This window comes from Stenotrophomonas sp. YJH_SMC_14-1 (assembly GCF_059372275.1).
The window spans coordinates 113370-220449 of record NZ_JCAFVK010000001.1; the positions used below are offsets into that span (position 1 = coordinate 113370).

At 66.9% G+C, this 107080-nt stretch carries 119 protein-coding genes, 2 tRNA genes and 1 pseudogene (2 of these 122 only partly in view); 49 read left to right on the forward strand and 73 right to left on the reverse strand.

Annotation, left to right across the window (positions count from 1 at the left end; translation table 11 throughout):
* Positions 1-718, forward strand: partial view of an autotransporter-associated beta strand repeat-containing protein gene (locus AC5P9P_RS00570; RefSeq protein WP_495232557.1) — the final stretch only. Its footprint begins 10190 nt before the window's first position; the window shows 718 of its 10908 coding nt (coding positions 10191-10908); its start codon lies beyond the left edge, outside the window; it ends in the stop codon at positions 716-718.
* Between the two features lie 56 nt (positions 719-774).
* Here the strand turns inward: AC5P9P_RS00570 and AC5P9P_RS00575 are convergent, their stop codons facing one another.
* Entirely contained in the window at positions 775-1218 is a 444-nt protein-coding gene (locus AC5P9P_RS00575; RefSeq protein ID WP_033835198.1) for a GNAT family N-acetyltransferase, read from the reverse strand.
* A gap of 370 nt (positions 1219-1588) precedes the next feature.
* On the opposite strand from AC5P9P_RS00575, the gene AC5P9P_RS00580 reads away from it, so the two are divergent.
* Entirely contained in the window at positions 1589-1963 is a 375-nt protein-coding gene (locus AC5P9P_RS00580; RefSeq protein WP_049402789.1) for a DUF3592 domain-containing protein, read from the forward strand.
* A gap of 324 nt (positions 1964-2287) precedes the next feature.
* On the opposite strand, the gene AC5P9P_RS00585 is transcribed toward AC5P9P_RS00580, so the two are convergent.
* Positions 2288-2380, reverse strand: a tRNA-Ser gene (locus AC5P9P_RS00585).
* A 163-nt stretch (positions 2381-2543) separates the two neighbouring features.
* Here AC5P9P_RS00585 and dnaX point away from each other — a divergent pair.
* From dnaX to AC5P9P_RS00605, 4 genes are all read left to right on the forward strand, one after another.
* Positions 2544-4577, forward strand: a complete 2034-nt coding sequence (gene dnaX / locus AC5P9P_RS00590) for a DNA polymerase III subunit gamma/tau (protein WP_032966003.1) — start codon at positions 2544-2546, stop codon at positions 4575-4577.
* Positions 4578-4583: 6 nt separating this feature from the next.
* Entirely contained in the window at positions 4584-4904 is a 321-nt protein-coding gene (locus AC5P9P_RS00595; RefSeq protein WP_005408298.1) for a YbaB/EbfC family nucleoid-associated protein, read from the forward strand.
* A gap of 111 nt (positions 4905-5015) precedes the next feature.
* The gene (gene recR, locus AC5P9P_RS00600) at positions 5016-5615 is read left to right on the forward strand and encodes a recombination mediator RecR (RefSeq protein ID WP_005408299.1); all 600 of its coding nucleotides are present in this window, start codon (positions 5016-5018) and stop codon (positions 5613-5615) included.
* A 67-nt stretch (positions 5616-5682) separates the two neighbouring features.
* Positions 5683-6042 carry a histidine triad nucleotide-binding protein gene (locus AC5P9P_RS00605; protein ID WP_005408300.1) on the forward strand — a complete coding sequence of 120 codons (360 nt, stop codon included), beginning with the start codon at positions 5683-5685 and terminating at the stop codon, positions 6040-6042.
* 77 nt (positions 6043-6119) lie between these two features.
* Here AC5P9P_RS00605 and AC5P9P_RS00610 read toward each other — a convergent pair whose 3' ends face one another.
* The 4 genes from AC5P9P_RS00610 to AC5P9P_RS00625 are packed head-to-tail and all read right to left on the reverse strand — an operon-like array spanning position 6120 to position 10486.
* Positions 6120-6647, reverse strand: a complete 528-nt coding sequence (locus tag AC5P9P_RS00610) for a Slp family lipoprotein (RefSeq protein ID WP_005408301.1) — start codon at positions 6645-6647, stop codon at positions 6120-6122.
* Positions 6644-8593 (reverse strand): transglutaminase TgpA family protein, encoded by a 1950-nt coding sequence (locus AC5P9P_RS00615; RefSeq protein ID WP_288469783.1) that lies wholly within the window; start codon positions 8591-8593, stop codon positions 6644-6646. The genes AC5P9P_RS00610 and AC5P9P_RS00615 overlap by 4 nt, the downstream gene beginning before the upstream one ends.
* A complete protein-coding gene (locus AC5P9P_RS00620; protein ID WP_109337778.1) occupies positions 8586-9530 on the reverse strand; it encodes a DUF58 domain-containing protein in 945 nt (314 codons plus the stop codon). The genes AC5P9P_RS00615 and AC5P9P_RS00620 overlap by 8 nt, the downstream gene beginning before the upstream one ends.
* 2 nt (positions 9531-9532) lie before the next feature.
* Positions 9533-10486 carry an AAA family ATPase gene (locus tag AC5P9P_RS00625; RefSeq protein WP_005408304.1) on the reverse strand — a complete coding sequence of 318 codons (954 nt, stop codon included), beginning with the start codon at positions 10484-10486 and terminating at the stop codon, positions 9533-9535.
* Positions 10487-10528: 42 nt separating this feature from the next.
* Here AC5P9P_RS00625 and AC5P9P_RS00630 point away from each other — a divergent pair, with 42 nt between their 5' ends.
* Entirely contained in the window at positions 10529-12370 is a 1842-nt protein-coding gene (locus AC5P9P_RS00630; protein WP_288469782.1) for a glycosyltransferase family 39 protein, read from the forward strand.
* A 229-nt stretch (positions 12371-12599) separates the two neighbouring features.
* Here AC5P9P_RS00630 and AC5P9P_RS00635 read toward each other — a convergent pair whose 3' ends face one another.
* Entirely contained in the window at positions 12600-13169 is a 570-nt protein-coding gene (locus AC5P9P_RS00635; protein WP_111188203.1) for a Maf family protein, read from the reverse strand.
* A 113-nt stretch (positions 13170-13282) separates the two neighbouring features.
* On the opposite strand from AC5P9P_RS00635, the gene AC5P9P_RS00640 reads away from it, so the two are divergent.
* The 15 genes from AC5P9P_RS00640 to AC5P9P_RS00710 all read left to right on the forward strand — a co-directional run bounded on the left by AC5P9P_RS00640 (position 13283) and on the right by AC5P9P_RS00710 (position 25142).
* The gene (locus AC5P9P_RS00640; RefSeq protein WP_012479287.1) at positions 13283-13792 is read left to right on the forward strand and encodes a YceD family protein; all 510 of its coding nucleotides are present in this window, start codon (positions 13283-13285) and stop codon (positions 13790-13792) included.
* 107 nt (positions 13793-13899) lie between these two features.
* Positions 13900-14094: a 50S ribosomal protein L32 gene (rpmF, locus tag AC5P9P_RS00645; protein WP_005408308.1), complete on the forward strand. Its 195-nt coding sequence runs from the start codon at positions 13900-13902 to the stop codon at positions 14092-14094.
* 91 nt (positions 14095-14185) lie between these two features.
* Positions 14186-15163 carry a beta-ketoacyl-ACP synthase III gene (locus tag AC5P9P_RS00650; protein WP_005408309.1) on the forward strand — a complete coding sequence of 326 codons (978 nt, stop codon included), beginning with the start codon at positions 14186-14188 and terminating at the stop codon, positions 15161-15163.
* Between the two features lie 78 nt (positions 15164-15241).
* On the forward strand, positions 15242-16024 hold the full coding sequence (locus tag AC5P9P_RS00655) for a BUD32 family EKC/KEOPS complex subunit (RefSeq protein WP_005408310.1): 783 nt from the start codon (positions 15242-15244) through the stop codon (positions 16022-16024).
* 256 nt (positions 16025-16280) lie between these two features.
* Positions 16281-17225: an ACP S-malonyltransferase gene (gene fabD / locus AC5P9P_RS00660; protein ID WP_495232558.1), complete on the forward strand. Its 945-nt coding sequence runs from the start codon at positions 16281-16283 to the stop codon at positions 17223-17225.
* A gap of 82 nt (positions 17226-17307) precedes the next feature.
* A complete protein-coding gene (gene fabG / locus AC5P9P_RS00665) occupies positions 17308-18051 on the forward strand; it encodes a 3-oxoacyl-ACP reductase FabG (RefSeq protein ID WP_005408312.1) in 744 nt (247 codons plus the stop codon).
* A gap of 152 nt (positions 18052-18203) precedes the next feature.
* Positions 18204-18443: an acyl carrier protein gene (gene acpP / locus AC5P9P_RS00670; RefSeq protein ID WP_005408313.1), complete on the forward strand. Its 240-nt coding sequence runs from the start codon at positions 18204-18206 to the stop codon at positions 18441-18443.
* A 143-nt stretch (positions 18444-18586) separates the two neighbouring features.
* Positions 18587-19849, forward strand: coding sequence for a beta-ketoacyl-ACP synthase II (gene fabF / locus AC5P9P_RS00675; RefSeq protein WP_012479290.1), 1263 nt, complete (start codon positions 18587-18589; stop codon positions 19847-19849).
* A 190-nt stretch (positions 19850-20039) separates the two neighbouring features.
* Positions 20040-21404, forward strand: a complete 1365-nt coding sequence (locus AC5P9P_RS00680) for an aminodeoxychorismate synthase component I (RefSeq protein WP_049431467.1) — start codon at positions 20040-20042, stop codon at positions 21402-21404.
* A 197-nt stretch (positions 21405-21601) separates the two neighbouring features.
* On the forward strand, positions 21602-22663 hold the full coding sequence (gene mltG / locus AC5P9P_RS00685; protein ID WP_049431471.1) for an endolytic transglycosylase MltG: 1062 nt from the start codon (positions 21602-21604) through the stop codon (positions 22661-22663).
* Positions 22660-23325 (forward strand): dTMP kinase, encoded by a 666-nt coding sequence (gene tmk, locus AC5P9P_RS00690; RefSeq protein WP_049403322.1) that lies wholly within the window; start codon positions 22660-22662, stop codon positions 23323-23325. Before mltG ends, tmk begins: the two co-directional genes overlap by 4 nt.
* Positions 23322-24278, forward strand: a complete 957-nt coding sequence (locus AC5P9P_RS00695; RefSeq protein ID WP_033835181.1) for a DNA polymerase III subunit delta' — start codon at positions 23322-23324, stop codon at positions 24276-24278. The genes tmk and AC5P9P_RS00695 overlap by 4 nt, the downstream gene beginning before the upstream one ends.
* On the forward strand, positions 24275-24628 hold the full coding sequence (locus AC5P9P_RS00700) for a PilZ domain-containing protein (RefSeq protein ID WP_005412452.1): 354 nt from the start codon (positions 24275-24277) through the stop codon (positions 24626-24628). Before AC5P9P_RS00695 ends, AC5P9P_RS00700 begins: the two co-directional genes overlap by 4 nt.
* Positions 24629-24739: 111 nt before the next feature.
* A tRNA-Val gene (locus AC5P9P_RS00705) sits at positions 24740-24814 on the forward strand.
* Positions 24815-24920: 106 nt separating this feature from the next.
* Positions 24921-25142, forward strand: coding sequence for a hypothetical protein (locus AC5P9P_RS00710; RefSeq protein WP_343368829.1), 222 nt, complete (start codon positions 24921-24923; stop codon positions 25140-25142).
* Between the two features lie 9 nt (positions 25143-25151).
* Here AC5P9P_RS00710 and AC5P9P_RS00715 read toward each other — a convergent pair whose 3' ends face one another.
* Together AC5P9P_RS00715 and AC5P9P_RS00720 are read right to left on the reverse strand one after the other, a co-directional pair.
* A complete protein-coding gene (locus AC5P9P_RS00715) occupies positions 25152-28871 on the reverse strand; it encodes a phage tail protein (protein ID WP_495232559.1) in 3720 nt (1239 codons plus the stop codon).
* 191 nt (positions 28872-29062) lie between these two features.
* Complete coding sequence (locus tag AC5P9P_RS00720) at positions 29063-30493, reverse strand: phage major capsid protein (protein WP_161770372.1); 1431 nt, start codon at positions 30491-30493, stop codon at positions 29063-29065.
* 392 nt (positions 30494-30885) lie between these two features.
* Here AC5P9P_RS00720 and AC5P9P_RS00725 point away from each other — a divergent pair, with 392 nt between their 5' ends.
* Complete coding sequence (locus AC5P9P_RS00725; protein WP_256647484.1) at positions 30886-31089, forward strand: hypothetical protein; 204 nt, start codon at positions 30886-30888, stop codon at positions 31087-31089.
* A gap of 43 nt (positions 31090-31132) precedes the next feature.
* Here AC5P9P_RS00725 and AC5P9P_RS00730 read toward each other — a convergent pair whose 3' ends face one another.
* The 4 genes from AC5P9P_RS00730 to AC5P9P_RS00745 form a co-directional block, all read right to left on the reverse strand.
* Positions 31133-31642 (reverse strand): phosphatase PAP2 family protein, encoded by a 510-nt coding sequence (locus AC5P9P_RS00730; RefSeq protein WP_343368833.1) that lies wholly within the window; start codon positions 31640-31642, stop codon positions 31133-31135.
* Complete coding sequence (locus AC5P9P_RS00735; RefSeq protein WP_188239830.1) at positions 31639-31905, reverse strand: hypothetical protein; 267 nt, start codon at positions 31903-31905, stop codon at positions 31639-31641. The genes AC5P9P_RS00730 and AC5P9P_RS00735 overlap by 4 nt, the downstream gene beginning before the upstream one ends.
* Before the next feature lie 145 nt (positions 31906-32050).
* Positions 32051-32413 (reverse strand): hypothetical protein, encoded by a 363-nt coding sequence (locus AC5P9P_RS00740; protein WP_343368835.1) that lies wholly within the window; start codon positions 32411-32413, stop codon positions 32051-32053.
* Positions 32414-32513: 100 nt separating this feature from the next.
* Positions 32514-32708, reverse strand: coding sequence for a helix-turn-helix domain-containing protein (locus AC5P9P_RS00745; RefSeq protein WP_049433219.1), 195 nt, complete (start codon positions 32706-32708; stop codon positions 32514-32516).
* A 106-nt stretch (positions 32709-32814) separates the two neighbouring features.
* Here AC5P9P_RS00745 and AC5P9P_RS00750 point away from each other — a divergent pair, with 106 nt between their 5' ends.
* Entirely contained in the window at positions 32815-33363 is a 549-nt protein-coding gene (locus AC5P9P_RS00750) for a hypothetical protein (protein ID WP_049433220.1), read from the forward strand.
* A 30-nt stretch (positions 33364-33393) separates the two neighbouring features.
* Here the strand turns inward: AC5P9P_RS00750 and AC5P9P_RS00755 are convergent, their stop codons facing one another.
* On the reverse strand, positions 33394-34572 hold the full coding sequence (locus AC5P9P_RS00755) for a site-specific integrase (protein WP_343368837.1): 1179 nt from the start codon (positions 34570-34572) through the stop codon (positions 33394-33396).
* A 399-nt stretch (positions 34573-34971) separates the two neighbouring features.
* On the opposite strand from AC5P9P_RS00755, the gene AC5P9P_RS00760 reads away from it, so the two are divergent.
* Positions 34972-35352, forward strand: a complete 381-nt coding sequence (locus AC5P9P_RS00760; RefSeq protein WP_049403312.1) for a tautomerase family protein — start codon at positions 34972-34974, stop codon at positions 35350-35352.
* A gap of 30 nt (positions 35353-35382) precedes the next feature.
* Here AC5P9P_RS00760 and AC5P9P_RS00765 read toward each other — a convergent pair whose 3' ends face one another.
* The 25 genes from AC5P9P_RS00765 to AC5P9P_RS00885 form a co-directional block, all read right to left on the reverse strand.
* Positions 35383-36456 carry a phage late control D family protein gene (locus AC5P9P_RS00765; RefSeq protein WP_049403311.1) on the reverse strand — a complete coding sequence of 358 codons (1074 nt, stop codon included), beginning with the start codon at positions 36454-36456 and terminating at the stop codon, positions 35383-35385.
* Entirely contained in the window at positions 36447-36662 is a 216-nt protein-coding gene (locus AC5P9P_RS00770; protein ID WP_005408322.1) for a tail protein X, read from the reverse strand. Before AC5P9P_RS00770 ends, AC5P9P_RS00765 begins: the two co-directional genes overlap by 10 nt.
* Complete coding sequence (locus AC5P9P_RS00775; protein ID WP_005408323.1) at positions 36646-37113, reverse strand: phage tail protein; 468 nt, start codon at positions 37111-37113, stop codon at positions 36646-36648. Before AC5P9P_RS00775 ends, AC5P9P_RS00770 begins: the two co-directional genes overlap by 17 nt.
* Positions 37114-37115: 2 nt before the next feature.
* On the reverse strand, positions 37116-39536 hold the full coding sequence (locus AC5P9P_RS00780; protein ID WP_161771667.1) for a phage tail tape measure protein: 2421 nt from the start codon (positions 39534-39536) through the stop codon (positions 37116-37118).
* 120 nt (positions 39537-39656) lie between these two features.
* Positions 39657-39947 carry a phage tail assembly protein gene (locus AC5P9P_RS00785; protein ID WP_005412456.1) on the reverse strand — a complete coding sequence of 97 codons (291 nt, stop codon included), beginning with the start codon at positions 39945-39947 and terminating at the stop codon, positions 39657-39659.
* An 80-nt stretch (positions 39948-40027) separates the two neighbouring features.
* The gene (locus AC5P9P_RS00790; protein WP_005412457.1) at positions 40028-40531 is read right to left on the reverse strand and encodes a phage major tail tube protein; all 504 of its coding nucleotides are present in this window, start codon (positions 40529-40531) and stop codon (positions 40028-40030) included.
* Between the two features lie 2 nt (positions 40532-40533).
* The gene (locus AC5P9P_RS00795) at positions 40534-41736 is read right to left on the reverse strand and encodes a phage tail sheath C-terminal domain-containing protein (RefSeq protein WP_033835187.1); all 1203 of its coding nucleotides are present in this window, start codon (positions 41734-41736) and stop codon (positions 40534-40536) included.
* A gap of 106 nt (positions 41737-41842) precedes the next feature.
* Complete coding sequence (locus AC5P9P_RS00800; RefSeq protein WP_288469776.1) at positions 41843-42502, reverse strand: hypothetical protein; 660 nt, start codon at positions 42500-42502, stop codon at positions 41843-41845.
* A 1-nt stretch (position 42503) separates the two neighbouring features.
* A complete protein-coding gene (locus AC5P9P_RS00805; RefSeq protein WP_288469773.1) occupies positions 42504-44471 on the reverse strand; it encodes a tail fiber domain-containing protein in 1968 nt (655 codons plus the stop codon).
* Between the two features lie 7 nt (positions 44472-44478).
* The gene (locus tag AC5P9P_RS00810) at positions 44479-45027 is read right to left on the reverse strand and encodes a phage tail protein I (protein WP_223846484.1); all 549 of its coding nucleotides are present in this window, start codon (positions 45025-45027) and stop codon (positions 44479-44481) included.
* Positions 45028-45250: 223 nt separating this feature from the next.
* Positions 45251-46147 carry a baseplate assembly protein gene (locus AC5P9P_RS00815; RefSeq protein ID WP_005412462.1) on the reverse strand — a complete coding sequence of 299 codons (897 nt, stop codon included), beginning with the start codon at positions 46145-46147 and terminating at the stop codon, positions 45251-45253.
* Positions 46148-46149: 2 nt separating this feature from the next.
* On the reverse strand, positions 46150-46488 hold the full coding sequence (locus AC5P9P_RS00820) for a GPW/gp25 family protein (RefSeq protein ID WP_005408332.1): 339 nt from the start codon (positions 46486-46488) through the stop codon (positions 46150-46152).
* A gap of 52 nt (positions 46489-46540) precedes the next feature.
* Positions 46541-47131 (reverse strand): phage baseplate assembly protein V, encoded by a 591-nt coding sequence (locus tag AC5P9P_RS00825; protein ID WP_049433227.1) that lies wholly within the window; start codon positions 47129-47131, stop codon positions 46541-46543.
* A complete protein-coding gene (locus tag AC5P9P_RS00830) occupies positions 47128-47682 on the reverse strand; it encodes a hypothetical protein (RefSeq protein WP_288469770.1) in 555 nt (184 codons plus the stop codon). Before AC5P9P_RS00830 ends, AC5P9P_RS00825 begins: the two co-directional genes overlap by 4 nt.
* 118 nt (positions 47683-47800) lie before the next feature.
* On the reverse strand, positions 47801-48091 hold the full coding sequence (locus AC5P9P_RS00835; protein ID WP_049403302.1) for a hypothetical protein: 291 nt from the start codon (positions 48089-48091) through the stop codon (positions 47801-47803).
* Positions 48036-48413: a hypothetical protein gene (locus AC5P9P_RS00840; protein WP_033835193.1), complete on the reverse strand. Its 378-nt coding sequence runs from the start codon at positions 48411-48413 to the stop codon at positions 48036-48038. Before AC5P9P_RS00840 ends, AC5P9P_RS00835 begins: the two co-directional genes overlap by 56 nt.
* Positions 48410-48895, reverse strand: coding sequence for a glycoside hydrolase family 24 protein (locus tag AC5P9P_RS00845; RefSeq protein WP_049403301.1), 486 nt, complete (start codon positions 48893-48895; stop codon positions 48410-48412). Before AC5P9P_RS00845 ends, AC5P9P_RS00840 begins: the two co-directional genes overlap by 4 nt.
* Positions 48892-49242, reverse strand: a complete 351-nt coding sequence (locus tag AC5P9P_RS00850; RefSeq protein ID WP_005408337.1) for a hypothetical protein — start codon at positions 49240-49242, stop codon at positions 48892-48894. The genes AC5P9P_RS00845 and AC5P9P_RS00850 overlap by 4 nt, the downstream gene beginning before the upstream one ends.
* Entirely contained in the window at positions 49239-49667 is a 429-nt protein-coding gene (locus AC5P9P_RS00855) for a helix-turn-helix domain-containing protein (protein WP_223846372.1), read from the reverse strand. The genes AC5P9P_RS00850 and AC5P9P_RS00855 overlap by 4 nt, the downstream gene beginning before the upstream one ends.
* 355 nt (positions 49668-50022) lie before the next feature.
* Entirely contained in the window at positions 50023-50406 is a 384-nt protein-coding gene (locus tag AC5P9P_RS00860; RefSeq protein WP_033835195.1) for a hypothetical protein, read from the reverse strand.
* A gap of 152 nt (positions 50407-50558) precedes the next feature.
* Positions 50559-51197, reverse strand: a complete 639-nt coding sequence (locus tag AC5P9P_RS00865; protein WP_033835196.1) for a deoxynucleotide monophosphate kinase family protein — start codon at positions 51195-51197, stop codon at positions 50559-50561.
* Between the two features lie 41 nt (positions 51198-51238).
* The gene (locus tag AC5P9P_RS00870; protein ID WP_033835197.1) at positions 51239-51466 is read right to left on the reverse strand and encodes a hypothetical protein; all 228 of its coding nucleotides are present in this window, start codon (positions 51464-51466) and stop codon (positions 51239-51241) included.
* A 64-nt stretch (positions 51467-51530) separates the two neighbouring features.
* Entirely contained in the window at positions 51531-51812 is a 282-nt protein-coding gene (locus AC5P9P_RS00875; protein WP_495232560.1) for a DUF7696 family protein, read from the reverse strand.
* Positions 51813-54149, reverse strand: a complete 2337-nt coding sequence (locus AC5P9P_RS00880; RefSeq protein WP_495232561.1) for a VapE domain-containing protein — start codon at positions 54147-54149, stop codon at positions 51813-51815.
* A gap of 111 nt (positions 54150-54260) precedes the next feature.
* Positions 54261-54638: a hypothetical protein gene (locus AC5P9P_RS00885; protein WP_141097848.1), complete on the reverse strand. Its 378-nt coding sequence runs from the start codon at positions 54636-54638 to the stop codon at positions 54261-54263.
* Between AC5P9P_RS00885 and AC5P9P_RS00890 the strand changes: the two genes are divergently transcribed.
* The 5 genes from AC5P9P_RS00890 to AC5P9P_RS00910 all read left to right on the forward strand — a co-directional run bounded on the left by AC5P9P_RS00890 (position 54637) and on the right by AC5P9P_RS00910 (position 59517).
* Positions 54637-54861: a hypothetical protein gene (locus AC5P9P_RS00890; RefSeq protein WP_005408344.1), complete on the forward strand. Its 225-nt coding sequence runs from the start codon at positions 54637-54639 to the stop codon at positions 54859-54861. The genes AC5P9P_RS00885 and AC5P9P_RS00890 overlap by 2 nt on opposite strands.
* Before the next feature lie 11 nt (positions 54862-54872).
* Complete coding sequence (locus tag AC5P9P_RS00895; protein WP_012479313.1) at positions 54873-55127, forward strand: hypothetical protein; 255 nt, start codon at positions 54873-54875, stop codon at positions 55125-55127.
* A 210-nt stretch (positions 55128-55337) separates the two neighbouring features.
* Positions 55338-55733, forward strand: a complete 396-nt coding sequence (locus AC5P9P_RS00900; protein WP_495232617.1) for a DUF2946 family protein — start codon at positions 55338-55340, stop codon at positions 55731-55733.
* Positions 55734-55861: 128 nt separating this feature from the next.
* On the forward strand, positions 55862-58000 hold the full coding sequence (locus AC5P9P_RS00905) for a TonB-dependent receptor (protein WP_495232562.1): 2139 nt from the start codon (positions 55862-55864) through the stop codon (positions 57998-58000).
* Positions 58001-58011: 11 nt separating this feature from the next.
* Positions 58012-59517 carry a PepSY domain-containing protein gene (locus tag AC5P9P_RS00910; protein ID WP_495232563.1) on the forward strand — a complete coding sequence of 502 codons (1506 nt, stop codon included), beginning with the start codon at positions 58012-58014 and terminating at the stop codon, positions 59515-59517.
* A 9-nt stretch (positions 59518-59526) separates the two neighbouring features.
* On the opposite strand, the gene AC5P9P_RS00915 is transcribed toward AC5P9P_RS00910, so the two are convergent.
* Positions 59527-60660: an MFS transporter gene (locus AC5P9P_RS00915; protein ID WP_495232564.1), complete on the reverse strand. Its 1134-nt coding sequence runs from the start codon at positions 60658-60660 to the stop codon at positions 59527-59529.
* A gap of 11 nt (positions 60661-60671) precedes the next feature.
* Positions 60672-61448 carry a DeoR/GlpR family DNA-binding transcription regulator gene (locus AC5P9P_RS00920; protein WP_033834817.1) on the reverse strand — a complete coding sequence of 259 codons (777 nt, stop codon included), beginning with the start codon at positions 61446-61448 and terminating at the stop codon, positions 60672-60674.
* 157 nt (positions 61449-61605) lie between these two features.
* Here AC5P9P_RS00920 and smqnr point away from each other — a divergent pair, with 157 nt between their 5' ends.
* On the forward strand, positions 61606-62253 hold the full coding sequence (gene smqnr / locus AC5P9P_RS00925; RefSeq protein ID WP_049433234.1) for a SmQnr family pentapeptide repeat protein: 648 nt from the start codon (positions 61606-61608) through the stop codon (positions 62251-62253).
* A gap of 3 nt (positions 62254-62256) precedes the next feature.
* Here the strand turns inward: smqnr and AC5P9P_RS00930 are convergent, their stop codons facing one another.
* Together AC5P9P_RS00930 and AC5P9P_RS00935 are read right to left on the reverse strand one after the other, a co-directional pair.
* A complete protein-coding gene (locus AC5P9P_RS00930) occupies positions 62257-62931 on the reverse strand; it encodes a class I SAM-dependent methyltransferase (RefSeq protein WP_049403294.1) in 675 nt (224 codons plus the stop codon).
* An 87-nt stretch (positions 62932-63018) separates the two neighbouring features.
* Positions 63019-63717 carry a glutathione S-transferase family protein gene (locus tag AC5P9P_RS00935; protein ID WP_111188189.1) on the reverse strand — a complete coding sequence of 233 codons (699 nt, stop codon included), beginning with the start codon at positions 63715-63717 and terminating at the stop codon, positions 63019-63021.
* A 115-nt stretch (positions 63718-63832) separates the two neighbouring features.
* On the opposite strand from AC5P9P_RS00935, the gene AC5P9P_RS00940 reads away from it, so the two are divergent.
* A complete protein-coding gene (locus AC5P9P_RS00940) occupies positions 63833-64777 on the forward strand; it encodes a LysR substrate-binding domain-containing protein (RefSeq protein ID WP_057501909.1) in 945 nt (314 codons plus the stop codon).
* Here the strand turns inward: AC5P9P_RS00940 and AC5P9P_RS00945 are convergent.
* Positions 64716-66095 (reverse strand): aminotransferase-like domain-containing protein, encoded by a 1380-nt coding sequence (locus AC5P9P_RS00945; RefSeq protein WP_288419287.1) that lies wholly within the window; start codon positions 66093-66095, stop codon positions 64716-64718. The genes AC5P9P_RS00940 and AC5P9P_RS00945 overlap by 62 nt on opposite strands.
* 133 nt (positions 66096-66228) lie before the next feature.
* Here AC5P9P_RS00945 and AC5P9P_RS00950 point away from each other — a divergent pair, with 133 nt between their 5' ends.
* Complete coding sequence (locus AC5P9P_RS00950) at positions 66229-67092, forward strand: DMT family transporter (protein WP_005412480.1); 864 nt, start codon at positions 66229-66231, stop codon at positions 67090-67092.
* 40 nt (positions 67093-67132) lie between these two features.
* Here AC5P9P_RS00950 and AC5P9P_RS00955 read toward each other — a convergent pair whose 3' ends face one another.
* Positions 67133-68068, reverse strand: coding sequence for a LysR family transcriptional regulator (locus AC5P9P_RS00955; RefSeq protein WP_184014079.1), 936 nt, complete (start codon positions 68066-68068; stop codon positions 67133-67135).
* Positions 68069-68175: 107 nt separating this feature from the next.
* Here AC5P9P_RS00955 and AC5P9P_RS00960 point away from each other — a divergent pair, with 107 nt between their 5' ends.
* The gene (locus AC5P9P_RS00960; RefSeq protein WP_495232565.1) at positions 68176-69693 is read left to right on the forward strand and encodes an MFS transporter; all 1518 of its coding nucleotides are present in this window, start codon (positions 68176-68178) and stop codon (positions 69691-69693) included.
* A gap of 279 nt (positions 69694-69972) precedes the next feature.
* On the opposite strand, the gene AC5P9P_RS00965 is transcribed toward AC5P9P_RS00960, so the two are convergent.
* Positions 69973-70377 carry a GFA family protein gene (locus AC5P9P_RS00965; RefSeq protein WP_033834825.1) on the reverse strand — a complete coding sequence of 135 codons (405 nt, stop codon included), beginning with the start codon at positions 70375-70377 and terminating at the stop codon, positions 69973-69975.
* A gap of 171 nt (positions 70378-70548) precedes the next feature.
* Here AC5P9P_RS00965 and AC5P9P_RS00970 point away from each other — a divergent pair, with 171 nt between their 5' ends.
* Positions 70549-71523 carry an Lnb N-terminal periplasmic domain-containing protein gene (locus AC5P9P_RS00970; protein WP_495232618.1) on the forward strand — a complete coding sequence of 325 codons (975 nt, stop codon included), beginning with the start codon at positions 70549-70551 and terminating at the stop codon, positions 71521-71523.
* Complete coding sequence (locus AC5P9P_RS00975; RefSeq protein ID WP_005408362.1) at positions 71523-73544, forward strand: esterase/lipase family protein; 2022 nt, start codon at positions 71523-71525, stop codon at positions 73542-73544. The genes AC5P9P_RS00970 and AC5P9P_RS00975 overlap by 1 nt, the downstream gene beginning before the upstream one ends.
* A gap of 81 nt (positions 73545-73625) precedes the next feature.
* Here AC5P9P_RS00975 and AC5P9P_RS00980 read toward each other — a convergent pair whose 3' ends face one another.
* Positions 73626-75047: an MFS transporter gene (locus tag AC5P9P_RS00980; RefSeq protein WP_049403284.1), complete on the reverse strand. Its 1422-nt coding sequence runs from the start codon at positions 75045-75047 to the stop codon at positions 73626-73628.
* A 29-nt stretch (positions 75048-75076) separates the two neighbouring features.
* Here AC5P9P_RS00980 and soxR point away from each other — a divergent pair, with 29 nt between their 5' ends.
* On the forward strand, positions 75077-75511 hold the full coding sequence (gene soxR / locus AC5P9P_RS00985; protein ID WP_005412484.1) for a redox-sensitive transcriptional activator SoxR: 435 nt from the start codon (positions 75077-75079) through the stop codon (positions 75509-75511).
* Positions 75512-75583: 72 nt separating this feature from the next.
* On the opposite strand, the pseudogene AC5P9P_RS00990 reads toward soxR, so the two are convergent.
* A pseudogene (locus tag AC5P9P_RS00990) lies at positions 75584-76207 on the reverse strand (short chain dehydrogenase); the annotation flags it as partial.
* A 77-nt stretch (positions 76208-76284) separates the two neighbouring features.
* Between AC5P9P_RS00990 and AC5P9P_RS00995 the strand changes: the two are divergent.
* Positions 76285-77160: a LysR family transcriptional regulator gene (locus AC5P9P_RS00995; protein WP_005412485.1), complete on the forward strand. Its 876-nt coding sequence runs from the start codon at positions 76285-76287 to the stop codon at positions 77158-77160.
* A gap of 59 nt (positions 77161-77219) precedes the next feature.
* Here AC5P9P_RS00995 and proC read toward each other — a convergent pair whose 3' ends face one another.
* Together proC and AC5P9P_RS01005 are read right to left on the reverse strand one after the other, a co-directional pair.
* Entirely contained in the window at positions 77220-78041 is an 822-nt protein-coding gene (proC, locus tag AC5P9P_RS01000) for a pyrroline-5-carboxylate reductase (RefSeq protein WP_033834830.1), read from the reverse strand.
* An 18-nt stretch (positions 78042-78059) separates the two neighbouring features.
* Positions 78060-78737, reverse strand: a complete 678-nt coding sequence (locus tag AC5P9P_RS01005) for a YggS family pyridoxal phosphate-dependent enzyme (RefSeq protein ID WP_033834831.1) — start codon at positions 78735-78737, stop codon at positions 78060-78062.
* Between the two features lie 87 nt (positions 78738-78824).
* Here AC5P9P_RS01005 and AC5P9P_RS01010 point away from each other — a divergent pair, with 87 nt between their 5' ends.
* From AC5P9P_RS01010 to AC5P9P_RS01020, 3 genes are all read left to right on the forward strand, one after another.
* A complete protein-coding gene (locus AC5P9P_RS01010) occupies positions 78825-79862 on the forward strand; it encodes a type IV pilus twitching motility protein PilT (RefSeq protein ID WP_004147099.1) in 1038 nt (345 codons plus the stop codon).
* A gap of 100 nt (positions 79863-79962) precedes the next feature.
* Complete coding sequence (locus AC5P9P_RS01015; protein WP_005408369.1) at positions 79963-81105, forward strand: PilT/PilU family type 4a pilus ATPase; 1143 nt, start codon at positions 79963-79965, stop codon at positions 81103-81105.
* Between the two features lie 207 nt (positions 81106-81312).
* A complete protein-coding gene (locus tag AC5P9P_RS01020) occupies positions 81313-82296 on the forward strand; it encodes an aldo/keto reductase (protein ID WP_111172729.1) in 984 nt (327 codons plus the stop codon).
* Between the two features lie 47 nt (positions 82297-82343).
* On the opposite strand, the gene AC5P9P_RS01025 is transcribed toward AC5P9P_RS01020, so the two are convergent.
* Positions 82344-83243: a LysR family transcriptional regulator gene (locus tag AC5P9P_RS01025; protein ID WP_111108626.1), complete on the reverse strand. Its 900-nt coding sequence runs from the start codon at positions 83241-83243 to the stop codon at positions 82344-82346.
* A gap of 93 nt (positions 83244-83336) precedes the next feature.
* On the opposite strand from AC5P9P_RS01025, the gene AC5P9P_RS01030 reads away from it, so the two are divergent.
* Positions 83337-83546 (forward strand): DUF4287 domain-containing protein, encoded by a 210-nt coding sequence (locus tag AC5P9P_RS01030; protein ID WP_005412490.1) that lies wholly within the window; start codon positions 83337-83339, stop codon positions 83544-83546.
* 110 nt (positions 83547-83656) lie between these two features.
* Complete coding sequence (locus AC5P9P_RS01035) at positions 83657-84364, forward strand: YitT family protein (RefSeq protein ID WP_014036228.1); 708 nt, start codon at positions 83657-83659, stop codon at positions 84362-84364.
* 83 nt (positions 84365-84447) lie between these two features.
* Here AC5P9P_RS01035 and AC5P9P_RS01040 read toward each other — a convergent pair whose 3' ends face one another.
* Both AC5P9P_RS01040 and AC5P9P_RS01045 read right to left on the reverse strand, forming a co-directional pair.
* On the reverse strand, positions 84448-84993 hold the full coding sequence (locus AC5P9P_RS01040; protein WP_495232566.1) for a DNA-3-methyladenine glycosylase I: 546 nt from the start codon (positions 84991-84993) through the stop codon (positions 84448-84450).
* Positions 84990-86777 carry a DUF4153 domain-containing protein gene (locus AC5P9P_RS01045; protein WP_495232567.1) on the reverse strand — a complete coding sequence of 596 codons (1788 nt, stop codon included), beginning with the start codon at positions 86775-86777 and terminating at the stop codon, positions 84990-84992. Before AC5P9P_RS01045 ends, AC5P9P_RS01040 begins: the two co-directional genes overlap by 4 nt.
* A 91-nt stretch (positions 86778-86868) precedes the next feature.
* On the opposite strand from AC5P9P_RS01045, the gene AC5P9P_RS01050 reads away from it, so the two are divergent.
* The 3 genes from AC5P9P_RS01050 to AC5P9P_RS01060 are packed head-to-tail and all read left to right on the forward strand — an operon-like array spanning position 86869 to position 88888.
* On the forward strand, positions 86869-87435 hold the full coding sequence (locus AC5P9P_RS01050) for a YqgE/AlgH family protein (protein ID WP_005408377.1): 567 nt from the start codon (positions 86869-86871) through the stop codon (positions 87433-87435).
* Positions 87428-87922, forward strand: a complete 495-nt coding sequence (ruvX, locus tag AC5P9P_RS01055; RefSeq protein WP_005408378.1) for a Holliday junction resolvase RuvX — start codon at positions 87428-87430, stop codon at positions 87920-87922. Before AC5P9P_RS01050 ends, ruvX begins: the two co-directional genes overlap by 8 nt.
* A 15-nt stretch (positions 87923-87937) precedes the next feature.
* Positions 87938-88888 carry an aspartate carbamoyltransferase catalytic subunit gene (locus AC5P9P_RS01060; RefSeq protein WP_049403275.1) on the forward strand — a complete coding sequence of 317 codons (951 nt, stop codon included), beginning with the start codon at positions 87938-87940 and terminating at the stop codon, positions 88886-88888.
* Between the two features lie 93 nt (positions 88889-88981).
* Here AC5P9P_RS01060 and AC5P9P_RS01065 read toward each other — a convergent pair whose 3' ends face one another.
* The 17 genes from AC5P9P_RS01065 to AC5P9P_RS01145 all read right to left on the reverse strand — a co-directional run bounded on the left by AC5P9P_RS01065 (position 88982) and on the right by AC5P9P_RS01145 (position 103027).
* Positions 88982-89473: an REP-associated tyrosine transposase gene (locus AC5P9P_RS01065; RefSeq protein ID WP_033834837.1), complete on the reverse strand. Its 492-nt coding sequence runs from the start codon at positions 89471-89473 to the stop codon at positions 88982-88984.
* Between the two features lie 137 nt (positions 89474-89610).
* Complete coding sequence (locus AC5P9P_RS01070) at positions 89611-90408, reverse strand: carboxylesterase family protein (RefSeq protein ID WP_033834838.1); 798 nt, start codon at positions 90406-90408, stop codon at positions 89611-89613.
* Between the two features lie 70 nt (positions 90409-90478).
* Positions 90479-90745 (reverse strand): hypothetical protein, encoded by a 267-nt coding sequence (locus tag AC5P9P_RS01075; RefSeq protein ID WP_033834839.1) that lies wholly within the window; start codon positions 90743-90745, stop codon positions 90479-90481.
* A 62-nt stretch (positions 90746-90807) separates the two neighbouring features.
* Positions 90808-92169: a magnesium transporter gene (mgtE, locus tag AC5P9P_RS01080; RefSeq protein ID WP_008266103.1), complete on the reverse strand. Its 1362-nt coding sequence runs from the start codon at positions 92167-92169 to the stop codon at positions 90808-90810.
* Between the two features lie 264 nt (positions 92170-92433).
* Positions 92434-94203 carry a phosphoenolpyruvate--protein phosphotransferase gene (gene ptsP / locus AC5P9P_RS01085; RefSeq protein WP_049430201.1) on the reverse strand — a complete coding sequence of 590 codons (1770 nt, stop codon included), beginning with the start codon at positions 94201-94203 and terminating at the stop codon, positions 92434-92436.
* Positions 94204-94205: 2 nt separating this feature from the next.
* Positions 94206-94475, reverse strand: a complete 270-nt coding sequence (locus tag AC5P9P_RS01090; RefSeq protein WP_005408385.1) for an HPr family phosphocarrier protein — start codon at positions 94473-94475, stop codon at positions 94206-94208.
* Positions 94468-94860, reverse strand: a complete 393-nt coding sequence (locus AC5P9P_RS01095; RefSeq protein ID WP_005408386.1) for a PTS sugar transporter subunit IIA — start codon at positions 94858-94860, stop codon at positions 94468-94470. Before AC5P9P_RS01095 ends, AC5P9P_RS01090 begins: the two co-directional genes overlap by 8 nt.
* 434 nt (positions 94861-95294) lie before the next feature.
* Positions 95295-96179 carry an RNase adapter RapZ gene (rapZ, locus tag AC5P9P_RS01100; RefSeq protein WP_033835540.1) on the reverse strand — a complete coding sequence of 295 codons (885 nt, stop codon included), beginning with the start codon at positions 96177-96179 and terminating at the stop codon, positions 95295-95297.
* Between the two features lie 27 nt (positions 96180-96206).
* Positions 96207-97157: an HPr(Ser) kinase/phosphatase gene (gene hprK, locus AC5P9P_RS01105; protein ID WP_005408388.1), complete on the reverse strand. Its 951-nt coding sequence runs from the start codon at positions 97155-97157 to the stop codon at positions 96207-96209.
* A complete protein-coding gene (locus AC5P9P_RS01110) occupies positions 97154-97606 on the reverse strand; it encodes a PTS sugar transporter subunit IIA (RefSeq protein ID WP_033835541.1) in 453 nt (150 codons plus the stop codon). The genes hprK and AC5P9P_RS01110 overlap by 4 nt, the downstream gene beginning before the upstream one ends.
* Positions 97607-97627: 21 nt before the next feature.
* Positions 97628-97945 carry a ribosome hibernation-promoting factor, HPF/YfiA family gene (gene hpf / locus AC5P9P_RS01115; RefSeq protein ID WP_004147311.1) on the reverse strand — a complete coding sequence of 106 codons (318 nt, stop codon included), beginning with the start codon at positions 97943-97945 and terminating at the stop codon, positions 97628-97630.
* A gap of 58 nt (positions 97946-98003) precedes the next feature.
* Positions 98004-99425, reverse strand: a complete 1422-nt coding sequence (locus tag AC5P9P_RS01120; RefSeq protein ID WP_033835542.1) for an RNA polymerase factor sigma-54 — start codon at positions 99423-99425, stop codon at positions 98004-98006.
* 39 nt (positions 99426-99464) lie between these two features.
* Positions 99465-100184, reverse strand: a complete 720-nt coding sequence (lptB, locus tag AC5P9P_RS01125; RefSeq protein ID WP_005408391.1) for an LPS export ABC transporter ATP-binding protein — start codon at positions 100182-100184, stop codon at positions 99465-99467.
* Positions 100184-100735 carry a lipopolysaccharide transport periplasmic protein LptA gene (lptA, locus tag AC5P9P_RS01130; protein ID WP_005408392.1) on the reverse strand — a complete coding sequence of 184 codons (552 nt, stop codon included), beginning with the start codon at positions 100733-100735 and terminating at the stop codon, positions 100184-100186. Before lptA ends, lptB begins: the two co-directional genes overlap by 1 nt.
* A 103-nt stretch (positions 100736-100838) precedes the next feature.
* Entirely contained in the window at positions 100839-101414 is a 576-nt protein-coding gene (gene lptC, locus AC5P9P_RS01135; RefSeq protein ID WP_012479345.1) for an LPS export ABC transporter periplasmic protein LptC, read from the reverse strand.
* Positions 101411-101959, reverse strand: a complete 549-nt coding sequence (locus AC5P9P_RS01140; RefSeq protein WP_005408394.1) for a KdsC family phosphatase — start codon at positions 101957-101959, stop codon at positions 101411-101413. Before AC5P9P_RS01140 ends, lptC begins: the two co-directional genes overlap by 4 nt.
* A gap of 66 nt (positions 101960-102025) precedes the next feature.
* Entirely contained in the window at positions 102026-103027 is a 1002-nt protein-coding gene (locus AC5P9P_RS01145) for a KpsF/GutQ family sugar-phosphate isomerase (RefSeq protein ID WP_033835544.1), read from the reverse strand.
* Between the two features lie 54 nt (positions 103028-103081).
* Here AC5P9P_RS01145 and AC5P9P_RS01150 point away from each other — a divergent pair, with 54 nt between their 5' ends.
* From AC5P9P_RS01150 to AC5P9P_RS01160, 3 genes are read left to right on the forward strand one after another with little or no spacing between them, the layout of a single operon-like run.
* Positions 103082-103312 carry a BolA family protein gene (locus AC5P9P_RS01150; protein ID WP_005408396.1) on the forward strand — a complete coding sequence of 77 codons (231 nt, stop codon included), beginning with the start codon at positions 103082-103084 and terminating at the stop codon, positions 103310-103312.
* 21 nt (positions 103313-103333) lie between these two features.
* Positions 103334-104605: a UDP-N-acetylglucosamine 1-carboxyvinyltransferase gene (gene murA, locus AC5P9P_RS01155; RefSeq protein ID WP_005408397.1), complete on the forward strand. Its 1272-nt coding sequence runs from the start codon at positions 103334-103336 to the stop codon at positions 104603-104605.
* Positions 104602-104919 carry a hypothetical protein gene (locus AC5P9P_RS01160; protein ID WP_005408398.1) on the forward strand — a complete coding sequence of 106 codons (318 nt, stop codon included), beginning with the start codon at positions 104602-104604 and terminating at the stop codon, positions 104917-104919. Before murA ends, AC5P9P_RS01160 begins: the two co-directional genes overlap by 4 nt.
* Before the next feature lie 139 nt (positions 104920-105058).
* Here AC5P9P_RS01160 and AC5P9P_RS01165 read toward each other — a convergent pair whose 3' ends face one another.
* The 3 genes from AC5P9P_RS01165 to purN all read right to left on the reverse strand — a co-directional run.
* Entirely contained in the window at positions 105059-105742 is a 684-nt protein-coding gene (locus AC5P9P_RS01165) for a DUF3108 domain-containing protein (protein WP_005408399.1), read from the reverse strand.
* Between the two features lie 2 nt (positions 105743-105744).
* Positions 105745-106566: a DUF3108 domain-containing protein gene (locus AC5P9P_RS01170; RefSeq protein ID WP_005412504.1), complete on the reverse strand. Its 822-nt coding sequence runs from the start codon at positions 106564-106566 to the stop codon at positions 105745-105747.
* A gap of 67 nt (positions 106567-106633) precedes the next feature.
* Positions 106634-107080, reverse strand: partial view of a phosphoribosylglycinamide formyltransferase gene (gene purN, locus AC5P9P_RS01175; RefSeq protein WP_049403274.1) — the 3' portion only. It continues 213 nt past the right edge of the window; the window shows 447 of its 660 coding nt (coding positions 214-660); the start codon falls outside the window, past its right edge — the gene reads right to left on this strand; it ends in the stop codon at positions 106634-106636.

Below are 107080 nucleotides of genomic sequence, written 5' to 3' on the forward strand. Positions count from 1 at the left end.
CTGGCAGCTGGGCGAACACGTGGTGCTGGGTGCGGCCGCAGGCAACGAGCGGCTGGATACGCGCCTGTACGATCGCAGCTCGCGGGCCCGCCTGCGCGGCAACACGTTCGGCCTGTATGCGCAGGGCCAGTGGAACAACGGCTTTGCGGTCGGTGGCAGCGTATCGCGCGGTGACTACCGCACGCGTACCACGCGTGAGGTGCCGCTGCTGGGCCAGACCCTGTACAGCCGCCAGGACTCGGATGTGACCATCGCGCAGGTGGAGGGCAGCTGGACCTGGACCCATGGCAGGACCCAACTGCAGCCGTATGTGCAGTTCACCAGGCACTGGGTCGACAGTGATGGTGCGGTGGAGCAGGGCGGCACGGCTGCGCTGGTGCTGGAAGGCGGCAAGGACACGCTCAATGTCAGCACCGTGGGCGTGCGCGGCCGTTGGGATGTGGGCAGCGGCGAGCGCTTCCCGGCGCAGCTGACGGTTGGCCTGGGCTGGCAGCATGCATCGGGTGATACCGATGTGGCCAGCCGCAACCGCTTCGCGGTGGGCGGCAATGCCTTCGACGTCTACAGCGCGGTGATGGCACGCAATGCGCTGGTCAGTCAGGTGGGCGTGGCGGTGGGCCTCGGCCGCAACAGCCAGCTGTCGATGTTCGTGCAGGGCCAGCACGGCGATGGCCGCCGCGACGTGGGCGGGCAGATCAACCTGCGTGTGGGCTTCTGAGGAGAGTCGGGCGACGTTGGATCCACGCCTGCGTGGATCCAGGGCGGTGCGGAGGGCTAGACCCTCCGCTCCATCTCCACGGCATCGATCCCGGCGCCGTGGCCATTGGAAACGATCCGCGTCACCTGGAAGCCCAGGCCAGCATAGAAGCCCTGGGTGTGCTGGCTGGTACTGAGCGTGATGCGCTTGATCGAGGGATCCGCTTCGGCCTGGCGCAGGCGTGCCAGCGCCAGTTCCCGGCCCAGTCCATGCCGGTGCAGCGCGCGCTGTACCATGCCCCAGCAGAAACCGGCACTGCCGTCGCCGCGTCGCGACAGGCCGCCGCACGCCACGATGCTGCCATCTCGCTCGATGACCTGGAATGCACAGTCCATGGCCTGTTCTTGCAGGAAGCGCTCAAAGTCGCTGCGCTCTTCGGGCGCGAAGTAGGTGGGCACGTTGCTGTCGAAAATCGACAGGCAGGCGCTGGCATCGGCGGGGCGGTAGAGGCGGAGGTTCATGGAAAATGCCTTGGCGTTGCCCGGGCGCATTTCAACCGTCCAGACGTTGTCCTTCTCAAGTGGGTATCGCACGACGAGGCCGCAGGAGCCGCCGAAGTGTTCCAAGGTGCGTGGAGCGGAGTCGATCTTCTCACGGATGATTTCGCCCAACTCGAATGACTGTGCGGAACACAGGCGCCTGTACCAGGCGGGTGCGTCAGTGGCGAGGCGCATGCGGCCGCGATGGAGCGGGGCGCGGCGGCTTCTGGGCTATGCTTTCGACACGTGGGACTGGCCGCGCGGCAGGATCCGCCGGCCCCATTCGTCTTCCTGCCTGCAACGGAGCTGCCGAGCGATGCCCGACCCTTCTCTTTCCCGGACCGCCCAGGTCATGCGCAGTCTGCTGTTTGGCGCGGTGGGGCTGTTGATCCTTGCCGTGGCCGCCTTCGAAGTGACGCATCGCCTTGAGTTCCTGCAGATCGCGCAGGCCGTCGATGGCCAGGTTGAGCGCCTGAACGCGGGCGGATCGCATCCGCAGATTGCGTTCACCACCGCGACCGGCCAACGCGTCTCTTACCCGCAGGGCGGCATGATCTTCGGCTATGAGCCTGGACAGCGGGTACGCGTGCTGTACGATCCGGCGCAACCGCGCGTGGAGCCGGTCCTGGATACGTTCGGTGCGCTGTGGGGAATGACGGTCGTGTGGATGCTGCTGGGGCTGGCGTTCGTCGGCGTCTGCGTGCGGGGACTGCTCCGGCGCAGGTGACTCGCAGCAGATCGCGCGCTGTCGGCGGGCGGACCGTTGGACCTGCCCCAGGCGGCAGGGCCTGTTCAGTCCGGTAGTACCTAGCGCGCTTCCCGCCAGCCAAATAAAAAAGCCGCCCAGTGGGCGGCTTCTTCATTTATCTGGCGGAGAGAGGGGGATTGTCGGGTGCATCCCTGCACCCGATCCCGATGCGCGTTGCGCCCCGGGACCAGCCTGCGGCTGTCCGGTTCTGCTCCTGCAGAACCGTCGAACCCCGTCGGGACTTCTCATCCCATCCGCCAGCCAAATAAAAAAGCCGCCCAGTGGGCGGCTTCTTCATTTATCTGGCGGAGAGAGGGGGATTCGAACCCCCGAAGCGCGGTTTAGACGCTTACACACTTTCCAGGCGTGCTCCTTCAACCACTCGGACACCTCTCCGGATCCCTGCCATCGGCAAACGCCTCAGCAGGGGCGCAGATTCTAGCGGGCTGCGCGGCACTTCACAAGCACCCCGGCCAGGAACCCGCGAAAGATGTGCCGGAGGCGAGGGGGGCTGGACAGGCATGGCACAATGGAACATCCGATGGAAAACGGTGGCCTGATGTCCTATCTCGTCCTTGCCCGCAAGTGGCGTCCAAAGCGTTTTGCCGAGCTGGTGGGCCAGGAACACGTGGTCCGTGCGCTCAGCAACGCACTGGACAGCGGCCGGGTCCACCATGCGTTCCTGTTCACCGGCACCCGCGGCGTGGGCAAGACCACCATCGCGCGCATCTTCGCCAAGTCGCTGAACTGCGAACAGGGCACCAGTGCCGATCCCTGCGGCCAGTGTGCAGCCTGCCTGGATATCGACGCCGGCCGCTACATCGACCTGCTGGAAATCGACGCCGCGTCCAACACCGGCGTGGACGACGTGCGCGAGGTGATCGAGAACGCGCAGTACATGCCTTCGCGTGGCAAGTACAAGGTCTACCTGATCGACGAAGTGCACATGCTGTCCAAGGCGGCGTTCAATGCGCTGCTGAAGACGCTGGAAGAGCCGCCGGAGCACGTGAAGTTCCTGCTGGCCACCACCGATCCGCAGAAGCTGCCGGTCACTGTGCTCAGCCGCTGCCTGCAGTTCAACCTCAAGCGCCTGGACGAGGACCAGATCCAGGGCCAGATGACCCGCATCCTGGCGGCCGAGGAGATCGAGGCCGACGGCAGTGCCATCGTGCAGCTGGCCAAGGCCGCTGATGGCAGCCTGCGGGACGGCCTGTCGCTGCTGGACCAGGCGATTGCCTATGCCGGCGGCGCACTGCGCGAGGACGTGGTACGCACCATGCTGGGCACGGTCGACCGCACCCAGGTGGCGGCGATGCTCGATGCGCTGGCTGACGGCGATGGCCCGCGCCTGCTGCAGGTGGTGGCCGCGCTGGCCGAATTCTCGCCGGACTGGAGTGGCGTGCTGGAAGCGCTGGCCGAAGGCCTGCACCGCATCCAGGTGCAGCAGCTGGTACCGGGTGCGGCCGTTGCCGAAGGCCTGGATGCCGCCGCATTCGCCGAGCGCCTGCGCCCGGAAGTGGTGCAGCTCTGGTACCAGATGGCCTTGAACGGCCGTCGTGACCTGCCGATGGCGCCGAGCCCGCGCGCGGGCTTCGAGATGGCCGTGCTGCGCATGCTGGCGTTCCGCCCGGCCGCGGCGGTCCCGCCGGTGCCGAAGTCGGTGGAGGGGGCAGGCAATGCGCCGGGTGGCAATGCTGCCGGTGGTGGCACCGGTGCGGGTACCCACGAAGCGACGCCGGCGACTGCCGCCGCTTCGGCAAGCCCGGCCGTGGTGGCGCAGGTGGCCGCTCCGGTGCAGGCCGCGCCGCGCGAACCTGAACCCGAACCGGACCCGGCCCCGCAACCCGAACCGGACCCGACGCCGGAGCCCGAGCCGGTTCCGGTGGAAGAGCCGGTGTCACCGCCGCCGGTGAAGGCCGAAGCAGCGGCGCCGCCGTCCGTTGAAACGGAAGCGGGCGACGACCTGCCGCCGTGGGCCACCGACGAAGCCGAGGCACGTGACGAAGCGCTGGCGGCCGAGATGGCTGGGCCGGAAGCTGCCATGGTGGCGCCCTGGCATGAGCCGCCGGCTCCCGTCGCGGCTCCCAGCGAGCCTGCACCGCCCGCACGCCCGTTCCGCACGGAAGGCATTGCCATCGCGCCGGTCGAGCCGGCGCCAGTGCAGGAGAACGCGCCGCTGGAAGGTGTGAGCGACCTGGCCAGCGCCGAGGACTGGCTGGATCTGGTCGCCAACAGTGGCCTGAGCGGCCCGTCGCGGCAGCTGGCCGCCAACGCTGCCTTCATCAGTTGCCAGCACGGGACCTTGAAACTGGGCCTTTCGCCCGGATTTGAATACCTGCGCTCGGAGCGCGCGCTGGCCGCCCTGGGCGAGATGCTGGAGAAGGCCCTCGGCCAGGCGCCGAAGATCGTGGTCGAGACCGTGGAAACCGAACACGTTCCGGCCGAGACTCTGCACCAGCGTGCCGACCGCCAGCGTAGTGAGCGGCAGCAGGTGGCAGAGGCCGTTTTCATGGACGACCCGGAAGTGCAGGTGCTGATCCAACAGCACGGTGCCCGGGTTGTTTCCGATTCCATCCGTTCTTTTGACGAGTAAGACACCATGCGCGGAAACATCGCACAACTGATGCAGCAGGCCCAGAAAATGCAGGAAAACCTGCAGAAGGCCCAGGAAGAAATCGCCAAGATCGAAGTGACCGGCAGCGCCGGCGGCGGCATGGTCAGCGTGACCCTGACCGGTGCCAAGGAATGCCGCAAGGTGCGCATCGACCCGTCGCTGACCAGCGACCCGGAGATGCTGGAAGACCTGATCGCCGCCGCCTTCAATGATGCCTCGAACAAGATCGATGCCGAGTCGAAGTCGAAGATGGGGTCGGCCACCGCCGGCATGCAGCTGCCGCCGGGCATGAAGCTGCCGTTCTGATTTCCCAGGGGGCGCCTGCCGCTGCAGGTGCCCGCTCCAACCCTCGGTCGAGCATGGCTCGACTCTACAGACAGCTGTCGAGCGTGCTCGACGCCATGAAAGCATGCCGCCGTGTCCGCACCCCTGCTTGAACAATTGATCGACGCATTGCGGGTGCTGCCTGGCGTCGGCCAGAAGACTGCGCAGCGCATGGCCTATCACCTGCTCGAGCGCGAGCGCGAAGGTGGCCAGCGTCTGGCCGAGACACTGGCATTGGCGGTGGAGCGAATCGGCCACTGCGTGCAGTGCCGCGATTTCAGCGAAACCGAGCTGTGCCCGACCTGTGCCAACGGCAGCCGCGAGCGCAGCCAGCTGTGCGTGGTCGAATCGCCGGCCGACCGCCTGGCCATCGAGAACGCCACCGGCTTCCGCGGTGTCTACTTCGTGCTGCAGGGGCGGCTGTCGCCGCTCGATGGCATCGGCCCGCGCGAGCTGGGCCTGGAGCAATTGGAGCGACGGTTGGCCGAAGGCGAGGTGCAGGAGCTGATCATCGCCACCAGCGCCACTGTCGAGGGCGAGGCCACCGCGCACTACCTGGCGCAGCTGGCGCGCGCACGCAAGGTGCAGCCGAGCCGTTTGGCGCAGGGCCTGCCACTTGGCGGTGAACTCGAATACGTCGATCGCGGCACGCTCTCGCACGCGTTCGGAACGCGCAGCGAATTCCGCGATTGAATGCCGGCCGGGCATCCCCCGGCGCGGCCGGCCTACAATGCGGATGACATCCCCGCCGAGGCCGACCATGAGCAACGAAACCCTCTTCAGCAAGATCATCCGTCGCGAGATCCCGGCCACCATCGTCTACGAGGATGACGAGGTGCTGGGCTTCAAGGACATCGCACCGCAGGCACCGGTGCACGTGCTGTTCATTCCGAAGAACGAGATCATTCCGACCCTGGATGACCTGCAGCCGTCGCAGGCGCACCTGATCGGCAAGCTGGCGCTGGCTGCCGCCGAGTACGCGCGCCGCGAGGGCTTCGCACAGGACGGCTACCGCATCGTGATGAACTGCCGCGAGCATGCCGGGCAGACCGTGTTCCATATCCACATGCACCTGCTGGCCGGTGCGCCGCTGGGGCATTTCGGTGCGCCTGGGCGTTGAAGCCCCTGTCCACGCCATGCGCGGATGAAAAAGGCCGCCCGAGGGCGGCCTTTTCCGTCATGCCTGTGCGGTGACGATCACCACCAGCCCCAGCGACCATAGCCGCCCCAGTACGGACCATACGGGCCCGGGCCCCACGGGCCATAGGGGTAGGGCACCACGTCGACCTGGCGCTGTTCCGGCCACAGGTAGATCACATCGGCCGACAGCTTGGGCAGGCGGTAGTCGTACTCGCCGATGCGGGTGTTCTGGTAGCCGTCGATCTTGCCGATGAAAGTCACGTCACGACCGGCTTCGAACACGGCCGGGTCGTAGAAGCCGGCACGGCAGGCGATGAAGCGGCCGTCGCTGGCGTCGGACGAGGTGGTGTTCGGGCGGCCACTGCCATTGAGCGGGCGCGAGATGATCTGGAAGCAGGTCTCGCCCTGGCCGGGCTTGGTTTCGATGATGCGACCGCCCCAACGGACCGGCGTGCCGACCTGCTGGGTAGCGACCGAGTCGCGGGGGGAGACCAGGCTGAACTGTCCCTGCAGCGGCTTGGGGGCCGTGGCGCAGGCCGACAGGGCCAGCGTGGCCACAGCGGTGAGAAGGAACTTGGTGTTCATGGGGAGGCTCCGGAAGTCGGGCGATGCCTGCGCAGGTCCCGCAATAATGAAGCGAGGTCGGTGCAAGTTCCAGCGTAGCGCGCGTCGGCGAAACGCTGGCTGAGTGCGAGCAGGGCCGGGTCAGGGCGCTGCCGGTGCACCCGCTGGGCCCAGTCCTGTGCGGTTTCGTGCGGTTCACGGGCCAGGCCGAGGCGGGCGTAGCGCCGTCCGAGCCGGTGCCAGGCGCGCAGCAGCGGGTCGCGTTCGCGCTCGCCACGGGCCAGCAGCCAGGCCATCCACGCCAAGGCCAGCATCGTTGCCACCACGAAGCCAGCGACAAGTTGCGTGGGGCCCAGATCATCCAGCCCGAACGGCGTGAGCAGTTGCTGCTGGCGGCGTGCATCGAATGACAGCACCAGGTCGTTCCAGCCGCGGCGCAGCCAGTCGCCCATCTGCCCCAGCTGCTGCCAGCGTTGCTGCAGTGGCGTGTCCGTACCGGCCTGCAGGCGGTCGTCCAGTGTGTCCAGGATGCGTTCCGGTGCCACGGCTGCGGTCGGGTCAACCCGTACCCAGCCGCGCTGCGGCAGCCATACCTCGGCCCAGGCATGGGCGTCCATCCGCCGCACGATCCAGTAGTCGCCAAGGCGGTTGTAGGTGCCGCCGGCAAAGCCGGTCACCACCCGTGCCGGGACGCCGGCGTTGCGCATCAACACCACGAAGGCCGAGCTGAAGTGTTCACAGAAGCCGGCCTTGTAGCCGAACAGGAACTCGTCGATCGGGTCGCGCCCTGCCGCAGGGGTGTCCAGCGTGTACGAGAAGTCGGTGGTGATCCACTGCAGCGCGCGGCGCACGATGGCCTCGTCATCGCTGCCAGCCTGCTGCCGCCATTGCTGCGCCAACGTGGCGGTGCGCGGGTTGAAGCCACTGGGCAACTGCAGCGCGGCCCGTCGCAGATAGGGTGACAGCGTGCTGTCGAAGCGTTGTGGTGGCGCCGAATGCAACCGCCAGCGGCTCAGCGACGCCAGTGACCGCTCGCTGCTCAGGCTCATGTCCGCATCCAGCGTGCTGCCTGCAGGCGCGCGGCTGGGCAGGTCCAGTGCCACCAGCTGGCGCCGGTCGGTGGGTTCGTAGTCGATCTGGTAGTCCCAGCCCTGCGTGCCGGCCTCGACCACGGCCGCCGGCCGTCGCTCGCTGGCGCGGTCACGTGTCCAGCGCCGGCCATCGAAGGCGGTCAGTACCGGTCCTCGCCAGTAGCGTTGCATCGGCTCGGGTACCGCGCCGAAGAACTGCACGCGCAGCGCCGGGCTGTCGTCGGCCATCAGGTCCAGCCACTGGCCGGGCTCCATGCTGTCGGACAACCCCGGCGTACCCACGGCGCGCTCGGGAACACCCCACAGTGGCGTGGCCAGGCGCGGGAACAGCCAGAAGCAGGCCAATGCCAGCGGCAGGCCGATCGCCAGCAGGCGGCCAACGCCGCGCAGCTGCCCTCGCAAGGGCAGCTGCGCGGCGTGGCCTTCATCCCCGGCCAGCCATTGCAGGGCGAGCAGCGCGCTGATCCCCGCCAGTGCGGCCAACACCGTGGTCAGTGGTCCTTGGTCGAGCAGGAACGCCGCAAACGGGGAAAACAGCGCGAACCCGAGCAGGCTGCGGGCATCGCGCCGGCTGCGCAGTTCGCTGGACTTGATCGCCAGCATCGCTGCCAGCAGGGCGCAACCGGTATCGCGCCCAGGTCGGACCATCCCCATCTGCCAGGCGATGGCACCGAGCATGGCCAGCACCAGCAGCAGGCGCACCGGCATGGGCAGCACCTTCCGCCACGACAGGACCGCAGTCATGAGCGCTGCGGCCGCGATCACGCCCGCCAGCAAGGGCGGCAACTGCAGCAGCAACGGCAACAGCGCCAACGCCGCGCTGGCCAGGGTCCAGTTGCGGGCATTGCGGTCGAGCGCGGGCGTGGTCTCAGTCATGCGGCATCAATGCCAGTGCACGCAGGCACAGGTGGTGGTGGATGGCGCCCTGGCCTGGCCCGAATGGCGGGTGTGCAGGCAGCAGCAGGGTGTAGCGGCGGCCTTCGCGCTCGGCCATGTCGACCCATCGCGCCAAACGCGCGATGCGTGCTTCATGGCCCAGCGGGGACAGCGTGCGCCAATCGAGGATGACTTCGATGCCAACCGGCCTTTCGTACTCGCGCACCAGCAGGCTGTCGCGGCGTGCCGAGTGCTTCCAGGAAATGCTGCGTGGCGCATCGCCCGCACGATAGGGCCGTAGCTGATGCAGTTCCTCGCCGCTGGCGTGGGCTCGGGTATGCAGCGGATCGTTGCCGCTTTCCGGCAGTGCAGGGGCCAGCGCCTCGGGTTGCGGATAGACCAGCAGCGGTTGTTCCGGCCACACCCACGACCATGCCCGCACCAGGCCCAGTGGCTGGGTGGTGGAGAGGCGGATGCGCGGGAGCTCCAGCCAGCCGCGGCGTTCGCTGGGAACGTGCAGCTCCACTTCACCGCGGCCGTGTGCAGGCAGCGAGGTCCAGGCTTCGCTGTCACCCAGCTGCAGGTGCAGGCCGTGGCGTGCGCGCGGATCACGCAGTGACAGGTCCACGCGCAGGCGCAGTGGTTGCCCGGCAGGAACCGGCTCGGCGGAGATCGCGTCGATCTGTACGCCGGACAGCTGCAGGTGCGCGGCGATGGCGCTGGCGATCGCCGCTGCCGCCAGCAGCAGGGCCAGCAGCAACGCCGGGTTGTTGTTGTAGTTCAGTGCGCCCAGCAGCATTGCCGCCAGCAGCGCGGCGACGAACAGGCCGAAACGGGTGGGCAGCACGTAGATGCGATGGCGGTCCAGACGCTGCGGCAGTGCTTCAGGCCTGCGCGGGCGTGCCAGCAGTTGCAGTCGTGCCCAGCGCGTGGCCACCCTCAATCCACCGCAACGGTCTGCAGGATGGCCCGTGCCAGTGCCGGCCCCGAGCTGGACTCGGCTTCGGCCACGAGGCGATGACCGGCCACCGCCACGAACAGGGTCTGCACGTCCTCGGGCACCACGTGGCCGCGGCCCAGCAGAAGTGCATGCGCCCTGGCCGCGCGCAGCAGCGCAAGGCCGGCACGCGGTGACAGGCCCACGCGCACGCCGGCGTGCTGGCGGCTGCGGGTCAGCAGGGCCTGCACGTAGTCCACCAGTGCATCGCTGGCATGGACCTGGCTGACGGCTTCACGCAGCGCGCGTACCTGGGTGTCATCCAGCTTCGGTACGGCACGTGCGATCAGGTCGCGGCGGTCTGTACCTCGCAGCAGTTCGCGTTCGGCCTGCGCACTGGGGTAGCCCATCGCCAGGCGCAGCAGGAAACGATCCAGCTGCGAATCCGGCAGCGGGAAGGTACCGGACAGGTCCACCGGGTTCTGCGTGGCGATCACGAAGAACGGATCGGGCAGGGGATGGGTCTGCCCATCCAGGGTGACCTGCTGTTCGGCCATCGCCTCCAGCAGCGCGCTCTGCGTGCGCGGCGGCGCACGGTTGATCTCATCGGCCAGCAGCACGTGGGTGAACACCGGTCCCGGGTGGAACTGGAACTGGCGGCTGCCGGCCTCGTATACCGAAACGCCCAGTACATCGGCGGGCAGCAGGTCGGAGGTGAACTGCACGCGCTGGAAACTGAGGCCCAGGCTGCTGGCCAACGCATGCGCCAGCGTGGTCTTGCCCAGGCCGGGCAGATCCTCGATCAGCAGATGGCCACCGGAAAGCAGGGCGACGAAAGCCAGCCTGACTTCCGGCACCTTGCCCAGCACCAGTGCGTTTACCTGATCCTGTGCCTCCCGCAGGGCCTGGCGCAGTTGATCGGTTAGCATGCTGGGATTGGGGGACGAGGCTGGCATGATCGTCTCAGGTCTGGAATCCATTCGATTATCCATAGAGCAATGCAGGGCGAACAGCGCGCGCGGACAATATTTCTCTGGTTATGGACGCTGGTCACAGCGGCCAAGCTGGTAGTGGCTGCGCGGCTGCCACTGTTTGTTGACGAGGCGTTCTATTGGCAGGAAGGCCAGCATCTGGCCGCTGCGTATTCGGACCTTCCCGGACTGACCGCGTGGTTGGCGCGCCTGGGTGTGGAGATCGGTGGCCACCATGTGCTCGCGTTGCGCCTGCCGTTCCTGGCCATCGGCGCGCTGCTGCCGTTGCTGGTGGTGCGCACGGCCACGCGCTGGTTCGGCAATGTGGCCGGTTGGCAAGCGGGCAGCCTCACGCTGTTGATGCCGTTGTCGGCGACGCTGGGCCTGCTGGCGGTGCCGGATGTGCCCATGGCACTGGCCGCGGTGATCTGCCTGCACGCCGGTGCGCGGCTGCTGCACAACGTTGATGCATCGTCGGCGATGAAGCTTGCGCTGGGCCTGTCGATCGGTGCGCTCAGTCACTACCGTTTCATCGGTGTCATCGGCGTTGGCTTCATCGCGTTGCTGGCGCTGCCGCAGGGGCGGCGCATGCTGGCCGATCCGCGCGTATGGGTCGCGCTGGCGGTGGGCGTGCTGGCGTGGCTGCCGTTGCTGGCATGGAACGCGGACAACCACGACGCCGGCCTGAAGTTCCAGGTGGTCGAGCGCCATCCCTGGACGTTCGAATGGAACGGGCTGTGGTTCCTGGTGATCCAGCCCATGCTGGTCACCCCGATCCTGTGCATGGCGATGTGGAAGGTGGCGCTGGCCGGTACCCGCAGGGGCGGCGGCACGCGCGTGCAGTGGCGCTACTTCGGCCTGGTCGGGGGCGTATCCACGCTGGGCATCTTCCTGCTGGGCTTCTTCACCGACGTCGAGCGGATCAGTTTCCATTGGCCGCTGCCGGGCTATCTGGCCCTGCTGGTGGCGGTGCCGGTGGTGCTTAACGGCTGGCCACGCTGGCTGCGGCGCACCGGCTGGTGGCTGGCGGGCGCAGGCATGGTGCTGGCGTTCGGCTATTACCTGATGGCCTCTACGCCTGCGTTGCGTGAGCAGCTGGCAGGCAGCAAGTACTACCCGCGCAATTTCGCGGGCTGGCAGCCGTTGGCGATGACGGTGCGCGAAGAGTTGCAGCAGATGCCGGCGGGCACGCGGGTGCTGGCGGGGAACTTCAAGGTTGGCGCCGAGCTGGGCTTCCAGCTCGGCAATGGCGATATCGAAGTGCTGCCGCATCCGCTCAACGACAAGCATGGGCGCACCGCGCAGCTGGCGCAGTGGGAACTGCTGCATGAGGGCAAGCGCTCGACGCCGATGCTGCTGGTGCTTTCACCCAGTGACCAGCGTTATCGCGATCTGCTGGCGCGCTATCACGCCATCTGCGGACAGGTGGGGCCGCTGCCGGCGCCGCGGGTGGTCAGCAGTGACCATGGCTTCCAGCGTTTCCTGCTGTTCCGGCTGCCGGCGCAGCGCGCGCCCGGGGCGTGCGTGACTCCGGCAATGGCGTGGCTGGATACGCCTTCCAACGGCGAAAAGGTGTCTGGCGTGCTGGCGATCAAGGGATGGGCGTTCAAGGATGGTGTCGGCCTGGCACGGGTTGAGGTGCTGGTCGATGGCCGCTCGATGGGGGATGCGCGCTATGGCCGCGCATTCGACGTGCGCCAGACCTGGCCGGACAGCACCGATCCGCAGCATCCTGCGGTGGGCTTCGATGCTTCATTGGACACGAGCACGCTGGCGCCGGGACGACATTGGCTGGGCCTGCGCCTGCACGGTCGCGATGGCAGCGTGGAGGACTGGCAGGAGCAGCCGTTCGAGGTTCGCGGGCGCTGAGGCGGAGCGCGGTCCAGGTGGTCGCGCGCCAGGTTGGTTGCGTGCTCCAGGTTGGTCGGGTGCTCCACGTTGGTAGAGTCGACTGTTAGTCGACTGCTCTTCCAGCCGCCGGCAAAACCCCGCGCTGCGCGCGATGGTCGACTGACAGTCGACGCTACCCGGCTCAGGTCCTACCCGGCCCATGTCCGGCCTGTTTCCGCGATCGGTGCCGGCAGTCAGTGTGTCGCCTTCAGGGCACCGCGAACCCTGCCTGGCGCAGCAACCCGCACAGCGCGATCAGCGGCAGGCCGATCAGCGCGGTCGGGTCGCGGTTGTCGATCGCTTCGAACAGGCTGATGCCCAGGCCCTCGCACTTGAAGCTGCCGGCACAATCCAGAGGCTGTTCGGCGGCCACGTAGCGGGCGATCTCCTCCTGCCCCAGCGTGCGGAAACGGACTTCGGTCAGATCCACGGCGCTGAATGATTCTCCGCCCTGCGTGAGACTGATGGCAGTGTGGAAGCGTACCGTCTGCCCGGACATCGCCGCCAGCTGCGCGCAGGCCGCCTCGGCCGTGCCCGGTTTGCCCAGCGGTCGCCCGTTCAGGTCCGCCACCTGGTCCGAGCCGATCACCCAGGCGCCGGGCTGGCGGGCGGCGACTTCGGTTGCCTTGGCCGTGGCAAGGCGCGTTGCAAGGGCCAGCGGCGTCTCACCGTTCAACGGGGTTTCATCCACCTCCGGGCGCGCGCAGTCGAAGGGCAGGCCCAGCCGCTGCAGCAACTCGCGGCGGTAGCGGGAGGTGGAGGCCAGGACCAGTGACATGCGAGAATACCGGGGCAGGGTGCGGCAGTCTGGCCTGTGCGCAGCGCCAGCAGCAAGTGCTGTATGGCGGGCATTTGACAGCAGCCCCCCCGATCCTTAGTATTCAGCGGCTTATGTCCGCGAACGTGCCCGAATCGCTGGATGCTTGGCGGATGGTCGTAGCGCGAAGGCGCTTCGACGGCCAGGTCTCCCTGGCTGAATTGACCCGCCTGCAGGGGCTGGTCGCAGATACCGACGGCGAGTGTTCCTACTCGCTTGAATTCGGTCGCGACGAAGTCCTGCGGGTATCCTATGTGGAACTGACCATCGACACCGCGTTGCCGCTGACCTGTCAGCGCAGCATGCAGCGATTCCTGTTGCCGGTGAAGGTGACCCAGAGGCTTGGCCTGATCCGCGACGAGGACGAGGAATCGTCCCTGCCGGAGGAGTACGAGGCGTTGCTGGTGCCGGAAGACGGCCAGCTGCGTCCGCTGGACCTGGTCGAAGACGAGTTGGTGCTGGCGGTGCCGGTGGTTCCGCTGTCGCCCGACGGTGAAGCAGTCGACAAGGACTGGGCGCCGAGCGAAGAAGAAACAAAGAAGGCCAATCCGTTCGCGGCATTGGCGGCATTGAAGAAACAATAGCAGCCGGATTGTCGTCGGCGGCTGCGGCGAAAGCGAAAGTGTGCTGGGCGCTGGCGTCCTGCGCGACGATACGACGAAGCAAAACGAACCGAGTTTGGAGCAATCCCATGGCTGTGCAGAAATCCCGTGTTACCCCGTCCCGCCGCGGCCAGCGCCGTTCGCATGACGCCCTGAGCGCCAAGCAGCTGTCGACCGACCCGACCACCGGCGAAGTGCACCTGCGTCACCACATCACTGCCGACGGTTTCTACCGCGGCAAGAAGGTCATCCAGACCAAGACCTCGGCCGTCGAAGAAGATTGATGTGCCGGGAAGGCCGCTGCCCCCGGGCAGCGGCCTTTGCCTTCTTTCCCGGGCGTGCCGGTGATCGGCGGCCCGCGCAACAGGAAACATGATGAGCAAGCGGATCTACTCGAGGATCGCGGGCACCGGTAGCTATTTGCCGGAAAAAGTCCTGACCAACGCCGACCTGGAAAAAATGGTCGAAACCTCGGATGAGTGGATCCAGTCGCGCACCGGAATTCGTGAACGGCACATCGCGGCCGAAGGCGAAACCACCAGCGACCTCGGCTACCAGGCCGCGTTGCGCGCACTTGAAGCGGCCGGTATCGACGCTTCGCAGCTCGACATGATCGTGGTCGGTACGACCACGCCTGACCTCATTTTCCCCTCCACCGCGTGCCTGATCCAGGCCAAGCTCGGTGTTGCGGGGTGCCCTGCCTTTGACGTCAACGCCGCCTGCTCGGGCTTCGTGTTCGCGCTGGGCGTGGCCGACAAGTTCATCCGTTCCGGCGACTGCAGGCACGTGCTGGTGATCGGCACCGAAACGCTGACCCGCATGGTCGACTGGAACGATCGCACCACCTGCGTGCTGTTCGGCGATGGCGCCGGCGCCGTCGTGCTCAAGGCCGACGAGGAAACCGGCATCCTCAGTACCCACCTGCATGCCGACGGCAGCAAGAAGGAGCTGCTGTGGAACCCGGTGGGCGTCTCGACCGGCTTCAAGGACGGTGCCAACGGTGGCGGCACCATCAACATGAAGGGCAACGACGTGTTCAAGTACGCCGTCAAGGCGCTGGACTCGGTCGTGGACGAGACCCTGGCTGCCAATGGCCTGGACAAGTCCGACCTGGATTGGCTGATTCCGCACCAGGCCAACCTGCGCATCATCGAAGCCACCGCCAAGCGCCTGGACATGTCGATGGACCAGGTGGTGGTGACTGTCGACAAGCACGGCAACACCTCGTCCGGCTCGGTGCCTCTGGCGCTGGACGCCGCGGTGCGTTCGGGCCGCGTCGAGCGCGGCCAGCTGCTGCTGCTGGAAGCCTTCGGCGGCGGCTTCACGTGGGGTTCGGCCCTGCTGCGCTATTGATAGTGCAAGTTACGACAATGTGAAGTTTTGTCGTTACGGCCCCTCTGGGGCCGTAACGCGTTTAAAGGAGTACACGTCATGGTTGAGCCCATCGTCATCGAAGGGCAGCGCGCCTGGCTGAAGCAGTACGGCAAGGGAAGCCGCGCAGTGGCCCTGGGCCTGCTCAATTTCGTTGCCCGCCGTTTCCATCTGGACGCCCTGCGGCCACCGCCGCACCGTGGTGGTGATGCCGCGCGAGAAACCGAAGCCCGTCGCCTGGGAGAACTGCAGGCGCAGGGCGTGAACGTGCCCGACGTGCTGGGCAGCGGCCACGCCGCGCTGGTGATCGGTGACAACGGCAGCTCGTTCAATACCTGCCTGCGCCAGGCCGACGAGGCCGGCCGCGACCGGCTGGTGATGGCGGCCATGCAGGCCATCGCCGAAGCGCATGCGCGCGGCGCCTATTTCGGCCAGCCGCTGCCGCGCAACCTCACCTGGGATGGGCAGAAGGTGGGCTTCATCGACTTCGAGGAAGATCCGCTGGAAGTGATGGATCTGTCCGAAGCGCAGGCCCGCGACTGGCTGATGTTCGGTTACGGCGTGGCCAAGTACTACGCCGACCGCCCCGAGCAGCTGCAGGCGATGATGGCCGAGGCGATGGGCGAGGCCCAGGCGCCGGTGCGTGAACACGTGCACGCGGTCAGCGGCCGCCTGCGCAGCCTGGCCCGGGTCTGCATGAAGCTGGGCCGTTCAGCGCGCGCGCTGGCGCATTCGATCTTCATCGCCCATGGCGCCAGCACGGCGGGCGTACTGATGCTGGTGGGCCTGTGCGTGGACTTCCTCGCCGACGGCGACCTGGACGTGCTGCAGCTGTTCTGCTGATGGCAGGTTCGCGCTGCTGGCAGGTTGGCGCTGCCGTAGAGTCGACTGTCAGTCGACTTCCGCGCGCAGCGCGGGTTTTCAGCGGCTGATCGAAGGGCAGTCGACTGACAGTCGACTCTACCAGGGCGGGGCACCGCACCGGATGCCGGGTTGTCCCGCGGCGGCGCTCCATACGCCTGCATACGCGCACGTACAGACGACACAGCGGATTCGCCCTTATCATGGCCCGCTTCGATTGCAACAAGCGGATGACCGCGTGACCGTATCCACCCTCGCTTTTGTCTTCCCCGGCCAGGGCTCGCAGTCTGTGGGCATGGTGGCCGAGCTGGCCGAACTGCACCCGCAGGTGCGTGAAGCCTTCACCGAAGCATCCGATGGTGCCGGCGTCGACCTGTGGGCGCTGTCCCAGGGTGGCCCGGAGGAAATGCTCAACCGTACCGAATACACCCAGCCGGCCCTGCTGGCCGCGAGCATCGGCGTGTGGCGCGCCTGGAGCGCCGTGGGCGGTCCGCGCCCGTCGGTGCTGGCCGGCCACAGCCTGGGCGAGTACACCGCCCTGGTCGCCGCTGGCGCGCTGAGCCTGCATGACGGTGCGCACCTGGTGCGCCTGCGCGGCCAGCTGATGCAGGAAGCCGCACCGGCCGGTGTCGGCGCCATGGCCGCCGTGCTCGGTGCTGAAGACCAGCTGGTGCTGGACGTCTGCGCCGAAGCCGCGGGCAGCCAGGTGGTGGTGCCGGCCAACTTCAATTCGCCGGGCCAGATCGTGATCGGCGGCGACGCAGATGCGGTTGACCGCGCGCTGGCGCTGCTGGCCGGGAAGGGCGTGCGCAAGGCCGTCAAGCTGGCCGTGAGCGTGCCCTCGCACACCCCGCTGATGCGCGAAGCCGCCAACCGCCTCGCCGAAGTGATGGCTGGCCTGTCCTGGCAGGCGCCGCAGCTGCCGGTGGTGCAGAACGTGGATGCCCAGGTGCATGACGGTATCGACGCGATCCGTACCGCGCTGGTCCAGCAGCTGTACCAGCCGGTGCAGTGGACCGGGTGCGTGCAGGCGCTGGCCGGCCGCGGCATCACCCGGATCGCCGAGTGCGGCCCGGGCAAGGTGCTGACCGGCCTGGTCAAGCGCATCGACAAGGCCATCGACGGCCGTTCACTGGCCACCCCGGGCGACTTCGAAGCCGCCCGCGAGGCATGGTCGGCCTGACTCCCCCTGTTCCTGCCGACCGTACCGGTGGCCGCTGCACGCGGTACGGGTACGGCGGCCGCCCCAGCCTGAGGAAAACATCATGAGCAAGCCCCTGCAGGGTGAAATCGCACTGGTCACCGGCGCCAGCCGTGGCATTGGTGCCGCCATCGCCGATCTGCTGGCCGCCCAGGGCGCCACCGTCATCGGCACCGCCACCACCGAATCCGGCGCTGCCGCGATCGGTGAGCGCCTGGCCGCCCACGGCGGCCACGGCCGTGCACTGAACGTGACCGACGCTGCCGCGCTGGACAGCGTGCTGGACGGCATCGCCAAGGAGTTCGGCCCGATCTCGATCCTGGTCAACAATGCCGGCATCACCCGCGACAACCTGCTGATGCGCATGAAGGACGAGGACTGGGCGTCGATCATCGACACCAACCTGACCAGCGTGTTCCGCACCAGCAAGGCGGTGATGCGCGGCATGATGAAGGCACGCAAGGGCCGCATCATCAACATCGCATCGGTGGTGGGCGTGACCGGCAATGCCGGCCAGGCCAACTACGCGGCCGCCAAGGCCGGCATCATCGGCTTCAGCAAGTCGCTGGCCAAGGAAATCGGTTCGCGCGGTGTCACCGTCAATGTGGTTGCTCCCGGCTTCATCGACACTGACATGACCAAGGCGTTGCCGGAAGAAGCGCGCACCGCGCTGATCAACGACATTGCCCTCGAACGCCTGGGTTCGCCGGAGGACATCGCCCATGCGGTGGCCTTCCTGGCCAGCCCGGCTGCCGGTTACATCACCGGCGAAACCCTCCATGTGAACGGCGGCATGTACATGCCGTAAGCAAGGGGCGCAGGGATTGCGCCGCAAGTGGTTGATCTGCTGAGGTTTTTGCTGCGATGCAAGGCCGCGCCGGTTTCCACTACACTATCCCACGGCCATCGCCTTTGATGGCGACCACTTTTGAACCACAACTCCATCTGGAGCGAGATCCCATGAGCACCATCGAAGAACGCGTCAAGAAAATCGTCGTCGAACAGCTTGGCGTCAAGGAAGAAGAAGTCACCAACAGCGCATCGTTCGTCGATGACCTGGGCGCTGACTCGCTGGACACCGTCGAGCTGGTGATGGCCCTGGAAGAAGAATTCGAGTGCGAGATCCCGGACGAAGAAGCCGAGAAGATCAGCACCGTGCAGGCCGCCATCGACTACGTCAAGGCCCACGTCAAGGCCTGATGTCAGACGGCAGTGCGCGTGCAGGTATTTCCTTGCCGCGCACCGCACCCCATGGGGCCGCTGTTGCGGCCCCGTGTGTTTGAGCATCACATCGAAGCAAACCGAGTTGCCCGTAGAAATCATCCGGGTCAGGAGAAACAGCAATGAAGCGTCGCGTCGTCGTAACCGGCCTGGGTATCGTCTCGCCGTTGGGCAATGATCTGGCCAGCAGCTGGGAAGGCATCACCCACGGTCGTTCGGGCATCGGTCCGCTGACCAACGTTGCTGATGCCTACGTGGATCGGTTCACCACCAAGATTGCAGGTGAGGTCAAGGGATTCGACATCACCGCCGACAATGAACTGTTCGGCAAGTTCCGGGTCAGCGGCAAGGATGCCAAGAAGATGGACCCGTTCATCCATTACGGCCTCGGTGCCTCGTTCATGGCCCTGCATGATTCGGGCCTGGAGATCACCGACGCCAATGCCGAGCGCATCGGCGCCATCGTCGGCGCCGGCATCGGCGGCCTGCTCGGCATCGAAGAGCAGACCATCGAGTTCCACGAGGGCAAGAAGATCTCGCCCTTCTACGTACCCAAGACCATCATCAACATGCTGCCGGGCCAGCTGAGCATCATCACCGGCCTGAAGGGTCCGTCGTTCTCGGCGGTCTCGGCGTGCGCGACCTCGAACCACTCGATCGGTACCGCGATGCGCATGATCCAGTACGGCGATGCTGACGTGATGGTGGTCGGCGGTGCCGAGCGTGGCTCGTCGCCGACCGCGCTGGGCGGCTTCTGCGCGATGAAGGCCATGAGCACCCGCAACGATGCCCCGGAACAGGCCTCGCGCCCGTGGGACAAGGACCGTGACGGCTTCGTGCTGGGCGACGGCGCCGGCATCCTGATCCTGGAAGAGTACGAGCACGCCAAGGCACGTGGCGCGAAGATCTACTGCGAACTGGCCGGCTTCGGCGCCAGCTCCGACGCGTACCACATGACCGCGCCGAGCGAGAACGGCGAAGGCGCCGCGCGCTGCATGGTCATGGCCATGAAGGACGCCGGCGTGACCCCGGAGCAGGTGGGTTACCTCAACGCGCACGGCACCTCCACGCCGCTGGGCGACCTGGGCGAGACCATGGCGATGAAGACCGCCTTCGGCGACCACGCCTACAAGATGATGGTCAGCTCCACCAAGTCGATGACCGGCCACCTGCTGGGCGCTGCCGGCGGCGTGGAAGCGATCTTCTCGGTGATGGCGCTGCAGGACAACGTCATTCCGCCGACCATCAACCTGGAACAGCCGGGCGAAGGCTGCGACCTGGACTACGTACCGAACGAAGCACGCCAGGCCAAGGTGGACGTGGTGATGTCCAATGGCTTCGGCTTCGGCGGCACCAACGGCACGCTGATCTTCAAGCGCGTCTGACCGGTGCGGTAGGTTGTAGAGTCGACTGTCAGTCGACTGCCCTTCGATCCGCCGCGGTGATCGTTGATGGGAAAGCAGTCGACTGTCAGTCGACTCTACCCATCGGCAATCCGACAAACGGATCAACGCCGTGCACCACGGAGCCGCCGCAAGGCGGCTTCCGTGCATCTGAATTCCCGAACTGGCTGCCATGACCCACGCACCGCTGATCCACCCGCTGCCGCACCCGATCGATCTGCTGGCCCTGCAGCAGCACGACCCGGCGCGCTTCCCGCTGCTGATGGAATCCACCGCCTCGGGCACCGCCCAGGGCCGCTGGAGCCTGCTGCTGGCCGCGCAGGGCGATGGCCTGCGGCTGGATGCCGACGGCCAGGTGCGCGACCAGCACGACGTGGTGCAGCCCGGCACGTTCCTGCAGGCACTGGATCGCGCCTGGCAGCATGAGCGCCTGCCGCATGACGGCAGCCACAGCCTGCCGTTCCGCGGCGGCTGGGCGTTGATGCTCGATTACGAAGTGGCCAGCCAGATCGAACCGGTGCTGCCGGCGCGTGCTCGCGAGGATGGCCGCCCGACCGCGCTGGCGCTGCGCTGCCCGGCGGCGGTGCTGCATGACCACCACAACGATGCCAGCTTCGTCATCGCCGAAGCCGGCGAGCAGGCGTTGCTGGATGCGCTGGTGGCACTGGCCTCGGCCGCGCTGCCCGAAGCCGGGCAGGGCTGGCAGCCACCGCAGGCGGTCGGCGAGGACGCGCCGCAGCGTTTCACTGATGGCGTGCGCCGGGTGATCGAGTACCTGCGCGCCGGCGACGTGTTCCAGGTGAACCTGTCGCGGCGCTGGAACGCGCAGTTCGCTGCGCCGGTCAGCCCGCAGGCGCTGTACGCACAGCTGCGTCGTGCCAACCCGGCGCCGTTTGCCGGCCTGTTCAGCGCGCACGGCCGCCATGTGGTCAGTTCCTCGCCGGAGCGGCTGGTGTCGGTGCACGCCGGCCATGCGCAGACCCGTCCGATTGCCGGTACCCGTCCACGCTTCGAAGGCGACGACGATGCCGCGCGCATCCAGGAGCTGGTCGGCCACCCCAAGGAGCGTGCCGAGCACGTGATGCTGATCGACCTGGAGCGCAACGACCTGGGCCGCATCTGCCTGCCGGGCACCGTGGTGGTCGATGAGCTGATGACCGTGGAGAGCTACGCGCACGTGCACCACATCGTCAGCAACGTCAGCGGCCATCTGCGCCCGCAGGTCACGCCCGGCGAGGTGATCGCCGCCACGTTCCCGGGTGGCACCATCACCGGCTGCCCGAAGGTGCGCTGCATGCAGATCATCAGCGAGCTGGAGCAGATGCCGCGCGGTGCCTATACCGGCGCGTTCGGCTGGCTGAACCGCGATGGCGACCTGGACCTGAACATCCTGATCCGTACCGCCGAAGTGGATGGTCACGAGGTGAGCTTCCGCACCGGCGCCGGCATCGTGGTCGATTCGGACCCGGACAAGGAGCTGGACGAGACCCGCGCCAAGGCTCGCGGCCTGCTGCGCGCACTGGGCCAGCAGGGGTAGTGCCGGCCGCTGGCCGGCAACCTCATTCATCCACGATCCACGCGATTGCCGGCCAGCGGCAGGCGCTACCGGTACCGGCGGGTGCCGTTGTTCCGGTGGGTGCCGACCGTTGGTCGGCACGGCTGCGTGGCCCCGGTCATGACCCCAATCCACCGGCACGGTATCCTGCACGACGGAATCGAGTTCAGAGGTAGTCCATGGCGGGAGCCAAGCGCGGGTGTCTGTTCGTGGTAACGCTGGTGGTGGTGCTGGGCGCCGTCGTCGCCGGCGTGGGCGCGTGGTTCTTCTACCAGCAGACGCGTTTCGCCGATGCCCCGATCACCCCGACTGCCGAGAGCATGGTCATCGCCAGCGGCGATGGCATGAACAGCGTGCTGCGCAAGCTGCGCGATGCCGGCGTGGACGAGGGCCAGGACACCCAGTGGCAGCTGCTGGCGCGCCAGCTTGATGCCGCCGGCAAGCTGAAGGTGGGCGAGTACGCGCTCAATGGCGAGCTGACCCCGCGCGAGCTGCTGCTGCGCATGCGCGCCGGCAAGGTGCTGCAGCACCGCGTCACCATCGTCGAGGGCTGGAATATCCGCCAGCTGCGCGCCGCGCTCAAGCGCGCCGAGCCGCTGCTGCACACCACCGACAATCTTGATGATGCCGCGCTGATGCAGCGCCTCGGCTTCGGTGGCCAGCATCCGGAAGGCCGCTTCCTGCCGGAGACCTATGTCTACCAGCGTGGCGACAGCGATCTGGACGTGCTCAAGCGCGCCCATGCCGCAATGGAAAAGGCGCTGGACGAAGCGTGGGAAAGCCGCGCGCCGGACCTGCCGATCAACACGCCCTACGAACTGCTGACGATGGCCTCGATCATCGAGAAGGAAACTGCGCTGGCCAGCGAACGCCCGCAGATTGCCGGCGTGTTCATGCGCCGCCTGAAGATCGGCATGCGCCTGCAGACCGACCCGACCGTGATCTACGGCCTCGGTGCCGCGTATGACGGCAACATCCGCCGTCGCGACCTGACCACCGATACGCCGTACAACACCTATACCCGTGCCGGCCTGACCCCGACCCCGATCGCGATGCCCAGCCGCGACGCGCTGATGGCGGCCGCGCAACCCGCGGCGGGCGACGCGCTGTACTTCGTCGCCGTGGGCGATGGCAGCGGCGCGCACGTGTTCTCGCCCAGCCTGGACCAGCACAACGCCGCAGTCGCCCGCTACCTGCAGCAGCTGCGCCAGCAACGTACCCAGGAGACCCCGGCGCAATGAGTCCCGCGCTGCTTCGCCACCCGCGTTTCGTCAGCCTGGAAGGCGGCGAGGGCGCGGGCAAGACCACCGCCATCAATGCCATCCGTGACTGCCTGCGCAGCCACGGTCATGAGGTGGTACTGACCCGCGAGCCGGGCGGTACGCCGCTGGCCGAGCGCATCCGTGGCCTGGTGCTGAAACCGGATGCCGAGATCGCCGCCGAACCGCTCAGCGCCGAAGCCGAGCTGCTGCTGGTGTTCGCCGCGCGCGCGCAGCATGTGCGCCAGGTGATCCAGCCGGCGCTGCAGCGCGGTGCCTATGTGCTGAGCGATCGCTTTACCGATTCCAGCTATGCCTACCAGGGCGGTGGCCGTGGCCTCGATCCGCAGTGGATTGCCGATCTGGAGCGCCGCGCAGTGGGCCTGCTGCCGGGCCTGACCCTGCTGCTGGACGTGGACGTGGCCGTCGGCCGGGCACGCGCCAATGGCCGTGACCTGTGGCCGGACCGCATCGAGAGCGAACAGGATGATTTCTTCCAGCGCGTGCGCGAAGTGTTCCGCAGCCGTGCGCAGCAGGATCCGCAGCGCTTTGCGTTGATTGATGCGGGCCAGGAGCAGGCGCGCGTGGCCGCCGATGTGGTCGCGAGTGTCGAGCGCTGGCTGCAGGACGGGGAGGGCGCATGAGCACGTTTTCGCCCTGGCAGCAGCGCGCGTTCGACCAGACCGTGGCCGCGCTCGATGCGGGTCGCCTCGGCCATGGCCTGCTGATCTGCGGGCCGGCCGGGCTGGGCAAGCGTGAGGTGGCGCTGGCGTTGGCCGACCACGTGCTGGCGCGCGGGGACGCCGCGCACGCCACGCGCACGCGCCAGCTGATCGCCGCCGGTACCCATCCGGACCTGCAGCTGGTCAGCTTCATTCCGAACAAGAGCGGCGACAAGCTGCGTACCGAGATCGTCATCGAGCAGGTGCGCGAGATCACCGACAAGCTGGCGCTGACCCCGCAGTACGGCGTGGCGCAGGTGGTGATCGTGGACCCGGCCGATGCGATCAACCGCTCGGCCGCCAACGCGCTGCTGAAGACGCTGGAAGAGCCGCAGCCCGGCCGCTACCTGTGGCTGATCAGCAGCGACCCGGCGCGCCTGCCGCAGACCATCCGCAGCCGTTGCCAGCGCCTGGAATTCAAGCTGCCGCCGCAGCACGAAGCGCTGGCCTGGCTGCAGCAGCAGGGCCACAGCGAAGCATTGGCGCGCGAAGCGCTGGAGGCCGCCCGCGGCCATGCCGGCCAGGCCGACAACTGGCTGCGCGAAGACGGCCTGAGCCTGCGCCGCGAAGTCGGTCGAGATCTGGAACAGCTGGCCGCCGGCAAGACCGGCGCGGTGGAGCTGGCGCAGAAGTGGTGTGGTGACGACAACGCGGCGCTGCGCCTGCGCTTTGCCGCCGACCTGGCGCTGGCTCAGGCCAGCACCGATGCCTTGACCACGCCGGAGCGATTGCACAAGCTTGCAGCCTGGTTCGATGCGGCCAACCGCACCCGCGACCTGCTGCGCACCACGGTGCGTGCAGACCTTGCGGTGGTCGAGTTGCTGCTGGCCTGGAACAAGGTGAACGAGCGGCCTGCCGCAAGGGGAAATCGATGAGTGCCAGCAACGCCCGCCAGGGCATCCTGTCCCTGGCCGTGAAGGACAAAGCCGCGCTGTACAGCGCGTACATGCCGTTCGTGAAGAACGGCGGCATCTTCGTGCCCACGCCCAAGCGCTACTTCCTGGGCGACGAGGTGTTCCTGCTGCTGACCCTGCCCGATTCCAGCGAGCGCCTGCCGGTGGCCGGCAAGGTGATCTGGGTGACCCCGGCCGGCGCGCAGGGTAACCGCACCGCCGGCATCGGCGTGCAGCTCGCCGACGGTGCCGAAGGCGAGGGCGTGCGCCACAAGATCGAGACCCTGCTGGCCGGGCTTACCGGCTCGGACAAGCCGACCCACACGATGTGAGGTGGCGCCGGGCCATGCGGCTGCATGCCTCGAAACGCCCGTGAACACGAATGTGAAAAAGTGTTGACGGCCTCTGAAAAGCCCCTATAATGAGCGGCTCAGCAACACACCGGGCGGTTAGCTCAGCGGTAGAGCATTGCCTTCACACGGCAAGGGTCACAGGTTCGATCCCTGTACCGCCCACCAAGTAAATCCCTGATTTTTCAGGTGACATGAAGAAGCCGGCCTTGAGCCGGCTTTTTCGTAACTGCAGGGTAACAGCACGCCGCTTTCTTCATCCCAAGGAGGTCATATGAAGCTTTCTCTGCGTACGGTACGTATCCAACCAGCCACCGAAGGCGAAGATTCCCCTTCGATCGGTGCGGAGCTGACCATCCTCTTTCCCAATGCTGGGGATAATGTCCTGATTGCGGGCTCTATCGGAGTCACCTTCTCTCACCCGGCACCGGAAACGCTGACATTTGCAGAGATCGAGCCGCTGGCTGTCGCAGAGGTCCTTGCTGCTCTCGGCTGATTTCCATAGCTATCGCGCGTTGAGGGACAACCTCAGCGCGCTGCTGCTGGCTGTCGCCGCTGTCTTGTTGCTGGCGACCTCGATCCGGTCCAACCGATCCACCACCTGCGCGAGTAGAGCATTGCTCTGCTGCACCGCCGCCGTGGTCGCCGCCTGCGCCTTGTTGTCCACCACCAGGTCGAACACAGCGCGCGCGAAGTTGTCCGGCAGCGCCTCGATGGTGTCGGCCAGCTCGCCCATGCCGACGCCACCCTTGTCCAGGTCGCCCACCTTCATGCCGTCGATCAGGCCCGTCACCTGGCCGTACAGGCTGTTGTAGTCCTGGCCGCTGGCGTAGAGGTTCCGACCGAAGCCCAGCGCCGCCTGTGCGGCCGCCTGCGCCGCGCTGCTGTCGCCGCCCGCTACCGCCCGCTCCAGCTCCTGCATGGTCTTCTGCAACTTCTCCTGATCGGTCAGGGGCGACAGGTCGCTGACAGATAGCCCGTAGCTAATGGCTTTCTTGTCCTTGTCGATCTGCGCTTGCAGCTTGCCCATGTTGGTGGCGCGCAGTGCCTCGATCTTGGCCAGGTCCTCAGCGCGCGCGCCGGACAGTCCCAGCGCCTTGGCGTAGTCGTTGGCCGACTTCACCTGTTGGCGGTAGGTGCGCTCGATGCTCAGTGCCTGCTGCTGGTAGGCGGTCAGGTCGCCAGTGAGCAGCTGCGTCGACACGTCGGCCATCAGGGTGGAGTAGTTGCCCAGCAGGCCCGACACCTTGTTGATCTGCGTGGTCAGGTCCGTACCGGCAACGCCGGCCAGGTCCTGGAAGTAGTCCACGGCCTTGTTCACCTTGTCGATCTCCAGGCCGTTGAGGGCGCGGCCCAGCTCGTCGGCATTGCCAACCGCCAGCTCGATGGATGCTCCCAGCGCCGCGAACACGTCCGCCGAGTCGAAGTAGCCATCCAGCTGCCCACCGAAGCCCGCCGCCCGCACGGCCTCCGTGTAGAGCCGATCCTGCATGCCGGCGAGGTAGGACTCCAGCTGTTGCTGGGCTTCCGCCGAATCCGCCGACAACGACAGTTTGCCCAGGCTTACCTTGACCCCGGCCAGCTGCTTGCTCAGGTCCACACCCAGCTGCTTGGCCAGGTCAGTGGTTGCGCCCCGGATCTGCCGAGCCGCCATGTCGAACGTGCGATCGATGCCCGGATCCAGCGCGCCATACTGGGTCCACTTCTTGTCAGAGCGGAACCAGCCGCCCTTCTGCTTCACGTCAGCGTAGCTCTGGCCGTCCAGTCCACCGAAGCCGTAATCGCCCGTGATGCCCTGACCGGTGATCTTGGGCGCACTGCGCCCGAACGCCTTGCCCATCAGCGAGCTGCCCGAGAAGATCGCCGCCGTCTTTCGGTTCATACCCAGCGCGCGCCCGATCACGTCCAGCGACATGCTGTCGAGCATGACCGGCGTCAGCAGTCCACCGGATGCGAAGTGGCCGCGTTTCAGTAGGTCGAACTTGTCCTGGTTCTCCAGTCCGAATCCTTCCTTGTACGCGCTGCCGGCCATCTGCATACCCATCGCGATCAGCGCCGCATAGGGAGCAAACGCCGCCACGGCGCCGAGCGCAGCGGTAGCCCCTCCTGCGGCACCGGCCCCACTGGCAGCGGCCGTACCACCTCCCGTCAGTGCAGCCACGTTGTTGCCGAAGCCCATCATGGTGTTCGGGCCGAAGCCACCCGCCGCGGCTGCGGCGCCGGGAGTGAACCCGATAGCGCTCTGACCCTTCGATAGCAGGCTGGCGATGTTGGCGGCGTTCTGGCCGCCTGCAGCAGTGCCGTTGCCGGCGAAGACCCCCAGGATGCTGTCGAGGCTCAACCCGTTGCCGCTGCCGAGCCCATTGATGCCGTCCATGATGCGGGTCTGAATCGGGAGCACTAGCTTTTGCTCCAGCAGCTGGCGCGCGATGTCGCGCAGCCCCTGCCGGGCAATGTCCTTCATGTCGTCCCACATGCCCGACCAATCGCGCAGGCCGCCCGCGACGAAGTTGGCCATAGCGTCGGCCGTGTCGCTGACCAGGTAAGTGCCAACGTCGGCCCACTGCTGGAGGCTGGCGGCGTACTTGTCCGCGTCGATGCTGGCCTGTGCCGCAGCGCGCGCCTGCGCCATGAGTGAGGCACTGAGGTCGGCGGTGATGCCCGCGCCGGCCGCGTTCGCCTCGTTGATGGCCTCCTGCATGTCCCGCTGGTTCTGCATTTCACGGCGTGCGCGCTCCCGCGCTGGCCCGATGAGGCGCATCATGTCCAGCTCGCCGCTTATGGTGTCCAGCAGCGCCTGCGGCGCCCGCTTGCGCTTGTCCAGCTCGGCGGTGGTCGCCGCAAGCTGAGCCGCTGATTCCTTCTCCAGCGTGTTGAAGGCAGCGCGCGTGATGTTGCCAGCGGCCAGTTCCTTGTTCAGCTCGGCCAGGCGCTGCTTGTGCTTCTGCTCGGCCTCGGCCAGCGGGCCGGCCATCGTAGCGGCGGCCATGTCCGCCTCAGCCGTGTAGCGGCGCAGCAGCTCGGCCTGGCGGTCGTATTCCGCGTTCCCGGTCTTCGCTGCGCTGCCCTTGCCCCGCGCCTTAGGCGGTTCGTAGGCGTCCGGCGTGGCCGGCAGCAACGCCCATTCGGGCATGCGCTCCGATCCTTCCAGCACAGTGACGCTGGGCCGCTTGGCGGTCTTGGGCTGCATCGCCTTCCAGCCGTTGTCGGCATAGGCAGTGCCTTGTGCGTACTCGTTCTTGAAGCCCTCCCAGCCGCCACCGCCGAACGCGTATTGACCGGTCGCCAGCTTGAACGCTGCGTGGCCTTGCTTCTCCACGCCCACCAGGCCGCCCCGGATACGGTCGAAGAAGTCCACGACGGCGCCGCCGTCCCGCACCGCGTCGGTGACGCCCCGGATGGCACCGGAGAGAGCGTCGGCGGCTTCCTTGGCGAAGTTGCCGTTGACTGCCACCGCGTCGAGCTGGTCGGTGAAGTCCTGCAGGGCAGGCAGGATGCCCGACACCACCTGCACCTTCATGCCTTGCAGAGACAGCTCTGCCCGGTTCGTTACATCACGCATGCCCAGCATTGCCTGGGTCAGCCGCACGTCGATGATGCTGCCTGCGGCCTCCGCCGCGTTGCCCATGCGGTTGAACTCGGCGCTGTTGTTGCGCAGCAGCGGGATCAGCATCGCCGAATCGCTGGCGATGGCCTCCATGTAGCTGGTCAGCTCCGACTGCGAGAGGTTCGCCTTCTCCAGGCTCTTGAAGTACAGGCCCAGGGCGTCGGGGCCAGACAGCTTGCGGAAGCTCTCGACGGTGAGGCCGCTGCCCTTGGCGATGTTGTCGAAGAAGTCTTTCATCTCGCCGCCGCCCGTTTGGGCGTAGTCGCCGATTTTCTCCTGCACGTCCTTGAAGATATCCGCCAGCTTCTCTTGGCTGATACCTACCGTGCGGGCGCCTGCGGCCATGCGCTGGAAGTCCTGCGACGTGGTGCCAGAGAGCTTGCCCAGGCGGTCGTACTCCACTGCCAGCTGCCCAATCTGCTTGGTCCAGGTGAACACGGCCGTGCCAACAGCAGCGGCAGCGGTGCCCAGCGCCGCGCCCGCCACGGTAGCGACGCGAGTCATGGAGGCGTGGATCTGCGTGGCTTTCTGGATGGCCAGCCGCTCGGCCTTGGTCATGCCCGTTTCAAACGACCCCGTCTTCATCAGCAGGTCGACGGTGAGGGTATAGAGGCTCATGGGTATCCCGGCCTGAAATTTGAATTCTGTGGAAGCGCGAAGAAAAGGGGGCGCGCGTGTCGAGGGGGGAGGCCCTTCAAGTTTCGACCTCCCCCCTCCCGTTGCCTGGTCACGACGCTGAGGACGCTGCCCGCGCTGGCGCCGCCCAGGCTGCCGGTGTTGTCAGGGGCACCGCCGGCTGGCCCCGCCCTTTACTCGGTGTCCGTCACGCCTTCGATGACGGTGAACGCCTTGGGGTAGGCCGATGCCACGTCCAGACGGGTGTGGCAGATGAAGCCAACCTCGCCAGTCTCGGCATACAGCTCCTTCAGCAGCTGGATCGACACGGACTCGCGCATGTAGATGGTGAACATCTGGAAACCGCCCACGTAGATGGCGGCCGCGTTGGTGGCGGTGCCCACATCCTCGTTGGTCGGGATCTGGCTGGTGGTGAGGAACTTCCAGTTGCTCAGGGCCTCGGGCCGGCGCAGCGGCTGGCCAGTGGTGTCCACCAGCAGACTCATGGTTTCGTCTTCGCGCGGCGACAGAATGGCCACGTCCGGCACCGGGGCGTTGGCCTCGGTGATAAGGCGACGGGCACGGATGAACTGGCGCCAGTCGGTGATCGGCGCCCCGTTGGTGCCCATCGGCAGCTTGTTGATACCCGGGATGTTGCGCAGGCCGCGAATCTCCGGCTCGGTGCCGCTGCCCATCAGGGATGCGCGGTCGATCTCCTTGGCGAACGCTTGGGCAATGGCCGTGCGGAGCGCAGCGTCCAGGCCGCCCAGCGAATCGGCCAGCAGCTCGCGAGAGATCTTGAAGCGGAACGCCAGGCTGCGCGGGGTGACCTTGACCGCGCGGAACGCCGGCTCGCTCTCAGCCACCTGGCCGTGTTCCTGGCGCCAGGCTGGGGTGGGGATGGTGTCCACTGCCGCGATGCTGAAGGAGCTGGCCGAGGTATCCAGCACGGCCACGTTGGCGCCTGCGCTGAGAACGGACGAGGCGGGCACCAGGGCGTTGAGGATGCCCGGCATCAGCACGGTCGGCACGGTGTAGCCGCCTGCGGTGTTCGTGCCCTCGCTGAGCGCAGCGCGCACGCCGTCGCTGGTGCGCATGTTGGCGACGCCCCGGATGAAGTCCGACAGGCTCACCTGGTCATCGCCATTGTTGAAGCCGCCGCCGTCCGGGCGCATCGCATTCAGGCGCCGCGCGATGGTTGCCTGGTTCTGCAGGTCTGATGCGGTGAGCAGCGTGCCGATCTGGCGGCCTTCGGTGTCGCGCAGGCGCTCGCCCTCGCTCATGATGCCGAGCGCGTTGGCTGCGGTCAGATCCATCTGTTCCTGGTGATCCATGCCCGCGCTGATCAAGCTGATCGCGTTGTTGATGTACTCCAACGCATCCATCACGCCGTCGGTGAGGTTTTCGTCCTTCTCCCTGGCGTGGGTCGTCAGCGCATTGGACGCACGGCGCAAGCTGTTGCGATAGGCCAGTGCTTCAGCGCGCGGCAACTGATCCAGCGGCTTGTCGGTGGTCGGTTCTTCGATGGTGACGCCGAGTTTGCCGAGCTCCGCGCGTGCCGAGAATGCGGCTTTGCGGTTGGCGTGGCGGTCGCGCATCTGCTGGAAATCGTTGTGGTGAGGCATTGGGTGGTCCCTATGTGGGGTCCAGAAACGCACAAGCGCGCCCGGACCATGGTGAAGTGGTCTCAGAGCGCGCTTTGGCGTTGCCTCTGCCGCAGTGTCGGCCCAGTGTCAGGTTTGCCCGTAGGGCAGTCTGTCTTGGACGCGCTCAGTTTATCGCTGTTGTTGCTTGGCGATGCCTGTTTCGTTACGCGGAATTCAGCGCGCGCCGAATTCGATGTGCCTTCTGTCTGCACGCGTCGGTGCAGTAGCGCCGTGGTCGGCCGGTCGCCTGGTCGCGGAGCGGTCCACCACAGACCTCGCACCGAAATTCAAATTCTGCGGAAGCGCGAAGAAAGGGGGGCGCGCGTGTCGGGCTGGCAGGCGCTTCAACTTTCCGTCTCCCCCTATGGTCCATGTCGATCACCGTATGGCTGGTGGTGAACCTGGTGCATGGGGTGCAGCGGGCGCAGGTGGTGCACGACGTGCACGTGGTGCATCCCGTGCAGTACCTGCACCGCGTGCAGCAGGGGCGGGGTGTGCGCAAAACCACACACCCCCTGGTAGTAGTTATCTGTGCACTCACCCTGAGTACGGTTTTGCCCCGAAATCTGGCTTGACCGTACTCGCCCTGAGTACGCTTTCGTTAGGAACCCGTTACGTTTAGGCATGACCGTACTCGCCTTGAGTACGGGGTGTACTCACCTTGAGTACCGTGTTTTTTTGGCGTTCGTCGGCGTATGGCCTCCAGCGCATGTAGGTCTTCTTGGCATCGGCGTCGCCGCCGTCGGTGCCAACATTCGTTAACAGGAACGAGCGCGCGCGCCCGGTGCCTGTCTTCTGATCGAAGCTCCCGGCCTTGGCCTCCTCGATCCAGCCGCGCTCCTCAAGTGCAGCAAACGCCGCTTGCACCTTCGCCTGGCCTACGTTGCCCAAGCGCCGGCGCGCCTCCCGGACACTGAGGAAGACCTCATTGCCGGTGGATGGTCGATACAGCGCGCGTAGCTCGACCAGGAGCGCGCGTGCATCCGGGTTCAAGGTTCGATAGGCGGGACAGTCAAGCTCCCAGGCATAGAGCCGGACGTGCGGAGAGATGGGGACGTAGACACTGCTGCTACGTCCCGTGGCCCGTGCCCGCCGCCTTGCCTGCTTGCGGGCTTCGCGCTCTGTCATCTCAGGTGTGCCCCTGCCAGCAGCTGGCCGACAGAGCGGCTCCACTCGACCCCAGCGCGCGCGGCCCGCGTCATGATCCATTCGCGCACGCGGGCATCAGACGGGTTGCCTCTATGCTGCAGGGCGCAGTCACCGCACAGCACGTAGGGGAGGGAGGCCCAGCCGAACTCCCGCTCCACACGATGGAACGTGCCGAACACCGGTAGCAGCGGCTTGCCGCAGCAGTCGCAGGCGATGGGCTCAACCGCAGGACGGCGGCTCATGGCGCGCGCTCCTGTCGGCGGGGTGGGGCGCGATCGATGGCAGCTGCCAGGCGCTCGGCGAGTGCCTGTAGGCGAGCCTCAGACAGTGCGGAAAGCGGTGGAGTCCGCACGATGCGGTGTGCAGGGAAAGGAATGATGACGGCGTTCACCCGACCCTCCGCAGCGTGTTGGCGTAGGTGACAAGGCCCAGCACCCTCAGCGCAGCGCGCGGGATCAAGGTTCCCTTGTAGATGCCCGACAGCACGTAGACGTACATGCCATCGCTGCCCCGGCTCTGGACGTAGCGGAGATGCTGCTTACCGTTGATTTCCACGGCATACATCGCGTCGTAGCGGAAGTCTGTCACTTTCAGGTCGATCACCAGCACGTCGCCGGGGACATACGTTGGCGCGTGCTCGCGGTCAGTCACGGCGACGGTGGCCCAGCGCGCGGTGTCAGAAAAGTCTGAATGCGCGTCACGGGTTTGCCCGATTGCGGGCAGGGATGGTTGGTGTACGATGGGCGTCATGGTCTCGTTCCTTGCAAGGGTTCGAAGGCTTCTGCGGCTCAGCTGGGTGCGAACCAGCTGGGCCGTTTCTCTTTCTGGGCATCTGGTCATGGCTTGCCCCTTAGGCGGCGGCTTCTTTCTCGCGGGCTTCGATGTACTCGCGCAGCGCGCGGGCTGAGACCATGCGACGCTTCCCGACTTTGAAGGTGCTGAGCTGGCCAGCGGCCATCGCTCGATAGAGGGCGTTTCGGTTGAGGCCGGTTACGGCGCATGCCTCTTCAGTGGTGTAACTGAGGCGTTCGGCTTGGGGCTTCATTTCATCTCCAGGTTGTGCAGGTTTCGCACACTGCGAAACCTGTGGAGACGCTATCACGCACAATTGCCCGTTGCAACAGGTTTTTCAACCTGCGAAACTCGGCGTCATGGCAACCAAGAATGCATCCGTGAAGAAGCGGCCGGGCCGCCCCCGCAAGGCGCCCGAGGAGAAGCTCGAGCAATTCAGTATCCGGCTCCCGCCCAAGCTGAAGTTGGGTCTGGAGTTGCTTGCCCGAGCTCAGCACCGCTCCCTGAGTCAGGCGGTCGAGTGGGCGCTCAATGCCGGCCTCTCCAAGTACCAGCTCAACAACAACAGCTACTACGCATCGCTGTCATCGTTGCTCGATGACGTGTGGGACTTCACGCCGGCCAAGGGCGCTCTCACCATGTTGCTACATGCCCCGGAGCTGATGACCTATCAGGATCGCATCGCGGCAGAGCTGGTTGAATACAGCGTGGAGATGCAGGCGCTGGAGCAGGGCAAAGACTGCGAGATCACCCACGAGGAGCTGTTTGAGATGGTCGAGAAGCACTGGCCCACAATCCTGCAAATGGCTGAGTACGTCATCAGCAACGGGGAATCGCCGCGCGGCATGTCCCTTCTTGCGCAAGACCGTAGAGGGTGGCCGGGCTTTGGAGTGACTGCCAATCCCTGATTTCATGGCAAACCTCAAAATTGAGTTTCGCTACAGGAACTGCACCTGTGCCAGCTTGTCGCGTGCTGCGCCCTGCACCAGGTGGCCGTAGTGCTTCTCGATCATCGCCAGCGACGTGCCGGCCAGCTTTGCCACGGTCAGCAGGTCCATGCCGCCCACGATGGCGTCGGTGATCCAGCAATGGCGCAGCGTGTAGAGCGTCACGCCGGCAGGCAGTCCAGCGCGCGCTGAGGCATCCCGAACAAGCTCGCTCCACTCGCTGGGCGTCCACACCTTCTTTCCGTCCGGGGTGAACAAGTGCGCCTTGGGCAGCTTCCCCTTGGCCAGCCGGTCGAACAGCGCGGTGGCACCGGGCGAAAGCGGTATCTTGCGGTCGTGGTCCTTGCTGCGGAACCTCACGCTGGCGGTGCGGCCATCGTAGTCCGAGCGCAGGCACAGCGACGGGTCGCCCGGCCTGCAGCCCGTCAGAGCCACACACTCGATCAGGTCGCGTACCGGCCCCTCAGCGGCCTCCAGCAGCGCGCGCCGCTGCTCCCGCTCCAGGTACAGCCCCCGGCGCTGTCCGGCGTCCTTGAGTGGCTTCACCGCGTTCCACTCAAACGCGAGATCAGGAGATACCTTGCGGCGGGCCACGGCGTGGTTCAGGGCGGCCACCAGCGTCGTGCGGATGCGGTTGATGCTGGAGCGTGCCAGGGGCTTCGCCACCGGTGGCCGGCCGCGCTTCACTGGCAGCGGCGGGAGGTCGCCCTTCTCCACGCGATCGCGCCAGGCTTCGATGTGATCCTGGTGGAGATCCTTGAGGCGCACCTTTCCCAGCTTGTCGCCGTAGAGGCAGCGTTCAAACCGGCGCTTGGCGTCATCCGATGCGGTCTTGCGCCCATCCTTCTCCAGCGCGGTCACGTAGTCGCGGCAGGCATCGGCCACGGTGAGTTCGCTCTTGGGAGCGATGACCGCCAGCGGTGCGCCGTGCTGGTCTGTCTCGGCGAGCACAGCGCGCGCGCGGGTGCGGGCGGCCTCCACAGTAACGGCAGGCCACTTTCCCAGCGCGCGGGTGCTGGTCCGGCTCCATTGGACGTTCCAGCTCTTCACCCCAGATGGCTGCACCCGGACGTGCAGCTGCGGAACCACGGTGTCCCACAGGCGGTAGGGCGCAGCCTCGGGCTTGGCCGATTCAACGACGCTGGGATTGAGGCGCTTGGATTGCTTCATGGGCTCGTAACTGCACGGTAACAGCAAAACTCAGTGTGCGGCCAAATCCAGCGGGACGCAATGACACGGTAAAACAAGGGCTTCCAGACGGATGCTTTGCGCTGTAAGGGCCTTTGCCATCCTTCACACGGCAAGGGTCACAGGTTCGATCCCTGTACCGCCCACCATGTTGTAGAACGAAAGAAGCCTCCAGAAATGGGGGCTTTTTTGTTGCCTGACCATCAGCGCGGCTTTCCGGCATCGTTGGCAGCGCGACTCACCGGCTCCCTCAACCGCGCGAGGCGCTCGGGGGACGCACTTCACCGATGCGGGCACAGGATTCCATCCATGCGCTGTTGCGTGGTTCACGGCTAGCGTACTCTCGAGGCAGTGCCGTGCCCCCATTCCCTGGACTGCCACATGCCGCTCGCCCGCATCGATCTTCGCAAAGGTAAACCCGCCGACTACCTGCAACGCGTCGGCGAAACCATCTACCAGGCCATGCGTGCGGTCGGCGTGCCGGAGAACGATCGCTTCCAGATCTTCCAAGAACACGAGCCAGGCACGCTCATCTACGACCCCGGATACCTGGGCGTGGACCGGACCGACGATTTCATCTGCATCCAGATCACCTGGAACGAAGGGCGTACGCTGGAGCAGAAGAAGGCGTTGTACGCCGGCATCGCCGATGGACTGCACGCGGCGGTGGGCATCCGCCGCGAGGATGTGTTCATCAATCTTGTTGAAGTAAAAAAGGAGAACTGGTCGTTCGGTAATGGCGTGGCGCAGTACGTGAGTTGATGCGCGGAAAGCACCACGCATGGCGTGAATCTACACCTCGCTGCCGACCTGTTCGCCTTCGCTGGCCGGGGCATTGCTGGCCGCTTTCACTGCGTCGGCGCTGTTGGGTTGTTCGCATTCGATGCGGGTGACATAGCCCTCGCTGCCGATGCTGTGCTCGGCACGCTTGACCAACCACTGGCCATCCACGCCCTCGCGGAACCCCTGCATCACCACGGTGGCTTCGGCCATCAGTGTTTCGCGGCCGGGCAGGGTGTAGCTGAGCGTCCGCGTCTGCCGTGCCTGTTCGCGATGCTTGGCGCGCGCCGCCGCCTCTGCGCTCTCCCGGTCGGCATAGGCCATGCGCAGGCGCATGATCGGTTCACCGCTGCCGACCTTCACTTCCTGGCGCTTGGCACTGCGCACGTCGCGGTAGTACGCAATGGTGGTACCGGCATCTTCGCGTGCGGCAAGGGTTACCCGATAGTCGCTGCCATCGGCCGGGGTGAGGGTGACATCGGGAATGCGCTCGCCGCTGGCGCTGGTGGATTCGCCCCGCTTCACGAACACCAGGCGCCCGGCTCCGGGCTTGGCGATGGCATCGTGCTGTTTGGCCAGGCGCAGCAGCAGGTTCATGTCCGACTCCTGCGACTGCACCGTCAGCGGCAGCACGATGGACGCCAGCGATGCGCTCACCGCTGCGTTCAGCCCATGCTCGCCGGCCATGCGTCGCACCATGTCGCCGATCGTGGTGCCCTTCTTCCAGGTGCGTGTCTTCTGCGTCTGCAGGTCGCTCTTGCCTCCCTTGCTGGTCTCGAACGGTGCCGCCCGGGCGCGCAGCGTCATGCTGCCGGGAAAGCCGGAGATCTCCACCTCGTCGCAGATGTACAGGCCTACGCGCCGCACTTCGCCGTCATAGCCGATGAAGGCCTCCAGTTCCGCGCCAACCGGTGGCAGCTGGATCGGATCGGACGGATCGTGGTCGGCCAGCTGCAGTTCCAGCGTGTCGGACGTGTTGCCGGTCTCGTCGGTGATGCGCAGCGACTTGAAGCGCGCCATGATCTTGTCGGTGATGTCCTGGCTGTTGGCCACCACGCGGAAGGCCGGTGTGATGTTCAATCCCACAGGGCGACTCCCTTGCGCTCGCTGGCCGGGCGCTGCACCTCCGGCAGGGTGATCGCTACGCCGGCAGGCAGTACCGGGCCGCGTGCGGCCAGGCCCGGGTTGGCATCGAACACCGCGCGCAGGATGGCCGGTGACTGCTCGCCATAATGCGCGTACGCGATACGATCTACGACGTCGCCGTCGCGGGTGCTATACGTTCGTGCCATTGCTGTGCTTCCGCAGTGAAAGGGTGAATTCCTGTTTCAGGATCGCGCTGTCGGCGGTGAACTCGCTGGCGGTGGCATCGATCTTCTCGATGACCCACAGGCCCAGGTTGCCGCCTTTGCCGGTCAGCAGTCGATGAGGCGTGCCCTGCGCGGCCAGTTTGCGCAGCTGTGAGAGCTCATTGCCGGCGCCGCGGAACTGGTAGTAGATGACGCCCGGCAGGGTCATGCTGGCTGAGCCCGGTCCGGTGTACTGCAGGGCCGCCATCTGGCCGATGCGGTCCTGCGCCTGCCAGCGATACTCGTTGGATTGCTGGATCTCCCGGAAGACCGCGGTATTGAGGCTGAACTTGAAGCCGCCCAGCATCAGCAGGACCGGGGCGTTGCCGGAGTCATTGGCTTTGAACTGCGACAGCAGCTTGTCCACAGTGCCGGTTACGAATTCGCGTTTCATGCTCAGTTCCTGTCTGCCAGGCCACCACGGGCGGCAACCGCGTTGCGACGCTGCAGCTCGTCGGCCGTGCGGCGCGCCACCGCTTCGCTGGATTCGCCTGGCTGCTGGTGGATGGTGATGTGGTTGGTCTGCTGCTGCTGCACGGTGGTGGCGCTGCGCGGGGTGGGCGAAGGCATCTCCGGTGCGGCACGCCCGGCCGGCGTACCAAAGGCATTCGGCATGCGTGGCTGCACGCTGGCGCTGTGCATGCTGGCGGGCGCCAGCATCACCGGAGGCAGCTGTATGCCGCCGTTTGCGCGTATCGCGCCGTAGGCATCAGCCGCGGTGTTCACACCAAGCGCGATCTTGTCCTTGGCGGTGCCCAGCACGCCCCCGACCTTGTCCATGATGGTGCCCACCACCTCCATGAAGGGGACGATCTTGGCCATCATCGTGTCGATCACGCTGCTGACCTTCGCTGAAACCCAGTCCCAGGCGCTGCCGAAGGTGACGACGATGAATCCAGCCACCGTGCCGATGACCTCACCGATCATCCTGAAGACCTCGGCGACGAAGCCAGCGACCTGGATGACGGCGCGGAAGTTGAACATCAGCGCTTCGCCCACGAGCTTGCCGATCTCGCCCACGCGGGAGAGTTCGTTTCCGGTGTACTGCGCCGGGGCCAGCATCCGCGACAGCCAGTCCCAGGCCTGTCCCAGCAGGGCACTCACGGCCTCCCAGGCCGGACGCACCGGCGCAACGGCATTCATCAGCTCTCCCATCGCGGAGGTGCCCGCGCTGCTGAGACCTTCCCATACACCGCCCAGGAAGGCCTTGATCGGCTCCCAGTACTTGCGGACAAGCAGGGCACCGGCAGTGAGCGCGGCCACAGCTACCGCGATAGGGCCGCCACCAATGGCGCCCACTGCGGTGGCGACGACGCGGAACACCGAGGCGATACGCATGGCCATCGGCCCGAAGCGCCCCAGCTGTGCCAGCAGGCTGCCGCCACGGAACAGCTGGAAGGCCTTCTGCACGCCCAGGATCGGGCCCTGCAGGAAAGTCCAGGCGTAGCGAGCGCCGAGCACCGCCGTGCGCATGCCCAGCATGCCGACCACGATCTGCGTGGTGTTGGCGATCAGCTTCGGGTTTTCATGCACGAACGAGGTAACCCCGTTCAACAGCTCGGTCAGCTTGACCGCGGCCTCGCCCACCGCGGGCAGCAGTGCCGCACCGAAGGCCTTGGACAGGTTATCCACGGCGATCTTGGCACCTTCGATCTTCTGCGGATCGGTCTGCATCGCATCGGCATAGGCCGCATCGGTGGTACCCGCCGATCCATTCAAGGCCTTGTCGCGGACACGGATGTAGGTATCCCAGTTCTCGATCATCGGCTGGACGAAGTTCTTCGCCTGTGCATCGCTGAACAGGGTGCCGATCTTCTTCTGGTCGCCCGCGGTCGCCTGGATGATTCCCTGCATCGCAGCGTCGAAGGGATTGCCGCCGCTGGTCTGTGCATCGCCGATGATCTTGTGCAGATCCAGGTTCAGGCTCTTCTTGGCCTTCTCCTGAATGTCCGGCGAGAGCACCTCGGACATGAAGCTCTTCATGTTGCTGGCGGCCTTGTCGGCGCCACCTGCCGAGTCCAGCGTGGCTTCCAGTGCCGCACCCAGCGTAGCCGCCGCCGATGTGCCCTGCAGCTTCATCGCCTCGAACGAGGAACCCAGCACCGGCAGCACCTGGGCCATGTCCTTCAGGCCCAGGCTGCCCTGCTGGCTGTTCACCACCAGCACGTCCAGCGCGTTTTGCATGCGCGAGGGATCGATATCGAACGACTGCTGCAGGGCGGCCGCAGCTTGGGCCACATCATCGATGCTGGCACCGGTGACGGTGGTGGTCCGTCCAACGGCGCCGAGGCTGGCCTGCGCGGACTGTGCGTCCATGCCGGCCGCTACCATCAGCTTGATCGACCGCTGCAGATCGTCGGCGCCCTGGTTGGTTGCACGCGATTGCTGCAGGATCGCTTGGCCTAGCGCACTCACCTGCGCGCGGCTGAGGTTGGCTGCCACGCCGATCTGCTGGTTCTGGCGGGCGAAGCCGGAGGCGTTCTCGACCGGCTTGGCCAGTGCGGTGACGGCGGTGCCGAGTGTGCCGCGCGCTGCCTTGAACGAGGCGCCGAGTTTCTCGCGCTTCTCCAGGTTGGCGGTGCGCTTGGCTTCGACACGCTCCAGCGCTTCCTGAGAGGCGCGCAGCGCATCGGCCTGCGCGCGCATGCGGGTGTATGCGGTGCCCGACTTCTTCATCGCGGCGAGCTTGAGCTCCAGCTTGCCGGCTTCATCGCCGAGGCGCTTCACGCCATCATTGGCGAAGGACAATGCGTCCTTCAGCGACTTGGACACCTCACCGCCGATCGTGATCGTTGTCGTTTGAACGTTACTGGCCATGTACCGGCAATCCCTGAATCCACCAGATGAACTTCGACACCCGCAGTGTCATGATTTCGCGCAGGCCCCAGCCGGTATGACCGGCCAGAGCAAGCACTCCCTGCCTGATCTGTGGCAGGGTCAGGTGGTAAAAAGCGCGACGCCTGCCTGCAGCCGGGCGTAGTCGCGCAACGGCATCTTGCGCACGTCGTCCGGCGAGATCTCGCACAGGTTGGCGATCATCCGCACCTCACGCTGGGCGTCGCTGCCCTTGTCGTCCTGGTAGCGCTCCATGTCTTCCACGGTCGGCTCGCGCATGCGCAGCACGGCGGTTTCCATGCCATTGACCTGGCGCGGACGGGTGAGGGTGATCTCGGCAAAGCCATCGCGCTCGATGACGGTGTCGGTGGGGGTCTTGGTCTTGCTGGACATGGATGCGTTCCTGGAATGCGATGCGGTGCGATGGATGCGGGGGCGCGAGGCGCCCCCGGGTTCTTCGGTGCGGCGTGGGCTCAGATGCCCAGCGCGCCGCGGATGCCGGCCAGGACGTCGACGCCACCCTGGCGGGCGATCATGTTGACCACGTCGATCTCCTGCACGACCTGGGCACCATGGGTCAGCTTGTAGTAGCTCAGCGCCAGGCTGACCTTGATCGTGCCCTTCTCGCCGACCTTGGTTTCGCCACGGTCCAGCAGCTTCACCTTGCCGCGCATGTTGTGCACGACCTGGGTCACTTCGCCGTCGTCGCCTTCCAGCGCCTCGCGGGCGGTGAAGCCGTATTCCTTGCTTTCGATGACGTGGAACTTGCTCATGATCTCCGCGTCGTCGGAGGCGAACTCCACATCGGCGGTCAGCTTTTCATGGCCGAGCACGATCTCGGTCGGGGCCAGCATGCCGCCGGCCTGGAAGTCCTCGGTCTTCAGCGACAGCTTGGGGGCGGTGAAGGACATCACGCTGCCGGCATAACCCTTGCCGTCGACGTAGAAGTTGAAGTTTTTACGGATCTTGCGCGCCATGCTTAGAAGATCTCCGAGACGTAGTTGTTGTTCATGTGCATGCGGAAGGTCAGCTGCTCACCCGGGTAGGTCGGAGTGAAGTCGAAGTCCCAGTAGAAGCGGCCCTGGGCCACGCTGTCCGCTGCGTTCAGTTCCGGGTCGATCCAGCAGTTGCCGCCGAGGATCGCGCCCTGGGTCTTCAGGCCGCGCAGGAAGGCATTGACGCCCTCGCGCACGTCATCGACGTAGGTCTTGCTGATGCCGCGGTCGACGGCCCACAGGTGGGCGGCCTCCAGACTGTCGGCGATGATGTCGGCGGTGCGTACCACGCACAGGAACTGCCACTTCGGATCGATGCTGGTGGTGCGGTTGCCCCACAGGCGGAAGCCCCCTTCGCGGATGACCGTGGCCACGTTGGCCTGGTTCAGCAGGTTGGCGCGGCTGGTGGCATCGGACAGGCCGAAGTCGATCGCACGCGCGGTACCGACCACGCCGTTGAGTTCCAGGTTCGACGGCGACGCCCACCAGCCGCGCTCGTTGTCGCTGCGGGCGATGGCACCGGCCACGGCACCGGAGGCATGGCGGGTGACGATGGCATCACCGGACTGCACCAGCAGCGCGGGGTCGACCACGTAGACGCGCTTGGAGCCGGTCAGGGCGGCGGTGGACTTGGCGGCGTCGTCGTTGCTGTTCGGGCCATCCTTGATGATCACCGCGCGCAGCTTCTCGGCGATGCCGAGCAGTTCCGCTACGACCGGGTTGGCCAGCACGGCCTCCGGCTTGGCCGGATCGGCCGGGTGCACATGGGTAAAGCCGGGTGCGACCAGGATGCGCGGCTTGACGCCGACGATGGACTTGGCGGCCAGCAGCGCATGCACGCCTTCGTAGGCGCCGGTCTGGGCGTTCACGCCGCCCAGCACGTTGGCCAAGGTGGCGCTTTCATTCGCGCCCTTCTCGACGCGGACGACGACGACGACGGCACTGGACTGGTCGAAGATCGTGTCGAGCGCACCGGGCAGGGTGCCGGCATCGGTGCCGGTGGTCGCCGACAGCTTGGCGGCCTGCGACGGCGAGGTCACCAGTACGGGCGTGTTGACGGGGAACGCTTCGGTGTCGGCCAGCGGTGCGGTGCCGACGATGCCGATCACGCTGCTGGAGGCGATGGCAATCGATCGGGCACCGGTATCGATGTTGACGACCTGTACGCCATGGAGAAATTCGGTCATTCGGGGTTCTTCCTCGGTGTGGGTGTGTGCCGGCTTGTGCAGGCGACGGGGTAATGTTCGGAGAATGTGGCGGTCGCGATAATTGCAGCGGTGGCCCGCTGACCGATCAGACCCAGCCGGAGGCGCTGACGCTTGCGCTGAACGTGGAAACCTGGCCGATACCTCCGGCACGGCGCAGCGCGACGGAAATGCTGATGCTGTCCGATTCGTAACTGGCGGACCTGGCGGGGACACTGATCGACACGCCTGCCGACGGTGCCGCCGACGCCGGCACAAACGAGGGAGCACTCGTGCTGAAGGAGGCTTTAGCGGGCGAGGAGCCGGTGATCTGCACTTCGTACTCGGAAACGCTTGCACCTGCCGGAAGCCACTGGCCCGACGCTGCTACTGAGCTGCCTCCATTGCCGCCACCGGCGACGCCTGTGCGGATGGCATAGGTGCCGTCGGCATAGATCAGAATCGAGACGGTAGCCGACACGGAGCCGGTGGAGTTGGTCTTGGCGCCATTGCTTGCCGAGTAGCCCTTGCCATGGAACGGCAGCCTGTAGGTGGCGCTGCCCCGGGCCGCCCACAGGTTGGACACGTCCATGCCGTTGATGCGATGGCCTACGTCGGCACGCTTGCTGCCGTACTGGATGTGGGCATAGCGGCGGCTCAGGTCGCCGCCGCCGATACGGCGGCCCGAATCCTGCGCCAGTGGACCTTCAACGTACGGATCGAACAGGTCGTCAAAGTCGACACCGGAAGAGCGATATCCGCTGGGCATGTCAGCGCTCCGCTTTCAGTGCGCGCACTTCGGCGGCCAGTTCCTGGATGGCCTTGGCCATGACCGGCAGCAGCTGGTCGAGCTTGACCGATGCCACGCGCTCACCCTGGAACTCGACGCCTTCCAGGTCGACCGCTTCCGGCACCAGTTCGGCCAGCTGCTCGGCGACGAAGAACAGGCGACGGCGTCCGTCGTCGTTGTACTCGGGCTTGTAGTGGCCGGCTGCCAGTTCCATCTGTTCGACAGCTGCCAGGCCATAGGGAAGTGCGCCTTCGATGTTTTTCAGCTTGCGTGAAGAGCCAGTATCGAAGCCGCCGGCCGTCCAGAGAGCCCCCGCGGCATTCAGTTGCAGTCGATCCACTTGCGCAGTGGACGACCAGATCCGGAACACGTTGTCCGTGTTGTAGATGTGGAACTCTTGATTCGCGTTCCCACGGTCCTTGATGATGAATGCGGCATTGCCACCTGCGGAAGTGACGCCGCCGACGAATGTGTTCTCCCGGTACTGGACATTGCTGAAGCTCGCGCGCTGCGTCGGAGTTCCTCCATTGAAGTCGTAGGAGTAAAGCGAAAGTGTGGCGTCGCTCTCCATGGCTGTCGCCCATCGGGTCACGTTGTTGCCCCAGCCGAACCGTTGGTGCACGACCTGGGTGCTGCCTTGACCCACATACATGTTCAGCGTGCCGTTCATGATGTCGCCGGCTTTGTTGATCTTCCCGCCGGGATCGAAGTTGCCGCTAGTCCAGATGTTCCCGCCTGCGCTGAGCGTTGCGCTATAGGCACCCTCCACATTGCGGAAGGTGAAGGAGGAACCTGACTTGAAAATGTAGCTGTCACCGGTGCCGAAGTAGATGACACCATCGGTCAGCGTGCTGCCCCAGCCGGACAGGCGCAGCGAGTTGTTGGAGATGGAAACCGCGCCGGTGAACGTCCCGCCACTCTTGTCCATCTTCGCTTCAGGCGCGAAGTTCCCGGCATGCCACATCGGCGAGCCGTTCCAGCGCGGGCCATCACCATGCTTGATGGTTATCTCGCTGCTGGCGCTGCGGTCCGCGCTCCATACGCGCCACAGGCTGGAATTTCCCCAGCCGCCAATGAAGGACTGTTCGGCGCCGGCGGCACCGAAGCCCAGCAGCGGATACGTGCCGCTGATGAACTGCTGGTCGGTGAACGTGTTGCCGCCCCTGGACGCCTTGCCATCCAGTGCCGACTGCAGCCCGGTCACATCGGCAATCACATGCTTGTGGCCCACGGTGGCGAAGTCACCGGCCAGGGCGAACTCGGAGGCGTGCTTGCCATCCAGTGTGTCGGCGTCCAGGCCGTTGCCATGCCCGGTGTCCTTCAGTGCGGCGCTCCTCAGTTCCAGCGCAGTGCGCGCCGCCGCGGTGTTCGCCGCAGACAGCAGTGTCTTCGCCAGCGCGGTCGGGGCGCTGGCGCCGAAGCGCTTGTCGGTGTAAGCGCGCACGCCACGCGGGGTCACTGCGCGCTGGGTGTCGGTCGCATCTTCGGCTTCGGTGCTGGTGGCCAGCTTGACCACGCCGACGACCTCGGTGGTGGCCGGTGGATAGAGGAAGCCGGCATCGCCGAACTGGATCTGCGTCGTGTCGATCCCGCTGAAGCGTGTGTCGGTGGCCAGCAGCAGCATCGATGCGGCCGACTTCTCCATGATCGGATCGGCCTGGCCGTAGCTGGCAAACAGGGTGCCGTCGGCCAGGTACAGGCCGAAACCGCGCAGCGTGTAGGAGGTGGCGCTGTCATCGCGGATGGTGACGTGCACGGTGTCATCGCCCACGGCCTGGCCGCCGAAGGTGGCGACGCGCTTGATCTCGCCGGGCAGTGCGGTGAGCCCCGCCGACGGCACGAAGGCAGTCGAGGTCAGGCCGATCTGGGTGATCAGGACGGCGTTGGTGCCGGTGTTCGGCGGATTGACCAGCTTGGCGAAGCCGGCATCGGTGATTTTCAGGCGCATGCGGGGGTTACTCTCCGATCAGTTGAAGGCGGCGGAAGGCCGTGGCGTGGGCGGCTGCAAGTGCGCCGACGGCGGCGTCGGCCTGCATGCCCTGGGTAAAGGTGAAGTGCGAGCGCACCGGCTTGGTCCGGGTGATTTCGCCGATGACGTCCTCCACGAACATCGCCGTGGCAGACTGGCCATCCTGGTTGGCGATGGTCATCACCGCTTCGAAGGTGTGCGGCGCGCCCCTGGGCTGCAGCTGCCACCACTCGCGGATCAGCACCGATCCACCGAAGGCGGCCACCACGTCGCGCACGCTGCCGGCGGTGCCCTTGCGACGCTGGATGGCGATGGCCGTACGCACCCGGGCGCGCTTCACGGCTTCGGGCCAGTAGGCCTTCCATTCGTCCACCGACAGCGCCCAGGCCAGCCAGGGCAGCAGTGCGGTCGGACAGCGGTCGGCATCCCACAGCGCGGTGATGTCCACCGGCAACGGACGTGCAACGATGGCGCGGGCAAGCGCGCGCTCGGCATGGGTGGCGTTGGCGGGTAGCAGGTTTGCCGCCGAGGGCACCACCACCTGGGCGTCACCATCGATGACCTCGCCGGGCGCCGGTGCAGCGGCCAGGGTGACCCTGCTGCCCTCGATGACGCTGCCCTGCAGCGGCTGCCGCCCCCGTGCATCGGTGCGGTACACAGCCTGCAGGCTCGCCAGCGCGCCGCCGGGGTGGCGGAAGGTGCGGTTGCGGCCATCGATCGCGCCGCGCAGGCGCGCGTTGATCAGGCGCGTGCTCGGCTCATTCATCGGTGCCGCCGTGGGTCAGGGTCACGCCGGCGCAGTGGGTGGCCTGGGTTCGGTCCACCACCACATCTGCAGCCGGATGGACGATCTCCACGCGCTGCACGCCCTCGGCATGCAATGCGGCGAACAACCCCGAACGGGTGACATCGCGGCCGAGGCGATGTGACTCGCTGATGTAGCGGTCCAGGCGGGTGCGCGCTTCAGCAAGCACGACCTGCGAATCCGGGCCGGCAAAGGTGAACAGCGTGGCGTCGACCGAGTAGGTGACGATCGTGGCCGGCTTCACCAGCACGTGGTCGGTCAGCGGTCGCACGTCATCGGCGCTCAGCTTCGCCTCGACGATGTCCAGCAGCCCCTGGGTGGCGGTTCCATCCGCTTCGCGCGACAGCACCGAGACCACCACTTCGCCGGGGGCGGGACTGGTCGCACTGGCGTCGAGCACGCGCGGGTCCGCGCTCAGCGCATGGAATACATAGGCACCTTCCGGCCCCGCCACGCTGAACCCTTCCGGGCCCAGCTGGATGCGGCGGCGGAAGTCCTCATCGCTCTCATATCGCGGTGGAATGCCTTCCTGCGGCCTGCCTGGGTCGAGCACCTGGCGGGCGACGCCGAAGATCGCGGCGAGGTGGTCCAGGTCGCTGCCACCGGCATAGGCCAGCATCACGCCACGCGCGGCGTCGTTGACACGCTGGCGATCGAGCAGGCGCAGGTAGGTGCAGACCTCCAGGATCTTGAAGGCCGGGTCCGACGGCAGCAGCGCGTCGAAGGTGGGATCCAGGGCCTGCAGTGCGGTCAGCGATTCATCGAACATGGCTTCGAAATCGAGCACTTCGATGACCGCCGGTGCAGGCAGCTGGGACAGATTGACACTGGTGAACGAGCCGGATGCCACGGTTAGCGAACCTCGATTCCTTCGATGGTGATGGCTTCGCCGTCCGGCAGGTGGATCCCGGTCACTGCCAGGATCATCACGCCGGGGGCGGGGAGGGAGACGTCGACGTTCTCGACGTGGAGACGCGGTTCCCATCGCGCCAGCGCGTCGACGGTGGCCGCGATCAGGTCCATGCGCAGCGAGCGGTTGGTCGGCGCATCGATCAGTTCGAATACGCGTGAACCGTATTCGCGGCGCAGTACGCGGGAGCCAAGGGGCGTGGTGAGAATGTCACGCACGGACTGGTGGAGATGGGCGAGCCCATCCAGTGATTTGCCGGTGTTGGCGTCGATTCCTCGCATGGCCTCTATCGTCGTGGAGTGCGGGCTTTCAGGGCATTGCAGGCGTGGCCGCTCAGGCCTGGGCCGGCGTGGTCGGGGCGGTTGGGCCCTGTGCGGTGTGTGTGTGTGCCTTCAGGCCGATGGCACCGGCCTTGACGTCGCCCGGTGTGCTGATGTCCTTGCCGGCGCTGATCGCGCCGCTGACATCCAGATCGCCGGTCGCCTTGATCGAGGGTGTATCGAGCACGATCGATTCGCTGGCGATCACCTGTGCATTCGCGCAGGTGACGATGACCTTGCCGCTGCCGACATGGACGTTGAGCGTGGTGGTTTCCTGGTCGTACTCGACGCTGCTGCCGTCGGCGAACTCGGTGCGTTGCCGCAGGCGCGAGTCGGCCGGCGGCGGAAAGCGGTCCTGGTACAGGCTGCCGAGTACCAGTGCCTGGCCAGGGTCGCCATAGGGGCACGCCAGCACGACCTGCTCGCCCGGTTCGGGAGCGCACCAGCTGCGCATGCCCGGTCCGGCGCGGCGCTCCAGCCAGGGAATCCAGTCGGTAAGCATGCCGTCGGCATCGACGCGAACGCGCCCGTTCGCCTCGTCCAGTTCGCGCACCACGCCGATCATCAGCAGGTTGCCGATCAGCCGCGCGTGTTCGGCGCTCATCGTGCGCGCTCCGGCAACGGCTGGTAGCGGGACTCATGGGCGCGGCCGATCTCCGGCGCGAAGCTGTAGGACGCCTGCGGCACCACGCCACCGGCGTCGTCCCACGGGTTGTCGCCCAGCGCGACCGGCAGTGACCACTCGACGATCCAAGTGCGCAGGCCCGGCTGTGCCGCCGCGGGGTCTTCCGGCAATGCTGCAATCACATCGATCGCACCGCTGGCAACGCCGGGGAAGCGGCCGAGCTGGTGCAGCCAGGTCGCCAGGGCGAGGGCCGCGTTGCGCAGCTGCAGCGCTGTGGTTGCATCGGTCGCCGGCAGCGCAATGCGCGCTTCGAAGCGTAGCGTGGCCTGCAGCAGGCCACTGCCATCATTGTTGTCCCTGCTGCGGTCACAGCGGGTCATCGCCAGCAGGCAGCCCGGCAGGGGCATCCCCTCAGCGTTGGCCTCGCGATGGAACTCGACGCTTGCAAACCCCGGAAAGCGTGCGCGGATCGCGGCTTCGATCGCGGCAATCAGCGGATCGAGCGTGGGAGGGAAGGAATCGTTCGCCATGTCAGCTCATGCAGGGAAGGAAGGAGGGGCGTAGCGCTGCAAGGCGCGCACGGTCTGCAGCCAGTGTTGCCATCACCGCAGTGAGGCGGCATTGCAGGCGTGGCCTTGTCCGGAAGGCTCAGTGCGTGGGAGTGGCACTGCTGCCGCAGTCGGCGGGTGCTGCCGGCGCGGCGCCATTGATGGTGATGCCGCGCTGGCTGCCGAGGCTGCACAGCAGCGCACTCAGCTGGTCGGCCAGCGCGTGGTACTGCTGTGCGACCGCAACGTGATTGCGCAGCAGCGCGTCATCGCTGGCTGCGTGCAGGTCCGGCAGGCGGGGTGGGGGAAGCAGCTGGGCAGGTGCGATGCTGAGGTCAGCGCGGCAGGGCGTGGCCGGCGTTGGCCTCGCGCCAGATGCGCACGAACTCACCGTCAGCGTCGCCGCGATCACGACCAGGAGTCTTGGCATGGGTCTCGATGTCCCGTTGCAGGGTGTTGAACTGTTCGGTGTGCCGGGCCTGGTGGGCCAGGCGCTGTGATTCGGCCTGCGCGCCTGCGGCGCTGTTGGCGAGGGCCTGCTGGTGCGCGCGCTGGACTGCATCGGTGCGGGCCTCCTGCTGCGCTGCCCGGGTGGTGGCAACGGCAAGGTCCGCAGTGCGGTCGCGCAGGGTCCATCCCAGCCAGGCGCAGCTCGCGTGGCTACCGGCAAGGACCAGCAACCCGATGCCCAACCTCAGTCCCGGGGGCGTCACTGCAGGGCTCCGCCGGCGGCACGGTACGCCGCGCGCAGTGTTTCCAGTGCGTGCTCCTTCTGGCCGTAGCCGGCGCCCGGCAGCGATGCCCAGATGCGCCGGGCCGCGGTGACGGCGGCATCGAAGCGTCCCAGCCGGATCAGCTCGTAGGCACCGCATTGTTTCAACAGGGCGACCGCCGCACGGTCCTGCGAAACCGGGCCGAAGTCAGGCAGGCCCAGTCGCGCGCGCAGGTCATCCCAGGTGCTGCGCAGGAACTGGTAGCGGCCTGCGGCGCTGGATTTGATGCCGTAGCGCGGCAGCGACACCAGCACGCGGGGATGGTCGCGGTAGTCGGTGAACAGCTGGCCACCGACGATGACGTCGTAGCCGCGGTCACGCGAGCGCTGGCTGGGTATGTCGGTGCCTTCGGACACCGCCAGCATGTCCAGGAACGCAGCAACGTTGGTGCCACCGAGGGCGTTGGCTGCAGCGGCGGTCATGCGGCGGCCCCCGGCTGCTTGCGCACCAGGTTCAACAGAGCGTCTATCTGTACGCTCTGCTGGGCGATCTGTGCACGCAGGGCGCTGACTTCACCGCGCAGCTGCCCGATCTCCTGGGCCATTGCCTCGCGCTCGTGCATCAGCCCATCAGCGCGTGTACGTTCGGCCGCGAGCTGTTCCTGCAGGGTGCGCAGGGTGTTGCTGGTGGCTTCATCGGCGGTGCGGTCGACCTTGGCCGACGACAACCACTGGCGCAGCCACAGCGACACCGCGATCAGCACGCCCGAGGTCCCGCCCAGGTACTTGGCCCAATCCGGCACGCCGGCCAGCAGGTCGCTCTCGTTCATGCGCGTGCGTATCCCTTGAGCAGGGCCGGGTGGACAGCCGGTGGCAACGCGGTGCGCGCACCGCGCAGGGCGCGCTTGATGGTGGTCTGTGAGACGCCGAACTCACGCGCAACATGGTCGCGTGGCATGCCGCTGGCGACCGCGCGGGCAATCTGCTCGCGGCGTTCGTGCGCGCCGGCAGCGAAGCAGGATGCCAGGAACAACAGTTCGCCGCCGAAGTGCGCGACCAGCCGCTGGGCGACGTCGTGGCCAAGGATGTCGATCAGCCGGTGCTGGTCGGGCAGGGTGGAGGGGACGTAGACGATGACGCGGTGACGGCCGGTGGTGCTGGAGGTGGTCGGCGGCCAGGCACGCACCAGCGTGAGGGCTGCGGATTCGCCGATGACCTCGGCCAGGGTCTGGATGCTGTCGGGCAGGGCGTTCATGGAGGATGTCTTCAGTGGCATTGATCTCCACTGTTGCCATCCCGCATGACCAGTCAACACCTTTCATCTACTTTTATATCGGTGCGCTGAAGACGTTCAGTCGTGCGTGAGGAGGGGGGAGGAGCACGACACGCCTGCTTGCAGTGAGCCGAATCCGCTTGCTCTGGCCGCTGGTGTTTTCCTGTACATCCGTACTCGTTGTCCTCACCTGGCAGGAACAGAGGCAGATCAAGGGGATGGGGCAGGTACAGGGTGAGGACGGCCACCTGCCACACAGCCTCATGCGCCGTGTACTGGCCGGAAACGAAAAAGCCCCGGACGATGCCGGGGCTTCAGGACTGCAGGGGGCGCTGGATCAAAGATCGAACACCAGGTTGCCGCCGGTCTTGCGGGGGATGTACCCGGCGTCGCGCAGCCAGCGTGCGGCGTTGACCTGGTCCATGCGCTTGACCGGGAAGCGGTTGGCGAACATCAGGAAGCGCGCCACGGTGATCGACTCGCCCTTGCCCTTCAGGGCCGCAAGGGTTTCGACGAACCATGGCGCGGGCGGCTGCTGGCTGCCCGGGCGGGCCACGGTACGCGTCTGCTGGGCGCTGCCTGCGCCTGCCCGGGCAGTGGCCAGCGTGCACAGCGAGATGAAGATCGCATCCAGGCTCACGATGTCCTTGCTGCCCTTGGGCTGGGACTTGAACAACTCGATGGCCTTCAGGCGCGTCGACGTGAACTGTTCGACCTCCATGGCGTTTCCTCTTTGCGAAATGGGTTGGGGATGTAGGGTGACGACAGGTGTCGTCGGTGATGGGGGATGACCTTACATCATTTTCGCCGATGATGGGTCGGGGCCTGCGCTGGGTTCGGGGGATGGACCGGATGGCGGGCCGGCATTCCGGATCAGATCACACCGCGCGAACGCAGCTGGTCCAGCGATCTGCGGACCAGATCGGCCGCGGTGCTGTCATTGTCGACTTCGATGTCGACCAGCTCATGCGGTAGCGGCTGCTCGCTGGCATGAGGGTCGCTGCTGCGATGGCCTGGGCGATTGACGCGGATCACGACACCACCACGACGGCGGATCGCGCGGGCCTCATTGGCGAAGCGGACGTCGGGTACCAGCCCGCCCTCGGGCAGGCGTGCGAACAGCGAGCGTACCCACAGCTCGGGATGGACGCGGTCACGCCCCCACTCGGTACCGGCGGTCTGCATCAGTTGGCGCGGGGTGAGTTCGGCCAGCCAGTCGATGGCGTCCTCCTTGCGGCTGTCCAGTTCGTGCAGGGAAAGCCCGAGGAGGGAGGCGACCAATTGCCGCAGTGGGGCCGCGAAGCTGTCGCATGGCAGTGACAACGCCGACGCCAGTCCATTGGCGAGTGTGTCCTTGCCCGAGCGCTTGCTGCCGGCGATGCCGATGTAGAGCGGCACACGAGAGCGTGGCGCCGGCCGCAGGGCAACGCTGCCCAGTGCAGGGCCGGCACGGAACGCGGCCAGTGTGTCGGCAATCAGGCGATGACCGCTGTCGAGGGAGGCGGGAATCATGCGGAATCTACTCCTGGAGAAATGCGGCAGGTGCCGGAGGATCAGGAATCGCGACCGACGACGCTGCGGGCGCGGAGGATGCGCTGGGTGATGTGCCCGCCCCGGGCCGCCGCGGCGATCGGGTCAAAGCACAACATGGCGGTGCGGGTACGCCGGCCGGCAGCAAGGTGGTCGCGGATGGTCCGCTCGGACAGCACCGGTACCCGCTGGTGGATCTGCTGCACGGTCAGCTGCTCACCTTCGAAGGCATGCAGTCGGGGACGGGACATGGCGGAAGCGCTCCTGGAAGGTGGCGGGCCGATACCGGCATCTTGCCCCTGTAGACGCCTCTAGTCAACACCTTTCATCTACTTGCATCATGATGCGGTTGGGCGGGCTGGCGATCCACAGCCGCAATGCCGCTGCTGCCAGACGCTCACGCTCAACCGGGCCGCGTGCGGCCAGGACACCCTCGAGATACTGTTGGCGGTGCCGGCGCGGACTGACCACCGTCCAGCGCCCGTCGGTGCCCACGCGCCGGTAGCCGTCCAGTTGCAGCAGGCGACGTGCTTCGCAGTGCAGGCGCCAGTCGCCGCTGCTGCTGTCAACGTCGCGACCATCATGGAGGCGCGGCATCTAGAACGGCCCTGCCGCGTGCTCGGCCAGACTGCGTTTGCGCTGTGGCATCAGCCAGACCTTGGCGCGCTCCTTGCCCACCACGCGGGTGCGCACACCATGCCGCTTCACCACGTAGGCGGCGGCCTCGTTCACCTCGCGACGGTTGGGCCTGTCGATGCCCACCGCGATGACGATCTCGGTGGCGCGGTAGTGCGCGCTCCAGTGCTCGGCAGGGAGCGACCAGTCGAAATGACGATCGATCAGTTCGGCGATCGGCGAGATGGGCTCGTGTTCGCTGTTGGTGGCATTGAGCGCATCCAGTTCCTCGGCACTCAAGTGCCAGGTCTCGCCACTGCAGTACAACGCATGGGCCTCAGCCCAGACCTGCTGCATGTCGATCCGCGCCGGTTCGCCCAGCGCCACGGCGTGCACGGTCCACCAGCGGGTGTTGCCGGTGGCATCGCGGAGGAAGCGTTCGTCGTTGACACTGGCAAACAAGATGGTGCGCCGCGCATAGCGGGATTCGGTGCGCGCGTAGGGGCGACGGATCTCGTCATGGCTGCGCGAGATGAATGATTTCAGTGCCGCGATATCGGTACGGCGGAAGGTGGCATCGACTTCGCCCAGTTCGACGATCCACTTGGAGATGACCTGCTTGACGCTGTCCTTGTTGGCCGGATCGAGCACCACCCCATCGGCGATCAGTTGCAGCTCCGCCGGCGCCAGTTGCCGTGCCCAGCGTGTCTTGCCCAGGTTCTGTTTCGAGACGAACGTCAGTACGCCGCGCGCGACCACGCCATCGGGCTCAAAGGCGGCCGCCACACCGGAGATCAGCCAGCGCCGCATCAGGACTTCCTTCAGCACGCGGCCGTCGGCCATGCGCGTGGGCTGGGCTTCCAGCACGGTGTCGAAGAACGCCTGCAGGCGGGTCTGGCCATCCCACGGCCGTGAGGTGATCCAGCTGGCGACCGGGTTGTAGGGATTGGCTTCGGCCACCTGGCACAGGTTGGTCTCGAAGCTGGCGGTGGCCATGCCAGCGCGGTGCATGCAATCCATCACTTCGCCCGCCGCGACCTCCTTGGCGTTGTCCACGGTCGTCTGCAGCCCAGGGACCAGAATCTCCAGATCCTTGCGGATGACGTTGTAGCGCACGGTCACACCGGTACGACGGCACAGCTCGGCCAGGTTGCGGGCGGTTGGCAACGGCCGCCCGCGCGCGTTGGTATCGGGAAACGGGGTGAAGGCATCGAATGCGGACAGGTTGCCAGGCACCTGGTAGCGCGCGCTGGCCGATGACGGCGCATCGTCCCCCGCCACGTCGTCGCCTGCTGCGGGCGGTGCGGGAGGCAACAGCTGGGTACGCACGGCGTCCAGCCCTTCACGCAGATGCAGGTCGTTGAAGTCGGTAGGACGGTCATCGTCGCCATGCAGCGCGGCGAATTCGGGCCAGGCCACGCGGGCATCGATGTCCGCGGCAGCCTGCGTGGCCAGGGTGACGCCCGGGTTGTCCAGCGGCTGCCGCGTCCACTGATCGTTGTCGGCGCACAGCACGAACGATGCGTCCGGCATGGCGCCGCGCCAGGCCCGGGCGACCGCGCCAAGGTTGCCTGCATCCCAGGCCACCACCACGCACCAGCCCGTGGCCTGGTGGATGGATCCGGCGGTGGCATAGCCCTCTGCAATGGCGATCGGTTGGCCAGGGGCCGGCTTGCCGATGACATGGAAGCAGCCCTGCTTGCGGCCACCGGAAAGGAAGTCCTTGTCGCGGCCTAGTGCTGGATCCACGCGGGGAAAGATCGCCTGCAACGAGACGATACGGCCCGCGCTGTTCATCACCGGCACCAGCAGGGCATTGTCGATATGGCGGAAGACCAGGCCATCGCTGTTGCGCACCGGCCACGGCGCCACGCGCAGGCCATGTGCGTGGATGCCCTTGCGTACCAGATAGGGGTGCTGAACGTCGGCGGGAATGGCACGGTTCCACAGCACGTTGGCGGCCTTGGCGGCAGCGTCCTCGCGCTCGCGCTGATGCCGTTCGCGCTCGCTGCGGGCCGCTTCCTGGCGTTGCCGGATGGCGCGCTGCTCGGCCGCACTCAACGCGGTCGGCGATTTCGCGCACCAGGCATGGCGGGTGCCGGTCCGCCAGCTGCCGAACTCGCCGGCCGGCACATGGTCTCCAAACAACACGGCCCACCCGTTGCGCGTGCCACGACGGTCGCCTTCCACATGGAAGCGAACCAGTGTGCCATCGGCATTGAGCGCGTCGCGGCCGCGCGCGTCCGGCACGATGCCGTGCGCGTGCATGGCCTGCAGGAACGCGGGCACGATGTCCTGCGTGGGATGCGGTGTGTGCATTCGACGGAGCCCCTGGGAACGTGGATCGGTCCACGGCGGCCGATGGCGGCCAACGTGCTGTGCAGTTTCTGGCGTGCGCAGGTCACGCAGCGGCCGACCGATGCAGTGCGATCAGGATGTGATGGGAGGTGGTGGCACGGTCATGGTGTCGGATCGTGGCTTCATTTGCAACACCTTCCAGTACCTTGCATCCCCGGGCGCGCTCAGGCCATCCAGTACGCGTTGGATCTGCGATGGCGTTCGCAGATCGCCGTGGTCGCGCCGATGCGTCGCAGTTGGCGAGAACCGGTTTTCGGATGATGCGATCGCCGTCAGCGACGGCCCTTCGTTTCTCTCCACCGCGCCTTCGGGCGCCCGTGCACAAGGAGCCTGCATGTTTGAAATCCACTGCAACCACGAACGCCGATCCGCCGCGGAATCCGCGTCGTTGACGGTCGTTGCGACGTTCTCAATCGGTGCGACCACCCCTCGATAAAATACAACCCGCATGACGGACACCATCGACGAAGCGCAGGAAATGGAAGCGCGCCACCTGCAACGCGCCCTGGCCCAGCACGCAACGCGGGCCAGCAACGTTGCCCCTCTCACTCCCATGGGGGAATGCCACAACCCGGACTGCAGCGAAGACTTCGACAACGATCCGGCAAGGCTGTTCTGTGGGCCTGCCTGTGCCGAGCGTTTCGAAGCCATCCATCAACACCGCAACGCATAGGAACAGGGGACATGTCTCTGAACAGCAACGACGCTGGCTTCACCGAACGCATCGCCGGTTTATCGGCCGAGCTCGCCGTGCTGGTGAGCCTGGTGGAGAACCACATCCATCTGCAGCTGGCTGATCTGGCCGACTCGGGTGATGTGGATGCACAGGAGCGATTTGCGGTAGCCGATCCGGAGCGCTGGTTGGAGAACGCCCGCAACAGCCTGCAGGCGGGTTTCATGTTTCTGGAGCGCGCGGTGCAGCAACCGGCGCGGTTCTAGCGATGTGATGCGGGGACGGAAGGGGCCGTATGGGTGCCTTCCGTCCCCCTTGGTGTCATGGAGAGCGCTTGCGTCCGTGGCTGCGTCATAACGTCGCACCACCCTTCTGGAAATCCTGAACGTGGTCCAGGGTTGGCGGCAGCCCCGTAGAATGGTGGTGTGCGTCGTTCTGTCCTCCACCGCCGGTTCCAGTCCTTGGCATGGCTTGCCATGCTGCTGGTGCTGCTCGCCCCGTTGGTGAGCCGTTGGCTGGCGCACGGTCACGTGGCCACCGCTGCGCCGGTGGCGGCGATGGACCATGCGATGCACGCAGAGCATGCGCAGCACGCGATGGAAGGGCACCACGATCATCACGCGATGGCGATGCAGCACGGCGAATCGACGCCGAAGCCAGCTGCCGATCCACATGCCGACCATGAGATGGGCGTGGATTGCGATTACTGCCTGATCGCCGCGCGGCTGATCACCCTGCTGGTGGCGGCATTGCTGCTGTTGGCACCGATGGTATCGATATGCCGTGCGCTGCGTGGTGCAGTGCAGGCGTTGCCGCAGCGGGTCATCGGCACATTGGGAGCGCGCGGGCCACCGGCCTTCATGGCTGCCTGAGCCACACGCGCGGTGCATTGATCTTTTTTCATGAGGTTGCCGGCCACGGCCGGTGCCCGCACGCGCGTGTCTGTCCCTTTCTGATTGCTGCCCTGCCATTGCAGGGTGGCCTTGCATGCCGTGAACAGATGAAAACGAACCCCAACTCCGCGCGCCTGCGCCGGGCGACGCTGCCTGCCATGTGCGCGTTGCTCCTGCACACCGCCTCTGTACTTGCCGCCGATGCGGCACCACCGACCACGCTGGATACCGTGCGCGTGGTCGATACCCGCAGCGGCGAGCTGTCTTCCACCTCCAGCGCAGGCTCTGCGTTGGGCCTGAGCGTGCTGCAGACACCGGCCAGCCTGACGGTGATTTCGCGCGAGCAACTGGAACAGCGCGGCGACACCAACCTCAATGATGCGATCAGCCGCGCCGGTGCGATCAGTGCGATGCCGCACCCGGGCAACGGCCTGAGTGCGCTGTCCAGCCGTGGCTTCACCGATGGCGCTTCCGTGATGCGCCTGTATGACGGGCTGCGCCAGTATGGCGGCGTGGGCATCACCTTTCCATTCGATACCTGGTCCATCGAGCGCATCGAAGTGCTGCGCGGTCCGGCCTCGGTCATCCATGGCGATGGTGCCATTGGCGGGGTCATCAACATCGTGCCGAAGAAGCCGACGCGCGGTGCCATCGAGAACGAGATCAGCGTGACCGTGGGCAGCGAGGACACCGCGCGGCTGGGCTTCGGCAGTGGTGGCGCGCTGACCCCCGAGCTGGCCTACCGGCTGGATGTGAGTGGCAACTACAGCGGTGGCTGGGTTGATCGCGGGCGCAGTAGTGATGCCACCTTCTCCGGCGCACTGCTGTGGCAACCGCGTGCGGATCTGCAGCTGTCGCTCACCCATGCGGAAGGCTATCAGCAACCGATGCGCTACTTCGGCACGCCACTGGTGGATGGCCGCCAGCTGGAGGCGCTGCGCCACCGCAACTACAACGTGGAAGACAGTGACATCCGCTACCGCGACCGCTGGACCCAGCTCGATGCGCTGTGGACGCCGAACGCAAGCGTCGAATGGCGCACGCGCCTCTACCAGATCGACAGCCAGCGCGATTGGCGCAATGCCGAAGCCTACGTCTACAACCGCGCTACCGGCTTGATCGATCGCTCAGGCAATACCGAGATCACCCACGACCAGGACCAGACCGGGTTGACCTCGACGCTGAGGGTACAGGGGAACATTGCGGGCCTGGCCAACAGCTTCGCCGTGGGCCTCGATGCCAACCGCGCGCACTTCAAGCACACCAACAACACCTATGCCGGCAGCTCGGGCCCGGTCGATCCGTTCGATCCGGTGCCGGGCCAGTTCACCAGCGACGCGCCGAACCTGCCGCGCTACCGTAATCGTGCCGAGCAGTACGCGCTGTTCGTGGAAGACCGCTTGGCGCTGAGCGAGCGCTGGTCGGTGCTGGGTGGGCTGCGCCACGACCGCGCGCGCATTGATCGTACCGATCTGATCAGCGGCCAGAACGCGTTCTCGAAGACCTACCGCAGCACCGGCTGGCGCGGAGGCGCGGTATTCGCGCTGCAGCCGACGTTGAACCTGTATGCGCAGTACTCGCAGGCGGCGGACCCGGTGAGTGGCCTGTTGATGATCAGCCCGGCCAACGGGGCCTTCGACCTGGCCAAGGGCCGGCAGATCGAGTTGGGCCTGAAGCAGGCCTTCGATGGCGGCGAGTGCACGCTGGCGGCGTACCGCATCCGCAAGACCGGGCTGCTCAGCCGCGATCCGCTGGTGCCGGATCGCCGCGTGCAGGTGGGCGCACAGACCTCGCGTGGCGTTGAAGCCTCCTTGAACTGGAACTTCGCGCCGCACTGGTCGCTCGATGCCAACGCCACGGTGCTGAAGGCCGAGTTCGAGGACTTCTTGGAAACCACCGGTTCGCCGGCGGTGCTGGTGTCGCGTGATGGCAATGTGCCACCGAACGTGGCCGAGCGCCTGGCCAATGTGTGGCTGAGCTGGCAGTTCGCACCGGACTGGAGTGCGGCGGGTGGCGTGCGTTACGTCGGCAAGCGCTACGCCGACAACGCCAACACCTTGGAGCTGCCCGGCTACAGCACCACCGACCTGGCACTGACCTGGCAGGCGGCACCGCGCACGCGGCTGTCGGCGCGGCTGTTCAACGTGTTCGACAAGGCGTACTACGCCACCGCGTACTACACCAGCACGCAGTGGCTGCTGGGTGCGGACCGGCGCGTCGAATTCACCGTCGATCATCGCTTCTGAGGAGGCTGGCGATGACGTTGCGATCCACCGCCAAGCGCTGGACCTATCTGGTGCACCGCTGGCTGGGCATCGGCGGATGCCTGCTGATGTTGCTGTGGTTTGTCAGCGGCATGGTGATGCTGTTCATTGGTTACCCGAAGCTGACACCCGGTGAGCGGCTGGCGGCGTTGCCGGTGCTGGGGGATGCTCGCGATCTGCAGGGGCTGTCGGTACTGCCTGCCGTGGTGCAGGCCGAGCCGGAGGTTGTGGCGCTGACGACGCTGCGTGGCGAGCCTGCGTACGTGGTGCGCAATGGCAGCAACGTGGGCGCCTGGTCTGCCGTGACCGGCCAGGCGCTGCTGCCGGTGTCGGCACAGAGAGCCGAAGCATCCGCCGCACAGTTCGCGGGCGGCCAAGCCTTCGTCGGCGCGACACGCGTGGACGAGGACCGCTGGACGCATTCGCGTGCGCTGGATGCGCATCGGCCGCTGTACCGGGTTGAAGTGGGCGGCGCGCAGCCAGGGGATGTGTATGTGTCCTCACACACCGGCGAAGTGGTGCAGGACGCACCGCATGTGCAGCAGCGCTGGAACTATGTGGGCGCCTGGCTGCACTGGTTGTACTTCCTGCGCATGCAGTCGGTGGACCCGGTGTGGACGTGGGTGGTGATCGTGCTGTCCGCGCTGTGCACGGTGGCGGCGATCAGCGGCATCGTGGTGGGTGTGTGGCGCTGGCGTTTCCGTGGGCACTACCGTTCGGGTGCGAAGACGCCATACGTCGAACCATGGATGCGCTGGCACCATCTGATCGGGCTGGTGGCTGCGGCTTTCGTGTTCAGCTGGATCTTCAGCGGGCTGATGTCGATGAACCCGTTGGGCGTCTTCAGCAGTACGCGCGAAGCGATCGACAGCGGACGCTATCGTGGCGGCGCGGTAGCGGTGGATGGCGCGCTGGGTGAACCGGCGGCGCTGCTGGCGGCCGTCGACGACGCGCGCTTCAAGCCGGTGGAGATCCAGTGGCGACGCATCGATGGTGAGCTGTTCGCGGTGTTGCTGGACGGGCAGGGCAAGACCCGCATTGTGTCCGGCAGTGATGGTCATCTGCAGGTTGCGCGGTTGCTGCCGGCCGCATGGCTGCAGCAGAAGGTGCGGGCGTTGTCCGATGCGCCCGTGCAGGGGTACTGGGTCCAGCTCGCAGCGGATGCGTACTTCTACCCGCGTGCACCGGAAGCCATGAACGGCGCAGCGGTACGCCGCTTCCCGGTGGCGCTGGCTGATTTCGGCGATGCCGAGGCGACGCGGGTCTACCTCGATCTGGCCACTGGCGACCCGTTGCTGACGATGGGGCGTCGCGAGCGCGTGGGTCGCTGGCTGTTCCACTTCCTGCACAGCTGGGACCTGCCGGCGATGCTGCGTCAGGTCACCGCCCGGCTGGCGGTGTTGCTGCTGCTGAGCCTGGCTGGCGCTGCGTTGTGTGCAACGGCCACGGTGATCGGCTACCGCCGGTTGCGGATGAAGCTGCGGCGCAGGCGGCGCTGATGCCTTGGACTAAACCCGCAGCCAACGTGTGGACACGGCCACCAGCAACAAGGCCGTGGCCACACCGATGAACGCAGCAATCAGACCGAAATGATTGGCGGCAAAGCCGATCAACGCCGGTCCGGCAAGGATGCCGGCAAAGCCCAGCGTGGAAACGGCGGTGATGGCCAGCGCGCCGGGCATGCGGGTCTGGTGGCCGGCCAGCGAGAACAGCGCGGGCGCGATGTTGGCGCAACCGAGGCCGACCAGCACATAGCCCGCCAATGATGCCTGCCACGGCGTGACCAGGGTCAGCACCAGCACGCCGGCACCGGCGAGCAGCGCACCGAACACGATCGCGCGCTGTCGGCCCACGCGTGCCACCAGTGCATCGCCGAACAGGCGCGCGACCGTCATGGTCAGGGTGAAGGTCACATAGCCGACGCCGGCGAGGCTGGTATCGACGCGACGTACATCGCTGAGGAACACCGCGCTCCAGTCGAGCATCGCACCTTCGCCGAGGAAGGCGACGAACGCCAGCACGCCGATGAACAGCACAATGCCATGCGGCAGGGCCAGCATCGGTGTGTCGTGCGGCATGCGTTCGCTGTGCCAGTAGGTCGCCGACAACAGCATCACCAGCAGCATGGTGCCGACACCGATCAGCACCGATGCCAAGGGCGGCAACTGTGCGGACAGCAGCACGGTCATGGTGGCCGCGCCGAGGAAGCCGCCGATGCTGAAGAAGGCATGGAAGCCAGACATCATCACCCGCCGTGCTTCGCGCTCGACGATGACGGCCTGCACGTTCATCGTGCAGTCCATCGCACCCACGGCCGCACCGAACACGAACAGCACCACGCCCAGCGTCCAGGCCGAACCCGCCAGGGCCAGGCCGGGCACGGTCAGGAAGATCAGCAGGCTGCTGGCCACCATCACCCGGCGGCAACCGAGGCGTGCGGCCAGCACGCCGGACAAGGGCATCGCCAGCAGCGAGCCGGCACCGAGGCAGAGCAGCACCAGCCCCAGCGTGGCGTCATTGATCCCGGTGCGCGCTTTGGCGAATGGCACCAGGGTGGCCCACAACGCGGTGGCGAAGCCGGGAATGAAGAACGCAGCGCGGGTCGCGTGCTGTTCGGCACGCGCGCGGTTGGCAAGGGACATGAGCGGTACGGTCAGGGAGGCGTGGGGTGCACCGCGATACCGGCGGCGTGAAAGCGAGCCGCCAAGGCGGGCGGTGCGGTGGTGGTCAGCACCAGGTCGTCGATCTCGTCCAGGCTGGCGATCTGCCAGTTGCCGCGGGCACCGAGCTTTTCAGTGGTGGCGGCGACGATGACGCGGCTGCTGCAGGCCACCATCGCGCGCTTCAGCGTGGCTTCTTCCGCATCCATTGCCCACACGCCGGTGTCGCCGTCCACCGCGCAGGGGCCGGGCAGGTACACGTCGGCACGCAGGCGCTGCACCTGGGCCAACGCCTCGGCACCGACCGCACCGCCACCGCTGGCCAGGCGCCCGCCGATCAGCTGCACTGAAGTGCCTTCGAGCATGCTGGCGGCGGTGGCGATCTGCGGGGCGTTGGTGATCACCGTCAGCCCGAGAGCGGCCGGCAGCTGCTGGGCGATCGCCAGATTGGTCGAACCGGCATCGAGCAGTACCACCTGGCCGGGTTGCAGCAGCGCGCAGACGCGGGCGGCCAGCTCGGCCTTGTCGCCGCGGTCGCGGGTCAGGCGCTCGCGCAGCGGCCGTTCCTTGGGCGGCGGCAGTACGGCGCCGCCGTAGACGCGCTGGCACAGGCCCTGGGCGGCGAGCTCGCGCAGGTCGCGGCGGATCGAATCTTCGGAGACGGCATAACGGCGCGCCAGTTCGGCGGCGACCACGCGGCCCTGCTGGCGCAGCTCCTCGAGGATCTGCCGGGTGCGCTGGGCGGGTAGGGGGCTGGGGTCGGCGCTCATGCCGCAAGTCTGCACGTTCGTGCATAATCGTGCAACAACACGCATTGGTCGGGAGGGCACAGGGCGGCTGGACTGACGGTGAACTCGTCCGCCCCGGGGTCTATGGATCGGCCTCGCGGCCCGGCATCATGGCGGGGCACTTGGCATGGAATCCCTGATGTCTCCCACCGTTCACCGCAAGCTGCGCATCGGCGTGGACCAGTACACCGGCCAGAAAGTGGTCGACCAGCAGTTCCACGAGTGCGATTTCTCCGGTGCGGACCTGACCGGCACCGAGTTCATCAACTGCAGTTTCTACGATGCCGACAGCCGCGCCGGCTGCCGCTTCAATGGCGCCACGCTGAAGGAAGCCAGTTTCCGCAGCTGCGATATCAGCATGTGCCATTTCAATTTCATCAAGGCGCTGGGCCTGGAGATCAGCGAGTGCCGTGCGCAGGGCGCGGATTTCAGCAACGCCAGCTTCATGAACCAGATCACCACGCGCAGCTGGTTCTGCAGCGCGTTCATCAAGAAGTCGAACCTGCGCTATGCCAATTTTTCGCGGGTAACGCTGGAAAAGTGCGAGCTGTGGGAAAACCGATGGGATGGCGCGAATGTGAGTGGCGCCAGCTTCGCCGGCTCGGACCTGTCCGGCGGCCAGTTCGAGGGCGTCGACTGGAACAGCGCCAACTTCACCGACTGCGACCTGACCAACTCGGAGCTGGGTGAGCTGGACCTGCGCAGCACCAACCTGCGTGGTGCCACGCTGGACGTGCAGCAGGTGGCGCTGTTGATGCAGCGCATCGGCATCACCGTGGTGCCGTAGGCATCACCCGGCGTACGCCACCCAGCCCTTGAAGCTGAAGCCTGCGTAGAACAGCTCCACGCCGTCGAAGCCGGCCTCCTGCAGCAGCGCCACTTCCTGTTCGGGGGCCAGCAGCGGCAGCCGCTCGGCAATGGCCTCGATCGCGCGCTGTGCATCGGCGTGGGCAACGCCCGAGGCTTCGGCGAACGCTGCGTAGCGCTGCAACCAGCGCAGCTTGCCGGCCGGTTCCTGCGGCACGCTGTGGTGGGCCACAACCAGCGGCGCACCGGGCTGCAGGCGCCGGTGCAGCTCGCGCAACGTGTGCAGGCGCTGCCCGGCATCGAGGAAGTGCAGGGTCAGCAGGCAGCTGGCCCCATCGAAGCGCAGAGCGGGCGCATCGTCGATGTAGCCTTCCAGCAGCTGCACGCGCGGCATCAGCGGACCCAGTGTCTGCTCGGCCAGAGCCAGCATCGGCGCGGCCGGATCCACGCCCAGCAGCTGCCAGCCCGGCTGCGCCTCGGCAAAAGCCTTCAGCTCCAGCCCGCCACCGGCGCCCAGCACCAGCACACGGCCCTGCGCGGGAACGCGTTCGGCCAGCAGCAGGCGGCTCATCTGCTGCAAGGCGAGGAAGCCGGGCACTTGGCGCAGCGGCGCTTCGGCATAACGGGCCACCGCCTGCGGGTCGGAGAACGTGGACATGCGCGGATTCCTGCGGCGGGGGACATACCACTGTAGCGCGGCGCGCAAGAGGCATTGCGCGCCGCTGCCACACGGGCAGGACAGGGCTCAGGCCGCTGTGGCCTCAAGCACGTCTTCCAGCCGCACCTCGCCGAGGAAGCCACCGCTGCTGGTTGCCGGCTGCTGCGCTTCGATGGCGTGGGCGAACTGCACGCCGGCGTCGTCCTGCAGGCGCTCGAACAGCTGCTGCACCCTGGGAAACTCGCGACGATCGACCACCTGGTGATAGTCATTCCAGCGCGCGATGCCGGCGAAGTAGGCATCGGCAAAGCTGCGCTGTTCGCCCAGCAGCCACGGGCCCGTGCCGATCATCTGCTCCAGCGCCTGGTGGGCGTGGCGCACCTTGGTGGTGCCATAGGCACGCAGCGCCTCGCCGTCATCGCCTTGCGCATGCTCCAGTGCGTGCCAGAGCGGCGCGTAGGCACCGAAGAAACTGGTGTTGAGATAGGCCAGCCGATGGTTGAGGCGATCGAAGCCGGAGGTGCCCTGTGCGAAGCCCAGTCCCTGCGCGATACCCAGCGCGGCCAGGTGGTTGAGGATGGCCAGGCTTTCGCTGAGCAGCTCGCCCTGCGCGGTTCGCAGCGTCGGGGTTTCGCCCAGTGGATTGAGGCGGCGGTAGTCCTCGCCCTGCACCTGGCCGGGCATGTCGATGCGGCACAGGTGATACGGCTGGCGCAGCCATTCCAGGGCGACGATGGAGCCGAACGAGCAGCCCGAGGGCACGCCGTAGAAGAGGATCGGGGTCATGGCAGATTTCCGGTTCAAGCCGCGATGCGGCGGGTGAGGAAAGCGTGCCTGCGTGGACATTGCCCCGGAAGCCGTTCGAATGGCATCCTGAAGTCCACATCTGTGGACGTTGTCCATGCTCAACCTCAACGATCTGGCCCTGTTCGTGACGGCAGTGGAGCAGGGCGGCTTCGCTGCAGGCGGGCGCCATCTGGGCCTGCCGCGCTCGACCCTGAGCAAGCGCGTGGCGCTGCTGGAAGAACAGCTCCAGGTGCGGCTGCTGCAGCGCAGTTCGCGCCGCTTCGCATTGACCGAGGTCGGTCAGGAGTTCTTCGAGCGTGCACGCGCGGCGCTGTCCGAGGTTGAGGCCGCCGAGGCCATCGTCCGCGACCGCCAGGCCGAACCCAGCGGCACCGTGCGGATCAGCGCTTCGATTCCGGTGGTGCAGGGCGAGCTCGCCGCGTGCTTGCCTGCACTGGCCCGCCGCTATCCACGGCTGCGCATCGAAGTTGAAGTGAGTGATCGTTTCATCGATCTGGCGCAGGAAGGCATCGACATCGCCCTGCGCAGCCACTTCGGTCCGCTGCCGGATTCCGGGTTGGTGCAGCGCATGCTCGGTAGCGAACGCATCGTGCTGGTGGCGTCCCCTGGTTATCTGGCAGCCGCGCCGGCAGTGGACACGCCCGAACAGCTACGCGCGCATGCAGGCCTGCTGACCGCGCGCCATGCAACGCGCTGGACGCTGCACGGCGCCGACGCCCACACCGTGCAGGTGGAGCCGCAGGTGGCGCTGGTCGGCAATGAATCGCAGCTGCTGATCGCGGCGGCAGAAGCGGGTCTTGGCATCACCGTGCTGCCACACAGCCTGTGTGCTGCGGCCATCGCCGCCGGCCGCCTGCAGCAGGTGCTGCCGGCGTGGCATGCCGGCGAAGTCACCACCAGCGTGCTGCTGCCGCATCGCCGCGGCCAGCTGCCGGGCGTCCGCGTGGTGGTGGATGCGCTGGTCGCGCATTACCAGCTCAACGCAGCGCGCGCGCCAGCACCTGCCAGATCCTCGGGTCCTGGCACTGCGAAACGTTGAAACGCACATAGTCGGCCGCGCGCTGCGATTGGCTGAAGGCATTGCCCGGCGCCAGCACGATGCTTTCGCGCAGGCATTGCCGCGCCAGTGCGGCGGCGTCGCGGCCATCGGGCAGCTGGCACCACAGGAACAGGCCGGCTTCCGGCTGCAGCCACGGCGTGATACCCAGCGTCTGCAGTTTCCGCAGTGTGTGCCGGCGTGCATCGGCCAGCCGCGAACGTATCGACTGCATGTGGCGGCGGTAACCGCTGTCGGTCAGCGCGATGTGCATCAACTGCGCGGCCAGATGGCCACCGCCGAAGCTGGTCGCCAGCTTCAGGTCGGTCAATGCCTCTATCCAGTCGTGGCGCGCGGCGATGTAGCCGCAGCGCGACGCTGCTGACAGCGTCTTGGAGAAACTGCCGACGTGGATCACCCGTGACAGTCCATCGAGCGCTGCCAGCCGCGGTGCCGGCTGCAGTTCGAAGTCGGCGAAGATGTCATCCTCGATGATGATCAGTTCGCTGCGTTCGGCCAGGCCCAGCAGGCGGTGTGCGGTGCTCGCGGAAAGCACCGCGCCGGTCGGGTTGTGCAATCCGGAATTGGTGATGTACAGCCGCGGCGAATGTGCCTGCAGGGCCTGCGCGAACGCCTCCAGGTCCGGGCCGCTGTGCGTGTACGGCACGCCGATGGCCTGCACCTGGTGCGCCTTCAGCAGCGCGTGGTAATTGAAGTAGCTCGGGTCGTCGACCAGCACGCAGTCGCCGGGCTTGAGCAGGAAACGGCAGAGCAGATCGACCGCGTGCGTACCGGATTCGGTCAGCAGGATCTGCTCCACCGGTGCATCGATGCCAAGCGTGGCGCTGCGCCTTTGCAGCAGCTGGCGCAACGCGGGCAGCCCGAGCGGGCCGGCGTAGTCCACCAGTTGCATGGCATCGGCACGCGCCAGCCGGCGCAGGCCGCGGCGCACGCCATCGTGATACAGCCAGTCACTGGGCATCCAGCCGCACCCTGGCTTGAGGTCGCCCGCGGGCGTTTCCAGCGATTGCCGTGATACCCACAGCGGATCCACCGCGCGATCCAGCCGTGGCTCCAGTTCGGCCAGCGCCAGCGGTGCGGCCGGGCCACTGACGTAGAAGCCGGAGCCGGCCCGGGCGCTGATCAGCCCCTCGGCGGCAAGGCGTTCGTAGGCCTCGACCACGGTGGAGACCGACACGCCCATCGCCGCCGCCTGCGCGCGTACCGAGGGCAGGCGGGAGCCGGGGCCATCGACCCGTGCACTGATCCGGGTGCGGACGGTCTGGATGACCGATTCGATGCGGGTAAGGGGGCGCGGCATGGTGGAACCGTAGTGGAAGTGTGGGCAGTACAGTTACTTGCGACTGTACTGGATTGTAGCTGGGGTCTTCCCGCGCCGGATGCTTCCATGCAGGTCCAGCCGGGCATCGTCCGGCACCTTCAGGAGTACAGGCGTGGAACGGTCGGCGAGTGGTTGGATCAATGGCTTCATCGGTGTGGTGATCTTCGCCGGCTCCCTGCCGGCCACCCGCCTGGCGGTTCTGCAGCTGGACGCCGGATTCGTCACCGCTGCACGCGCGACCATTGCCGCCGTGCTCGGCCTCGGCCTGCTCCTTCTGCTGCGCCAGCCGTGGCCGCGGCGCAGTGACCTGCCAGGCCTGGCAGTGGTCAGCCTCGGGGTGGTAGTCGGCTTTCCGTTGTTGACCGCACTCGCGCTGCGCCACGCATCGTCGGCGCACACCATCGTGTTTCTCGGCCTGTTGCCGTTGAGCACTGCGGTGTTCGGCGTGCTGCGCGGTGGCGATCGGCCGCGCCCGGCGTTCTGGCTGTTTTCGTTGCTGGGCAGTGCCTGCGTGGTCGGCTATGCGGTGCGCAACGGCATCGAGGCATCGTTGCAGGCCGATCTGCTGATGTTGGCGGCGATCGTGGTGTGCGGGCTGGGCTATGCCGAAGGTGGTCGGCTGGCCCGTCATCTCGGCGGTTGGCAGGTGATCAGTTGGGCGTTGCTGCTGGCCTTGCCGGTGATGCTGCCGCTGACGGTGCTGATGCGCCCGGCCTCGTTCACTGCGGTTGGTGCCTCGGCGTGGTGGGCGCTGGGCTATGTGGCAGTGTTCAGCATGCTGATCGGCTTCCTGTTCTGGTACCGCGGGCTGGCGCAGGGCGGCATCGCCGCCGTCGGCCAGCTGCAGCTGCTACAGCCCTTCTTCGGCCTCGCCCTGGCTGCGCTGCTGCTGCACGAATCGGTCAGCCTCAGCATGGTGCTGGTGACCGTGGTCGCGGTGATCTGCGTGGCCGGCGCGCGCCGCTTCAGCCGCTGAACGAAAAAAGGGGACGGAGGGGATTAAGTCGTAATCGGTCCTACTGTGCCTGAAACGACTTAATCCCCTCCGTCCCCTTTTCCGGGGCGCGCTGGAACAGATGCGCAACGGCATAGTCGATGAATACCCGCAGGCGTGCACTGGGATGGCGCCCACCGGGCCATAGCAACGAGAACTGCCCCTGGTGCGTGGGCAGTGCTGGCAGTACCCGCTGCAGGCGGCCGTCGGACAGCGCGTCCGCTGCGAGGAAGTCAGGCATCCAGGCCAGGCCCATGCAACCGATCGCAGCGGCAAGCACGGCCTCCATGTTGTTGCAGGTCATCGCCGTGGGAAGGCGCGCTCCGGCATCGCCTTCGATGCCCGGCAGCTGCCAGGGATGCAGCTTTCCCGTGGTGGGGTAACGGAAGCGCAGCGCGGTATGCAGGCGCAGCTCGCCCACATCGCCGGGCGTTCCATGCACCTGCAGATAGCCCGGCGCCGCACAGAGGATGAAACGAAAGCCGCCCAGTCGCCGTGCGGTCAGGCTGGAATCGGCCAGTTCACCACTGCGTATCACCGCGTCCAGGCCTTCGCTGACCACATCGACGATGCGGTCGTTGAAGTCCAGTTCCAGCTGCACCTGCGGATAGCGTTGCTGGAAGCCGGGCAGCACCGGCAGCAGGAAGCGGTACCCGATGGTGGGCAGGCCGATGCGCAGCAGCCCGCTGGGGGCGTGCTGTCGCTGCGCCAGGTCCGCCTGTGCTTCGGAAAGCTCGTCCAGTGCACGCCGGCAGCGCTGCAGCAGCAGTTCGCCTTCGTCGGTGAGATGCACGCGGCGGGTGGTGCGTTGGAACAGGCGGGTGCCGAGCTCCTGTTCAAGACGGGCGATGCGCTTGCCGACCGCCGACGCGGACAGGCCAAGTACACGCGCAGCGCCGACGATGCTGCCAGCCTCCGCGGTGCGGACGAAGGCGAGCAGGGCAGAAATGGAGTCCATGCGGGGCATGATTACGGAACAGTGGGACGCAATCAACGTCCATCGGGCCTGTTTTTCAGGGATAGCGGCCCGTCCATCATCAATGCCCCTGATGGTTGGAGGCCCGCATGGCCCCGGTTTCGATGCTCCCTGTACCTGTCCAGACGCAGCAGCGCTGGACCCTGCTTGCCGTCTGCCTGGCCGCACTGGCGTTGCCGTTGTCCTTCTCGGCCGGTGCGGTCGCGGTGCCCGCGCTGGCCCGTTCCGTGGCGTCGTCGCCGAGCGTGCTGGCCTGGGTGACCAACGCCTTCATGCTCACCTTCGGCAGCCTGCTGCTCGCTGCCGGTGGCCTGGCCGACCGCTATGGCCGGCGGCGGTTGTTCCTGCTGGGCACAGCAGGCTTCACCATTGCCACGATCGCCGTCTGCCTTGCTCCCACGCTACCCTCGCTGGATCTGGCGCGTGGGTTGCAGGGCGTTGCCGCCGCAGCGGCGTTGGCATCGGGCACGGCTGCGCTCGCGCATGCTTGGCAGGGGCCGATGCGTGGCCGTGTGTTCGCCCTGCTGGGCGCCACATTCGGTGCGGGGTTGGCGCTGGGGCCGCTGCTTGCGGGTCTGCTGCTGCAGGCATTGGGATGGCGCAGTGTGTTCGCCGTCGGCGGCGTGCTGACATTCGCCGCCTTCGTACTGGGCGCGCGTGTGTTGCCCGAAAGCCACGGTGAACGCGGGCGACTGGATGTCGGCGGCATGCTGGGCTTCAGCCTGATGCTGGCAGCGTTGACCCTGGCCCTGCTGTGGCTGGGCGAGTTCGGCCTGCATACCGTGCGCGTGCAACTGGCGCTGTTGGCGACGCTGCTGCTGGGCGCAGCGTTCATCTGCATCGAACGACTGCACCGCTCACCCCTGCTGGACCTCTCGTTGTTCTCGCAACCGGCGTTCCTCGGTGTCCAGGTGCTGCCGGTCGCAACCTGCTTCGGCTACGTGGTGCTGCTGGTGGTATTGCCTCTGCAGCTGCTGGGAGTGCACGGACAGAGCGCGACCCTGGTGGGGCTGCAGATGCTGGCCCTGTCCGCGCCGATGCTGGTGCTGCCGATGCTGGTTGCGCGCTGGGCGGAGCGCGTTGGAAGTGCGCGGCTGTGCACGCTGGGACTGCTGGTCTGTGCCTCTGGTCTGTACCTGTTGTCGCGCCATGCATCGCAGCCGTCGCCTTCGCAGTGGGTGCCGTGGCTGATGCTGGTCGGTGCAGGGACGGCCTTGCCATGGGGGCTGATGGATGGGCTGTCGGTGAGCGTGGTGCCGGTACAGCGTGCGGGCATGGCCGCCGGCATCTTCGGGACCGTGCGTGTAGCCGGTGAGGGCATCGCATTGGCCGCAGTCACTGCCTTGCTTGCGCTGCAGATCGGCCATCAGCTGCAGGGCGCGTCGCCGGCATCGCTGGCCCGTGCCGGTGCCTATCTGGCCACGGGGGCGCGGGAACAGGCGCAGGCACTGCTACCGGCGATGAGTCGCATGCAGCTTCAGCATGCCAGTAGTGAGGCGCTGGCAACACTGCTGCGTGTACTGGCGCTGCTGACCGCCGCATGTGCTGCGTTGTTGCACCTGTTGCTGCGGAAACGTAAAGACGCGTTGGTCGGGCGTACTGCGTAGCAGGCTCATCGCCCGCCTTCGCCGTCATCCCGTTGTCGTGTCCCGCTCACGCTGCCTATGCCCACCCGGGCCTAGCCTTGGTCGTCCCCGTCCCCCACGGAGACCTGCCATGTGGCTGCTCGATCATCTCTGGCCTGGCCGTCGACCGCTTCCTCCCCCGGCCGCGGATGCGCCACCGGCACCGCCGCGCCGGCCCTGGCTGAAACGCCCGGCGCGGGCGGGGCGCAGCGGCATGGCGCCCTGGCAGAAGGTGGCCACGCCGCCACGGCGCACGCGCCACTAGCCGGTGCGGTCTGATGGGTGGTTGACCCCATCGCTGACCGGGATCACCCCCAACGCGAACGGGTCGATGCCTTCCAGGCAGGCCACGTTGTAGCCGTACTGGTCGGGGTTGGAGCGGCGCCGGTGATGGGTGTAGATGCCGCACACGCCACAGAAGTAGTGCTCGGCCACATGGGTGTTGAACTGGTACATCTGCAGGTGGTTCTGCCCGCGCAGCACCTGCAGGCCCTGGCGGGGGACGCTGGCGGCGATGGCGCCCCGGCGCCGGCACATCGAACAGTCGCAGCGGCGGGGATCGACGATGCCGTCCGGCAGGTCCAGCAGCAGCTCGACGGTGCCGCAGTGGCAGGTTGCGCGGTGCTGGGGTTGGACCGGAACGCCGGCCACGGAAGTGATGCCCATCATTGCTCCTGTGTGATCCGTCTGGCCGCGGGGACCGCCGCAGACGGTGCGCCGGTGTGCCTGAACGGGCCGTAGATGCCACGGTGAACCCGCTTGTGGCTAACTATGCGGCTTCAGGACCGCGACAGGATGCCAGTGAAAGCCGCAGGACGATGGATGACAGGAAGTGCCATGGCGCTGCTGGCGCTGTGGGTGACCGGGCTGCTGGCCTATCAGTTGCCGGGGCCGGGCTGGCTGGCTACCGGCGTCGCCGGGCTGTGGCTGCTGGTAGCGCTGTGGGTGTCGTGGCGGGTCTCGCGTGGCCGTGCCTCGCGCCGCCTGGGCCTGGCGTTCGGGGCATCGCTGGCGCTGGCCGGCCTGTGGTGGCTGCTGCTGACCCCGCGCCAAGACCGCGTGTGGGCCGATGACGTGGCCCAGCGCCTGCACGTGGTGTCTTTCGATGGCCGCCATGTCGTGCTGGACAACGTGCGTGATTTCACCTGGCGCAGCGAAACCGACTACGACGCCCGCTGGGTGCGCCGCGAGTACGACCTGGACCAGTTGCGCTCTGCCGATCTGGTGCTGTCGTACTGGATGGGCCCGGCCATCGCCCACACCCTGATCTCGTTTGGTTTCGAGGACGGCCGCCACGTGGTGTTCTCGCTGGAGATCCGCAAGGAGCGCGGTGAATCGTTCTCGGCGCTGGGTGGCTTTTTCCGCAAGTTCGAGATGACCCTGGTAGCTTCGGAGGAGACCGACATCATCCGCACCCGCACCAACGCGCGCGGCGAGGACGTCTATCTCTACCGCCTGCATGGCATGAACCGCGCACAGCTGAAGGAACTGTTCGCTGCGTACATCGCGCAGGCCCGCGAACTGGATGCCAAGCCCGGCTTCTACAACACGCTGACCAGCAACTGCACCACCATCGTCTTCGACCTGGCCCGGCACATCGCACCGCGTCTGCCGCTGGATTACCGCCTGCTGCTGTCCGGTTACCTGGCCGAGTACGCGCAGGAGGTCGGCGCGCTCGCTCCAGGTGTGCCGTATGCCGAGCTGCATGACAAGGGCCGCATCACCCAGCGTGCGCTGGACCTGGGCAGCGGCGACCACTTCTCCACCGTAATCCGCCAGGGCGTGCCCGGCACCGAGCAGGACCCGCAGTAATGACCCGATTCCTCCCACGCCGCTGGCAGCGCCTGCTGCCGGTGTTGTTCGCTGCCTTCCTGCTGCTGGGTAGCAGCGGTTGCGCGATGGTTACCGTCAAGCAGGTCAAGTCCAGCGATTCGCTGGTCAACAAGCGTGCCGACGTGCTCAACACGGGCAAGCTCAGCCCGGCCGCGCGCGAAACGCTCAGCGCGGCAGGCCTGGACGAGTCGCAGTGCGAAAAGGACTTCCTGGTCTGCCGCAGCACGCTGCTGATGACCGACGACCTCAATGTCGAGCAGCGGTTGTCGGCGCTGTCCGAACTGTGGGTGAAGGCCGCGCTGGCGATGACGCCGAAGAAGACGGCTGCCGGCGATCCGCCGATGAGCGATGCGGCATTGGATGCCTGGCTGGAAGCGGCGCGCTATGCCTATGCCTACCTGTTCTACAGCGGCCGCTCACCGTCCGACCGTGCCTTCGAGGACCGCCAGACGCAGGTGCGCGACTACTACAACTACGCGGCCGAGAAGGCGGCAGTGGTGCTGTTCGTGCGCGCACGCGCCGCTGCGCTGGCCGGCGAGGATTACACGAAGCCGCTCACGGTCGGCAGCTGGTCGCTGGCCTCCAACTACCAGCAGCTGAACCTGAAGAGCATTCCCGCGCAGCTGGTGCCGGCCGGCACGGTCAGCTTCGTCGGCCTGCGCAGTACCTATCGCCGCGATGGCTTCGGTGCCGAGCTGGTGATGGTGATGGACCCGCCGAAGCTGGTTGCACCGGTGATCGCACCCGAGGGCCCCAAGGCCGAGGCGCCGCAGGAGGATGAGGACGACGCACGCCGTGGCCGCCGTCATCGCCATGACGATTCGGTGCCCGAGTTCAGCGAGATGTCCTCGATCAACGTCACCGCACTGCTGCGCTTCGAGGGCAGCAACCTGGACGATGTGATGCGTACGCGCCGGGTCGAGCTGGACGCTTATTCGCCCGAAGCCACCGAGCGCATCACCCTGCATGGCGAGCAGGTGCCGCTTGCCGGCAACTTCACCGCCGCCTATGGCCTGTGGCTGGCGCAGAGCGGTTTCGCCCGGCAATCGCTGCGCACCCTGTTCGGCATGAGCGAGGGCATCGGCGAACCGCACATCTACCTGATGCAGCCGTGGGACCCGAATCGTCGCATTATCTTCATGCTGCACGGCCTGGCCAGCAGCCCGGAAGCCTGGGTGAACCTGGCCAACGAGATCATGGGCGACCCCGAGCTGCGCCAGCAGTTCCAGGTGTGGCAGGTGTACTACCCGACCAATGCGCCGATCGCGTTGAACCGCTACGAGATCGCCAATGCGTTCAACGACACGCTGAAGCACTTCGATCCCAACGGCAGCACGCGTGCATCGAAGGACATGGTCTACATCGGCCACAGCATGGGCGGCGTGCTGGCGCGCCTGCTGGTCAGTGACTCGGGCGACGTACTGTGGAATGACCTGCTGGCCAACTACGACCTGAAGGGCGAGCGCCTGAAGCGGGTGCAGAACAAGCTGGGGCCGCTGCTGCATTTCAAGGCGCAGCCGAACGTGGAGCGTGCGATCTTCATCGCCGCGCCGCACCAGGGCACCGACATTGCCGGCAACAAGGTCGGGCGCCTGATCGGTCGCCTGGTACGCCTGCCGCTGACCATCCTCGGCAAATTCGAGGATGTGTTCCTGGCACTGGCGCAGGCCGAACAGCAGGTCGATGGCACGGCCAAGCCGAAGATTCCGAACAGCATCGACAACCTCAAGGCCAGCGATCCGTTCGTGAAGGCCGCCGCACAGCTGCCGATCGAAGCGGGCCTGAAGTACCACTCGATCATCGCCCAGCGCAAACCGGAACTGCCGGTGGACAAATCCGATGACGGGCTGGTGCCGTACTGGAGTGCGCACCTGCCGGGTGCATTGTCCGAGAAGGTGATCATTTCCGGCCACAGCGTGCAGGAGACCCCGCAGGCGGTGCTGGAAGTGCGGCGCATCCTGCATCGGGACATCGATGATGTGGGGGCCGGTACGCGGTAATGCCGGCCGCTGGCCGTCATGGGATTCCCGCGTGCGCGGAGGTTGCCGGCCAGCGGCCGGCACTACCGGAATCCGGCGGCGCTACACCCGTCGCGCGATCACCGTGGCCAACAGCGCAAGGCCGAAGGTGATGGTCAGGCACAGCAGGTAGCCGGTGTGCGGGCTGCTTTCCACGAACAATGCGAACAATGCGCCGGAGACCGCCAGCGCGGTGGTCACCGACAGGGCCTCGCTCAGCTGCAGTGCCGAGGTGTTGGCACCTTGCTCCCGCGGCGCCGACAACGACAGCGTCAACACCGACAGGCTGGCGTAGATCATGCCCATGCCGAAGCCGGTCACGGCCCAGCCGAGCAGCGACACCGGCAGTGGCACCGCGTTGAACAGCACGGCCAGCGTGGCGGCGATGCCGACCGTCATCATCATTGTGCCGGCGCGCAGCAGCTGCTGGCGTGGCCAGCCACGCTGCTGGTGGCCCTGCAGCCACGAGCCGGCGAACCAGCCCAGCGCACCGAGACTGAGTACGGCACCGGCCCAGCTGGGCGAAAGGCCACGTTCGCGCTGCAGCAGCAGTGGCAGGTAGGCCTCGCAGGCGAAGAAGGCGGCTGCCGCGATGCCACGCAGCGCGATCACGCTGGGCAGGCCACGGCGCAGGATCAGTGTTCCGCGCGGAAGCAGTCGATGTACGCAGAACAGCAGCGCCAGCACCGCCACACCGATGCAGAGCAGGGCAGGCAGGGCCGGTTGCTGACCGCCGAAGTACAGCAGCAACGCGGCCAGCGAGGCGCCGCTGGCCCAGCGCACCACCTTGCCGCGTCCATCGTCGGCGGTGCCGGGGGGACGGGGCTGCATGCGTGCCAGCGCGGGGCGCAGCAGCAGGCCTGCCGGAACCGCCAGCAATGGCACCGCCAGGAACACCCAGCGCCAGCCCAGGTGCTGCACGATCAGGCCGCTCAACGCCGGGCCAACCATCGAAGGCACCACCCAGCCGGCCGAGAAGGCGGCGAACACCTTCGGCCGCAGGTGCTCCGGGTAGCTGCGGCCGACCATCACGTACAGCGAGACCGAGATCGCACCCGCACCCAGGCCCTGCAGCAGGCGTCCCGCCACCAGCATGCCCATGCGCATCGCGAAGCCGGCTAGCAACAGGCCCAGCACGAAGCAGCCAAGGCCGTACCAGAGTGGCCGTGCCGGACCATGGTGATCGGCCCAGCGCCCGGCCAGGGTCATGCCGATCACGCTGGTGGCCAGGGTACCGCCGAAGGCCAGTGCGTACAGGCGCAGGCCATCCAGCGCCTCGGCCACGGTGGGCATCGCGGCCGCAACGGCCAATGCCTCGAAGGCGTGCAGCGCGACCAGCGCGACCATGCCGAGGGTGGTCGCGCGATAGCGTGCGGACAGGATCGAGGTGTCGGCCGGCAGGTGGGCGGCGGCGGGCGAGAGGGTCGGGGTCATACGGGTCAGATGCGGGCCGCGCTTGTCAACTGGCGGCGAAGATAGCAGCATGACACCTCAACAGCAGTTGAGGTCAAGCAATGGTGTCCCAGGAACTGAGCGTGGGTGAAGTCGCCCAGCGCAGTGGCGTGGCGGTTTCCGCGCTGCATTTCTACGAGCGCAAGGGGCTGATCAGCAGCCTGCGCACCTCGGGCAACCAGCGCCGCTACAGCCGCGACGTGCTGCGCCGGCTGGCCGTGATCCGCGTTGCGCAGCGCGTGGGCATGCCGCTGGAAGCGGTCGGCCGTGCCTTCGAAAGCCTGCCCGAGGGGCGCGCACCGACCAAGGCCGACTGGGCCAGGCTGTCCGCGCGCTGGCGCACCGAGCTGGAGGAGCGCATCCACATGCTGCAACTGCTGCGCGATGAGCTCACCGGCTGCATCGGCTGCGGCTGCCTGTCGCTGCAGCGCTGCCGCCTGGCCAACCCGGGGGATGTGCTTGGCGAACGCGGCGACGGCCCGATGCGCTGGGAATGACCCGCGAAAAGGGGACGGAGGGGATTATGTCGTTTGTGCATTGACGACTTGATCCCCTCCGTCCCTTCTTTCTTACCAGACCGTGATCGTCTCGCCGCTCTGGATGCCTTCCACTGCACGCTGGAAGGCCAGCGCCGCGCGCTGCGCGCTCACCGCTTCAAAGCCCGGGAAATAGGGTGCGTAGGCCGCCATCGATTCGATCAGCACGTTCGGGCTGACCACGTTGATGCGCAGGCCACGCGGCAGCAGTTCCAACGCGGCGGCACGCACGAAGCCTTCCAGCGCGGCATTCACCGAGGTGGCGTTGACGCCATCGCGGATCGGCTGTGCACTGACGATGCCGCTGGTCAGGGTGATCGAGCCGCCGGCGTTGAGATGGTGCTGCGCCGCCAGGGCCAGCCGCACCTGGCCCAGCAGCTTGTCCTGCAGGCCGAGGTTGAACTGCGCCGGCGTCATGTCCTGCAGCGGACCGAAGTGCAGCTTGCCGGCGGTGGAAATCACCGCATCAACCGGGCCGGTACGCGAGAACAGTTCGGCGACGCTGGCGTCGTCGGTCAGATCCACGCGCATTTCGCCACTGTTGCGGCCGGCGGCGAGAATCTGATGCTGTTGTCCGAGCTGGCGGGCGACTGCCTGACCGAGGGTGCCGCTGGCACCAACGAGGAGGATCTTCATGGCCGTTCCTTGCGTGAGGGAGTAAGCGCAGTCTGCGCCGTCACAGTGGGGTTAGGTAAGCGGCGTATGCTTTGAGGATTCCTAACTCTGGATTAGCAATGGATACCCTTCGCTGCATGCAGGCTTTCGTCGCGGTAGCCGAGTGCGGCAGCTTTGCAGGGGCCGCTGAACAGTTGCAGGTCTCGGCGGTGATGGTCGGCAAGTACATCCAGCAGCTGGAGGCGCACCTGGGCACCGCGGTGCTGCAACGGAACACCCGCCGTCAGCGCCTGACCGAAGCCGGCAGCGCCTACCTGGCCGGGTGCCGGCAGGTGCTGGAGCAGGTGCAGCAGGCCGAGGCCGACGTGGCTGGACTGCAGGTGCAACCGCGCGGGCTGCTGCGGGTCAGCGCACCCACCACCTGGGGCAGCTGCGTGCTGGCGCCACAACTGGCCGGCCTGCTGCGCGCGCAGCCGCAGCTGAACGTCGAACTGGATCTGAGCAACCGCCGTGTGGATCTGATCGAGGACGGCTTCGACGTGGCGATCCGGGTCGGGCCGCTGCCGTCGCAGGAGGTGGTGGCGCGGCCGCTGCCACCGTATGCGATGAGCCTGTGCGCGGCGCCGTCCTACCTGCGCCGGCGCGGCACGCCGCGTACGCCCGCCGATCTGGAAGGGCATGACTGCCTGAGCCATCTGGCCTGGCGCGGTGGCCACGGCTGGCAGCTGGCCAACGGTGAACAGGTGGACTGGGAAGCGCGCCTGACCTGCAATGATGGTGTTGCACTGCGCGAAGCCGCCGTGGCCGGGGCCGGGCTGGTGCTGCAGCCGACCGCACTGCTGGCCGGGGAGATTGCAGCAGGGCGGTTGAAGCCGCTGCTGCGCGACTACCTGCCCGAACCGCGGCCGATGCACCTGATCTACCTGCCCGACCGCAGGCCGCGCCCGCGGTTGCAGTGCTTCGTCGATTTCGTCATGACCACGTTGGGGCAATGAGCATCCACGCCATGCGTGGATGATGGTAGGTGCCGACCGTTGGTCGGCACACATCGGGATCAATCATTCGCCGCAGACAGTTCCTGCCCACGCACCTGCGCAGCGCGCAGTGCCGTATCCACCAGGGCCTCGAAGCCACCGGCCTGGAAGCTCTCGATCGCGGCCTGGGTGGTGCCGTTGGGCGAGGTCACGCGGCGGCGCAGTTCCGCCGGGCTTTCGCCAGCCTCATCCAGCATGCGTGAGGCGCCCAGCAGGGTCTGCACCACCAGCGTGCGCGCGGCGTCGGCCGGCAGGCCCTGGGCAATACCCGCCGCTTCCATCGCTTCGGCCAGCAGGAACACATAGGCCGGGCCGCTGCCGGAAACGGCAGTCACTGAATCCATCAGCCCCTCGCTGTCGATCCACACCGTGCGCCCGGCACTGGCCAGCACCTGCTCGGCCCGCGCGTGCTGCTGCGTGTCCACCGACGGTGTGGCGAACAGGCCGGTCACACCTGCGCCGAGCAGGGCAGGGGTGTTCGGCATCGCGCGCACCACTGCCAGGTCGCCCCCCAGCCAACGCTGCAGCTGCGCACTGGTGATGCCGGCGGCAATCGACACCACCAGCGGTCGGCTCGCCTGTGCCAGCGCCTGCAGAGACTGGCAGACTTCGCGCAGCACCTGCGGCTTCACCGCCAGCAGCCAGGTGCCACCCTGCGCGGCGGCATCGCTCGTGTTGTCATGCACCTGCACGCCGAAGTCGGCGGCCAGCGCCTGGCGCAGTTCGGCCACCGGTTCGGCGACATGGATGTGCGCGGCCGGCACGCCCTGGCGGATCAGGCCGGCGATCAGGCTGCGCGCCATGTTGCCGCCGCCGATGAAGGTGATGGAATCAGCTGCCATTGAAATCTCCTTGAAAAATCAGGCCGGGCGCGGGCGCGCGCCGAACAGGGCGGTGCCGATGCGCACCAGGGTGGCGCCCTCGGCGATGGCTTCGGCGTAGTCGCTGCTCATGCCCATCGACAGCGTGTCGATCTGCGCGTGTTGGGCAGCCTGCGACTGGAAAAGTGTACGCATGCGCACGAATGCATCCCGACGGCGCTCGGCTTCGGGCCATGGCGCGGGAATCGCCATCAGTCCGCGCAGGCGCAGGGTGGGTTCGGCGGCAATCGCTGCGGCCAGTGCATCCACTTCTTCCGGTGCACAGCCATGCTTGCTCGATTCGTCGTCGATGTTGACCTGGATCAGCACGTTCAGCGGGCCTCGCGCGACCGGCCGATGGCGTGCCAGCGCGGTCACCAGCTTGGGCCGGTCCACGCTCTGCACCCAGTCGAAGTGGGTGGCCACGGCCTCGGCCTTGTTCGACTGCAGGTGGCCGATCAGGTGCCATTCCAGCGCCAGGTGCTGCAGCGCCTGCATCTTGGCCAGTGCCTCCTGCACGTAGTTCTCGCCGAAGGCGTGCTGGCCCTGCGCGGCCAGCGCGGCCACGGCCTCGGCCGGCTGGGTCTTGGACACCGCCAGCAGGCGTGGGTCGGGCCTGCCAGCGGCCTCGGCGGCGGCATGCAGGTTGCTCAGGATCTGGGGCAGGGGAGTGGCCACGTAACGCGTTCCGTTGAATCAGGAGGCTATACTGCCGCCCGGGGAAAGATCCTTCCAGTCGAAGCCGTTATTGGGGAGTAGCCGCTCATGGATATCGCCGAACTGCTGGCGTTTTCCGTTAAGAACAAAGCGTCCGACCTGCACCTGTCCGCAGGCCTGCCGCCGATGATCCGCGTCGACGGCGACGTTCGCCGGATCAACATCCCAGCCCTGGACCACAAGCAGGTCCATGCGCTGGTGTACGACATCATGTCCGACAAGCAGCGCCGCGATTACGAGGAATTCCTCGAAGTGGACTTCTCCTTCGAGATCCCGTCGCTGGCGCGCTTCCGAGTGAACGCGTTCAACCAGAACCGCGGTGCCGGTGCGGTGTTCCGTACCATTCCGTCCGAGGTGCTCACCCTCGAGGACCTGGCCTGCCCGCCGCTGTTCCGCGAAGTGATCCAGCAGCCGCAGGGCCTGATCCTGGTGACCGGCCCGACCGGTTCGGGCAAGTCGACCACGCTGGCGGCGATGATCGACTACATCAACAAGAACGAATACGGCCACATCCTCACCGTCGAGGATCCGATCGAATTCGTGCATACCTCGCAGAAGTGCCTGATCAACCAGCGCGAAGTGCACCGCGACACGCATGGCTTCAATGAAGCACTGCGCTCGGCGCTGCGTGAGGACCCGGACATCATCCTGGTGGGCGAACTTCGTGACCTGGAAACCATCCGCCTGGCACTGACCGCGGCGGAAACCGGCCACCTGGTGTTCGGCACCCTGCACACCAGCTCGGCGGCCAAGACCATCGACCGCATCATCGACGTGTTCCCGGCCGGCGAAAAGCCGATGGTGCGCTCGATGCTGTCCGAGTCGTTGCGCGCGGTCATTTCGCAGGCGCTGCTGAAGAAGGTTGGCGGCGGTCGTACCGCAGCGTGGGAAATCATGGTCGGCACCCCGGCCATCCGCAACCTGATCCGCGAGGACAAGGTGGCGCAGATGTACTCGGCCATCCAGACTGGCCAGCAATACGGCATGATGACCCTGGACCAGCACCTGCAGGACCTGGTCAAGCGCAGCCTGATCACCCGAAACCAGGCCCGTGAGTACGCCAAGGACAAGCGCCTGTTCGAGTAAGGCGGGGCAGTAACGGGGCAGCGTGCGCCAGTGCGCTGCTGTTCCCGTGTTGTTTCCTCCACCGACCGTTACCTGGTAAACCGCTTTCCGGGAGCCTGCCGTGAACACCACCGCGACCACCATCGATTTCACTTCGTTCCTCAAGCTGATGGCGCACCAGCGCGCCTCGGACCTGTTCATCACTGCGGGCATGCCGCCGGCGATGAAGGTCAACGGCAAGATCTCGCCGATCACGCAGACCCCGCTCACGCCGCAGCAGAGCCGCGACCTGGTCCTCAACGTGATGACCCCGGCGCAGCGCGAGGAATTCGAGAAGACCCACGAATGCAACTTCGCCATCGGCCTGTCCGGTGTCGGCCGCTTCCGCGTCAGCTGCTTCTACCAGCGCAACCAGGTCGGCATGGTGCTGCGTCGCATCGAGACGCGCATTCCGACGGTGGAAGAACTGAGCCTGCCGCCGATCATCAAGACGCTGGCGATGACCAAGCGCGGCATCATCCTGTTCGTCGGTGCCACCGGTACCGGTAAATCGACCTCGCTGGCGGCGATGATCGGTTACCGCAACCAGAACTCTACCGGCCACATCATCACCATCGAAGATCCGATCGAATTCGTGCACAAGCACGAGGGCTGCATCATCACCCAGCGCGAAGTCGGCATCGATACCGACAGCTGGGAAGCCGCGCTGAAGAACACCCTGCGCCAGGCGCCGGACGTGATCATGATCGGTGAGGTGCGTACCCGCGAAGGCATGGACCACGCCATCGCGTTCGCCGAAACCGGCCACCTGGTGCTGTGCACCCTGCATGCCAACAACGCCAACCAGGCGATGGACCGCATCGTCAACTTCTTCCCGGAAGATCGCCGCAACCAGCTGCTGATGGACCTGTCGCTGAATCTCAAGGGCGTGGTCGCGCAGCAGCTGGTGCCGTCGCCCGATGGCCGCTCGCGCAAGGTGGCGATGGAGATCCTGCTGGGCACGCCGCTGGTGCAGGACTACATCCGCGACGGCGAGATCCACAAGCTGAAGGAAGTGATGAAGGACTCGGTCCAGCTGGGCATGAAGACCTTCGACCAGAGCCTGTTCGAGCTGTACCAGGCCGGCGAGATCAGCTACGAGGACGCGCTGCGTTACGCCGATTCGCAGAACGAAGTGCGCCTGCGCATCAAGCTCAGCCAGGGCGGCGACGCACGCACGCTGTCACAGGGCCTGGATGGCGTGGAGATCTCCGAGATCCGGTGACCTGCGACTCTGTAGAGTCGACTGTCAGTCGACTCTCGCGCGCAGCGCGGGATTTTCCCGGCCGGTGAAAGAGCAGTCGACTAACAGTCGACTCTACCGGGCGCGTTGGCGATTGATGAATTCCAGTCATGACCAACTGCAATGCTGCCCATTCAATCGGCGGCCCCTGCAGGCGTATCGTCAGCGTTCCCCCTCTGGAGCATCACGATGCAGACACGTGAACTCGGCCGCAGCGGCCTGAAGGTCTCCGCCCTGGGCCTGGGTTGCATGGGCCTGACCCATGCCTATGGCCAGCCGGTCGAGCGCAGCCAGGGCATCGCCCTGCTGCACGCCGCCGTTGAACGCGGCGTGACCTTCTTCGACACCGCCGAAGTGTACGGCCCGTACACCAATGAAGACCTGCTCGGCGAGGCCCTGGCGCCTTACCGCGACAAGCTGGTGATCGCCACCAAGTTCGGCTTCAAGGATGCGCGCACCGATACTGGCCTGGACAGCCGCCCCGAGAACATCCGCGCCGTGGCCGAAGCCAGTCTCAAGCGCCTGCGCACCGACCATATCGACCTGTTCTACCAGCACCGTGTCGACCCGAACGTGCCGATCGAGGACGTGGCCGGCACCGTGCGCGACCTGATCGCCGAGGGCAAGGTCGGCCACTTCGGCCTGTCCGAGGCCAGCGCCACCACCGTGCGCCGTGCGCACGCGGTGCAGCCGGTGGCTGCCGTGCAGAGCGAGTATTCGCTGTGGTGGCGTGAACCGGAGCGCGAACTGCTGCCGGCCCTGCAGGAACTGGGCATCGGCTTCGTGCCGTTCAGTCCGCTCGGCCGTGGCTTCCTGACCGGCGCGATCAACGCCGACACCACCTTCGACGCCAACGATTTCCGCAACAGCGTGCCGCGCTTCGAAGTGGACGCCCGCCGCGCCAACCAGGCGCTGGTGGATCGCATCAGTACGATTGCGGCAGCACGCGGCGCGACCCCGGCGCAGGTGGCGCTGGCCTGGCTGCTGGCGCAGGCGCCGTGGATCGTGCCGATTCCGGGCACCACCAAGATCCACCGCCTGGAAGAGAACCTGGGTGCGGCTGACCTGCAGCTGGCGCCGGAAGAACTGCAGCGCATCGCGCAGGCGCTGGATGAAGTGTCGATCGTCGGTGAGCGCTACAACGCACAGCGTGCGGCCCAGGCCAAGGGCTGATCACCGGGTGCGGACCGAGGTGGGTGCGGACCGTTGGTCCGCACATCTCATCCAGCCATCGGCCCGCGCAGCGCATCCAGCACCGTGCGCATCGCCACCGTGACGTGGCGGCGCGACGGGTAGTACGCGTAGTAGCCATCGAAGTGCGGGCACCAGTCGTCCAGTACCGACTGCAGGCGGCCATCGTCCAGCATCGGCTGCACCTGGTCTTCCGGCAGCCAGGCCAGTCCGCTGCCGGCCAGCGCAGCGGCGCGGGTCATGCCCATGGTGTTGAAGGTCCACTGGCCGCTCACGCGCACGCTCAGTTCGTTGCCGTCCTGGCCGAAATCCCACGGCATCAGCCCGCCATGCGTGGGCAGGCGCAGGGTCACGCAGTTGTGGTCTGCCAGCTCGTCCGGATGGCGTGGGACCACGTGCTGGCGGAAGTAGCTGGGTGCACCGACCACGCGCATGCGCAGCGGCGGGCTGATCGGCACGGCGACCATGTCGCGCGCCAGGCGCTCGCCGAGGCGGATGCCGATGTCGTAGCGCTCGGCCACGATGTCGGCCAGCCCATAGTCGGCGGCCAGTTCCACCTTCAAATCCGGATACTGCTGCAGCAGCGGCGCCAGCCGTGGCCACGCGATGTACTCGGCGGCATGGCCGGTGGCATTGATGCGGATGGTGCCGGCCGGGCGTTCACGGTATTCGGCCAGCGCGGCCAGTCCGTCCTCGATCTCGGCCAGGCGCGGGCCCAGGGTGTCGAGCAGGCGGGCACCGGCTTCGGTGGTGGACACGCTGCGGGTGGTGCGGGTCAGCAGGCGCACGCCCAGGCGCTGTTCCAGGCCGCGCATGGCATGGCTGAGCGCGGACTGGGACACGCCCAGCTGGGCGGCGGCCTTGGTGAAGCTGCCCTCGCGGGCAACGTGCACGAAGGCCTGCAGGTCGTTGAGGTTTTCGCGGGGCATGACGGGATGATACGGCTCCCGGATTGAACGGACCTGTCGATTTCCGGCTCCCCTGTTCGTCGTACCGGTACATCCAACGCAAGGAGCTTCCGCATGAGCACTGAAAAGCCCAAAGGCCCGGCCTCGTATTTCCCCTCCATCGAGAAGACCTACGGGCAGCCGGTGGCGCACTGGTTCGGGCTGCTGGCCGGGAAGAAGGGCCTGAAACACATGGAACTGGTCAGCTTCCTGAAAAGTGAGCATGGGCTGGGCCATGGCCATGCCAACGCGCTGGTGGCGCACCATCTGGCCGGCAAGGGCTGAGCAGCGGCGGGCAGGAGATAGCGCGGGACGCATTCAGCTGAACGATTTCATCTGCAACTGTCATGCAGATCGTGTCTAATACCGCTCCCCACCTGCTGTTCCCCACCCGTATGTCCCTTCCCTCCCATGGCCCCGCGCCGTGCGACGACGCTGACGGCCACCTGGTCACCGCCGGTCCGCTGACCCCGCCGCCCGACAGCGCCGGCACCACCGCCGACGAAAAAGCGCTGCGCCACTCGATCGCCGAGGACGTGCAGGGCATGGTGCTGGCCACGATGGTGGCCTCGCTGGGCCTGGCCATCTTCGCCAAGGGCGGGCTGATGATCGGCGGCATGGCGGGCATGGCGTTCCTGCTGCACTACGCGATGGGCTGGAACTTCGGCCTGGTGTTCGTGCTGGTCAACCTGCCGTTCTACTGGGTGGCGCTGCGGCGCATGGGCTGGGAATTCACCCTGAAGACCTTCGCTGCGGTCACCGCCTGTGGCGTGCTGACCGACCTGCTGCCGCGCTGGATCGACTTCTCGCACATCAACCCGCTGTATTCGGCGATCGTCGGCGGTGCGTTGTCCGGCCTGGGCATCCTGTTCTTCATCCGCCATCGTGCCAGTCTCGGCGGCATCGGCATCCTGGCGGTGTACCTGCAGCGCACCCGTGGCTGGAGCGCGGGCAAGGTGCAGATGTCCTACGACGCCTGCCTGATGGTGGCCGCGTTCTTCGTGTTGTCGCCGTCGAAGGTGCTGTACTCGGCCATCGGCGCGGTGGTGCTCAGCCTGGTGCTGATGTTCAACCACCGCCCCGGCCGCTACATGGGCGTGTGACCGTTCAACGGGGTTGCCGGCCAGCGGCCGGCACTACCGGAACCCACGCGTAGTAACGCCGGGCCATGCCCGGCGGATATCCATCAGCGGGCGGCGGACTTCAGCCACGGCGGCGACAGCGTCAGCAGTCGCGCATGCACCGGGCAGTCCTCGGCATGCGCACCGGGCAGGTAGCCCAGGCTCATCAGGAACTCGCCGGTGATCTCGCCGCCGGTGAAGCGGAAGGTCTTCTTGAACAGCTTCACCCAGTCGGCCTTGCTGCGCGGGTGGTGCGCATCCAGCCACGACGCGAAGCTGCCGTGGCTGGCCCGCAGCTGCTGGATCACCTGCGCGTTGTGGATCGCCGCCAGCACCTTCAGCCGGTTGCGGATGATGCCCGCGTCCGACAGCAGGCGCTCGATGTCCTGCTCGGCGTACGCCGCCACGCGGTCCACATCGAAGCCGTCATAGGCCGTGCGGAAGCCCTCGCGCTTCTTCAGGATCGTTTCCCAGCTCAGGCCGGCCTGGTTGATCTCCAGCACCAGCCGTTCGAACAGCTCGCGCTCGTCACGCTCCGGGAAGCCGTACTCGTTGGCGTGGTAGTAGTCGTGCACCGGATGGCCCGGGGCGATGAGGCAGTAGCCGCTCATGGGGAAGGCTCGTTGGATTTGGGTTCGGGATCGATGGCCAGCGCAGGGTGTCCGCCGATGGACAGCATCGGCCAGCGCGGTGGCACGAGCGTGAGTTTGCCGTCACGCAGGGCCTGGTTGATCGTCTCGGCCTGGCCGCTGACGGTGCCGAACAGCGAACCGGCCCGGCGCCAGTGGGCATCCCTGCCACGTGCGTACAGCACGCAGTCCGGCCCACGGTGGGTGTAAAGCTCGCACAGCAGCACTTCGCCGGTGCCATCGCCGTCCAGGTCGCGATGCACGATCAGGCAGTCGCGCTCGCTCTGGGCGCAGGATTCGCCATCGATCGCGCGCGTGGCCAGTGCCTGCCACCAATCGTCCGGTGGTGAGCTGGATCCCTTGGCCAGCTTCAGCGCGCGCTGCAGGGCCACGACGTCCTGCGGCCCCTTGTCGAGGCGGTGGCCGTCATCCCAGCGCGAGGTACGTGCCAGCGCGGCAGCGATCACCTGTGGCGCGTTGGCATCGGCGGTGATGGCTGGATCACGCTGCAGCTCGCGCAGCGCCCGCACGCCGCGGTGGCCAAGATCGAAGCGCAGCACGTTGACGTCACTGCTGGTGATCGCGGGCGGGTCCGCACGCAGGCGCGCCAGCTGGCTGGACAGGGTCAGCCGCACCGGGTCCAGCAGCGGCGAGGTGCCCAGCAATGCCAGTGCCAGCACCGCCCAGCACATCCAGCGGTTGACCGGCTCCAGCATCTGCAACCAGCGGCGCTGCCGGCGCAGCACCGCCAGCGCGTAGCCCACGGCATAGCCGGCCACGGCCACTGCGACGAGTACCGCCCAGAACCGGTCCACGGTCCAGCCGTACTGCACCACGCGCAGCCCCAGTGCGTACAGCGCCAGTGCGGCGTAGACCGGCAGCGCCAGCAGGCTGGCTTCAACCAGCCGGCGCAGCAGCAGCGGGTAGGGGGCGCTGTCTTCCCCCTGCTGGTGGACCGCATTGGTGAACGTCACCAGCAGCAGCGACAGCACCAGCAGCAGGCCGGCGGCCGAGCGGGTCCTCCACAACGGTTCCAGCCCGGTAAGCGGCAGGCTCAGCACGAACAATACGGCGATGAACGAGAGCAGCGGCAACAGCCCACGGCAGATCGCGAACAGCACCTGGCGGGTGATCTGGATGGCGCGGTGCTGGGTGCGCCCGATCAGTACGCCGAACCCGGCCAGGCTGCCGGTGGCCAGTGCGATGAACGCGTCCTGCCGGAACAGGTCGCGGAAGACGGTCACGTCGAGCAGCTGGAACAGCGCCGACCACAGCCACAACAGCAGCCAGGTCAACCCGGTGAACAGTGCCGCCAAGGCCAGGGTCAAACCATTCTGCCAGGCGCGCTCGAACAGCTCGGGGTAACTGGCACGCCAGTGCCCGTGCTGCAGCTGGAACTGCCACCAGGGCAGGACCACGAACACCGCCACGGCGATGCCCAGGGTCAACGGAAGCTGCAGCGCGCTCGACTCCAGCGCGGTCTCGCCATTGAGGTTCCAGCCGATCCAGGCGGCCAGCGCCAGCACCACCGTCGAGCCGAGCACGGCCTGCAGCCACAGGCGGCGCTGGCCCAGCTCCACCAGGCTCAGCGCCACCGCGCTGGGAATGGCCAGCACCCAGGCGTACCAGCAGTAGCGCCAGCCGATATCGCGGAACGGCCACGCGTCGGACAGTTCCTGCGCGGCATACAGCATCAGGCCCTGCAGCAGGGCAAGCAGGACGATGGCGCTGCGTGCCGGCAGGGTCAGGGGCGTTGAAGACTGCATCGATGACCTTCCATGGCAAAGCACTATCCTAGCCCATCGCTGTTCGACGCCATCGCGCGACCATCCCGCCCCCAGCAGGTAGAATAGGACCATGCCTGTAACGCCGACCTCCCTCGCCGATCACCTGCTCGTCGCGCTGCCGTCGCTGCTCGACGCGACCTTCGCCCGCAGCGTCGCGCTGATCTGCCAGCACGACGAGAACGGGGCGATGGGCGTGCTGGTCAACCAGCCTTCCGAGTACACGCTGGGTGAAGTGCTTGCACAGATGGACATCACCACCGGTGATGGCGACCTGCAGGCGCGCATGGTGCTCAACGGCGGCCCGGTGCATCCCGAGCGCGGCTTCGTCATCCATGACGACGCGCGGGCGTGGGATTCCAGCCTGACCGTGGGCGACGGCTTGTACCTGACCACCTCGCGCGACATCCTCGAAGCGATGGCGCGCGGCGAAGGCCCGGCCAATGCCGTGGTCACCCTCGGCTGTGCCGGTTGGGGCGCAGGGCAGCTGGAAAGCGAGCTGTCCGAGAACAGCTGGCTGACCGTGCCGGCCGATGCCGAGCTGGTGTTCCAGCTGCCGCTGGAGCAGCGCTGGCAGGGTGCGGCCTCGCGCATCGGCGTGGACCTGTTCCGGCTGACCGACTACAGCGGCCATGTCTGAGCCCATCACGCCCGCGCCGGATTCTGCTGCCCCGGCGATCCGCCGTGATGGCACCGTTCTGGGTTTCGATGTCGGCTCGCGACGGATCGGCGTGGCCATCGGCAGTGCCTTCGCCGCGCATGCGCGCGCGGTGGCCGTGGTCGATGTGCACGGCAACGGCCCGGACTGGACCGCGATCGAACGCCTGCTCAAGGAATGGAAGCCCGACGGCCTGGTGGTCGGCGACCCGCTGACCCTGGACGGCCAGGACCAGCCCAACCGCAAGCGCGCGCAGGGCTTCGCCCGCCAGCTGCGGGAGCGCTTCAAGCTGCCGGTGGTGATGATCGACGAGCGTTCCAGTTCGGTCGAGGCCGCACGCCGCTTCGCCGTCGAGCGCGCCGAAGGGCGCAAGCGCCGCCGTGATGCGGCTGCCCTCGATGCCGTCGCCGCAGCGGTGATCATTGATCGCTGGCTGTCGTCGCCGGACGACGCCACCCCCATTCCCTGACTGCCCGACACCGCCATGACCGCCCAGCAAATCGATGCCTCCGGACGCCTGCGCCACCTGCTGACCCTGGAGGGCCTGCCGCGCGAAACGCTGCTGCAGCTGCTCGACCGCGCAGGGCAGATCCGCGATGCCGCAGTCGGCCGCGTCGGCAACAAGCGCCACGTGCTGGCCGGTTCGGCGGTGTGCACGCTGTTCTTCGAACCGTCCACGCGCACCCGCAGTTCGTTCCAGCTGGCCGCGCAGCGGCTGGGGGCGGACGTGCTGAATTTCGACGCCTCGACGTCCTCTACCCGCAAGGGTGAGACCGCCTGCGACACGCTTCGCAACCTGGAAGCGATGGGCGTGCGCGGCTTCGTGGTGCGCCACCCCGATGACGGCGCCGTGGCCGCACTGGCCGATGCGGCAGGCGAGGGCACCGCGCTGATCAATGCCGGTGACGGCCGCAGTTCGCACCCGACCCAGGGCCTGCTGGACATGCTGACCCTGCGCCAGGCCAAGGGCCCGGATTTCTCGAAGCTGAAAGTCGTGATCGTCGGCGACGTGAAGCACTCGCGCGTGGCCCGTACCGACCTGCATGCGCTGCGCACGCTGGGCGTGGGTGAGATCCGCGTATGTGGCCCGCAGTCGCTGCTGCCGGACGACGAGACCCTGAAGGGCTGCGTGGTCGGCGATGATTTCGACGCGATGCTGGAAGGCGTCGATGCGCTGATGATGCTGCGCCTGCAGCGCGAGCGCATGGAAGAAGGTCTGGTGCCGTCGCTGGAGCAGTACCATGCGCAGTACGGCCTGACCAACAAACGCCTGGCGCGCGCGGGCAAGGATGCCGCGGTGCTGCACCCGGGCCCGATCAACCGCGGCGTGGAAGTGACCGACGAGGTGGCCGACGGCTCGCAGTCGTGGGTGCTGCGCCAGGTCGCCAACGGCGTCGCCGTGCGCATGGCCGTGCTGGAAACCCTGCTGGGCTGACCACCCGGGTGAGGTAGGTGTCAACCTTGGTTGACACACTCACCGCCCGGTTCGTGCGCGCACTGTTTTGGTAGATGCCAACCTTGGTTGGCACTATCCACCGGTGCTAATGTCATCGGGCAGATCACATGACGCCCCAAGCTCCCATTCGCACCATGCATGCGGATATTGCCCAAGCCGCGTCGTCAGCCCAGCCCTGATCGGATTTCCCATCAGGTACATCGCATGCCGGTGCAACGATTCGTCAGAGCGGATCGCATGATCGTGATAGCAGGCCTGCCAGAAGCGCCCTACTCGCCCCAGCAGCCGGTTTGCCTGCCGGGCTGTGCGCGACTTGAAACGCTTCATGACGGTTTCCAGCGTTCCCGCACGTAGTTCGACCAGCCAGTGGATGTGGTCGGGCATGACCACGTAGGCAATCGAGCGGGTGAAGCCCTCCTGATCCAGTCGCTGGAATTCGCGGACTGCCAAGGCGGCCGCTGCGGCGTCGGTGAAGAGCGGCGCGCGTTCATGGACGACGGTGGTGAGGATATAGCTGAGGCCGACGCTGGAGCGACGGCCGAGCAGGAGACGGGTGTTCTGCATGGAGGAAGCATGGACGGGCCTGCTTCCAGTGAACATCGGGGAATGGCTTGGTTTCAGGTAGGCCAGTGCCAACCAAGGTTGGCGACTACCAGAGCAGTCAATGCCAACCAAGGTTGGCAGCTACCAGAAGCTGCGGTTCAGCGCTTCTGCGCGAACAGCCATTCCCACATTGCCGGGTCGGCGTAGGTGGCGTCCCAGGCATTGTGGTTGCCTTCCGGGTATTCGGTGTAGCGCACGTCGCGTGCGGCGGCGCGCTGGAACGCGGCATGCAGTCTGCGGTCGTCGTCCGGCGGCACCACGTCATCCAGTGCGCCGTGGAAGATCCAGATCGGCGTGTGCTGCAGGCGCTGGGCAATCACCGCGTACGGGTCCGCTTCGTGCGCGACCTGCTCGACGAACAGGGTCGGGCGTACCGCACGCGGGGCGAGCACCGCGCCGCACACGGGGACGATCGCGGCAAAGCGGCGTGGGTCATCCAATGCGATGTTCCAGCTGCCATAGCCGCCCATCGACATGCCGGTCAGGTATTGCCGCGCCGGGTCGGCGCCGAATTCGGCGATCGTCGCGTCCAGCGCGGCCACTGCCGCACGGTTGTTGCGGCCGCTCCATTCCTCGTGGCCCGGTACCTGCGGGAACACCACCAGGGCGGGGAAATCGGGATGCGCGCGCAGGTAAGGCCCCAGCCCGGCGTGGGTCTGCTTGACGCCATCGGCGCCGCGCTCGCCCGAGCCGTGCAGGAACAGGACGACCGGAAGGTGGGTGGGAGCGGCGGCCTGCACGCCGGCCGGAATGAACACCTGGTAGTACGCCGTTTGCCCGTCCACCTTCACCGCACGTGCTTCGAAGCGGCCACGCGCGCTGTCCGGCAGCGAAGTGCAACCGCTCATCATCAGAAGGGCCAGCAGTGGCAGCCAGCGCGACAGCAAACGGACCATGAGATTTTCCGAAGCGGCGAGATCGCCTGCATCGTAGTCCGCCGACGTCGGCCCGGCATCGTGCGCCGCGTCACTGCGGGCGCGGGAAGCTGGCGATGATCTCCAACTGCTCCTGCGCCTCGGTATTGCCTTCGGCGGCGGCGGCCTGCACCTGCGCAATGTCCGGGTGCAGGACCACCAGCAGTGGGTTCTCGCAGACCGGGCAGTCGTACTCGGTGGCGTCCTCGTCAAGTTCCATTTCCATGGCACGCGAGCTGCCCTTCCATTCGCAGGCCGGGCAGGTGTGCTGCTGGTCGCGCCAGCCGGGCTGGAAGTAGTTTTCGATTGTCGTTGCCATGGGGGGATCCAGTTGGGATCGGGTCAGAGCGCCGCGCAGCGGGGATCCGACCCGCGAGACGGTCAGTGCAGCAGCACCAGGGTGGCCAGGCCGAGGAAGGTGAAGAAGCCCATCGAATCGGTCACGGCGGTCAGGAAGATGCCGCTGGCCAGCGCCGGGTCGAAGCCGAAGCGCTTCAGCGTCAACGGCACCAGCACGCCGGCCAACGCAGCAAACAACAGGTTGCAGGTCAACGCGATGGCGATCACTGCCGACAACCCGGGCGAGTGGAACCAGGCGAGCACGATCAGGCCCAGCACCGAACCCAGCATCACGCCGTTCAACAGCGCGACCCGTACTTCCTTCCACAGCAGGGTGCGGGCGTTGGAGGCGCCCACCTGGCCCAGCGCCAGGCCGCGCACCATCAGTGCCAGCACCTGGGTACCGGCGTTGCCGCCGAGGCCGGCGACGATCGGCATCAGCACCGCCAGCGCCACCAGTTTGTCGATGGTGCCTTCGAAGTGGCCGACCACGCTGGAGGCCAGGAAGGCCGTGCACAGGTTCACCGACAGCCACATCAGGCGGCGGCGCATCGCGCGCCAGACCGGGCTGAACAGATCTTCGTCCTCGTCCAGACCGGCGGCGCCCAGCGCCTGGTGCTCGGCCTGGCCGCGGATGATGTCGACCACGTCATCGATGGTGATGCGACCGATCAGGATGTTGTTGTCATCCACCACTGGCGCGGAGATCCAGTCATGGTCGGAGAACTGGCGGGCGACTTCCTGGTCGCTCTCGCCGACGTCGATGGCTGGCTGCTCGTCGTCGATCAGGCGATTGATCGGGGTGGTGTCCTCGTGGGTCACCAGTGCCGCCAGCGACACGCGGCCGAGGTACTGATGGCGGCGGCTGACCACGAACAGGTGGTCGGTGTGGTCGGGCAGTTCACCGCGCAGGCGCAGGTAGCGCAGCACGACGTCGACATTGACGTCGGCGCGCACGGTCACAACGTCCGGATTCATCAGGCGACCGGCGCTGTCCTCGGGATAGGACAGGACCTGTTCCAGGCGCTCGCGGTTCTCGCGGTCCATCGACTTGAGGACTTCGTCGATGACCGTGTCCGGCAGGTCTTCGACCAGGTCGGCCAGATCGTCGATGTCCAGGTCTTCGACCGCGGCGATGATCTCGTCCGGGTCCATGTCCGCGAGCAGGCTTTCGCGCACGTCCTCGCCGACGTGGACCAGCACCTCGCCGTCGTCTTCAGGATCGACCAGGCCCCACACCACCTCGCGCTTGCCCGGCGGCAGTGATTCAAGCAGGTTGCCGATCTCGGCCGGGGCCAGGGTGTTGACCAGGCGACGTACCGGGCCCAGCCGGCCGCTGTCCAGTGCATCGGACAGCATCCGCAGTTGGCGCGCAGTCTTGTCGTGGCGTACAGCTTCAGCCATCGCAGCTCCCGCGGGATAAGAAAAGCCGCGATCCCGGCAAGGATGCGGCAACAGGGGTGTTCAGCGCGTCATTATCGCAAGGCGATGTTTCACCGGATACCCCGCTGGCCTGCGGCCACCGGGGTCCACGCATTCAACCTTATCCCCCGCCTGTCGGCGCGCCCCTTGAACAACAAGGGGCTGCTTCTGCGGATCGAATCTGGGTCGGGCCAGCGGTTCCACATGTTCCGCCGGGCCATGCCAGGCGAGCGCGTAGCGCGCAAATCAGGACGCGTCCGCCACCAGCGCCAGCCAGCGTTCGATGGCGCGTCGGTCGCGCGCGGCCAGCAGCTTCGGCGCGCGCGCGCGCAGCGCACCCAGATCGGCTTCGCGTATCGCGCGGCGTACCTCCAGCAACGTACCCGGGTGCAGGCTGAACTCGCTCAGGCCCAGCGCCAGCAGCAGCGGGGTCATCCGGGCATCACCGGCCATCTCGCCGCAGACCGCCACCGGGATGCGGTGACGCGCGCCGGTCTCGATCACCATCTGCAGCAGCCGCAGCACGGCCGGGTGCAGCGGTGAATACAACTCGCCCAGCGCCTCGTTGTTGCGGTCGGCAGCCAGCAGGTACTGCACCAGATCGTTGGTGCCGATCGACAGGAAATCGACCAGGTCGATGAAGCTCTCCAGAGCCAGCGCAGCGGCTGGGACTTCGATCATCGCGCCCAGCGGTACGTGGTCGGACACCATGTGCCCTTCGCCGCGCAGCTGTTCGGTCAGTTTGAGCATGCGACGGCGCACGGCCAGCAGCTCCTCGCGGGTGCTGACCATCGGCACCAGTACGCGCAGCTTGCCGTATGCAGACGCGCGCAGGATCGCGCGCAGCTGGGTGTCGGCCACTTTCGGCCGTGCCAGCGACAGGCGCACCCCGCGCAGGCCGAGTGCAGGGTTCTCTTCGTTGCTCAGGGTCAGGCCGGTACGGTCGGCCTTGTCCGCGCCCAGGTCCAGCGTGCGTATGGTGACCGGCCGCCCGCTCATGCCCAGCGCGGCATCGCGGTAGGTCTGGAACTGCTCTTCTTCGTCCGGCAGCTCATTGCGCTGCAGGAACAGGAATTCGGTGCGGTACAGGCCGAGCCCCTGCGCGCCCAGTGCATGCGCCTGGGTCACGTCTTCCAGCGATTCGGCATTGGCCAGCAGGGCAATGTCGACCTGGTCGCGGGTACGGCTGGGCTTGCTGCGCAGGCGGCCGAGCTCGCGCTGCTCGCGCGCATGTTCCTTCAGCCGGACGCGGTAGTCCCGCAGGTTGTCGGCCTGCGGGTTGACGGTGATGCTGCCGTCGGCGCCATCGATGATCAGCACATCGCCATCGGCGATGCGGCTGAGCAGCTGCGGCACGTTGACGATCAGGGGCAGGTGCAGGCTGCGCGCCAGGATCGCGCTGTGCGACAGCGCGCTGCCGGCGGCCGTGACGATGCCGACTACGCCCTGTGCCTGCAGCTGCGCCAGCTCGGAGGGCGCGATGTTGTCACAGACCAGGATCTCGCCGGCCAGGCCTTTCACTGCCGACGGCCGTTCGGGTTGCAGGAAGGCGTGGATGCGCCCGATCACATGGTCGAGATCGTCCATGCGGCTCTTCAGATAGGCATCGTCCATGCCATCGAAGACCTTGGCCAGGCGGTCGCGCTGCAGGCGCAAGGCATAGCCGGCGCTGTACGGGCCACTGCGGATCAGCTCGTCCAGGCCGTACAGCAGCTCGGGGTCGTCCAGCAGCAGCGCGTGCAGGTCGAGGAACTCGCCCACTTCCTGGTTCAGGGCGCCATGCAGGCGCTGGCGCAGCTCGTGCATTTCCGTACGCGCGGCATCCAGCGCCCGGTGCAGGCGCGCCAGTTCGGCCTCGACCTGGTGGGCGGCCACGCGCTGCTCGGCCACCTCCAGCGCATGCGGCAGTCGCACGCGTGCCCGGCCCATCGCCGTTCCGCGCGCGGCGCCGTGGCCGGCCAGCAGCTGTACCGGCCGTTGGCCGGAAGGGACCTGGCTGGCGCGTGCGCGTGGCACGCTCAGCTGTCCTCGTCGAAACGGCGTTCGAACAGGCCGACCACCGCCTCCATCGCGGCGGCTTCGTCCTCGCCGTTGATCCGCACGGTGACCGGGGTGCCTTGGCCGGCGGCCAGCAGCATCACGCCCATGATGCTCTTGGCGTTGATCTCACGGCCTTTGGCGGCCATGGTCACGTTGCAGCGGAACGGCGCCAGGGTCTGCACCAGCTTGGCGGTGGCCCGGGCATGCAGGCCCAGGCGGTTGCTGACTGTGAGTTCTCGTTCAAGCATCGTCGACTATCGCTCCATTACGGGTACCCGCCGCGGCTGTGGCGGGCAGTTGATCCAGTCCCTGTTCCGGATAATTCATCACCCGCAGCAACATCGGCAGGCTCAGCGCCGACACCCGGCGAACCGGGGTCCCCAGCCGGGCCAGCTGCCCGGCAAGGTTGGCGGGGCTGGCGCCGTACAGGTCGGTCAGGATCAGCACACCATCACCCCCGTCAACCCGCCGCAGGGCGGCCGAGGCGAGCGGGAGCAGGGCGTCCAGGTCTGCGTCGAACGGTACTTCGAAAGCTTCGGTTTTCAGCGGCAACTGCCGCAGGAGCCGGGTCGCCACGTCAAGCAGGGCGGTCCCGACCCCGGGATGTGTTACGAGGAGAATGCCACAGGTCATTACTGCACGTTAACAGGTCAAGGTGAATTGGCGATAGCAGCAGGAGAGGGGCACTGTGTCCCGTATTCAGCGTTGCTCGCGCGGGAACCCTTTTTCGTTGGAAAAGAGCTCCGACTCCATCCTTTTTTCGATGCCTGACAGCGATTCATCCACGCATGGCGTGGATCTACCGTGTCGACCAAGGTCGACACCTACCAACAGCAGCACACACCGCCGTCCCGACAGATCGCGGGAATCTGTCGAAGGCGGGGCGGGTCAGCAAGCGGGGGCGTGAGCCGCATGGATGCGGCGACCGAGCTTACAGGGACGTACTTGCAGCGTCCCCCGCTTGCTGACCCGCCCCGCCACCCACGGAATGCCGCTTCTGCTGTTGCTGTTGCCGGCCAGCGGCCGGCACTATCGGCGGGTGCCGGGCGCAGCCCGGCCGACCCCCCTCAATCCTGTTCGCGGTGGTACGTCGCCACGTCTTCCCAGCCCATCTCGCGGGCATGCCGGGCCAGGCGCTCGGCCAGGAACACCGACCGGTGCTTGCCGCCGGTGCAGCCGAACGCCACTGTCACATAGCTGCGGGTGCCATCACCCAGCTTCGGCAGCCAGGTATCGAGGAAGTCCATCAGCTGGGCCAGGTAGCGCTGCACGTCCGGCTGCGCTTCCAGGTAGTCGCGTACACCCGGTTCGCGACCGCTGAGCGCGCGCAGGTCCGGGTCCCAGTGCGGATTGGGCAGCACCCGCGCATCGAACACGAAGTCCGCCTCGGCCGGCACGCCGCGCTTGTAGGCGAACGATTCGAACAGCAGCGACAGGCCGGTGGCATGGTCCATCGTGAACTCGGTGATGATCCGCCGCCGCAGCTGATGCACGTTGAGGCTGCTGGTGTCGATCACCGCATCGGCCTCGCGGCGCAGCGGTGCGGTCAACTCGCGTTCGCGGGCGATGGCTTCAGGCAGCGACAGGCCCAGCTGGCTCAGCGGATGGCGGCGGCGGGTGTCGGCGTAGCGCTTGAGCAGCGTCTCGTCGCTGGCCTCGAAGAACAGCACCTTCACGTCCACGCCGGCGTCGGCCGCCAGCTGCCGCCAGTCGCCCAGCTGGCTCAGGTCGGCCTGGCCGCGAACGTCGATGCCTACGGCCAGACGCCGTGGTGCGCTGCCGTCGTGGTTGGTCAACAGGCTGCGCACGAAGTCGGGCAGCAGATTGATCGGCAGGTTGTCCGAGCAGTAGTAATCCTGGTCCTCGAAGGTCTTCAGGGCGACGGATTTACCCGAGCCGGACAGGCCGCTGACGATGATCAGGGTCGGGGCGGAGGGGGTGACGGTGCTCATGGACAGGCTCTTCGAAGGGCAGGGAAATCAGGGTGTTCGCCGTTCCAGCAGGTTGCTGTGACGGGCGATGAACATGGCTGCCGGGTCGATGCCCTTGGTGCGCAGGATGTGCAGGCGGGTGGCCGCCTCGGTCAGCACGGCCAGGTTGCGGCCGGGCATCACCGGCAGGGTGATCAGCGGTACGTCCAGGTCCAGCACATGGCGGGTGCCCGAATCGCCGGTCAGGCGCTCGTAGCCATGCGGGGTGGGTTCGGTCATCGGCTTGGTCAGGTGGACGATCAGCCGAAGGTACTTGTTCTTCTTTACAGCCGTGTCGCCGAACATCTCGCGCACGTTCAACACGCCCAGGCCGCGCACTTCCAGCAGGTCCTGCAGCAGCTCCGGGCAGGTGCCATCGAGTACATCGGGTGCGATCTGGGTGAATTCGGGGGCATCGTCGGCCACCAGGCGATGGCCACGGCTGAGCAGTTCCAGCGCCAGTTCGCTCTTGCCGGATCCCGCTTCGCCGGTGATCAGCACGCCGATGGAATAGATCTCCATGAACACGCCATGCAGGATCACCCGCGGCGCCAGCGTCCGCGCCAGGTGGTAGGACAGGTGGTTGAGCAGTTCGTGGCCGCGCTTGGGCGACAGCCACAATGGCGTGCCGGATTCGTCCGCGGCAGCGCGCAGGTCTTCCGGGCAGGCCTGGTTGCGGGTCAGCACCAGCGCCAGCGGGTGCGACTGCATGATCTTTTCGATGGTCTCCCAACGCTGGCGCGGTTCCAGCGCATCCAGCCAGGACAGTTCCTCGGTGCCCAGGATCTGCACCTTGTTGGGATAGATGGCATTGAGGTAGCCGGCCAGCGAGGGGCGCCGCGAGACCGTGTTGCCGGCCTCCAGCTCGCGCTTCTCGCCGGACTTGCCGGCAGCCCAGCGCAGTCCCAGCCGCTCGCGCTGCTGTTCGAACAGTTCACGGGCGGTGATGCTGGTATTCATGCGGCACTCGCAGGTGGGGTCATGTCCAGCGCCTTGCGCAGCGCCCGGGCATCGCCCGCTTCGCGCAGGGCCTGGCGGATGTCCGGCGCCGAGAACAGCTCGGCCAGCTCGGACAGCAGCATCAGGTGCTGGTGGGTGTAGTGGGCGGGGACGGCCATCGCGAACACCAGGTCCACCGGCTCCTCGCCACCGAAATCGACCGGGGTGGCCAACCGCAGCAGAGCGCCGCGGGGGCGGTCCAGGGTTGGCGCGCGGCCGTGGGGAATGGCGATGCCGTGGCCGATGGCGGTGCTGCCCAGCGCTTCGCGCTGGCACAGGTTCAGATAGATCTGTTCGGCGTTGGCTTGGCGGCAGGCCAGCAACCCGGCGGCGGCCTGCAGGACGCTGTCACGGTCGGTGGCCGTGCAGAGCTGGGTCTGCACGGCCGCCAGGAGGTCAGTCAGGGGCATGTCTGCGGGGAACGGTGGCGATCAGCCACCATTGTCGCCCACCGGCAGCGGTGCGTGCTGCTGTTTTTTCTCCTTGTGCTTGATCACCAGACGGTCAAGCTTGTCCGCAAGCAGGTCGATCGCGGCATACATGGTCTGGGCATTGGCCTCGGCGTGCAGGGTCTGGCCGGGAATGTTGAGGCTGGCGTCGACGTGGTGTTCGGTCTTCTGCAGCTTGAGGGTCACCCGCGCTTCGCAGTGCTGGTCGAAGTGCTTTCCGATCCGGGCCAGCTTCTCCTCAACATAGGACTGCAGGGCCGGGGTGACTTCGACATCTTTGCCAAACGTTTCGATGCGCATCGGGTTTCTCCTGTGTTCGGATGTGCCAATGAACCTCTCCGCCGGGCGCGGCGGCGCGTCAAGCGATTCTGACCCTTTCGTGCGAGGCGGAAATGTTCATGGCTTCACGATACTTCGCCACGGTGCGTCGCGCTACTGGAATTCCCGACGATTTGAGCAGGTCAGCCAGCTTGGCGTCAGAAAGCGGCTTGCGCGGGTTCTCGTCGTCGATCAGGCGCCGGATCATCGCCTGGATGGCGGTGCTGGACGCCTCGCCACCGCTCTCGGTATCGATGCCCGAGGCGAAGAAGGCGCGCAGCGGCAGGGTGCCTCGCGGGGTACGCACGTGCTTGCGGGCGATCGCGCGCGAGACCGTGGATTCGTGCAGGCCGAGCTCGGCGGCGATCTCGCGCAGGGTCAGTGGACGCAGCGCCTGCTCGCCGAATTCGAGGAAGCCGGCCTGCTGCAGGATCAGGCTGCGCACGACGCGCAGCAGGGTGTCACCACGCTGCTGCAGCCCTTTCAGCAGCCAGCGCGCTTCCTGCAGCTGGGCACGCAGGTAGCCGGCATCGGCGTCGCCACAACGTCGGATCAGCTGTTCGTAGCCGCGGTGGATCACCACCTTCGGCCCGGCATGCGCGGCCAGCGCTGCGCGCCATACGCCGTTCTGCCGCCACACCACCACATCCGGCACCACGTAGGTGTCCTGCGACAGCGGCGCGATCTGCGTGCCCGGGCGCGGGTCCAGCGAGCGCAGCAGCGCCACGGCAGTCTCGACCTCGTCCAGCGGCAGCTTCAACTCATGGGCGAGCCCGGCGACGCCGCTGCGCGGCAAACGTTCCAAGGGTCCTGCGGCAATCTGTCGCGCCAGAAGCAGGCCGGGCGTGTCGCCGGCCAGCACATCCAGCTGCAGCAGCAGGCATTCGCCCAGCGTGCGTGCGGCCACACCCACCGGATCGAAGCGCTGGATGCGATGCAGCACGGCGAGGATCTCGTCATCGTCGGCGTGGATCGCCGGCAACAGGGTTTCAGCGATGGTGGCCAGCGGTTCGCGCAGGTAACCGTCGTCGTCCAGTGCATCGATCAGTGCGGCACCGATGCTGCGATCACGCGAGGACAGATGCGACAGATGCAGCTGCCACAGCAGATGGTCGGCCAGTGTTTCGGTTTCGGCTACGCGCTCGGCAGCGCTGCCATTGTCGTCGTCATCATCGAAGCTGCCACCGCTGCCGGTCGTCGTCCAGTCCAGTTCGGTCGGCGCCCAGTCGTCGCCCTCATCGCTGCGCTCTGCAGGCGCTTCGTTGTCGTTGCCATCGCTGCCTTCATTGGCGGCGCTGCTGTCGTTGCTGTCGGCCCAGTCCAGCAGTGGGTTGCTTTCCACTGCCTGCGCGATCTCCAGCTCCAGTTCGGTGGCCGACATCTGCAGCAGCTTGATCGCCTGCTGCAACTGGGGCGTGAGCACCAGTTGCTGTCCCAACGATGTCTGCAGCCGAGTCTTCATGCCTGTGCCGAAAGGAAGGAAAGGGCCCCGGCGACTGCTTCACAGCTTGAAGGAATCCCCGAGGTAGACGCGGCGTACATCGGCGTTGTCCAGGATCGCCTCCGGCGAACCCTGGGCCAGCACGCTGCCCTCGGCGAGGATATACGCGCGGTCGCAGATACCCAAGGTCTCGCGCACGTTGTGGTCGGTGATCAGCACGCCGATACCACGCTGCTTGAGGTGGGTGACGATGCGCTGGATCTCGCCGACCGAAATCGGGTCGACACCGGCGAACGGTTCGTCGAGCAGGATCAGGCGCGGTTGTGCGGCCAGTGCGCGGGCGATCTCGCAGCGGCGGCGTTCGCCACCGGACAGGCTGGCGCCGAGCTGGTCGGCGACATGGCCCAGCTGCAGTTCGTCGAGCAGGCCGTTCAATTCGCGCTCGCGGCCGGCCGAGTCCAGGTCCTCGCGCAGTTCCAGCACCAGGCGGATGTTGTCGGCCACGGTAAGCTTGCGAAACACCGACGGTTCCTGCGGCAGGTAGCCCACCCCCTGCTTGGCGCGGGTGTACATCGGGTCGCCGGTGATGTCCTTGCCGTCGAGCACGATGCTGCCGGCATCGGCGGCCACCAGACCGACGATCATGTAGAAACAGGTGGTCTTGCCGGCACCGTTGGGGCCGAGCAGGCCGACCACTTCACCCGCATCGAGGGTCAGCCCGAAGTCCTTGACCACTTCGCGCTGCTTGTACTTTTTGCGCAGGCCCTTGGCGACGAGCATTACTTCCTGCTCCCGGCCGGCTGTGCCGGCGTGGTGGCCTTGGGCTGTGCCGCAGGCGCGGCCGGGGTCTTGTTCTTCGGCGGGATGACGGTACGCACGCGGCTGCCGTCACCACCGGAGTTCATCTCGCCGGTGCGGGTGTTGTAGACCATGCGCTGGCCGGCATTGGTGCCGCGCGCGCTGGTGACCTTGTAGTTGCCGGTCAGGGTGATGATCTCGGTCTTGATGTCGTAGTCGATGCGATCAGCAAGCGCATCCATCCAGGTGCCGTCATCAAGCTGCTGCTTCATCTTGGCCTGCTTGCCGGTGAAGACCACGCGCACGGCCTCGCCGTCCTTGAGGTAGATCTCGGCCTCGGACGAACGCAGGTCCAGCGTGCCCTGGGTGATGATCACGCCCTGCGACAGCACGGTCTTGCCGTCGCCGGTGAGCATGCCGGACTGGGCGCCGGAATCGATGTGCATGTCTTCGTTGCGGTCGGTGGACTTGGCGAAGGCGGCGCTGGGGACAAGAAGACCGAGCGCGAGTACGGCGGCAAAGGGAATCTTCATCGGGGTCCGTTCTACCGGTGGGGGCCTGCCGGGCGGGCCGGGGGCGGAGGGTGGGGCTGCCGGCCCTGCGCCTGTCCGGAGACGTCGCGGGCTGGCGGCGGAATCAGCGTCTGGGCGTGTAACGGCCCTTGGACTGGCTGAGGAAATGATACGTGTTGTTCTTCGAATCCACTTCGAAGCCGACGCCGGACTGTTCCATGCCCGGGCGGGTCATGGTCACCAGGGCGTCGGTACGGGCGCGGTTCTCCTTCGGGAACACGTCCAGGTGGTCGGTGCGGAAGGTGGTCGGCACCACGCCCGGGCCCGCCGGGCTGTCGCCGGCAACCTTGCCGCGCAGCTTCATCTCGTCGCCCTTGGCGCTGAGCCAGCCGGTCTCGGCACGCAGCGTCCAGTGCTTGCCATCCTTGTCCGGCATCTCGAACAGCGGGGTGGCAATGTTGATGGTCTGGTCGCCGCGCTGGCGCTCCAGCCGCGGTGCGCGCAGGGTGGTCGATTCCTTGCCGTGCTCATCCAGGGCGACGATCTGGAAGTCATGCAGGATGTAATCCACACCGATTTCCTGGCCCCCCGTGGCTGGACCCTTGTCGCGGTTGCGCAGCGCCGCCCAGCTGCTCAGCAGGGCGGCCAGCAGCAGGCTGATGCCGAGCACGGTGCGCCAGTTCAAGGTGGGCAGGTTCATGCGCCAAACCTCGCCAGCACCGCATCCGCGCGGCCCTGGGCGGCCAGCAGGATGTCGCACAGCTCGCGCGCGGCGCCACGGCCACCCTCGGCGCGGGTCTGCCAATGCACGCGTTCGGCGATCCACGGATGGGCATTGGCCGGGGCCACCGCAAGGCCGACCGCACCCAGCGGCGCCAGATCGGGCAGGTCATCGCCCATGAACGCCACCTGTTCCAGGCCGATCCCGTGCTGCGCACACAGCGCCTGCACGCTGGCCAGCTTGTCGCCCACGGCGATCTGGGTGTCGATGCCGAGGTCGGCGCCGCGCTTGAGCGCGGACTGGCTGTTGCGCGCGGTGATCAGCACGGGGTGGATACCGTGCTGCTGCAGCAGTTTCAGGCCCAGGCCATCCTGCACGAAGTACGCCTTGCTCTCGTTGCCGTCCTTGTCGTAGTACAGCCGACCGTCGGTGAGGGTGCCGTCCACGTCGAAGCAGGCCAGGCGGATCTGGGCCGCAGCGGCATGCAGGTGGGCAGGGAAGGCGGGCAGGGGGGACCAGGGCATCAGGGCGGCAGGCTCGTTATGGGCGGGTGCGGCGTTACAGACTGAATGGGGTCTACGGACTGTCGGTTAAACCACCCGGGCCCGCAACAGGTCATGAATGTTCAGCGCGCCAACCGCGCGGCCCTGGCCATCAACCACGATCAGGCCGGTGATCTTGTGGGTCTCCATCAGGCGGGCGGCCTCGACCGCCAGCTGGTCGGCGCCGATGGTGCGCGGGTTGCGGGTCATCACGTCGGCGATCTTCGCCGTGCGCACATCCAGCGCGCTGTCCAGCGCACGGCGCAGGTCGCCGTCGGTGAACAGCCCGATCAGCACGCCGTCGGCGTCAACCACGGCGGTCATGCCCAGCCGCTTGCGGCTCATTTCCACCAGCGCCTCGCTGAGGCTGGCGTCGGCGCCCACGCTGGGCAGGTCGTCGCCGGTGTGCATGACGTCGGTGATGTGCAGCAGCAGGCGACGGCCGAGGCTGCCGGCCGGGTGCGAGCGGGCGAAGTCATCGGCGGTGAAGCCACGTGCATCGAGCAGGGCCACGGCCAGTGCATCGCCCATCGCCAGCGAGGCGGTGGTGCTGGAAGTGGGTGCCAGCGCCAGCGGGCAGGCCTCGGCCGGCACGCTCACGTCCAGATGGATGTCGGCGGCGGTGGCCAGGCTGGACTGCGGGCGGCCGGTCATGGAGATCAGCAGGTTGCCCTGGCGCTTGAGCACCGGCAGCAGCATCAGCACCTCGTCCGATTCGCCCGAGTAGGACAGGGCCAGCACGACGTCGTCCTCGGTGATCATGCCCAGGTCGCCGTGGCCGGCTTCACCGGGGTGCACGTAGAACGCCGGCGTACCGGTAGAGGCCAGGGTGGCGGCGATCTTGCGCGCGATATGCCCGGACTTGCCCATGCCGGTGGCAACCACCCGCCCGCGGCTGGCCAGGATCGCCTGGCAGGCCTGCTGGAAGGCCTCGCCGAGGCGGTCGGCCACGGCATCCAGGGCCTGCCGCTCGATCTCGAACACGCGGCGGCCACTGGCAACCAGGCCGGCAGGGTCGACGGAACGGGGGGGCAACAGGGATTCGGCCATGCGGACGCCACGCAGCGGAAGTAGAATGGACCCACATTTTATTAGGAAAGCCCGTTGGACGCCGACACCATCCGCAATCTGATCGAAACCGGCCTGCCCGGCGCCCGCGCCGACGTGCAGGGCGACGATGGCGTGCATTTCGAAGCGACCGTGGTCTGCGAGGCCTTTGCCGGCAAGATGCCGCTGGCCCGCCACCGCATGGTGTATGCCACCCTGGGCGACCTGATGGGCGGCGCGATCCACGCGCTGGCGCTGAAAACCGTGACCCCGGCCGAAGCCGGCTGAACCGCAGAAGATCCCGAATACATGGCCAAGATCGTTGTGACCGGCGGCGCTGCGCTGCACGGTGAAGTGAGCATCTCCGGCGCCAAGAACGCCGTCCTCCCCATTCTCTGCGCGACCCTGCTGGCCGATGAGCCGGTGGAGATCACCAACGTGCCGCACCTGCACGACGTGGTCACCACGGTGAAGCTGCTTGGCGAGCTGGGCGCCAAGGTCACCATCGACCAGGGCACGCTGTCGCGCGGCAGCGCGATCGTGGTCGACCCGCGTCCGGTCAACCAGCACGTCGCACCGTATGAGCTGGTCAAGACCATGCGCGCCTCGATCCTGGTGCTGGGCCCGCTGCTGGCCCGCTTCGGCGCCGCCGAAGTGTCGCTGCCGGGCGGCTGCGCGATCGGCTCGCGACCGGTCGACCAGCACATCAAGGGCCTGCAGGCGCTGGGCGCCGAGATCGTGGTCGAGAACGGCTTCATCAAGGCCAGCGCCAAGCGCCTGAAGGGTGGCCACTTCACCTTCGACATGGTCAGCGTCACCGGCACCGAGAACGTGCTGATGGGCGCGGTGCTGGCTGAAGGGACCACCGTCCTCGACAACTGCGCGATGGAACCGGAAGTGACCGACCTGGCGCACTGCCTGATCGCGTTGGGCGCGAAGATCGAAGGCCTGGGCACCGCCCGCCTGGTGATCGAGGGCGTCGAGCGCCTGTCCGGTGGCCGCCACGAAGTGCTGCCCGACCGCATCGAGACCGGCACCTTCCTGGTGGCCGCGGCGATGACCGGTGGCAAGGTCACCGTCAACCGTGCGCGCCCGAACACCATGGACGCGGTGCTGTCCAAGCTGGTCGAGGCCGGTGCGAAGATCGAGACCACCGACGACAGCATCACCCTGGACATGCAGGGCCGGCGGCCGAAGGCGGTCAACCTGACCACCGCGCCGTACCCGGCATTCCCGACCGACATGCAGGCGCAGTTCATGGCACTCAACTGCGTGGCTGACGGCGTGGGCGTGATCAACGAAACGATCTTCGAGAACCGTTTCATGCACGTCAACGAACTGCTGCGCCTGGGCGCGGACATCCAGGTTGAAGGCCACACCGCCATCGTGCGTGGCAGCGAGCACCTGAGCGGCGCACCGGTGATGGCGACCGACCTGCGAGCGTCGGCCTCGCTGATCCTGGCCGGCCTGATGGCCAGCGGCGATACCACCATCGACCGCATCTACCACCTTGATCGTGGCTACGAGAACATCGAAGAGAAGCTGTCTTCGCTCGGCGCCACCATCCGGCGCGTGCCATGATCCTGCGCGGCAAGTTCAGCCCGCGTCGCAAGGCGCTGCTGGCCCTGGTGCTGATCGTGCTGGCGTGGCTGGGCTATGCCTGGTACGCCAACATCGCCATCACCCAGGGCATCGAGCAGAAGGACATGGACTGGAACGGCGACGGCACGGTCACGCGTGACGAGATCATCGAGTCGTTCTATGCGGTCGCGGTGAACGACAGCCAGGACGGCAACCGTCATTGCCGCACCTTTGTCTGGCGCAGCACCGGCGAGCAGATCCGCGTGGACTGCCGCACCGAGTTCAAGCCGGCGGCGGCCGAGGAAAAGAAGTAAGAAAAACGCCCGCGAAAGCGGGCGTTTTCTTTTCGCGGGGCCCTGGGTCGGAGCCCTTTCCATCGGAAAGGGCTCCGACCCCAGCCACACAACCGGGGTCAGAGCCCATCCCCGAGGGGATGGGATCCGACCCCGGCACTCAGTTCATCGCCTTGATGGTCAGGTCCAGCGCATCGCGGCCGCTCTCACGCTGCAGCATGCGCGCCGGCACCGGGAAGTCCGGCACGATCCAGGCGATCAGCTCCTTGTTGCCGTCGGCGCGCGAGACCTTGGTCGCCTCGTAACTCTTGCCGGCCACGGTGATCGATTCCTTGCCGATCACGCGGTAGGTCATGTTCTTGATCCGGCCTTCGTCCACCATGCGATAGGTCAGCGGCTTGCCGGCGGCCAGGTCACGGGCGATCGCCAGGTTGATCAGCAGCGCGTCCATGTCGCCTGCTTTCAGCGCGATGGGGCCCGCACGGTCCGGCTTGATGTCGCCGGTCCAGGTGGCCTGGTTGCTGGTCCAGTTGTAGTTGGCCTGCACGTTGCGCTTCTTCACCAGCAGCGCCGAACGGTCCTGGCTGCTGAGCGGGCGCAGCTGGCCACGCACTTCCTCGAACACCGTGCTCTGGCTGAGGTCGGCCAGCTGGTTCTTCACCTGCAGGCTGTAGCGCCATTTGTTGCTGCCTTCGCTGGCCAGGGTCATGGTGCCGTTGGCCTGCATGCCCATGTAGCTGGCCAGGTAATCCGCCTTGAACGGTTCCAGCGCCATGGCCGGCAGGCTGGCCACGGTCAGGGCAGCGGCTGCGATCCAGGTGAGGGGGCGGGTCAGGGTATTCATGCTCAGACTCCTTGGTATTCGATCAGGCGCAGGTCGACGCGGTCTTCGCCGTCTTCGCGTTGCAGGATGCGCACCGGGGTGGGGACACCGTTGGCGATCCAGAGAATGGTTTCGTTTCTGCCACCGTTGGTCCGGTAGACCCGCAGCGCGTTGTAGGACAGGTCGCCGACCTCGACGTTCTCGGTCTGCGGCGCGGCCTGGTAGTCGTGTTCGCGGACCTTGCCCATGTCCACGTAGCGGTAATGCATGGTGGCGCCCGGACGCGCATCGCGCATGATCGCCAGGTTGATCAGCAGCGCGCTCTGGTCGCCGGCCCGCAGCGGGATCGGCTGCGCGCGCTCCTTCTTGACGTCGCCGGTCCATTGCGCGGTGCCGGCCTGCCAGTTGTAAGTGCCCACGGCCTTCTTGCCCAGGAACAGGCCCTTGCGCACCGTGCTCTGGCTGAGCGGTGCGTAGACGCCACTGCGCTCCTCGAACACCGTGCTCTGCTCGATGTTCAGGCCGAGCACGCTGGCAAAGCCGCGGCGGCCGACCACCTGCATGTCCACGCGCCACTGGCTGCCGCCGGTGTGGGTGACCTGCATGCTGGCATCACCCGCTTCCTTGCCCTTGTAGAAGGCCTGGTAGGTGGCGGTGAACGGCTGCAGCGGCGGCGGCTCCCAGGCCAGTGCCGGCAACAGCGGCACACTGGGCTCGTTCGGTGGCAGCGCAGCGGGTGTGGGCGGCGGGGAAGCCGCAGGCGGCTGCGCCTGGCCCCAGCCCACAGCGGGAAGCACGGCAAGCGACAACAGCAGTGAAGTGGACAGCAGCGTCGTGGTCTTCATGGAGGACAGGAACCGCGGGAGGGGGCAGGATGCCAGCCCCGCAGTCAGCGGGGCGTGTGCAAGAGCGTTACCGGTTCAGGTTTCCGGCGGAATCTAGGGCCAAGGGGCTAAACAGGGGGTGACCGTCCAGCCAGGGCTGACCCTCCCGTTCAGCCAGGCGGCCCTCGCACAGCAGCTGCAGTGTGGCGATCAGCAGCGGATGCTCCACCGCAAGCACGCGTGCGGCCAGCGCCTGCGCGTCATCGCCGGGCCGCACCGGCACGCGGGCCTGCGCCAGCACCGCGCCGGCATCCAGTTCGGGGACCACCAGGTGCACGCTGGCGCCATGCTCGGCGTCACCGGCCTGCAGCGCCCGCGCGTGGGTGTCCAGGCCCTTGTGCAGCGGCAGCAGCGACGGGTGGATGTTGACCAGGCGGCCATCGAAACGCTGCACGAAGGCCGGACCAAGGATGCGCATGTAGCCGGCACAGACGATCCAGTCCGGCTGTACCGCGGCAAGCGCATCGCCGAGCGC

Excerpts from the sequence above, each read along its gene's own strand:
- AC5P9P_RS00575 (WP_033835198.1), bottom strand. The coding sequence starts at position 1,218 with ATGAACCTCCGCCTCTACCGCCCCGCCGATGCCAGCGCCTGCCTGTCG.
- AC5P9P_RS00580 (WP_049402789.1), top strand. The coding sequence starts at position 1,589 with ATGCGCAGTCTGCTGTTTGGCGCGGTGGGGCTGTTGATCCTTGCCGTG.
- dnaX (WP_032966003.1), top strand. The coding sequence starts at position 2,544 with ATGTCCTATCTCGTCCTTGCCCGCAAGTGGCGTCCAAAGCGTTTTGCC.
- AC5P9P_RS00595 (WP_005408298.1), top strand. The coding sequence starts at position 4,584 with ATGCGCGGAAACATCGCACAACTGATGCAGCAGGCCCAGAAAATGCAG.
- AC5P9P_RS00605 (WP_005408300.1), top strand. The coding sequence starts at position 5,683 with ATGAGCAACGAAACCCTCTTCAGCAAGATCATCCGTCGCGAGATCCCG.
- AC5P9P_RS00610 (WP_005408301.1), bottom strand. The coding sequence starts at position 6,647 with ATGAACACCAAGTTCCTTCTCACCGCTGTGGCCACGCTGGCCCTGTCG.
- AC5P9P_RS00615 (WP_288469783.1), bottom strand. The coding sequence starts at position 8,593 with ATGACTGAGACCACGCCCGCGCTCGACCGCAATGCCCGCAACTGGACC.
- AC5P9P_RS00625 (WP_005408304.1), bottom strand. The coding sequence starts at position 10,486 with ATGCCAGCCTCGTCCCCCAATCCCAGCATGCTAACCGATCAACTGCGC.
- AC5P9P_RS00630 (WP_288469782.1), top strand. The coding sequence starts at position 10,529 with ATGCAGGGCGAACAGCGCGCGCGGACAATATTTCTCTGGTTATGGACG.
- AC5P9P_RS00635 (WP_111188203.1), bottom strand. The coding sequence starts at position 13,169 with ATGTCACTGGTCCTGGCCTCCACCTCCCGCTACCGCCGCGAGTTGCTG.
- AC5P9P_RS00640 (WP_012479287.1), top strand. The coding sequence starts at position 13,283 with ATGTCCGCGAACGTGCCCGAATCGCTGGATGCTTGGCGGATGGTCGTA.
- rpmF (WP_005408308.1), top strand. The coding sequence starts at position 13,900 with ATGGCTGTGCAGAAATCCCGTGTTACCCCGTCCCGCCGCGGCCAGCGC.
- AC5P9P_RS00650 (WP_005408309.1), top strand. The coding sequence starts at position 14,186 with ATGAGCAAGCGGATCTACTCGAGGATCGCGGGCACCGGTAGCTATTTG.
- AC5P9P_RS00655 (WP_005408310.1), top strand. The coding sequence starts at position 15,242 with ATGGTTGAGCCCATCGTCATCGAAGGGCAGCGCGCCTGGCTGAAGCAG.
- fabG (WP_005408312.1), top strand. The coding sequence starts at position 17,308 with ATGAGCAAGCCCCTGCAGGGTGAAATCGCACTGGTCACCGGCGCCAGC.
- acpP (WP_005408313.1), top strand. The coding sequence starts at position 18,204 with ATGAGCACCATCGAAGAACGCGTCAAGAAAATCGTCGTCGAACAGCTT.
- fabF (WP_012479290.1), top strand. The coding sequence starts at position 18,587 with ATGAAGCGTCGCGTCGTCGTAACCGGCCTGGGTATCGTCTCGCCGTTG.
- AC5P9P_RS00680 (WP_049431467.1), top strand. The coding sequence starts at position 20,040 with ATGACCCACGCACCGCTGATCCACCCGCTGCCGCACCCGATCGATCTG.
- mltG (WP_049431471.1), top strand. The coding sequence starts at position 21,602 with ATGGCGGGAGCCAAGCGCGGGTGTCTGTTCGTGGTAACGCTGGTGGTG.
- tmk (WP_049403322.1), top strand. The coding sequence starts at position 22,660 with ATGAGTCCCGCGCTGCTTCGCCACCCGCGTTTCGTCAGCCTGGAAGGC.
- AC5P9P_RS00695 (WP_033835181.1), top strand. The coding sequence starts at position 23,322 with ATGAGCACGTTTTCGCCCTGGCAGCAGCGCGCGTTCGACCAGACCGTG.
- AC5P9P_RS00700 (WP_005412452.1), top strand. The coding sequence starts at position 24,275 with ATGAGTGCCAGCAACGCCCGCCAGGGCATCCTGTCCCTGGCCGTGAAG.
- AC5P9P_RS00710 (WP_343368829.1), top strand. The coding sequence starts at position 24,921 with ATGAAGCTTTCTCTGCGTACGGTACGTATCCAACCAGCCACCGAAGGC.
- AC5P9P_RS00715 (WP_495232559.1), bottom strand. The coding sequence starts at position 28,871 with ATGAGCCTCTATACCCTCACCGTCGACCTGCTGATGAAGACGGGGTCG.
- AC5P9P_RS00720 (WP_161770372.1), bottom strand. The coding sequence starts at position 30,493 with ATGCCTCACCACAACGATTTCCAGCAGATGCGCGACCGCCACGCCAAC.
- AC5P9P_RS00725 (WP_256647484.1), top strand. The coding sequence starts at position 30,886 with ATGTCGATCACCGTATGGCTGGTGGTGAACCTGGTGCATGGGGTGCAG.
- AC5P9P_RS00730 (WP_343368833.1), bottom strand. The coding sequence starts at position 31,642 with ATGACAGAGCGCGAAGCCCGCAAGCAGGCAAGGCGGCGGGCACGGGCC.
- AC5P9P_RS00735 (WP_188239830.1), bottom strand. The coding sequence starts at position 31,905 with ATGAGCCGCCGTCCTGCGGTTGAGCCCATCGCCTGCGACTGCTGCGGC.
- AC5P9P_RS00740 (WP_343368835.1), bottom strand. The coding sequence starts at position 32,413 with ATGACGCCCATCGTACACCAACCATCCCTGCCCGCAATCGGGCAAACC.
- AC5P9P_RS00745 (WP_049433219.1), bottom strand. The coding sequence starts at position 32,708 with ATGAAGCCCCAAGCCGAACGCCTCAGTTACACCACTGAAGAGGCATGC.
- AC5P9P_RS00750 (WP_049433220.1), top strand. The coding sequence starts at position 32,815 with ATGGCAACCAAGAATGCATCCGTGAAGAAGCGGCCGGGCCGCCCCCGC.
- AC5P9P_RS00755 (WP_343368837.1), bottom strand. The coding sequence starts at position 34,572 with ATGAAGCAATCCAAGCGCCTCAATCCCAGCGTCGTTGAATCGGCCAAG.
- AC5P9P_RS00760 (WP_049403312.1), top strand. The coding sequence starts at position 34,972 with ATGCCGCTCGCCCGCATCGATCTTCGCAAAGGTAAACCCGCCGACTAC.
- AC5P9P_RS00770 (WP_005408322.1), bottom strand. The coding sequence starts at position 36,662 with ATGGCACGAACGTATAGCACCCGCGACGGCGACGTCGTAGATCGTATC.
- AC5P9P_RS00775 (WP_005408323.1), bottom strand. The coding sequence starts at position 37,113 with ATGAAACGCGAATTCGTAACCGGCACTGTGGACAAGCTGCTGTCGCAG.
- AC5P9P_RS00780 (WP_161771667.1), bottom strand. The coding sequence starts at position 39,536 with ATGGCCAGTAACGTTCAAACGACAACGATCACGATCGGCGGTGAGGTG.
- AC5P9P_RS00785 (WP_005412456.1), bottom strand. The coding sequence starts at position 39,947 with ATGTCCAGCAAGACCAAGACCCCCACCGACACCGTCATCGAGCGCGAT.
- AC5P9P_RS00790 (WP_005412457.1), bottom strand. The coding sequence starts at position 40,531 with ATGGCGCGCAAGATCCGTAAAAACTTCAACTTCTACGTCGACGGCAAG.
- AC5P9P_RS00795 (WP_033835187.1), bottom strand. The coding sequence starts at position 41,736 with ATGACCGAATTTCTCCATGGCGTACAGGTCGTCAACATCGATACCGGT.
- AC5P9P_RS00800 (WP_288469776.1), bottom strand. The coding sequence starts at position 42,502 with ATGCCCAGCGGATATCGCTCTTCCGGTGTCGACTTTGACGACCTGTTC.
- AC5P9P_RS00805 (WP_288469773.1), bottom strand. The coding sequence starts at position 44,471 with ATGCGCCTGAAAATCACCGATGCCGGCTTCGCCAAGCTGGTCAATCCG.
- AC5P9P_RS00820 (WP_005408332.1), bottom strand. The coding sequence starts at position 46,488 with ATGCGAGGAATCGACGCCAACACCGGCAAATCACTGGATGGGCTCGCC.
- AC5P9P_RS00825 (WP_049433227.1), bottom strand. The coding sequence starts at position 47,131 with ATGAGCGCCGAACACGCGCGGCTGATCGGCAACCTGCTGATGATCGGC.
- AC5P9P_RS00830 (WP_288469770.1), bottom strand. The coding sequence starts at position 47,682 with ATGGCGAACGATTCCTTCCCTCCCACGCTCGATCCGCTGATTGCCGCG.
- AC5P9P_RS00845 (WP_049403301.1), bottom strand. The coding sequence starts at position 48,895 with ATGACCGCCGCTGCAGCCAACGCCCTCGGTGGCACCAACGTTGCTGCG.
- AC5P9P_RS00850 (WP_005408337.1), bottom strand. The coding sequence starts at position 49,242 with ATGAACGAGAGCGACCTGCTGGCCGGCGTGCCGGATTGGGCCAAGTAC.
- AC5P9P_RS00855 (WP_223846372.1), bottom strand. The coding sequence starts at position 49,667 with ATGAACGCCCTGCCCGACAGCATCCAGACCCTGGCCGAGGTCATCGGC.
- AC5P9P_RS00860 (WP_033835195.1), bottom strand. The coding sequence starts at position 50,406 with ATGGAGGTCGAACAGTTCACGTCGACGCGCCTGAAGGCCATCGAGTTG.
- AC5P9P_RS00865 (WP_033835196.1), bottom strand. The coding sequence starts at position 51,197 with ATGATTCCCGCCTCCCTCGACAGCGGTCATCGCCTGATTGCCGACACA.
- AC5P9P_RS00870 (WP_033835197.1), bottom strand. The coding sequence starts at position 51,466 with ATGTCCCGTCCCCGACTGCATGCCTTCGAAGGTGAGCAGCTGACCGTG.
- AC5P9P_RS00875 (WP_495232560.1), bottom strand. The coding sequence starts at position 51,812 with ATGCCGCGCCTCCATGATGGTCGCGACGTTGACAGCAGCAGCGGCGAC.
- AC5P9P_RS00880 (WP_495232561.1), bottom strand. The coding sequence starts at position 54,149 with ATGCACACACCGCATCCCACGCAGGACATCGTGCCCGCGTTCCTGCAG.
- AC5P9P_RS00890 (WP_005408344.1), top strand. The coding sequence starts at position 54,637 with ATGACGGACACCATCGACGAAGCGCAGGAAATGGAAGCGCGCCACCTG.
- AC5P9P_RS00885 (WP_141097848.1), bottom strand. The coding sequence starts at position 54,638 with ATGCGGGTTGTATTTTATCGAGGGGTGGTCGCACCGATTGAGAACGTC.
- AC5P9P_RS00895 (WP_012479313.1), top strand. The coding sequence starts at position 54,873 with ATGTCTCTGAACAGCAACGACGCTGGCTTCACCGAACGCATCGCCGGT.
- AC5P9P_RS00900 (WP_495232617.1), top strand. The coding sequence starts at position 55,338 with ATGCTGCTGGTGCTGCTCGCCCCGTTGGTGAGCCGTTGGCTGGCGCAC.
- AC5P9P_RS00905 (WP_495232562.1), top strand. The coding sequence starts at position 55,862 with ATGAAAACGAACCCCAACTCCGCGCGCCTGCGCCGGGCGACGCTGCCT.
- AC5P9P_RS00910 (WP_495232563.1), top strand. The coding sequence starts at position 58,012 with ATGACGTTGCGATCCACCGCCAAGCGCTGGACCTATCTGGTGCACCGC.
- AC5P9P_RS00915 (WP_495232564.1), bottom strand. The coding sequence starts at position 60,660 with ATGTCCCTTGCCAACCGCGCGCGTGCCGAACAGCACGCGACCCGCGCT.
- AC5P9P_RS00920 (WP_033834817.1), bottom strand. The coding sequence starts at position 61,448 with ATGAGCGCCGACCCCAGCCCCCTACCCGCCCAGCGCACCCGGCAGATC.
- smqnr (WP_049433234.1), top strand. The coding sequence starts at position 61,606 with ATGTCTCCCACCGTTCACCGCAAGCTGCGCATCGGCGTGGACCAGTAC.
- AC5P9P_RS00930 (WP_049403294.1), bottom strand. The coding sequence starts at position 62,931 with ATGTCCACGTTCTCCGACCCGCAGGCGGTGGCCCGTTATGCCGAAGCG.
- AC5P9P_RS00935 (WP_111188189.1), bottom strand. The coding sequence starts at position 63,717 with ATGACCCCGATCCTCTTCTACGGCGTGCCCTCGGGCTGCTCGTTCGGC.
- AC5P9P_RS00940 (WP_057501909.1), top strand. The coding sequence starts at position 63,833 with ATGCTCAACCTCAACGATCTGGCCCTGTTCGTGACGGCAGTGGAGCAG.
- AC5P9P_RS00945 (WP_288419287.1), bottom strand. The coding sequence starts at position 66,095 with ATGCCGCGCCCCCTTACCCGCATCGAATCGGTCATCCAGACCGTCCGC.
- AC5P9P_RS00955 (WP_184014079.1), bottom strand. The coding sequence starts at position 68,068 with ATGGACTCCATTTCTGCCCTGCTCGCCTTCGTCCGCACCGCGGAGGCT.
- AC5P9P_RS00960 (WP_495232565.1), top strand. The coding sequence starts at position 68,176 with ATGGCCCCGGTTTCGATGCTCCCTGTACCTGTCCAGACGCAGCAGCGC.
- AC5P9P_RS00965 (WP_033834825.1), bottom strand. The coding sequence starts at position 70,377 with ATGGGCATCACTTCCGTGGCCGGCGTTCCGGTCCAACCCCAGCACCGC.
- AC5P9P_RS00970 (WP_495232618.1), top strand. The coding sequence starts at position 70,549 with ATGGCGCTGCTGGCGCTGTGGGTGACCGGGCTGCTGGCCTATCAGTTG.
- AC5P9P_RS00975 (WP_005408362.1), top strand. The coding sequence starts at position 71,523 with ATGACCCGATTCCTCCCACGCCGCTGGCAGCGCCTGCTGCCGGTGTTG.
- AC5P9P_RS00980 (WP_049403284.1), bottom strand. The coding sequence starts at position 75,047 with ATGCTGCTATCTTCGCCGCCAGTTGACAAGCGCGGCCCGCATCTGACC.
- soxR (WP_005412484.1), top strand. The coding sequence starts at position 75,077 with ATGGTGTCCCAGGAACTGAGCGTGGGTGAAGTCGCCCAGCGCAGTGGC.
- AC5P9P_RS00995 (WP_005412485.1), top strand. The coding sequence starts at position 76,285 with ATGGATACCCTTCGCTGCATGCAGGCTTTCGTCGCGGTAGCCGAGTGC.
- proC (WP_033834830.1), bottom strand. The coding sequence starts at position 78,041 with ATGGCAGCTGATTCCATCACCTTCATCGGCGGCGGCAACATGGCGCGC.
- AC5P9P_RS01010 (WP_004147099.1), top strand. The coding sequence starts at position 78,825 with ATGGATATCGCCGAACTGCTGGCGTTTTCCGTTAAGAACAAAGCGTCC.
- AC5P9P_RS01020 (WP_111172729.1), top strand. The coding sequence starts at position 81,313 with ATGCAGACACGTGAACTCGGCCGCAGCGGCCTGAAGGTCTCCGCCCTG.
- AC5P9P_RS01025 (WP_111108626.1), bottom strand. The coding sequence starts at position 83,243 with ATGCCCCGCGAAAACCTCAACGACCTGCAGGCCTTCGTGCACGTTGCC.
- AC5P9P_RS01030 (WP_005412490.1), top strand. The coding sequence starts at position 83,337 with ATGAGCACTGAAAAGCCCAAAGGCCCGGCCTCGTATTTCCCCTCCATC.
- AC5P9P_RS01035 (WP_014036228.1), top strand. The coding sequence starts at position 83,657 with ATGTCCCTTCCCTCCCATGGCCCCGCGCCGTGCGACGACGCTGACGGC.
- AC5P9P_RS01040 (WP_495232566.1), bottom strand. The coding sequence starts at position 84,993 with ATGAGCGGCTACTGCCTCATCGCCCCGGGCCATCCGGTGCACGACTAC.
- AC5P9P_RS01045 (WP_495232567.1), bottom strand. The coding sequence starts at position 86,777 with ATGCAGTCTTCAACGCCCCTGACCCTGCCGGCACGCAGCGCCATCGTC.
- AC5P9P_RS01050 (WP_005408377.1), top strand. The coding sequence starts at position 86,869 with ATGCCTGTAACGCCGACCTCCCTCGCCGATCACCTGCTCGTCGCGCTG.
- ruvX (WP_005408378.1), top strand. The coding sequence starts at position 87,428 with ATGTCTGAGCCCATCACGCCCGCGCCGGATTCTGCTGCCCCGGCGATC.
- AC5P9P_RS01060 (WP_049403275.1), top strand. The coding sequence starts at position 87,938 with ATGACCGCCCAGCAAATCGATGCCTCCGGACGCCTGCGCCACCTGCTG.
- AC5P9P_RS01065 (WP_033834837.1), bottom strand. The coding sequence starts at position 89,473 with ATGCAGAACACCCGTCTCCTGCTCGGCCGTCGCTCCAGCGTCGGCCTC.
- AC5P9P_RS01070 (WP_033834838.1), bottom strand. The coding sequence starts at position 90,408 with ATGGTCCGTTTGCTGTCGCGCTGGCTGCCACTGCTGGCCCTTCTGATG.
- AC5P9P_RS01075 (WP_033834839.1), bottom strand. The coding sequence starts at position 90,745 with ATGGCAACGACAATCGAAAACTACTTCCAGCCCGGCTGGCGCGACCAG.
- mgtE (WP_008266103.1), bottom strand. The coding sequence starts at position 92,169 with ATGGCTGAAGCTGTACGCCACGACAAGACTGCGCGCCAACTGCGGATG.
- AC5P9P_RS01090 (WP_005408385.1), bottom strand. The coding sequence starts at position 94,475 with ATGCTTGAACGAGAACTCACAGTCAGCAACCGCCTGGGCCTGCATGCC.
- AC5P9P_RS01095 (WP_005408386.1), bottom strand. The coding sequence starts at position 94,860 with ATGACCTGTGGCATTCTCCTCGTAACACATCCCGGGGTCGGGACCGCC.
- rapZ (WP_033835540.1), bottom strand. The coding sequence starts at position 96,179 with ATGAGCACCGTCACCCCCTCCGCCCCGACCCTGATCATCGTCAGCGGC.
- hprK (WP_005408388.1), bottom strand. The coding sequence starts at position 97,157 with ATGAATACCAGCATCACCGCCCGTGAACTGTTCGAACAGCAGCGCGAG.
- AC5P9P_RS01110 (WP_033835541.1), bottom strand. The coding sequence starts at position 97,606 with ATGCCCCTGACTGACCTCCTGGCGGCCGTGCAGACCCAGCTCTGCACG.
- hpf (WP_004147311.1), bottom strand. The coding sequence starts at position 97,945 with ATGCGCATCGAAACGTTTGGCAAAGATGTCGAAGTCACCCCGGCCCTG.
- AC5P9P_RS01120 (WP_033835542.1), bottom strand. The coding sequence starts at position 99,425 with ATGAAGACTCGGCTGCAGACATCGTTGGGACAGCAACTGGTGCTCACG.
- lptB (WP_005408391.1), bottom strand. The coding sequence starts at position 100,184 with ATGCTCGTCGCCAAGGGCCTGCGCAAAAAGTACAAGCAGCGCGAAGTG.
- lptA (WP_005408392.1), bottom strand. The coding sequence starts at position 100,735 with ATGAAGATTCCCTTTGCCGCCGTACTCGCGCTCGGTCTTCTTGTCCCC.
- lptC (WP_012479345.1), bottom strand. The coding sequence starts at position 101,414 with ATGAACCTGCCCACCTTGAACTGGCGCACCGTGCTCGGCATCAGCCTG.
- AC5P9P_RS01140 (WP_005408394.1), bottom strand. The coding sequence starts at position 101,959 with ATGCCCTGGTCCCCCCTGCCCGCCTTCCCTGCCCACCTGCATGCCGCT.
- AC5P9P_RS01145 (WP_033835544.1), bottom strand. The coding sequence starts at position 103,027 with ATGGCCGAATCCCTGTTGCCCCCCCGTTCCGTCGACCCTGCCGGCCTG.
- murA (WP_005408397.1), top strand. The coding sequence starts at position 103,334 with ATGGCCAAGATCGTTGTGACCGGCGGCGCTGCGCTGCACGGTGAAGTG.
- AC5P9P_RS01160 (WP_005408398.1), top strand. The coding sequence starts at position 104,602 with ATGATCCTGCGCGGCAAGTTCAGCCCGCGTCGCAAGGCGCTGCTGGCC.
- AC5P9P_RS01165 (WP_005408399.1), bottom strand. The coding sequence starts at position 105,742 with ATGAATACCCTGACCCGCCCCCTCACCTGGATCGCAGCCGCTGCCCTG.
- AC5P9P_RS01170 (WP_005412504.1), bottom strand. The coding sequence starts at position 106,566 with ATGAAGACCACGACGCTGCTGTCCACTTCACTGCTGTTGTCGCTTGCC.